General features: G+C 73.2%; 81 protein-coding genes, 1 tRNA gene and 2 pseudogenes. 51 read left to right on the top strand and 33 right to left on the bottom strand.

What is annotated here, in order from left to right:
* The 3 genes from ACZ5WK_RS07665 to ACZ5WK_RS07655 form a co-directional block, all read left to right on the top strand.
* On the top strand, positions 1–981 hold a 981-nt coding region (locus ACZ5WK_RS07665), incomplete at its 5' end, for an urease subunit alpha (RefSeq protein WP_465545924.1).
* 39 nt (positions 982–1020) lie between these two features.
* Positions 1021–2064 carry an agmatine deiminase family protein gene (locus tag ACZ5WK_RS07660; RefSeq protein WP_465545922.1) on the top strand — a complete coding sequence of 348 codons (1044 nt, stop codon included), beginning with the start codon at positions 1021–1023 and terminating at the stop codon, positions 2062–2064.
* Between the two features lie 285 nt (positions 2065–2349).
* Positions 2350–2955 carry a TetR family transcriptional regulator C-terminal domain-containing protein gene (locus ACZ5WK_RS07655; RefSeq protein ID WP_465545920.1) on the top strand — a complete coding sequence of 202 codons (606 nt, stop codon included), beginning with the start codon at positions 2350–2352 and terminating at the stop codon, positions 2953–2955.
* 49 nt (positions 2956–3004) lie between these two features.
* Here ACZ5WK_RS07655 and ACZ5WK_RS07650 read toward each other — a convergent pair whose 3' ends face one another.
* Positions 3005–4690, bottom strand: coding sequence for a protein phosphatase 2C domain-containing protein (locus tag ACZ5WK_RS07650; RefSeq protein ID WP_465545919.1), 1686 nt, complete (start codon positions 4688–4690; stop codon positions 3005–3007).
* 343 nt (positions 4691–5033) lie between these two features.
* On the opposite strand from ACZ5WK_RS07650, the gene ACZ5WK_RS07645 reads away from it, so the two are divergent.
* The 3 genes from ACZ5WK_RS07645 (at position 5034) to ACZ5WK_RS07635 (ending at position 6997) form a co-directional block, all read left to right on the top strand.
* Positions 5034–5507: a hypothetical protein gene (locus ACZ5WK_RS07645; protein ID WP_465545917.1), complete on the top strand. Its 474-nt coding sequence runs from the start codon at positions 5034–5036 to the stop codon at positions 5505–5507.
* 135 nt (positions 5508–5642) lie between these two features.
* Positions 5643–6308: a DUF3105 domain-containing protein gene (locus ACZ5WK_RS07640; protein WP_465545915.1), complete on the top strand. Its 666-nt coding sequence runs from the start codon at positions 5643–5645 to the stop codon at positions 6306–6308.
* Complete coding sequence (locus ACZ5WK_RS07635; RefSeq protein WP_465545913.1) at positions 6305–6997, top strand: DUF305 domain-containing protein; 693 nt, start codon at positions 6305–6307, stop codon at positions 6995–6997. Before ACZ5WK_RS07640 ends, ACZ5WK_RS07635 begins: the two co-directional genes overlap by 4 nt.
* A 224-nt stretch (positions 6998–7221) precedes the next feature.
* On the opposite strand, the gene ACZ5WK_RS07630 is transcribed toward ACZ5WK_RS07635, so the two are convergent.
* A complete protein-coding gene (locus ACZ5WK_RS07630; protein WP_465545911.1) occupies positions 7222–8709 on the bottom strand; it encodes an MFS transporter in 1488 nt (495 codons plus the stop codon).
* A gap of 99 nt (positions 8710–8808) precedes the next feature.
* Between ACZ5WK_RS07630 and ACZ5WK_RS07625 the strand changes: the two genes are divergently transcribed.
* Entirely contained in the window at positions 8809–9339 is a 531-nt protein-coding gene (locus tag ACZ5WK_RS07625) for a MarR family winged helix-turn-helix transcriptional regulator (RefSeq protein ID WP_465545909.1), read from the top strand.
* Positions 9340–9378: 39 nt separating this feature from the next.
* Positions 9379–9723, top strand: a complete 345-nt coding sequence (locus ACZ5WK_RS07620) for a hypothetical protein (protein WP_465545907.1) — start codon at positions 9379–9381, stop codon at positions 9721–9723.
* A 134-nt stretch (positions 9724–9857) separates the two neighbouring features.
* Here ACZ5WK_RS07620 and ACZ5WK_RS07615 read toward each other — a convergent pair whose 3' ends face one another.
* The 4 genes from ACZ5WK_RS07615 to ACZ5WK_RS07600 all read right to left on the bottom strand — a co-directional run bounded on the left by ACZ5WK_RS07615 (position 9858) and on the right by ACZ5WK_RS07600 (position 14573).
* Complete coding sequence (locus ACZ5WK_RS07615) at positions 9858–10367, bottom strand: methylated-DNA--[protein]-cysteine S-methyltransferase (protein WP_396319240.1); 510 nt, start codon at positions 10365–10367, stop codon at positions 9858–9860.
* On the bottom strand, positions 10364–11893 hold the full coding sequence (locus ACZ5WK_RS07610) for a DNA-3-methyladenine glycosylase 2 family protein (protein WP_465545905.1): 1530 nt from the start codon (positions 11891–11893) through the stop codon (positions 10364–10366). Before ACZ5WK_RS07610 ends, ACZ5WK_RS07615 begins: the two co-directional genes overlap by 4 nt.
* A 134-nt stretch (positions 11894–12027) precedes the next feature.
* On the bottom strand, positions 12028–13158 hold the full coding sequence (rsgA, locus tag ACZ5WK_RS07605) for a ribosome small subunit-dependent GTPase A (RefSeq protein WP_465545903.1): 1131 nt from the start codon (positions 13156–13158) through the stop codon (positions 12028–12030).
* Positions 13159–13568: 410 nt separating this feature from the next.
* Positions 13569–14573, bottom strand: coding sequence for a cytochrome c oxidase assembly protein (locus tag ACZ5WK_RS07600; protein WP_465545901.1), 1005 nt, complete (start codon positions 14571–14573; stop codon positions 13569–13571).
* 322 nt (positions 14574–14895) lie between these two features.
* Between ACZ5WK_RS07600 and ACZ5WK_RS07595 the strand changes: the two genes are divergently transcribed.
* A complete protein-coding gene (locus ACZ5WK_RS07595) occupies positions 14896–16278 on the top strand; it encodes an FtsW/RodA/SpoVE family cell cycle protein (protein ID WP_465545899.1) in 1383 nt (460 codons plus the stop codon).
* 54 nt (positions 16279–16332) lie between these two features.
* Here ACZ5WK_RS07595 and ACZ5WK_RS07590 read toward each other — a convergent pair whose 3' ends face one another.
* The gene (locus tag ACZ5WK_RS07590; protein WP_465545897.1) at positions 16333–17628 is read right to left on the bottom strand and encodes a YihY/virulence factor BrkB family protein; all 1296 of its coding nucleotides are present in this window, start codon (positions 17626–17628) and stop codon (positions 16333–16335) included.
* A 175-nt stretch (positions 17629–17803) separates the two neighbouring features.
* Here ACZ5WK_RS07590 and ACZ5WK_RS07585 point away from each other — a divergent pair, with 175 nt between their 5' ends.
* The 11 genes from ACZ5WK_RS07585 (at position 17804) to ACZ5WK_RS07535 (ending at position 27755) form a co-directional block, all read left to right on the top strand.
* Positions 17804–17887, top strand: coding sequence for a putative leader peptide (locus tag ACZ5WK_RS07585; protein WP_353963037.1), 84 nt, complete (start codon positions 17804–17806; stop codon positions 17885–17887).
* Between the two features lie 199 nt (positions 17888–18086).
* Complete coding sequence (locus ACZ5WK_RS07580) at positions 18087–19811, top strand: nitrite/sulfite reductase (RefSeq protein ID WP_465545895.1); 1725 nt, start codon at positions 18087–18089, stop codon at positions 19809–19811.
* Positions 19808–19987 carry a hypothetical protein gene (locus ACZ5WK_RS07575; RefSeq protein ID WP_465545893.1) on the top strand — a complete coding sequence of 60 codons (180 nt, stop codon included), beginning with the start codon at positions 19808–19810 and terminating at the stop codon, positions 19985–19987. The genes ACZ5WK_RS07580 and ACZ5WK_RS07575 overlap by 4 nt, the downstream gene beginning before the upstream one ends.
* On the top strand, positions 19984–20685 hold the full coding sequence (locus ACZ5WK_RS07570) for a phosphoadenylyl-sulfate reductase (protein ID WP_465545891.1): 702 nt from the start codon (positions 19984–19986) through the stop codon (positions 20683–20685). Before ACZ5WK_RS07575 ends, ACZ5WK_RS07570 begins: the two co-directional genes overlap by 4 nt.
* A 76-nt stretch (positions 20686–20761) precedes the next feature.
* Positions 20762–21322 (top strand): adenylyl-sulfate kinase, encoded by a 561-nt coding sequence (cysC, locus tag ACZ5WK_RS07565; RefSeq protein WP_465545963.1) that lies wholly within the window; start codon positions 20762–20764, stop codon positions 21320–21322.
* Positions 21319–22275, top strand: coding sequence for a sulfate adenylyltransferase subunit CysD (gene cysD / locus ACZ5WK_RS07560; RefSeq protein WP_465545889.1), 957 nt, complete (start codon positions 21319–21321; stop codon positions 22273–22275). Before cysC ends, cysD begins: the two co-directional genes overlap by 4 nt.
* Positions 22276–23610, top strand: a complete 1335-nt coding sequence (locus ACZ5WK_RS07555; protein ID WP_465545887.1) for a sulfate adenylyltransferase subunit 1 — start codon at positions 22276–22278, stop codon at positions 23608–23610.
* Positions 23611–23881: 271 nt separating this feature from the next.
* Entirely contained in the window at positions 23882–25039 is a 1158-nt protein-coding gene (locus ACZ5WK_RS07550) for an aliphatic sulfonate ABC transporter substrate-binding protein (RefSeq protein ID WP_465545885.1), read from the top strand.
* Between the two features lie 221 nt (positions 25040–25260).
* The gene (locus tag ACZ5WK_RS07545) at positions 25261–26064 is read left to right on the top strand and encodes an ABC transporter ATP-binding protein (RefSeq protein WP_396319251.1); all 804 of its coding nucleotides are present in this window, start codon (positions 25261–25263) and stop codon (positions 26062–26064) included.
* Positions 26051–26953, top strand: a complete 903-nt coding sequence (locus ACZ5WK_RS07540; protein WP_465545882.1) for an ABC transporter permease — start codon at positions 26051–26053, stop codon at positions 26951–26953. The genes ACZ5WK_RS07545 and ACZ5WK_RS07540 overlap by 14 nt, the downstream gene beginning before the upstream one ends.
* 10 nt (positions 26954–26963) lie before the next feature.
* Positions 26964–27755: a sirohydrochlorin chelatase gene (locus ACZ5WK_RS07535; RefSeq protein WP_465545880.1), complete on the top strand. Its 792-nt coding sequence runs from the start codon at positions 26964–26966 to the stop codon at positions 27753–27755.
* Positions 27756–27889: 134 nt separating this feature from the next.
* On the opposite strand, the gene ACZ5WK_RS07530 is transcribed toward ACZ5WK_RS07535, so the two are convergent.
* Together ACZ5WK_RS07530 and ACZ5WK_RS07525 are read right to left on the bottom strand one after the other, a co-directional pair.
* Complete coding sequence (locus ACZ5WK_RS07530; protein WP_465545878.1) at positions 27890–28213, bottom strand: DMT family transporter; 324 nt, start codon at positions 28211–28213, stop codon at positions 27890–27892.
* A 4-nt stretch (positions 28214–28217) separates the two neighbouring features.
* On the bottom strand, positions 28218–28889 hold the full coding sequence (locus ACZ5WK_RS07525; RefSeq protein ID WP_465545876.1) for an FMN-dependent NADH-azoreductase: 672 nt from the start codon (positions 28887–28889) through the stop codon (positions 28218–28220).
* A 133-nt stretch (positions 28890–29022) separates the two neighbouring features.
* Here ACZ5WK_RS07525 and ACZ5WK_RS07520 point away from each other — a divergent pair, with 133 nt between their 5' ends.
* Entirely contained in the window at positions 29023–29640 is a 618-nt protein-coding gene (locus tag ACZ5WK_RS07520) for a TetR/AcrR family transcriptional regulator (RefSeq protein WP_465545874.1), read from the top strand.
* Positions 29641–29652: 12 nt separating this feature from the next.
* On the opposite strand, the gene ACZ5WK_RS07515 is transcribed toward ACZ5WK_RS07520, so the two are convergent.
* From ACZ5WK_RS07515 to ACZ5WK_RS07495, 5 genes are all read right to left on the bottom strand, one after another.
* Positions 29653–30414, bottom strand: coding sequence for an RICIN domain-containing protein (locus ACZ5WK_RS07515; protein WP_465545872.1), 762 nt, complete (start codon positions 30412–30414; stop codon positions 29653–29655).
* A 58-nt stretch (positions 30415–30472) separates the two neighbouring features.
* Positions 30473–31195 carry a ricin-type beta-trefoil lectin domain protein gene (locus ACZ5WK_RS07510; protein WP_465545870.1) on the bottom strand — a complete coding sequence of 241 codons (723 nt, stop codon included), beginning with the start codon at positions 31193–31195 and terminating at the stop codon, positions 30473–30475.
* Positions 31196–31485: 290 nt separating this feature from the next.
* Entirely contained in the window at positions 31486–33225 is a 1740-nt protein-coding gene (locus tag ACZ5WK_RS07505) for a DEAD/DEAH box helicase (protein WP_465545868.1), read from the bottom strand.
* Positions 33226–33383: 158 nt separating this feature from the next.
* The gene (locus tag ACZ5WK_RS07500; RefSeq protein WP_148645627.1) at positions 33384–33587 is read right to left on the bottom strand and encodes a cold-shock protein; all 204 of its coding nucleotides are present in this window, start codon (positions 33585–33587) and stop codon (positions 33384–33386) included.
* Between the two features lie 297 nt (positions 33588–33884).
* Entirely contained in the window at positions 33885–36059 is a 2175-nt protein-coding gene (locus ACZ5WK_RS07495; RefSeq protein WP_465545866.1) for an MMPL family transporter, read from the bottom strand.
* A 538-nt stretch (positions 36060–36597) separates the two neighbouring features.
* Between ACZ5WK_RS07495 and ACZ5WK_RS07490 the strand changes: the two genes are divergently transcribed.
* The 3 genes from ACZ5WK_RS07490 to ACZ5WK_RS07480 all read left to right on the top strand — a co-directional run bounded on the left by ACZ5WK_RS07490 (position 36598) and on the right by ACZ5WK_RS07480 (position 41114).
* Positions 36598–38817: an MMPL family transporter gene (locus ACZ5WK_RS07490; RefSeq protein ID WP_465545961.1), complete on the top strand. Its 2220-nt coding sequence runs from the start codon at positions 36598–36600 to the stop codon at positions 38815–38817.
* A gap of 145 nt (positions 38818–38962) precedes the next feature.
* On the top strand, positions 38963–39856 hold the full coding sequence (locus tag ACZ5WK_RS07485) for a phosphotransferase enzyme family protein (RefSeq protein WP_465545864.1): 894 nt from the start codon (positions 38963–38965) through the stop codon (positions 39854–39856).
* Between the two features lie 184 nt (positions 39857–40040).
* Positions 40041–41114: a polysaccharide deacetylase family protein gene (locus ACZ5WK_RS07480; RefSeq protein ID WP_465545862.1), complete on the top strand. Its 1074-nt coding sequence runs from the start codon at positions 40041–40043 to the stop codon at positions 41112–41114.
* A gap of 397 nt (positions 41115–41511) precedes the next feature.
* Here ACZ5WK_RS07480 and ACZ5WK_RS07475 read toward each other — a convergent pair whose 3' ends face one another.
* From ACZ5WK_RS07475 to ACZ5WK_RS07460, 4 genes are all read right to left on the bottom strand, one after another.
* Entirely contained in the window at positions 41512–42213 is a 702-nt protein-coding gene (locus ACZ5WK_RS07475) for an exonuclease domain-containing protein (protein ID WP_465545860.1), read from the bottom strand.
* A gap of 104 nt (positions 42214–42317) precedes the next feature.
* Positions 42318–43565 carry a Dyp-type peroxidase gene (locus ACZ5WK_RS07470; RefSeq protein ID WP_465545858.1) on the bottom strand — a complete coding sequence of 416 codons (1248 nt, stop codon included), beginning with the start codon at positions 43563–43565 and terminating at the stop codon, positions 42318–42320.
* 245 nt (positions 43566–43810) lie between these two features.
* Entirely contained in the window at positions 43811–44023 is a 213-nt protein-coding gene (locus ACZ5WK_RS07465; protein ID WP_465545856.1) for a hypothetical protein, read from the bottom strand.
* A 62-nt stretch (positions 44024–44085) separates the two neighbouring features.
* The gene (locus tag ACZ5WK_RS07460; RefSeq protein WP_396319264.1) at positions 44086–45363 is read right to left on the bottom strand and encodes an SAV2148 family HEPN domain-containing protein; all 1278 of its coding nucleotides are present in this window, start codon (positions 45361–45363) and stop codon (positions 44086–44088) included.
* Positions 45364–45879: 516 nt separating this feature from the next.
* Between ACZ5WK_RS07460 and glgX the strand changes: the two genes are divergently transcribed.
* From glgX to treZ, 3 genes are all read left to right on the top strand, one after another.
* A complete protein-coding gene (glgX, locus tag ACZ5WK_RS07455; protein WP_396319265.1) occupies positions 45880–48027 on the top strand; it encodes a glycogen debranching protein GlgX in 2148 nt (715 codons plus the stop codon).
* Between the two features lie 69 nt (positions 48028–48096).
* Positions 48097–50604, top strand: a complete 2508-nt coding sequence (gene treY / locus ACZ5WK_RS07450) for a malto-oligosyltrehalose synthase (RefSeq protein WP_465545853.1) — start codon at positions 48097–48099, stop codon at positions 50602–50604.
* Positions 50601–52346, top strand: a complete 1746-nt coding sequence (gene treZ / locus ACZ5WK_RS07445; protein WP_465545851.1) for a malto-oligosyltrehalose trehalohydrolase — start codon at positions 50601–50603, stop codon at positions 52344–52346. The genes treY and treZ overlap by 4 nt, the downstream gene beginning before the upstream one ends.
* 10 nt (positions 52347–52356) lie before the next feature.
* Here treZ and ACZ5WK_RS07440 read toward each other — a convergent pair whose 3' ends face one another.
* A complete protein-coding gene (locus tag ACZ5WK_RS07440) occupies positions 52357–53250 on the bottom strand; it encodes a transketolase family protein (protein WP_396319268.1) in 894 nt (297 codons plus the stop codon).
* A gap of 50 nt (positions 53251–53300) precedes the next feature.
* Complete coding sequence (locus ACZ5WK_RS07435) at positions 53301–54002, bottom strand: thiamine pyrophosphate-dependent enzyme (RefSeq protein WP_465545849.1); 702 nt, start codon at positions 54000–54002, stop codon at positions 53301–53303.
* A 55-nt stretch (positions 54003–54057) separates the two neighbouring features.
* Here ACZ5WK_RS07435 and soxR point away from each other — a divergent pair, with 55 nt between their 5' ends.
* Entirely contained in the window at positions 54058–54582 is a 525-nt protein-coding gene (gene soxR, locus ACZ5WK_RS07430) for a redox-sensitive transcriptional activator SoxR (RefSeq protein ID WP_465545847.1), read from the top strand.
* An 11-nt stretch (positions 54583–54593) separates the two neighbouring features.
* Here the strand turns inward: soxR and ACZ5WK_RS07425 are convergent, their stop codons facing one another.
* The gene (locus tag ACZ5WK_RS07425) at positions 54594–55136 is read right to left on the bottom strand and encodes a GNAT family N-acetyltransferase (protein WP_465545845.1); all 543 of its coding nucleotides are present in this window, start codon (positions 55134–55136) and stop codon (positions 54594–54596) included.
* A gap of 219 nt (positions 55137–55355) precedes the next feature.
* Positions 55356–55796, bottom strand: coding sequence for a DoxX family protein (locus ACZ5WK_RS07420; RefSeq protein ID WP_465545843.1), 441 nt, complete (start codon positions 55794–55796; stop codon positions 55356–55358).
* 67 nt (positions 55797–55863) lie between these two features.
* Between ACZ5WK_RS07420 and ACZ5WK_RS07415 the strand changes: the two genes are divergently transcribed.
* The 4 genes from ACZ5WK_RS07415 to ACZ5WK_RS07400 all read left to right on the top strand — a co-directional run bounded on the left by ACZ5WK_RS07415 (position 55864) and on the right by ACZ5WK_RS07400 (position 58712).
* Positions 55864–56463, top strand: a complete 600-nt coding sequence (locus ACZ5WK_RS07415) for a TetR/AcrR family transcriptional regulator (protein WP_465545841.1) — start codon at positions 55864–55866, stop codon at positions 56461–56463.
* 327 nt (positions 56464–56790) lie between these two features.
* Positions 56791–57522, top strand: coding sequence for a class I SAM-dependent methyltransferase (locus ACZ5WK_RS07410; RefSeq protein ID WP_465545839.1), 732 nt, complete (start codon positions 56791–56793; stop codon positions 57520–57522).
* A 150-nt stretch (positions 57523–57672) separates the two neighbouring features.
* Positions 57673–58143, top strand: coding sequence for a hypothetical protein (locus tag ACZ5WK_RS07405; protein WP_465545837.1), 471 nt, complete (start codon positions 57673–57675; stop codon positions 58141–58143).
* Between the two features lie 152 nt (positions 58144–58295).
* A complete protein-coding gene (locus ACZ5WK_RS07400; protein WP_465545835.1) occupies positions 58296–58712 on the top strand; it encodes a hypothetical protein in 417 nt (138 codons plus the stop codon).
* 12 nt (positions 58713–58724) lie between these two features.
* Here the strand turns inward: ACZ5WK_RS07400 and ACZ5WK_RS07395 are convergent, their stop codons facing one another.
* Positions 58725–59606, bottom strand: a complete 882-nt coding sequence (locus ACZ5WK_RS07395; protein ID WP_465545833.1) for a LysR family transcriptional regulator — start codon at positions 59604–59606, stop codon at positions 58725–58727.
* A 76-nt stretch (positions 59607–59682) separates the two neighbouring features.
* Between ACZ5WK_RS07395 and ACZ5WK_RS07390 the strand changes: the two are divergent.
* Positions 59683–60435 (top strand): annotated as a pseudogene (locus ACZ5WK_RS07390) (CTP synthase C-terminal region-related (seleno)protein).
* Positions 60436–60471: 36 nt separating this feature from the next.
* Here the strand turns inward: ACZ5WK_RS07390 and ACZ5WK_RS07385 are convergent.
* The 3 genes from ACZ5WK_RS07385 to ACZ5WK_RS07375 form a co-directional block, all read right to left on the bottom strand.
* Positions 60472–61011, bottom strand: a complete 540-nt coding sequence (locus tag ACZ5WK_RS07385; RefSeq protein WP_465545831.1) for a GNAT family N-acetyltransferase — start codon at positions 61009–61011, stop codon at positions 60472–60474.
* 47 nt (positions 61012–61058) lie between these two features.
* The gene (gene coaE / locus ACZ5WK_RS07380; protein ID WP_405359536.1) at positions 61059–61655 is read right to left on the bottom strand and encodes a dephospho-CoA kinase; all 597 of its coding nucleotides are present in this window, start codon (positions 61653–61655) and stop codon (positions 61059–61061) included.
* A 70-nt stretch (positions 61656–61725) separates the two neighbouring features.
* A complete protein-coding gene (locus ACZ5WK_RS07375; protein ID WP_465545829.1) occupies positions 61726–62367 on the bottom strand; it encodes an MBL fold metallo-hydrolase in 642 nt (213 codons plus the stop codon).
* Between the two features lie 62 nt (positions 62368–62429).
* On the opposite strand from ACZ5WK_RS07375, the gene ACZ5WK_RS07370 reads away from it, so the two are divergent.
* Together ACZ5WK_RS07370 and zapE are read left to right on the top strand one after the other, a co-directional pair.
* Positions 62430–62978, top strand: coding sequence for a MarR family winged helix-turn-helix transcriptional regulator (locus ACZ5WK_RS07370; RefSeq protein WP_465545827.1), 549 nt, complete (start codon positions 62430–62432; stop codon positions 62976–62978).
* A gap of 81 nt (positions 62979–63059) precedes the next feature.
* Positions 63060–64181: a cell division protein ZapE gene (gene zapE / locus ACZ5WK_RS07365; protein WP_465545825.1), complete on the top strand. Its 1122-nt coding sequence runs from the start codon at positions 63060–63062 to the stop codon at positions 64179–64181.
* 4 nt (positions 64182–64185) lie between these two features.
* Here the strand turns inward: zapE and ACZ5WK_RS07360 are convergent, their stop codons facing one another.
* Both ACZ5WK_RS07360 and rpsA read right to left on the bottom strand, forming a co-directional pair.
* Positions 64186–66408, bottom strand: a complete 2223-nt coding sequence (locus ACZ5WK_RS07360) for an MMPL family transporter (protein ID WP_465545823.1) — start codon at positions 66406–66408, stop codon at positions 64186–64188.
* Positions 66409–66646: 238 nt separating this feature from the next.
* Complete coding sequence (gene rpsA, locus ACZ5WK_RS07355; protein WP_396319300.1) at positions 66647–68137, bottom strand: 30S ribosomal protein S1; 1491 nt, start codon at positions 68135–68137, stop codon at positions 66647–66649.
* 415 nt (positions 68138–68552) lie between these two features.
* Between rpsA and ACZ5WK_RS07350 the strand changes: the two genes are divergently transcribed.
* On the top strand, positions 68553–69407 hold the full coding sequence (locus tag ACZ5WK_RS07350; RefSeq protein ID WP_396319301.1) for a class I SAM-dependent methyltransferase: 855 nt from the start codon (positions 68553–68555) through the stop codon (positions 69405–69407).
* A 91-nt stretch (positions 69408–69498) separates the two neighbouring features.
* Positions 69499–71988: an ATP-dependent helicase HrpB gene (hrpB, locus tag ACZ5WK_RS07345; protein WP_465545820.1), complete on the top strand. Its 2490-nt coding sequence runs from the start codon at positions 69499–69501 to the stop codon at positions 71986–71988.
* Positions 71989–72075: 87 nt separating this feature from the next.
* On the opposite strand, the gene ACZ5WK_RS07340 is transcribed toward hrpB, so the two are convergent.
* Positions 72076–72747: a hypothetical protein gene (locus ACZ5WK_RS07340; protein WP_465545819.1), complete on the bottom strand. Its 672-nt coding sequence runs from the start codon at positions 72745–72747 to the stop codon at positions 72076–72078.
* A gap of 67 nt (positions 72748–72814) precedes the next feature.
* A complete protein-coding gene (gene polA, locus ACZ5WK_RS07335; protein WP_465545959.1) occupies positions 72815–75514 on the bottom strand; it encodes a DNA polymerase I in 2700 nt (899 codons plus the stop codon).
* A 282-nt stretch (positions 75515–75796) separates the two neighbouring features.
* Here polA and ACZ5WK_RS07330 point away from each other — a divergent pair, with 282 nt between their 5' ends.
* The 6 genes from ACZ5WK_RS07330 (at position 75797) to ACZ5WK_RS07305 (ending at position 82614) form a co-directional block, all read left to right on the top strand.
* The gene (locus ACZ5WK_RS07330) at positions 75797–76261 is read left to right on the top strand and encodes a PaaI family thioesterase (RefSeq protein WP_148645592.1); all 465 of its coding nucleotides are present in this window, start codon (positions 75797–75799) and stop codon (positions 76259–76261) included.
* A gap of 575 nt (positions 76262–76836) precedes the next feature.
* Entirely contained in the window at positions 76837–78069 is a 1233-nt protein-coding gene (locus ACZ5WK_RS07325) for a branched-chain amino acid ABC transporter substrate-binding protein (RefSeq protein ID WP_465545817.1), read from the top strand.
* A gap of 126 nt (positions 78070–78195) precedes the next feature.
* Complete coding sequence (locus ACZ5WK_RS07320) at positions 78196–79125, top strand: branched-chain amino acid ABC transporter permease (protein ID WP_396319305.1); 930 nt, start codon at positions 78196–78198, stop codon at positions 79123–79125.
* A gap of 5 nt (positions 79126–79130) precedes the next feature.
* Positions 79131–81065, top strand: a complete 1935-nt coding sequence (locus ACZ5WK_RS07315; RefSeq protein ID WP_465545957.1) for a branched-chain amino acid ABC transporter permease — start codon at positions 79131–79133, stop codon at positions 81063–81065.
* Between the two features lie 8 nt (positions 81066–81073).
* Positions 81074–81901, top strand: coding sequence for an ABC transporter ATP-binding protein (locus ACZ5WK_RS07310; protein ID WP_465545815.1), 828 nt, complete (start codon positions 81074–81076; stop codon positions 81899–81901).
* Positions 81898–82614: an ABC transporter ATP-binding protein gene (locus ACZ5WK_RS07305; RefSeq protein ID WP_465545813.1), complete on the top strand. Its 717-nt coding sequence runs from the start codon at positions 81898–81900 to the stop codon at positions 82612–82614. Before ACZ5WK_RS07310 ends, ACZ5WK_RS07305 begins: the two co-directional genes overlap by 4 nt.
* Before the next feature lie 59 nt (positions 82615–82673).
* Here the strand turns inward: ACZ5WK_RS07305 and ACZ5WK_RS07300 are convergent, their stop codons facing one another.
* Positions 82674–83363, bottom strand: coding sequence for an ANTAR domain-containing response regulator (locus ACZ5WK_RS07300; protein WP_465545811.1), 690 nt, complete (start codon positions 83361–83363; stop codon positions 82674–82676).
* Positions 83364–83433: 70 nt separating this feature from the next.
* On the opposite strand from ACZ5WK_RS07300, the gene ACZ5WK_RS07295 reads away from it, so the two are divergent.
* Positions 83434–83506 (top strand) — tRNA-Leu (locus ACZ5WK_RS07295).
* Between the two features lie 118 nt (positions 83507–83624).
* Positions 83625–84413, top strand: coding sequence for a helix-turn-helix domain-containing protein (locus ACZ5WK_RS07290; protein WP_465545809.1), 789 nt, complete (start codon positions 83625–83627; stop codon positions 84411–84413).
* 42 nt (positions 84414–84455) lie between these two features.
* Here the strand turns inward: ACZ5WK_RS07290 and pyk are convergent, their stop codons facing one another.
* Entirely contained in the window at positions 84456–85886 is a 1431-nt protein-coding gene (gene pyk, locus ACZ5WK_RS07285; RefSeq protein WP_465545808.1) for a pyruvate kinase, read from the bottom strand.
* A 268-nt stretch (positions 85887–86154) separates the two neighbouring features.
* Between pyk and ACZ5WK_RS07280 the strand changes: the two genes are divergently transcribed.
* The 3 genes from ACZ5WK_RS07280 to ACZ5WK_RS07270 all read left to right on the top strand — a co-directional run bounded on the left by ACZ5WK_RS07280 (position 86155) and on the right by ACZ5WK_RS07270 (position 89592).
* Positions 86155–87261: a hypothetical protein gene (locus ACZ5WK_RS07280; protein ID WP_465545806.1), complete on the top strand. Its 1107-nt coding sequence runs from the start codon at positions 86155–86157 to the stop codon at positions 87259–87261.
* A gap of 17 nt (positions 87262–87278) precedes the next feature.
* The gene (locus ACZ5WK_RS07275; protein WP_465545804.1) at positions 87279–88925 is read left to right on the top strand and encodes a VWA domain-containing protein; all 1647 of its coding nucleotides are present in this window, start codon (positions 87279–87281) and stop codon (positions 88923–88925) included.
* A 211-nt stretch (positions 88926–89136) separates the two neighbouring features.
* Positions 89137–89592, top strand: a complete 456-nt coding sequence (locus ACZ5WK_RS07270) for a hypothetical protein (protein ID WP_465545802.1) — start codon at positions 89137–89139, stop codon at positions 89590–89592.
* A 34-nt stretch (positions 89593–89626) separates the two neighbouring features.
* On the opposite strand, the gene ACZ5WK_RS07265 is transcribed toward ACZ5WK_RS07270, so the two are convergent.
* Complete coding sequence (locus ACZ5WK_RS07265) at positions 89627–92815, bottom strand: helix-turn-helix transcriptional regulator (RefSeq protein ID WP_465545800.1); 3189 nt, start codon at positions 92813–92815, stop codon at positions 89627–89629.
* 251 nt (positions 92816–93066) lie between these two features.
* Here ACZ5WK_RS07265 and ACZ5WK_RS07260 point away from each other — a divergent pair.
* The 3 genes and pseudogenes from ACZ5WK_RS07260 to ACZ5WK_RS07250 form a co-directional block, all read left to right on the top strand.
* Positions 93067–93234 (top strand): annotated as a pseudogene (locus tag ACZ5WK_RS07260) (RNA-guided endonuclease InsQ/TnpB family protein); the annotation flags it as partial.
* A 607-nt stretch (positions 93235–93841) separates the two neighbouring features.
* On the top strand, positions 93842–94540 hold the full coding sequence (locus ACZ5WK_RS07255; protein WP_465545955.1) for a helix-turn-helix transcriptional regulator: 699 nt from the start codon (positions 93842–93844) through the stop codon (positions 94538–94540).
* Between the two features lie 518 nt (positions 94541–95058).
* Complete coding sequence (locus ACZ5WK_RS07250; RefSeq protein WP_396319314.1) at positions 95059–96888, top strand: bifunctional metallophosphatase/5'-nucleotidase; 1830 nt, start codon at positions 95059–95061, stop codon at positions 96886–96888.
* Positions 96889–96979 lie beyond the last annotated feature (91 nt).

The raw sequence follows: 96979 nt of genomic DNA, 5'->3' as shown, positions 1-96979 counted from the left end.
GACGGGCTGAACGAGTGCCTCTCCGTCGAGGACACCCTCAAGGTCCTGGAAGGCCGCACCATCCACGCCTTCCACATCGAGGGCTGCGGCGGCGGGCACGTCCCCAACGTGCTGAAGATGGCCGGCGTCCCCAACGTCATCGGCTCCTCCACCAACCCCACCCTGCCCTTCGGCCGGGACGCGCTGGGCGAGCACTTCGGCATGATCGTCTCCGCCCACGACCTCAAGGTCGACCTGCCCGGCGACGCCGCCATGGCCCGCGACCGCATCCGCGCCGGCACCATGGGCGCCGAGGACGTCCTGCACGACCTCGGCGTCATCGGCATCACCTCCTCCGACGCCCAGGGCATGGGCCGCGCCGGCGAGACCGTGCGCCGCACCTTCGCCATGGCCGGCAAGATGAAGGCCGAACTCGGCCCCCTCGACGGCGGCTACGGGACGACCGAGAGCGGCGACGACAACGAGCGCGTCCTTCGCTACATCGCCAAACTCACCATCAACCCCGCCATCGCCCACGGCCTGGCCCACGAGGTCGGCTCCATCGAGATCGGCAAACTCGCCGACATCGTGCTCTGGCGCCCCGACCACTTCGGCGCCAAACCCCAGCTCGTCCTCAAGTCCGGCTTCCCCGCCTACGGCGTCGTCGGCGACCCCAACGCCTCCACCGACCGCTGCGAACCCCTCGTCCTCGGCCCCCAGTTCGGCGCCCACGGCGCCACCGCCGCCGACATCTCCGTCGCCTTCGTCGCCCAGGCCGCCGCCGACGGCGCCTACCTCGACCGGGCCGCCGACGGCATGCCCACCCGCCGCCGGCGTGTCGGCGTCCGCGGCACCCGCGGCATCGGCCCGCGCGACATGGTGCGCAACGCCCGGATCGGCAACGTCCAGGTCACCGAGACCGGCCTCGTCTCGCTCGACGGCGACCCGCTGCGCTCCGAGCCCGCCGACAGCGTCTCGCTCAGCCGCCTGTACTTCCTCTGAGACCTCCCCCACCCTCACCTCCCTTCCTAGGACGCGAAGATGACCACCCCCACCCCCGCCTCGCTCGGCTACCGGATGCCCGCCGAATGGCACCCGCACGACCGCACCTGGATGGCCTTCCCCACCACCAACCCGACCTTCGACAGCCCGGAGCACCTGCACGCCGGCCGCGAGGCCTGGGCCGCGGTGGCCAACACGATCGTCCGGTACGAGCCGGTGACCCTGATGGTCAACACCGGTGAGACCGAGGAGGCGCGCAAGTACGTCTCCGAGCGGGTGGAGATCGTCGAGCGCCCGCTGGACGACGCCTGGATGCGCGACATCGGCCCGTCCTTCCTGATCGACGGCAACGGCTCGCTCGCCGCCGCCGACTGGATCTTCAACGGCTGGGGCGCGCAGTCCTGGGCCCGCTGGGACAACGACCAGCACATCGCCGAGCACATCGGCGAACTGACGGGCGTCCAGCGGTTCGCCTCGCGGCTGATCAACGAGGGCGGCGGCATCCACGTCGACGGCGAGGGCACGGTCCTGGTCACCGAGACCGTCCAGCTCGGCGAGGGCCGCAACTCCGACTGGACCAAGGAGGAGGTCGAGGCCGAGCTGCACGCCTTCCTCGGCACCACCAAGGCGATCTGGCTGCCGCGCGGACTCACGCGCGACTACGACGAGTTCGGCACCCGCGGCCACATCGACATCGTCGCCTCCTTCGTCCGCCCCGGTGTCGTGGTCGCCCATGTCCAGCCGGACCCGGCCCACCCCGACCACGAGGTGTGCAAGGAACTGGTCGCCATCCTGCGCGCGTCCACCGACGCCCAGGGCCGGGCGCTCGAGGTCATCGAGCTGTCCGCCCCCACCGTCCTGCTGGACGAGGAGGGCGAGCCGGTCGACTACTCCTACATCAACCACTACGTGGCCAACGGCGCCGTGATCCTCTGCGCCTTCAACGACCCGCGCGACGAGGAGGCCAAGGCCGTCCTGGAGCGGGCCTACCCCGGCCGCACGGTCGAACTGGTCGACGCCACGGAGATCTTCGCCAACGGCGGCGGCATCCACTGTATTACCCAGCAGCAGCCGAAGGCCTGATGTTCCCGCAGGTCAGGGCCCTGGCCTGTAAGGAGACAAAAGGCCTGGCGGTAGGCCCGGCAGGAGCCTACGCGGGTCGGCGTGCCCGCTGTCAGAGACTGCTGGCAGCGTCGCCGTCATCGGACCGGGGTTGTGATCTCCCGCACCCGGGACGTGGCGGCTGCGGAGGCCGGAGCCGCACCCGGGCTGATCGGAGTGGGAAGCCGGACCGGCCGACTTCCCACTCCGCGCCGTTCCCGGCCTGGTCAGTATCGTGAAGCCCCCGGACACAGAGGAGAGCAGCAGATGGCGGACGCCCGCCCGCGCCGCCCGGCGCGCGCCCGCGAGGAGGTCTTCGCCACCGCGCGGGCCTCGATCGCCGAACACGGGCTCGCCAAGCTCACCATGGCCGGCCTCGGCAAGCAGCTCCAGATGAGCGCCGGGCACCTGCTCTACTACTTCGGCAGCAAGGACCAGCTGCTGCTGGAGACGCTGCGCTGGAGCGAGGAGCAGCTCGGCGCCCGCCGCCACGACGCCCTGACCGACGGCACCCGGGACGTCTGGGACCGGCTCTCCGCCTACGCCCGGCTCTACCTCCCCGAAGGCCCCGGCGACCCGCGCTGGATCCTCTGGGTCGAGGTGTGGGGCCGCTCCCCCGCCAGCGAGGAGCTCCGGCAGGGGCAGCTGGAGATCGAGGCACCGTGGGACGCGGACCTCGTCGCCCTCCTCGAAGAGGGCGCCACCACCGGCCACTTCACGCCCGGCACCGCCCCCGACCGCGCCGCCCAGATCCGCGCCCTCCTCGACGGCCTCGCCGTCCCGCTCGCCCTCGGACTCCCCGGTGCACTGCGCCCCCGCGCGCTGCAGCTCGCCGAGTCGGCCTGCGCCACCCTGCTGGGCGCCGGGAGCTGACCCGGCCGGCCGGGCCGCGGCTGCCTCCGGCCGGGCCGCTCCCCGTGCCTCACTCCGTCCAGACGGCGGCGGCCGTGCGGTCGTCGGCGTAGCCCTTGGCACGGACCTGGACCTGGCGGAGGAAGTCGACGGTGCCCGGGGGGTGGGGGTGCGCCCAGTGGGAGGAGAGGAAGTGGGCGACGGCCGGCTCGTCGGCGATCGGGCGGGCCAGGCCGGGGGTGCAGAGCAGCAGGATGTCGCCCGGGGTGGCCGGGACCATCCGGAAGCGGAACGGGCGCCGGTCCGGCGCCGGCGCGTCCGGCACCGGTGGCTGGCCGTCCGGGTGGTGCAGCAGCCGCGCGGCGTACGCGTCGATCCAGTGGCCGGAACGCAGCAGGTAGAGCCCGCCCGGGCCGACCCCGAAGGCCGCCCGGTAGGAGGCCTCCGGGTCGAGCGGGAGCAGCATGCAGTGCAGCGCGGCCGGGGACGCCGTGCCGTCGTCGCCCTCCGGGTCGTGGGTGAGCGCACGCAACGGGGCGGCCGCGCTGGTGGCGAGGCGCTGGAGGCCGTACCGGAGGCGGTCGCGGGCGCCGTCGCGCAGGTCGGCGGCGAGCCCGGTCCGGCTGCGGCCGATCGCGGTGGCGAGCTGGCGGACGGCCTCGGCGGTGGCGGTGGCGACGGCCTCGGCGGCCACCTCGCCGTCCGCGCCGGTGCGGTCGAAGCCGCCGAGCGCGGCGAGCAGCAGCCCGTCGGGGGCCTCGCCGAACCTGGTCACCAGCAGCGTGTCCCCGCGGGGCTCGCCGCGGTAGCGGGCGGAGTCGCCGCGGACGGAGACGGCCCGCAGGGTGGCGGCGCCGTACTGGGCGCCCTCCAGGACGGTGTCCGGCACGACGGCGCCGAGCGCGCCGGGGTCCGCCTCGGGCACGACGGTCGGCTCGGGCCCGTACGTGGGCGGGCGCTCGCCGACGTGCGGCACGGTGGGCCCGGCACCGGCGAGCACCGACCGGGGGGCAGGGCGTGGCGCGGGAGCGGGGGCCGGGGCGGGGGCGGAGGCGTGGGCGGGGGCCGGCCGCGGCTCGGGTTCCGGTACGGCTTCAGGTTCGGGCTCGGGTTCGGGCGCGACGGGCCCCGGCTCCCGTGCGACGACCGGCGCGGGTTCCGGAACGGGGTCCGGCGCGGGTTCCGGAACGGGGTCCGGCGTGGGCTCCCGTACGGCTTCGGGCTCGGGTTCGGGCTCGGGCTCGGGTTCGGGTTCGGGTTCGGGCGCGGGTTCGGCTGTCTCCTCCGGAACGGGAGCCGGCCCGGGGTCGACCTCGGCCTCCGGTTCCGTCCCCTTTCCCACCTCCGCAGCCGCTGCCACCTCCGCCTCGGCTGCCGCCCAGGGCGGGGCCGGGAACCGGTGTGTCTCGTCCGGGTCGCGCTGCTGCCCGATCACCCCGACCGCGGTGTCGAACCAGTCGTCGATGCTGTCCCGCTCCAGCACCGCCTCCTGCGCGACGTCCTCGTCGGCACGCGCCCGCTCGGCAGGTGCTTCCGTACCCGCGTCCGCGGCCTCGGCCACCGTCTCGGCGACTGCCTCGTCCGTCCGCTGCCGCCCGATCAGCCCGGCCGCCGTCTCGAACCAGTCGTCGACGCTGCCCTCCCCCGGTTGCGCGTCGGGGGTGTCGGGGAGGGTGCCCGCCGGCCCTTCGTAGACCGTGTCCCACCAGCCGTCGTCCGACCGGTGCTGCTGTGCGGGTGCACCCTTTTTGCTCATCTGGCGGCTCCTGGTCGGTCCGTGTGCGCGCCGCCCCCGGCGGGGCCGGACTCGACGTCATTGTCTCCAAGAGCAACGACGCTGTCCGGGTTTCGGCGACATACCGTGCACTGATCGGATGATCCCGATCGCCGGGTTCGCCCGGTGTTCCGCTTCCGTTCCGTCCGTGCTTGCCGGAACTGCCCCGAGCAGGGCGTTTACAGGGTGTTCGACCCTTTCGGGCACCGAAAATGAGGGCCGAGGAGGGGCATCGCTTCACTCGTTCGGCTGATTAAATGTGCGCATGACCGCGTCGGCCCCCAGATCGTCCCGACCGGGGAGGGCCGCATTCGCGGGTCGCCCGGTGGGTGTGCTGTGGGTCCTGCTGCTGGTCGGACTGCTGACGGCGCTGCCGTGCGCGGGCCAGGCCCAGGCGGCCTCGGCCGACCGGTCCGACCCGTCGGCGGCCGCGACGTCCACCACCCTCGCCGGCCTGTCCGCAGGCCTGTCCGCAGGCCTGTCCGCAGGCCTGTCCGCCGAGGCGCCGGCGGTGCCGGGGGCAGCGGACGCGGTACACCCGTCCCGCCATGTGGACGGACCCCGGCACTGGACGTGGTGCTCGGCCGACGGCGAGCCGCCGCACCGCGACAAAGGCTGCTCCGGCCACCCGTACTGCGGCCAGGACGCCCAGCTCCCCAACGCGCCGCCGCAGCCCCAGCCCGCCGTGGCGCCCCGCCCGGACCCGCCCGAGGCCCTGCCGAGGGTGGTGCCGCGGGGGCTGCTGGACGGTTCGCACCCGGCACCCGACCTGCACGCGCTCCAAGTCCACCGGTCCTGAGCGGAACCCACCGCCGGCCGCCCCCCCTGCCCGTCCGAGCGGACCGGCAGGACGGACGGCACCGACGGATCCGCCCCTCCGCCCCCCACTTCAGACCGCCGCGCCCGCAGCGTGCGGCGGGGACAAGGACACCACATGGGTTCCGCCTCCAAGCAGTCCAACAAGCCCGGCGGCAAGCAGGGCACGGCGGACCGCCGCGCCCGGATCGTCGAGCTCCGCGCCGCCGAGCAGCGCCGCGACCGCCGCAACAAGATCCTCGCCTCGGTGCTCGTAGGCGTGCTGGTGATCGCCGCGATAGCCACCGGCACCTGGATCGTGGTCGACGCCAACAACGACAAGAAGGCCAAGGAGGCCGCCGCCAACGCGCCGATCGACGGCGTGAAGACCTTCGGCGACCTGAGCCGCAACCACGTCAAGGAGAAGGTCACCTACCCGATGACCCCGCCGGTCGGCGGCGACCACAACGCGATCTGGCTGGACTGCATGGGCCACGTCTACGACCAGCCGGTCGAGAACGAGCGCGCCGTCCACTCGCTGGAGCACGGCGCGGTCTGGGTGACGTACAACGGCAAGGCCACGCCGGACGACATCAAGACGCTCTCCGACAAGGTGAAGGCCACCCCGTACTCGCTGATGAGCCCGTACCCGGACGAGCAGGGCACCATCACGCTGAACGCGTGGAGCACCCAGCTGATCGTGGACAACGCCAACGACCCCCGGGTGAACGAGTTCTTCACCAAGTACGTGCAGGGCCAGCAGACCCAGGAGCCGGGCGCGTCCTGCACCATGGGGGCGATGTGACCACGGACGCGGCGACACCCGTGGACGCGGACGAGGCCCCCGGCGCCTCCCGCCGGCGGCTCTGGTGGCCGGCCGCGCTGGCCGCCGCGGTCGCCCTCGCCCTCGGGGTGCCCGCGCTGGTGGCGAGCGGGACGTCCGCCTCCGGCTCGTCCTCGCTGACGGCCCCGGCGGGCGACTCCCCCGAGGCCGGGTTCGCCCGCGACATGGCGACCCACCACCAGCAGGCCGTCGACCTGTCGTTCATCGTCCGCGACCGGACGGGCGACGAGCCGGTCCGCACCCTCGCCTTCGACATCATCAACACCCAGGCCAACCAGCGCGGGATGATGATGGGCTGGCTCGACCAGTGGAGGCTCCCGCAGCACTCGCCGGCCAAGCCGATGGCGTGGATGAAGATGAACCACACCTACGACGCGCACGACGGCTCGCTGATGCCCGGCATGGCCACCAACGCCCAGCTCGCCAAGCTGCGCTCGCTCAGCGGGCGTGAGGCCGAGGTGTACTACCTGCAGCTGATGCTGGAGCACCACAAGGGCGGGGTGGAGATGGCCCAGGGCTATGTCGACCTGGCCAAGAACGAGACCGAGAAGCGGCTCGCCCAGTCGATGGTGGTCGGGCAGACGTCCGAGATCCAGCTGATCACCGACATGCTCACGGAGCGCGGCGCCGCCCCCGGCGTTCCCGCCTGACGCTCCGCGCCCCGGAAGGGCCGGGGGGGGGGGGGGGGGGGGGGGGGGGGACGGGACCCCCCCCCCCCCCCCCCCCCCCCCCCCCCCCCCCCCCAGCCCCTTCCCCTCCCCCCCCCCCCCCCCCCCCCCCCCCCCCCCCCCGGCCCTTTCGCGGTTCGCCCCTGCGCGGTCCGGCCCTGCACGGTCCGGCTCTGCACGGTCCGGTTGGCCCCCGCCGGACCCCGTCAGACGCCTGCCGGGGTCCGGGCGGGGGCCGGCCCGCGGACGCGGGTCGGCCGGACCAGCGCCACCGCCAGGGCGGCGACGGCGGCGAGACCGAGCAGCACCGCCCGGCCGCCGGACGCCGCGCCCGCCAGATGGACGCCGAGGACGGGCAGAGCCGTCCCGAGGGCCGTACCGAGGCTGCGGGCCATGTTCACCATCCCGCCGCCGACCGCCGAACACTCCGCCGGGACCGCCCGCATCACCAGCGCGTTGTTGGCGGGCAGCAGCAGGCCGAGCCCGCAGCCGGCGACCACCAGCGGGGCGGCGAGCAGCAGCGGGCCGGCCGAGGGTTCGCCGCCCGCCGGCACCACCGCGAACAGCAGCAGCCCGGCGCCCGCGACGGCCGCGCCGGCCCGGCAGCGGGCGACGTCCGACCAGCCCCGGGGCAGCAGCCCGCCGCCGACCGTCGCCGCGAGTGCGAACGCGGCCGGGAGCAGCGTGATCACCAGGCCTGCCCGGGCCGGCGGGACGCCCGCCCCGGTGAGCAGCACCGGGCCCAGCACCAGCGGGCAGAACAGCAGCAGGTAGCCGATCAGCGCGACCACCAGCCCGGGCCGCACCCCGGGGGTGTTGACGAGCCCCGGTGCCAGGAGCGGCCGGCTCGCCCGACGCTCCTGCCGGACGAGACCGAGCGTGAGCACCGCCGAGGCGAGCAGCAGCACGCCGACCGCCCAGCCGGGCAGCGGCAGGCCGGAGGCGGTGGAGAGGGCGAGCAGCAGTGCGGTGGTGGCGCCGGTGAGCAGCAGCAGGCCGGGCAGGTCGAAACGGCCCTCGTCCTCCGTCCTCGCCCGCTCGCCCTCCTTCTTCGCAGGTGTGCCCTCGGTGCGGGTCCGGGGCAGCAGGAACCAGCCGGCCAGGATGCCCAGCGCTCCGATCGGCACGTTGATCCAGAACACCCAGCGCCAGGAGGCGTGCTCCACCAGCAGCCCGCCGAGGCTCGGACCGAGTGCCAGGCCGAGCCCCTGCGCGGCCGCCTGGATGCCCAGCGCCCGCCGCATCGCGTGCTCGGGGACGCCGCGGGCCACCAGGGCTACGCTGTTGGCCTGCATCATCGCGCCGCCGACCGCCTGCACCGCCCGGCAGGCCACCAGCACTCCGAGGCTGCCGGCCAGGCCGGCGCCGAGCGAGGCCAGCCCGAAGACGGCGAAGCCGCCGAGGTACATGGTCTTGCGGCCGACCAGGTCGGAGAGCCAGCCGATCGGCGCGAGCAGGGCCACCAGCACCAGCAGGTAGGCCAGCGCGACCCACTCGACGGCGGCGAAGCCGGCCCGGAAGTGGCTGCCGAGCGCGGGGAAGACGAGGGCTGTGACGCTGGCGGTCAGCTGGCCGAGGAACGCCCCGAGGCAGACGGTGCCGACGGCCAGCCAGTGGGCGTGCCGCCACCGGGCGATGCCGCGCGGCCGGGGGTGCTCGGTGAGCAGTCGGGCGGCGAGGTCGGTGGCGTTCATGCGGGGAATATATCTGATGCAGACATGTTCTCCCAACGAGCTGATCGGCATGCGAACGGAACGTCGGAACGGTCACCACCAGGCGATACGCTGTCCGCCATGTCGCCGTCACCGCCCGTTCCCGACCCCGCCGCCGAACCCCAGCGGCACGAGGCCGCCGAACGTCCGGACCTCGCACCCCCGGCGATCGAACGCGCCCGGCGGCTCACCGACGTGGTCACCCGGCTGCGCCGCGCCCTGCGCAGCAGCATCCGCACCGACTACCCGTGGGAGTCCCTGCCGATGGCGCAGGTCGAACTCCTCCAGACGCTCGCCGCCGCCCCGCTCCGGGTCGGTGAACTCGCCGCCCGCCAGCGGCTCGCCCCCAACACCGTCAGCGGTCTGGTCGGCAAGCTCCTGGAAGCCGGCTTCGTCGACCGCCAGGCCGACCCCGGCGACCGCCGCACCGCCCGCATCGCCCTCACCCCGGCCGGCCGGGGCCAGCTCGACGACTGGCAGCAGGCCCACGAGCGCCGCATCGCGACCGCCCTCGACGCCCTCTCCCCCGCCGACCGCGAGGCCGTCACGCAGGCGCTCCCCGCCCTCGACAACCTCGCCCGCGCCCTCGCCCGGCCGGCCGCCCCCGAATAATCCGTGCCGCCGGGCGGCCGCCGAGGCTACCGTCCCGGGATGGACCCCGCGCACCTCCGCCTCGAACCCTGGACCGACGCCGACCTCGCCCTGCTCCGCCGGGTCAACGTCCCCGAGATGAAGCAGCACGTCGGCGGCCCGCAGACGGATGAACAACTCCTCGTCCGCCACCGCCGCTACCTGGACTTCGTGCCCTCGGGCATCGGCTGCATGTACCGCATCGTCCTGCTCCCCGAGGGCGACGCTGCCGGCAACCCCGCCTCCAACGCCGTCTGCCGCAAGGCCGGCTTCACACTCCTGGGTGAGACGGACTTCGAGTTCCCGCCCGGCCGCCCCATGCGCAGCAACAACTGGCGCGTCACCCTGCGGGCGGAGGCCGAATAGCGGCCGCCGTCGACGGACTACGCGCGCGATCCGGCCGCTGACCGATCACGCGGCCTTCCGGCTCCTGCCGGACGACCTCGGCGTCTGATCCGCTTCACTGATCCACGTCTGACTCACGTCTGATTCACATCGCCTCAGAACAACGTCCCGCTCTCCAGGTCCAGCAGCCACCGCTTCCGGTCGGTGCCGGCGGCGAAACCGGTGAGGGCCCCGTTGGCGCCGAGGACGCGGTGGCAGGGGCGGACGATGAGCAGGGGGTTGGCGCCGACGGCGCCGCCGACGGCGCGGACGGCCTTGGGGGAGGCGCCCGCGAGGTCGGTCAGCTGACCGTAGGTGACCGTCTCGCCGTAGGGGATCTCGTCGAGGGCGGCCCAGACCTGCCGGCGGAACTCGGTGCCGACGGGGGCGAGCGGGAGGTCGAAGGTGGTGCGTTCACCGGCGAAGTACGCGGTGAGCTGGGCGACCGGCTCGGCGAGGGCGTCCGGATCGTGGACCCAGGCGTCCGCGGGTTCGGCGAGCGCGTACTTCTGGCCGGGGGCGGTGACGGTGGCCAGGGCGGCCGGTCCGCCGTCCTCCGGCAGGACGCCACTGAGCAGCAGCCGGCCGAACGGGCTCTCCATGTGGGTGAAGACGGTGGTGGTCATGCGTCCTGCATCTCCGTTCCGGTGCTTTCGGTGCTGTGGTCGCTCGCGGCGCCCGCCCAGAGCCGGTGGACGGCGTACGAGCGCCAGGGTGCCCAGGCCCCGGCCGCGTGGGCGGCGGACTTCGGGTCGCCGGGGGCGCCGAGCCGGGTGAGGCCGTGGCGGATGCCGACGTCGGTGGGCAGGAAGACGTCCGGGTCCGCCAGGGCCCGCATCCGCAGGTAGCCGACGGTCCAGGGGCCGATGCCGGGCAGGGCGAGCAGTTGGGCGGCAGCGTCCTCGCGGTCGACGCCGCCGTCGAGCCGCACGACGCCTTCGGCCAGGGCGGCGCAGAGGCCGGTGAGCGCCCGGCGGCGGGCGGCCGGCATGGCGAAGTCCTCGGGATCGGCCACGGCGAGGGCGGCCGCGCTCGGGAAGATCAGCCGCAGGCCGCCGCTGGGCTCGGGCAGCGCGGTGCCGTACTTCTCGGCGAGCCGGGCGGCCAGCGTGCGGGCGGCGCCGACGGTGATCTGCTGGCCGAGCACGGCGCGGACGGCCAGCTCGTGCGGGTCGACGTGGCCGGGTGAGCGCAGGCCGGGGCGGGAGCGGACCAGCGCGCCGAGGACCGGGTCGGCGCCGAGCTGCTCGTCGACGGCGTCCGGGTCGGCGTCGAGGTCGAAGAGGATCCGCACCCGCTGGACGGCGGTGGGCAGGTCCCGCAGGTCGGTGAGGAAGAGCCGGCAGTCCAGCCACCCGCGCGTGCGCGGCTCCTCGGGCGCGAGGCCGTCGACCTCGGCGATGCCGTGCCCGTACGGGAGGGCGAGGGTGCGGCGGTAGGTGCGGACGCCGGGTCGCGCGCCGGGGACGACCTCCTCCACCCCGGGAACGGCGCGCAGGGCGAGGAAGTCGATCAGGTGGTCGCTGTCGAGCGCGCCGCGGTAGGCGAGGCGCAGGGTGAGGCCGCCCGCGGGGGTGGCGGTCCGGCGGCCGGCGGTGACCTCGGCGCGCAGCCCGCTGGGGGTGCGGTCGTAGACCTCGCGGACGGTGTCGTTGAACTGCCGGACGGAGGCGAAGCCGGACGCGAAGGCGATCTCGGTGACCGGCAGTTCGGTGGTCTGGAGCAGCAGCCGGGCGGTCTGGGCACGGCGGGCGCGGGCCAGGGCGATCGGCCCGGCACCGAGTTCGGCGGTGAGCTGGCGCTGGAGCTGGCGGGCACTGTAGCCGAGGCGGTCGGCGAGGCCGGCGACCCCCTCGCGGTCGACCACGCCGTCGCCGATCAGCCGCATGGCGCGGCCGACCAGGTCGGCGCGGTGGTTCCACTCCGGCGAGCCGGGCACCGAGTCGGGGCGGCAGCGGCGGCAGGCGCGGAACCCGGCGCCCTGGGCGGCGGCCGCGCTGGGGTAGAAGGTGCAGTTGGCGCGTTTGGGGGTCACGGCGGGGCAGCTCGGTCGGCAGTAGATGCCGGTCGAGGTGACGGCCGTGAAGAAGACGCCGTCGAAGCGGGCGTCGCGGCTGTCCACGGCTCGGTACCGGATGTCGTCGTCGATCACGCAGTCCAGTCTGCGGCACCGGAGGCCGGTCGACTGGCGGATATCGGACACGGGCGTCGGGCGGCCGTGCCGGGGCCGGAGAACACGGGGCACACCCGGCGGCCGGGCCGGAGGGGGCCCGGCCGCCGTGACGGTCACTTCTTCACGGGGCCACCCGACGCGCGCAGCGACTTGGTCATGGTCTTCCACTTCTTCAGCCGGGCCGAGGCCAGCCGGGCGTCCGAGCGGGAGGCGATCCACTCGCTCTCGCGCTGGAGCTTGAGGTAGCTGTCCATCCGGCGCTGCAAAAGCGTGCCGTCCGCCAGCGCGGCCCGGACGGCGCAACCGGGCTCGGTGTGGTGGCCGCAGTCGTGGAAGCGACAGTCCTCGGCCAGCTCCTCGATGTCGGAGAAGGCCATCGCGACGCCCTCGCCGCCGTAGAGGCCGACCTCACGCAGACCGGGGGTGTCGATCAGCACCCCGCCGCCGGGCAGCGGGATCAGCTCCCGGGTGGTCGTGGTGTGGCGGCCCTTCTGGTCGACCGCGCGGGCCTGCTGGACGGCCATCACGTCGGCGCCGGCCAACACGTTGGTCAGGGTGGACTTGCCGACGCCGGACTGACCGATCACGGCGGTGGTGCCGGGCGTGCAGGCGCGCAGCACGTCCACCCCCTCGCCGGTCTCGGCGCTGACCACCAGCACGGTGACGCCGGGGGCGATGGACTCGACGTCGGCGCGGATGAAGTCGGCGTCGTCCACCAGGTCGGCCTTGGTGAGGGCGACGACCGGCTCGGCACCGGACTCCCAGGCCAGGGCGAGGAAGCGCTCGATCCGGCCGAGGTCGGGCTCGGCGGCGAGCGAGGCGGCGATCACGACGGTGTCGACGTTGGCGGCCAGCACCTGGCCGTCGGACCGCTTGCCGGCCACCTTGCGGATGATCGCGGTGGAGCGCGGCAGCAGCGCCGCGACGGCCGGCATCGGCTGGGCCGCGAGGTCCACGGCCGCCCAGTCGCCGGTGCACGGGCAGTTGATCATGTCGGCGTCGCCGACCGGCCGGGTGTCGGCCCGGACGGTACGCAGCGCGCCCGTCTCCGGGTCCGCCAGGACGACGTCGCACTGGCCCCGGTCGACGCGGACGATCCGGGCAGGCGTCAGCCCGGCCTCGGCGAGCGGGGCGAAGCGCTCCGCGGACTCGGACGTCCAGCCGTAGCCGGCCAGCGCGGAGTCCGAGGTCTCGGAGGAGGTGAGGAGAGAAGGAGAAGAGGAAACGGAGGCAGCGTTGAACAACGCAGTGGGCCCTTCGGGAGGAAAGTGATCCCGCCGGGCTACGGCTGCGCGCGCGAGTGCGGCGGTGTCAGCCGGCGGCCGGGAGGGAGAGGTGGTGTGTGCGAGAGCTGCTCAGGGCAGCCGTGACGACAGCGACAGCCACGAGGCTCACCTCCTGCTTCTTCTCGGGCCGGCAAGAACGCGGCCCCCCGATCGGACTGATCACACCGTAACGAGCGCCGCCGCCCCTGCCAACCGGTTTTTGACCTGCGGTGGAGCGGGCGGGGCGGTGAAGCGGCCGGGGCGGTGAAGCGCGCGGGGCGGTGAAGCGCGCGGGGCGGTGAAGCGCGCGGGGCGGTGAAGCGCGCGGGGCGGTGAAGCGCGCGGGGCGGTGAAGCTGGCGGCCCGCCCACGGCCTTCCGCCACGGGCTTCAGGACGACGACCCGCCGTACCGGTTCCGCAGGCCGGGGTCGTCCAGCCACCAGGGCCGCATGCCCTGTTCGTCCTCGGCCGGCGCGCCCGTCGCCCGCGCCTCGGCGGCCGCCGCCTCGAAGCGGGCGTCCAGTTCGGCGTCCACGGCGGCGCTCTCCTCCCGCCCCTGCACGATCATGCGGCGGACCAGCGCGGCCAGGAACGGCAGCCCGACCAGGTCCCCGAGCACCCAGAGCGCGTTGCCGCCCCAGGTCTGGTCCTGCGCCGGGCTCGGGCCCCAGGGCCGGCCGAGCGCCTCGTAGTAGTGCCCGGCGACGCGATGGCCCCCGTAAATCAGCAGGATGCCGAGCGCCGCGTCGAAGATCACCTCCGCGAAGGTGATGAACAGGCCGACCAGGTGCGGGTACTCGTGCCCGACCGGGTCGATCTGCAGCCGCGGCCAGAAGTACGCCAGCCCGAGCGCGACCAGTGCCAGGTGCAGCACGGCGTTCCCCACCGGGCTGGTCAGCGACTCCTCGTACCAGGGGGTGCAGTACAGCAGCCACGGCGGGGCCAGCAGCAGGGCGGTCGACACGGCCGGGAACATCAGCACCTTGGAGGGGCGGCTGCGCAGCACCCGCAGGATCCGCTCGCGGCGGTCCGGCGGTGAGGAGCGGGCCAGCAGCGAGACCGGCGCGCCGAGCGCGAGCAGCAGCGGGACCAGCATCAGCAGCAGCACGACCTGCACCGCCCGGTCGGTGAACAGCACCCGCTCGTACACGCCGAGGCCGGAGCAGGTGGCCCAGACCCAGAGCAGCAGCCCGCCGAGGAAGGCGGCGGTCCTGGTCGGCTGCCAGCGCTCCGGCCCGGCCCGGCCGGCCGTCCGCGCGGCGTACAGGTACCAGCCGCCGAGCAGCACGGCGAGCGTGAGCACCAGCGGCTCGGCCGTCCACGAGGTGGCCAGGTCGGCCCACTGCCAGGGCGGCGGTCCGTGGTAGCCGGTCGCCTGCGCCGAGCCGTCCATCCGTCCGCTCACCCCGTCCGTGCCGTGCCGTCGCCGCCTCGCCGTCGTCCGGGCGGAGTGGACGGCGCCCGGCCATGATGGCCGGGCCGGAGTGGATCACCGGCCTCGGGGGGCGTTTCCATACCTCGGGCTGGCCAAGGCTTTGCCTGGGCCCCTCAAGGTTTTGCCGAGGTCAAGTCCTGTCCTCGTCCGCGTCGGACCTCGACCGCGCCCCATCGCCGACGCACCCGCACCCGCACCGCAACCGCCGTACCGCCGGGGCTCGTCTGGACCGGTATGCCGTCGGCACCGCGCCCACGGGGTCGAGCGGGGAGACGCAGGGGTGCCGAGCACTGCACGCGGCGAGGGCCGCCGCCGGGCCACGCGCCTTCGCAACGTCGAGCTCCTCCTGCTCGTCCTCGCGGTCCTGGTCTGCCTGGCCGGGCACGCCGACGCCGCCCTGGGGCTGACCGGCCGCGTGCCGCCCGGCCTGGCGGCGCACGGCACCGGCCTGGGCCTGCTGGCACTGGCCGCGCATCTGGCGGTACGCCGCTTCGCCCCGTACGCGGACCCGCTGATCCTGCCGCTCGCGGTGCTGCTGACCGGATTCGGCCTGGTCCTGCTCGACCGCCTGGACTTCTCCTACCGGCTCGCCCACGCCGCCAAGGGCGACTGGCAGAAGGTCCCGACCGCGCCGTCCCAGCTGACCTGGGTGGTGATCGCCGTGGTGGCGGCCGTGGTGCTGATCGTGGCGGTGCGCCACCACCGCGCCTTCCAGCGGTACGTCTACCTGCTGATGACGGGCGCGCTGATCCTGCTGGCCGCGCCCGCCTTCTTCCCCGGCGACACCTTCGGGGCGAAGCGCTGGATCCGGCTCGGCGGGCTCTCCTTCCAGCCGGACGAGTTCGTCAAGGTCGCCATCACGATCTTCTTCGCCGGCTACCTGATGACCTACCGGGACGTGCTGGCGCTGGCCGGCCGCCGGGTCTGGGGGCTGACCCTGCCGCGCGGCCGGCACGCCGGGCCGGTGCTGACGATCTGGGTGGTCAGCCTGCTGGTGCTGGTCTTCGAACGCGACCTCGGCACCTCGCTGATCTTCTTCGGTGTCTTCGTGGTGATGCTCTACACGGCCACCGAGCGGACGAGCTGGACGGTGATCGGCCTGCTGATGGCGGTCGGCGGCGCGGCCGCGGTCGGCACCCTGGAGCCGCACGTGCACGGCCGGGTGGAGGCCTGGCTGCACCCGCTGGACTACTACCTCCCCAAGCACGACCCGGCGCTGATCTCGGCCCAGCCGGCCGAGGCGCTGTTCAGCCTGGGCACCGGCGGCCTGACCGGGACGGGGCTCGGCCTCGGCCACTCCTGGGAGATCGGCTTCGCCGGGCGCAGCGACTTCATCTTCACCACCATCGGCGAGGAGCTGGGCCTGACCGGGGTGACGGCGGTGCTGCTGCTCTACGGCCTGCTGGTGCAGCGCGGGCTGCGGACGGCGATCGGCCTGACCGACCCCTTCGGGAAGCTGCTGGCCACCGGGCTGTCGGCCGCCCTTGCGCTCCAGGTGTTCGTGGTGGTGGGCGGGGTCAGCGGGCTGATCCCGCTGACCGGCAAGGCGCTGCCCTTCCTGGCGGCCGGCGGCTCGTCATTGCTGGCGAACTGGCTGATGACCGCCCTGCTGCTGAAACTCAGCGACTCGGCCGGGCGGACGGCGCTGGAGCCCGCCCGGTAGCACCGGCGGGAGGGGTCAGCGCTGGAGCCCGCCCGGTAGCACCGGCGGGAGGGGTCAGCGCCGGTCCCACGGCGGCCGGGGCGGGTGGCCGGGCAGCGGGTGTTCGGGCGGCGGCGCGGTCGGCCGGTCGCTGTCCGGGGGCGGCGGCGTCGGCCGGTGGTGCGGACCGCCGCCGCGGGTGGTGAGCCGGGCCCGGACGTTGTCGGCCGCGAGCACGTCGGCCCAGCGCTCCGGGTACTCGGAGGGCACGTCGACGTCCTCGCCCTCCTCCTCCCAGTACTCCTCCTCGGCCCCCTCGCCGAGGCCCAGCTCGCGTGCCCGCCGGGCGCGTTCGACGGCGCGCCGGGCGGCGACCTCGCGGACCACGGCCGCGGCCGCCTCCTCGTGGGCGCGCTCGTTCTCGGCGCGGGCGTCGGCGGTCTCCAGGGTGGGCCAGCGGCGGTCTATGGCGGCGTTCATCGCGGCGCCGATCAGCACCGCGAGCGCGACCACGAAGATCCAGAGCAGGACGGCCACCGGCGCGGCCAGCGAGCCGTACGCCGACCGGCCCTCGACCGAGCTGACCAGGTACAGCCGGAGGCCCACGCTGCAGAAGACCAGGACGACCAGGGCCACCAGGGCACCGGGGATGTCCTCGCGCCACGGGGTGGAGACCGGCACGGCCAGGTGGTAGAGCGTGGTGAGCGAGACGATCAGCAGCAGGATCGCGAACGGCCAGTAGAGCGCGTTGACCACGGTCGCGAGGTCCTGCACGGCGTTCTGCACCAGGCCCGGCCCGGCCAGCAGCAGCGGCAGCACCAGAGAGCCGATCACCAGTGCACCGAGGTAGAGGCCGAGTGACATCAGCCGGGTCTTGACGATGCCGCGCTTGCCGTCGAGCCCGTACATCACGGTGATGGTGTCGATGAAGATGTAGAGCGCCCGGGAGCCGGACCAGAGCGAGAGCAGGAAGCCGATCGAGACCAGGTCGGGCCGGGTGTGGTTGAAGACCTCGTTCAGCAGCGGGACGACGACCTCCTTGATGGACGAGTCCGACAGGACCGTCCCGGAGGCCGTGAGGATGTCCTGCTTGAGCTTGTCGATCGTGCCCGCGCCGAGGAAGTCGTCCAGGTAACCGAGGGTGCCGGCCAGGCAGAGCAGCAGCGGCGGGATGGACAGCAGGGTGAAGAACGCCGCCTCGGCGGCGAGGCCGGTGACCCGGTACTCGACACAGGTGTTGGTGGTGTCCTTGACCAGGGCCCAGGCCGTACTGCGCCAGGTGACCTGCTTGGCCGCGCGCCGGGAGCCCCTGCCCCGACGACGGGAGGGCCGCTCGGGGTTCGGTCTCGTCGTTTCGCCTGCTGGTTGCACAGGGCTAACGGTATCGGGCCCGAACGGGTCCGTTGATCTCCGTGTCGGACGGCGGTCACCGGGCGCCGGACCGGCGAGCGGCGGGAACGCCCAAGCATCTCGAAATGCGAAACCTTTGCGTCCAGAATACGGACGTTAGTGGACCGCACGTCGTGCGCCGTGCGAATCTCTTGCCATGCCTAGCGCCGGAACCACCCTAGTAGGTCGACTCCACGTCGATCTCCTTCGCGTGTCCAGCGCCATGTGTCCGGTGATCTGAGCCCCACCCCGCCGCCACCCACCGCACCCGGCGCCACCACCCTCGCCATCCCCGCTGAAGCGGATGCGCAGGCGCCCGCCCGGCCCCGGCCACTGCTCTCCCGGCCCTGACAAACCAGCAGGTCACAGCAGCACCGTACCGCCGTGCACGTCCAGCGACCCACCCGGCGTCAGAGCCACCTGCCCCGAAGGACTTCACCATGGCCACCACTCCCGAGACCGCCGAGCCCACGGCCGACAGCGCCGCCGCGCGCCGTCCCGCCGCGCCGCGCAAGGTGACCCGCCACCGCGGTGAGGGCCAGTGGGGCATGGGGCACTTCACTCCTCTGAACGCCAACGAGCAGTTCAAGAAGGATGACGACGGTCTCAATGTGCGGACACGTATTGAGACGATCTACGCGCACCGCGGCTTCGACTCGATCGACCCCGCCGACCTGCGCGGCCGGATGCGCTGGTGGGGTCTGTACACCCAGCGCAAGGAGGGCATCGACGGCGGCAAGACCGCGATCCTGGACCCGCACGAGCTGGACGCCGAGTACTTCATGCTCCGGGTCCGCATCGACGGCGGCCGGCTGACCGTCGCCCAGCTCAAGGCGATCGCCGAGGTCTCCGAGCTGTACGGCCGCAACACCGCGGACCTGACCGACCGGCAGAACGTCCAGTACCACTGGATCCGGATCGAGGACGTCCCGGCGATCTGGCAGAAGCTGGAGGCCGTCGGGCTCTCCACCACCGAGGCCTGCGGCGACACCCCCCGCGTCATCCTCGGCTCCCCGGTGGCCGGCATCGCCGAGGACGAGATCATCGACGGCACCCCCGCCATCGAGGAGATCCAGCGCCGGTTCATCGGCAACAAGGACTTCTCCAACCTGCCGCGCAAGTTCAAGTCCGCGGTCTCCGGCTCCCCGCTGCTGGACGTCGCGCACGAGATCAACGACATCGCCTTCGTCGGCGTCGTCCACCCCGAGCACGGCCCCGGCTTCGACCTCTGGGTCGGCGGCGGCCTCTCCACCAACCCCAAGCTCGGCGTCCGCCTGGGCGCGTGGGTCCCGCTGGACGAGGTCGCGGACGTCTACGGCGGCGTGATCGGCATCTTCCGCGACTACGGCTACCGCCGGCTGCGTAACCGCGCCCGGCTGAAGTTCCTGGTCGCCGACTGGGGCGTGGAGAAGTTCCGCCAGGTCCTGGAGGACGAGTACCTCAAGTACCGGCTGGTCGACGGCCCCGCGCCGAAGGAGCCCGGCGGCCGCTGGCGCGACCACGTCGGCGTGCACCGGCAGAAGGACGGAAAGTTCTACGTCGGCTTCGCGCCGCGGGTCGGCCGGGTCGACGGCAGGCTGCTCGGGCAGATCGCCGACCTCGCCGCCGCCCACGGCAGCGACCGGCTGCGCACCACCGCCGAGCAGAAGATGCTCGTCCTCGACATCGCCGAGGACCAGGTGGAGTCCCTGGTGGCCGGCCTGGAGGCGCTGGACCTGCGGGTCACCCCGTCGCCGTTCCGCCGCGGCACCATGGCCTGCACCGGCATCGAGTACTGCAAGCTCGCCATCGTCGAGACCAAGGAGCGCGGCCGCACGCTCATCGACGAGCTGGAGAAGCGGCTGCCCGACTTCGAGGAGCCGCTGACCATCAACATCAACGGCTGCCCGAACGCCTGCGCCCGCATCCAGGTCGCGGACATCGGTCTCAAGGGCCAGCTGGTGACCGGCGAGAACGGCGAGCAGGTCGAGGGCTACCAGGTCCACCTGGGCGGCGCGCTCGGGCTGGAGGCCGGCTTCGGCCGCAAGGTCCGCGGCCTCAAGGTCACCAAGGACGGCCTGCCCGACTACGTCGAGCGCGTCCTGACCCGCTACCAGGCCGACCGCGCCGAGGGCGAGCGCTTCGCCCAGTGGGCGGCCCGGGCCAGTGAGGAGCAGCTGTCGTGAGTGAGCGAGCCGCCCCGTTCTTCTGCCCGTACTGCGGGGACGAGGACCTGCGCCCGTCCGAGGCCGGGCACGGCGCCTGGGAGTGCCACGGCTGCCGCCGGGCCTTCCAGTTGAAGTTCCTCGGCCTGCTCTCGCCGGCCAACGGCGGTCGGACCGGCGGGGGGTCCGCGGAATGACCGGCACGACGAACGACTACGAGGCGATCGCCACCGCCGCCGGCCGCGAGCTGGAGGAGGCGACCCCGCAGGAGATCCTGACGTGGGCCGCCGACACCTTCGGCAAGCGGTTCTGCGTCACCTCCTCCATGGAGGACGCGGTCGTCGCCCACCTCGCCTCCTCGGTCTTCCCCGGCGTGGACGTGGTGTTCCTGGACACCGGCTACCACTTCGCGGAGACCATCGGCACCCGGGACGCGGTGGCCGCGGTGATGCCGGTCAACGTCATCACCCTCAAGCCGCTGCAGACCGTGGCCGAGCAGGACGCCCAGTACGGGCCCCACCTGCACGACCGCGACCCGGACCTCTGCTGCTCGCTGCGGAAGGTCGAGCCGCTGAACCGCGGCCTCGGCGGCTACGACGCCTGGGCCACCGGGCTGCGCCGCGACGAGTCGCCGACCCGGGCCGACACCCCCGTCGTCGCCTGGGACGCCAAGCGCCGCAAGGTCAAGATCGCCCCGATCGCCCGCTGGACGCAGGAGGACGTGGACGCCTACGTCAACGCCAACGGCGTCCTGCTCAACCCGCTGCTGTGGGAGGGGTACACGTCGGTCGGCTGCTCGCCGCTCTCCTGCACCCGCAAGCCCGCCGAGGGCGAGGACGCCCGGGCCGGCCGCTGGTCCGGCTCCGGCAAGACCGAGTGCGGCATCCACCTCTGACCCACCGTCGACACCCGTCTGGAGACACCCCGTGACCACCACCACCGTGAGCCGCCGCGGCTCCGTCGCAGATGCTGTGGCGGCCCCCGCGGCCGCCCCCTGCGAGCGCGGCGCCACCGTGTGGCTGACCGGGCTGCCGAGCGCCGGCAAGACCACGCTCGCCTTCGCCCTGGCCGAGCGGCTGCGCGCCGAGGGCCACAAGGTCGAGGTCCTGGACGGCGACGAGATCCGCGAGTTCCTCTCCAAGGGGCTCGGCTTCACCCGCGAGGACCGGCACACCAACGTCACCCGGATCGGCTTCGTCGCCGAGAAGCTCGCCGCCAACGGCGTCAAGGTGCTCGCCCCGGTGATCGCCCCCTACGCGGACTCCCGCGCGGCGGTCCGCGACCGGCACGCCGCCCACGGCACCGAGTTCCTGGAGATCCACGTCGCCACCCCGGTCGAGCTCTGCGCCGAGCGCGACGTCAAGGGGCTCTACGCCAAGCAGGCGGCCGGCGAACTCTCCGGCCTGACCGGCGTCGACGACCCGTACGAGGCCCCCGCGGACCCGGAGCTGCGACTGCAGACCCAGGGCCGCGAGGTGGCCGAGAGCGCCGCCGAGCTGCACGCCTTCCTGACCGAGAGGGGTCTCGCATGACCACCGCGACCGACAGCCTGATCCCGGCCCAGGACCCCGACAAGGATTCAGAGGGGCCTTTCGCACTGTCCCACCTGGACGCGCTCGAGGCCGAGTCGGTGCACATCTTCCGTGAGGTCGCGGGGGAGTTCGAGCGTCCGGTGATCCTCTTCTCCGGCGGCAAGGACTCCATCGTCATGCTGCACCTGGCCCTGAAGGCCTTCTGGCCGGCCGCCGTCCCCTTCTCGCTGCTGCACGTCGACACCGGCCACAACTTCCCCGAGGTCATCGAGTACCGCGACCGGGTCGCGGCGAGGCACAACCTGCGCCTGCACGTCGCCCACGTCCAGGACTTCATCGACGACGGCCGGCTGCGCGAGCGCCCCGACGGCACCCGCAACCCGCTGCAGACCGTGCCCCTGCTCGACGCCATCGAGTCCCACAAGTTCGACGCGGTGTTCGGCGGCGGCCGCCGCGACGAGGAGAAGGCCCGCGCCAAGGAGCGCGTCTTCTCCCTGCGCGACGAGTTCGGCGCCTGGGACCCCCGCCGCCAGCGCCCCGAGCTCTGGTCGCTCTACAACGGCCGCCACGCCGCCGGCGAGCACGTACGCGTCTTCCCGCTCTCCAACTGGACCGAGCTGGACGTCTGGCAGTACATCGAGCGCGAGGGCATCGAGCTCCCGGAGATCTACTACGCGCACGAGCGCGACGTCTTCTCCCGCGACGGCATGTGGCTGACCGCCGGCGAGTGGGGCGGCCCCAAGGAGAGCGAGCCGGTCCAGCGGCGCCTGATCCGCTACCGCACGGTCGGCGACATGTCCTGCACCGGAGCGGTCGACTCCGACGCCACCGACATCCAGGCCGTCATCGCCGAGATCGCCGCCAGCCGCCTCACCGAACGCGGCGCCACCCGGGCCGACGACAAGCTCTCCGAGGCCGCGATGGAAGACCGCAAGCGCGAGGGATACTTCTAAATGAGCACCACCACCGAGACCAGCGCCACCTCCCTGCTGCGCTTCGCCACCGCCGGCTCCGTCGACGACGGCAAGTCCACCCTGGTCGGCCGCCTGCTGCACGACTCCAAGTCCGTGCTGGCCGACCAGCTGGAGGCCGTCGAACGCGCCTCCCTCAGCCGCGGCCAGGAGGCACCCGACCTCGCACTGCTCACCGACGGCCTGCGCGCCGAACGCGAGCAGGGCATCACCATCGACGTCGCCTACCGCTACTTCGCCACCCCCCGGCGGCGGTTCATCCTCGCCGACACCCCCGGGCACGTGCAGTACACCCGCAACATGGTGACCGGCGCCTCCACCGCCGAGCTGGCCGTCGTCCTGGTCGACGCCCGCAACGGCGTGGTCGAGCAGACCCGCCGCCACGCCGCCGTCGCGGCGCTGCTGCGCGTTCCGCACGTGGTGCTGGCCGTCAACAAGATGGACCTGGTCGAGTACGCGGAGCCCGTCTTCGCCGCCATCGCCGAGGAGTTCACCTCCTACGCCGCCTCGCTCGGCGTCAGGGACGTGGTGGCCGTCCCGATCTCGGCCCTCGCCGGCGACAACGTGGTCGAACCCTCCGCCCACATGGACTGGTACGGCGGCCCGACCCTGCTGGAGCACCTGGAGACGGTGCCGGTCGGCACCGACCCGAGCGCCGAGCCGGCCCGCTTCCCCGTCCAGTACGTGATCCGCCCGCAGACCGACGAGCACCCCGACTACCGCGGCTACGCGGGCCAGTTGGCCTCCGGCGTGCTGCGCGTCGGCGACCCGGTGACGGTGCTGCCCTCCGGCCACACCACCACCGTCGCCGGCATCGACGCACTCGGCCGGGAAACGGACATCGCCTGGGCCCCCCAGTCGGTCACCGTCCGCCTCGCCGACGACATCGACATCTCCCGCGGCGACCTGATCGCGGCCGGCCCCGCCCCGCTGCCCACCAAGGACATCGAGGCCACCGTCAGCCACCTCAGCGAGCGCCCGCTGCGCACCGGTGACAAGGTCCTGCTCAAGCACACCACCCGCACCGTGCGCGCACTGGTCAAGGAGATCAGCTACCGGATCGACATCACCGCGCCGGTCAGCGACAGGGGCCTCGAACAGCGCTCCGCCCCCGAGGGGTTGAACGTCAACGACATCGGCCACGTGGTGCTGCGCACCGCCGAGCCGCTGGCACTCGACGGCTACTCCGACAACCGCCGCACCGGCTCGTTCCTGCTGATCGACCCGGCCGACGGCACCACCCTCACCGCCGGCATGGCGGGCGAGGCCTTCGAGACCGTACGCACCACCGACCCCGACGAGGAGGACTGGGTCTGATGCCCAGCGAGGCGTTCTCGGGCATGGACAAGGAAGGCGGCCGCATCGGCAGCGGCGTCCTCGGCAGCGGCCAGGGCGGCCTGACGCGATGTGTGGGCCGACGGGGCTGACACACAGCCCCGTCACCGGGCCGGCCGCTGTCCCTCCCCACAGCAGGCACAGCGACGCCGCCCGGCTTGCCCGGCATCCCCCGATGCCGCAAGCACCGCCTTGACCGATCTCCCTCCCGAGACCGCCTTCTGACGGTCCGTCCGTGAACAGGACTCCGCCCATGGCACCGAACCAGGCACTCCTCCATAGCCCCGCAAGCCCCGCCGCCGGCCGGATCAGACGCTCCGCCGCGGCCGCCGTGGCCGGCCTCACCGCCGTGGCGCTGCTCTCGGCCTGCGGCTACGGCTCGAAGAGCGACGACAAGAAGGCCGCGACGGCGGCCGCGGCCGGTGATTCCGCCTCCGGCGCGAAGCTCTCCGCCGACACGGTCAGGATCGGCTACTTCGCCAACCTGACCCACGGCACCCCGCTGGTCGGCCTCCAGGAGGGCCTGTTCCAGAAGGAACTGGGCGCCACCCAGGTCAAGACCCAGGTCTTCAACGCGGGCCCGGCCGAGATCGAGGCGCTGAACGCCGGCTCCATCGACATCGGCTGGATCGGCCCCTCCCCGGCGATCAACGGCTTCACCAAGTCCGAGGGCAAGTCGCTGAAGATCATCAGCGGTTCGGCCTCCGGCGGCGTCAAGCTGGTGGTCAACCCGGACAAGATCGCCACCCTGGACGACCTCAAGGGCAAGAAGATCGCCACCCCGCAGCTGGGCAACACCCAGGACGTGGCGCTCCTCAACTACCTGGCCGGCAAGGGTTACAAGGTCGACCCCTCGTCCGGCGCCGGCGACGTGAGCGTGGTGCGCACCGACAACAAGGTCACCCCGGACGCCTACAAGCAGGGCTCGATCGACGGTGCCTGGGTGCCCGAGCCCACCGCGTCCAAGCTGGTCACCCTCGGCGCGAAGGTCCTGCTCAACGAGAAGGACGTCTGGCCGGACAAGAAGTTCGTGATCACCAACATCATCGTCTCGCAGAAGTTCCTCAGTGAGCACCCGGACGTGGTGGAGGCCGTGCTGCGCGGCTCGGTGAACACCAACGCCTTCATCAAGGCCAACCCGGACAAGGCCAAGGCCGACGCCAACGAGGCCATCAAGAAGGAGGCCGGCAACGCGCTGGAGCCGGCCGTCCTCGACCCGGCCTGGCAGGACATCGACTTCCTGGACGACCCGCTGGCCTCCACCCTGCAGGCCGAGGCCGACCACGCCGTCACCGCGGGTCTGCTCAAGAAGCCGAACCTGAACGGCATCTACGACCTCACGCTGCTCAACAAGGTGCTCGCGGCGAAGGGCCAGAGCCCCGTGGCGGACGCCGGCCTCGGCGCCAAGTAGCAGCGGTCGTCCCGCACGGCCCGCACCCGAGCTCCGCGGTCCGGACCCCCGCCCGCCCGGTCGATGCCCGATCGATGCCCCAAGCACACGGGACGGGCGGGGCCCGGACCCCGGCCCCGAACCCCGCCACCCTCCCTCCTGGCCCGCCGACCGGCCGGAGGAGCCCACGACCGCCCCCAGCCTCCGGCTGGGAGGTGCCCCCAGATGCAGGAGGTGTCCGGATGACCCCGGCACTGACCACCTCGGACGACGCCGCCGGCGTCGGCACCCGCGGCGGCTCGCCCGCCGTCCGGATCTCGCACGTGCACAAGTCCTTCGGCCGTCCCGGCGCGCAGACGCACGTCCTGGACGACATCACCCTCGACGTCGCGCCCGGCGAGTTCGTCACGCTGCTCGGCGCCTCGGGCTGCGGCAAGTCCACCCTGCTCAACCTGGTCGCCGACCTCGACAAGCCCACCCGCGGCACGATCGAGGTGACCGGGGGCCGCCCCGCGCTGATGTTCCAGGAGCACGCGCTGTTCCCCTGGCTCACGGCCGGCAAGAACATCGAACTCGCCCTCAAGCTCGCCGGCGTCCCCCGCCCCGAGCGCCGGGCCGAGGCCGAGCGGCTGCTCGAACTGGTCCGCCTCCAGGGCTCCTACGGCAAGCGCGTGCACGAGCTCTCCGGCGGCATGCGCCAGCGCGTCGCGATGGCCCGCGCGCTCGCCCAGGGCGGTTCGGTGCTGCTCATGGACGAGCCGTTCGCCGCGCTCGACGCCATCACCCGGGACGTCCTGCACGACGAGATCACCCGGATCTGGGCCGAACGCAAGCTCTCCGTCCTGTTCGTCACGCACAACGTGCGGGAGGCCGTCCGGCTCGCCCAGCGCGTGGTGCTGCTCTCCTCCCGCCCCGGCCGGGTCGCCCGTGAGTGGCGGATCGACCTGCCGCAGCCGCGCCGGATCGAGTCCTCCGGCGTCGCCGACCTGTCCATCGAGATCACCGAAGAACTGCGTGGGGAGATCCGTCGCCATGGCCAGCACTGACACCACCCCCGTCCTCGACAAGAGCCCCGCGTCCGACACCGCCGACGTCGGCGCCGGCCTGGACGCGCTGGACACCGTCTCCGCGCAGCGCAGCTCCACCGCCGAGGTGTTCCGGCAGAAGGCGCTGCCGCCGCTGCTCGGCGTGGTCCTGGTGCTCGCCCTCTGGCAGGGCGCCTACAGCCTGCACCTCACCAGCGCCTACAAGCTGCCCAGCCCGACCGACGTCTGGAACGCCGCCGGGGACCTCTGGACCGCCGGCACGCTGTTCTCGATCATCTGGACCAGCGTCTGGCGCGGCCTGTCCGGCTTCCTGATAGCGCTCGTCATCGGCACCCCGATCGGCCTGCTGGTCGCCAGGGTCAAGCCGGTGCGGGCCGCGCTCGGCCCCGTCCTCTCCGGACTCCAGTCGCTGCCCTCGGTCGCCTGGGTGCCGGCCGCGGTCATCTGGCTCGGCATCAACGACTCGATGATGTACGCGGTCATCCTGCTCGGCGCCGTCCCGTCCATCGCCAACGGCCTGGTGGCCGGCATCGACCAGGTGCCGCCGCTGTTCCTGCGCGCCGGGCGGACCATCGGCGCCACCGGCCTCGCGGGCGCCCGGCACATCCTGCTGCCGGCCGCGCTGCCCGGCTACCTGGCCGGCCTCAAGCAGGGCTGGGCGTTCTCCTGGCGCTCGCTGATGGCCGCCGAACTGGTCGCCTCCTCCCCCGACCTGGGCCTCGGCCTCGGCCGGTACCTGGAGAACCAGCGCGAGTTCTCCGACATGGCGGGCGTGCTGCTCGGCATCATCCTCATCCTGTTCGTCGGCATCGCCATCGAACTGCTCGTCTTCACCCCGGTAGAGCGCCGGGTCCTGCGCAACCGCGGCCTGCTGGCCGCCGTCAAGTAAGGCTCCCACCGTGCACGAAGGCCGGCTGTCCGTCGCCCCCGCCACCCCGGTGGCGGCGGGCGGTCCCGCCCTGCTGGTGATCGCCCACGGCAGCCGCGACCCCCGCCACGCCGCGACGGTGGCCGAGCTGGTCGCCGGGGTCCGGGCGCTGCGCCCCGGGCTGGAGGTCGCGACCGCCTACCTCGACCACTGCGCGCCGCGGATCCCGCAGGTGGTCTCCCGGCTCGCCGAGGCCGACGCCGTCGCCGTGCCGCTGCTGCTCAACCGGGCCTTCCACGCCAAGCACGACATCCCCGCCGCGCTGCGCGCTGCGGGCGCCAGCGCCGGCCTTCCGGTCGCCGATGTCCTCGGCCCGTCCCCGCTGCTGCTCGCCGCACTGGACCGCCGCCTCGCCGAGGCCGGGCTCGGCCTCGCCTCCCCCGCCGTCCGTGCCCGCACCGGCGTCGTCCTGGCCGCCGCCGGCTCCTCCGACCCGGCCGCCGACGCCGCGACCCGCGCCGTCGCCGCCGAATGGCGCCGCACCCGCGGCTGGGCCGCTGTGGAGGTCGCCTACGCCTCCGCCGACGGCCCCCGCGTCCCCGACGCCGTCGCCGCGCTCCGCCGCGCCGGCGCCGCCGAGGTGGCCGTCTCCCCTTACCTGCTCGCCCCGGGCCGCCTCCCCGACCGGATCGCCGACGCCGCGGCCGGCGCCGGCCTCCTGGCCGGGGTCCTCGGCGCGGCCCCCGAGGTCGCCCGCCTGTTGGTGGAGCGCTATGACGCGGCGCGGCTCACCGCCCGGGCCGTCCCCGCACTCACCGCCTGAGGCCGGAGCACGGCGGGCCCGTTCACGCGTTGGCTGGGCACCTGACGACAGATCAACCCCACTGCGGTGTCGTCGGCCCACCCGGCGCGGACGCTGCACCCGGCCCTGGCGGGCTCCGGTGGGCGGCGTCCGCATCAGTCGGCGGTCGTGCCGAGGTGGACGGTGATCAGGCCGGCGGTGATGAGGGCGAGGCCGGCCAGGGCGACCGGGGACGGGGTCTCGTGCCGCACGACGAGGCTGGTCAGGACGGTGCCGATGGTGCCGATGCCGGTGAAGACGGCGTAGCCGGTGCCGGTCGGGAGGTCCTGGAGGGCGCGGGCGAGCAGGTAGACGGCGCCGAGCATCAGGACGAAGCAGAGCACGGTCTGCGGGAGCCGGGTGAACCCCTCGGTCGGCTTGACGGACTGCGCCCAGGCGACCTCGACGACACCCGCCAGCAGCAGCCAGATCCACGGCACGGTCTCAGCCCTCCCTCGGGATGCGGTGGCCGGCCAGCTTCGCGCCGAGTTCCCCGGCCCGGTGCTGCGCGTCGGCCGCGGAGTCCAGGTGCTGCGCGCGGCGGCCGGCCAGCCCCGGGTCGACCAGCGAGTTGACCAGTTCGGCGGCGATGACCTCGCCGTCCTCCACCGCGTAGTGGCCGAGGAAGAAGTCGAGCAGGTACCGGCCGTGGTGGTCGAAGGGCTCGCGCGGGGTACCGGGACCGTACGCGCCGCCGCGGCCGGCGACGACCACGAACTTCCGGGGCGCGAGGACCATCTTCGGGAAGGTGACCTGGTCGATCCAGGCCTTGAGCGCCGCGGGGATGCCGAAGTTGTACATCGGCGCGCCGATCAGCACGACGTCCGCCGCGACCAGTTCGTCGAGCAGCGGCCGGACGACCGCCCAGGCCTCCCGCTCCTGCCCGGTGCGGACGGCCTCGCCGTAGCGGGCGATGTCGGTGATGCCCTCGCGCAGCAGGGTGTCGCAGATCCGGGTCCAGCCCTCGCCGATCGGTTGCACCGGATCGGCGGCGAGGTCGCGGTGGACGACCTCGCCCCCGCCGGCGTCGCGCCAGGCGGTGGTGAAGGCGGCGCCGAGGCGGCGGGAGAAGGAGTCGGTGCGGGCGCTGCTGTTCAGGTGCAGGAGTCGGGACATGGTGAAACCCCCCGGTGTGGAGTCGGGCATGGCAAGGCCGGAGCAACAAGTGGACACACTGTCCGCTTGTCGTCACGCAGCACGATAGGAGGCAAGTGGACGCTGTGTCCACTTGCCTCCTATCGTGGAGCACGTGACCGAACTCCCGCCGCCCGAACTCCCGCTGGCCGACGGCCGCCCGCCGCGCGAACGGGCCGACGCCGCCCGCAACCGCGCCAGGATCCTGGCTGCCGCCGAGCGGCTGTTCGCCGCGGGCGACCCCGCCGGCGTGACCATGGACGACATCGCAAGGGCCGCCGGCATCGGCCGGGGCACGCTCTACCGCCGCTACCCGGACCGCGCGTCCATCGCCCGCGCCCTGCTCGACGAGCACGAGCGGGCCCTCCAGGAACGACTGCTGCACGGCGCGGCGCCGCTCGGCCCGGGCGTGGCCGACGGGCCGGAGCCCGCCCCGGCCGAGCGGCTGGCCGCCTTCTACGCGGCGATGGTCGAGCTGCTGGAGACCCACGTCCACCTGGTGCTCGGCGCGGAGACCGGCGCGGCGCGCTACCGGACCGGCGCCTACGCGTTCTGGCGGCTGCACGTCGCCCACCTGGCCCGCCGGGCCGGGCTCGCGGACCCGGACACCGTCGCCGACCAGCTCCTCGCCCCGCTCGCGCCCGAGCTCTTCCGCCACCAGCGCGACGCCGGCCTCACCCCCGAGCGCATCGCGGCGGGCCTGGCCGTCCTGGCCCGCCGCGTGCTCGGGTGAGCCGGGCCGGGGTCACGCAGGCGCGTGCCAGAGCTGGTTGGCCGTGTTGTTGAAGTCCCAGATCTGCGCGAGCGCGCCGTTGGCGGTGTCCCAGCCCCGGACGTCCAGGGCGCGGCCGGACTTCACGTTGACGATCGCGCCGTCGGCCCGGACCCTCCACTGCTGGCTGATCGCGCCGTTGCACTCCCAGATCTGCACCGGCGTGCCGTTGTCGGTCCGCCCGCCCTGGAGGTCCAGGCACAGGCCGACCGCGCGGATGGTCCCGTCGGAGGCGATCTTCCACGACTGGTTGACGTTGCCGAGGCAGTCCCACATCTGGACGGGCGTGCCGTTACGGCTGGTACCCATGCGCACGTCCAGGCACTTGTTCACGAAACCGGTGATCTGACCGGTCACCCCGCCCGCCGGGGGTGTGGGGCCGAACGAGATGTTCATCCCCCACGAAGACGACATGCCGGGGCACCCCGCGGTGGTGGAGGTGTTGCCGGCGACCCAGCCCTCGTTCCACGCCGGCGTGACGATCGGGACCCCGGGGTTGTTCATGTCGTAGCTCACACAGGGACCCCCGAGCATCCAGGTCTGCATCGGGTCGATGCCCGAGCAGGTGCCGCGGTAGCCCCAGCCGTCGGGGACGACGGTGCACTTGTCCGCCGGACCGGCGGCCTGCGCGGCCTGGGCGGACGGTGTGCTCTCGGCGGCGTTGGCGGCCGGCGCGGTGAGCGCGGCGGCTCCCGCGAGCAGGGCGCTGGCGAACAGCGCGGCGGTACGACGCATGGGGAAGCTCCTGGGAGGTGCGAGTGGGTGGTCCGGTCGGCCGGGCGGCCGGAGCCGGTCAGGCGGGGACGTGCCAGACCTGGTTGGCGGCGCCGTTGCAGTCCCAGATGCCCAGCTGGTTGCCGTTGGCGGTGGAGAAGCCCAGGTCGTCCAGGCAGCGGCCGGACCGCGGGTTGAGGATCGAGCCGTCGGCGCGGACCTGCCACTGCTGGGCGCCGGTGCCGTTGCAGGTGTAGAGCTGGACCTTGGCGCCGTTGCCGGTGCCGGCGCCGGTGACGTCCATGCACTTGCCGAAGGCGCGGACGGTGCCGTCGGTGGCGATCTTCCACTGCTGGGCGTTGGCGCCGTTGCAGTCGTAGATCTGGACGGGCGTGCGGTCGGCACTGCTCGCGCCCTTCACGTCCACGCACTTGTCCGCGTAGCCGCTGATCTGCCCGACCGGGCCGCCGGGCTGGGTGGGCAGCCGGCCGCCGTAGACGACGCGCGGGAGGATCACGGTGTCGTTGACCCCGCAGGAGGCGACGGACGTGCCGTCACCGGCCACCGGGTAGCCGTTGACGGACCGGGAGAACTGCACCGTGTGCTCGGCGTTCCAGTACTGGCAGGTGGCGGTGACGTACCAGGTCTGCAGCGGGTCGATGCCGCCGCAGACGCCGTAGGCGTTCCAGCCGCCGGTGTAGGCGGTGCAGCCCCCGGCCTGGGCGCCGACGGCGGGCGTGGCGAAGGTCGCGGCGGCGCCGAGCAGGGCGGCACCGGAGAGCAGGGCGGCGGTGCGACGCATCGGGAGGGTCCTTCCGGGGACGGTGAACCGGTCGGCCTGCCCGCAGGGCAATTGTGATGATGGTGCGTCACTTGTGCAGGCCGTGTGAAATCTTCGGGCACTGCACGTTCATGGTCAACAGGGCAGGGAAAGATCACGCCACTGGTGCGCACACGGATGGAATGTGTACGACAAGGGGCGAGAACGGCCCGGGCAGGCCGGACGGGCCACTGATCCGACCGAAAGAAACGCACACGGCCCGGCTCCCCCGTGCAAAGGGGGAGCCGGGCCGTGGTCGGACGGGAGGGAGCTCAGTCGGCCTTGCGGCGCTGGCGGCCGGTGCCGTAGTTGGAGCCGGACTTGGCGCCGGAGCCGGGCTTGGCACGCCCCGAGGAGTGGCCGATGAAGCCGGCCGCCTGGCGGCGCCCGCCGGTCTCGCCGCCGCCCTGGCCGCCGCCGGCGCCGATGCGCTGCTTCGGGCGGGGGCGGCGCGGGTTGCCGTTCATGTCCACGTCGGCGGGCAGGCCGGAGCGCTTGCCGGGCCGGCGGCGGGGCGCGCCGTTGCCGGCCGCCTTGCCCTCGGCGGCGGGCGCCGCGGCCGGCGCCGGGACGGCCACGCTGACGGGCACGCCGCTGGGCGTGCGGGCGCCGGTGATCCGGCTCAGCTCGGCGTCGCCCGGGCGGATCTTGGTGGTGGTCGGGCGGATGCCGGCCACCGTCATCAGCCGGCTGACCTCGCGCCGCTGGTCGGGCAGGACCAGGGTGACGACGGTGCCGGACTCGCCCGCCCGGGCGGTGCGGCCGCCGCGGTGCAGGTAGTCCTTGTGGTCGATCGGCGGGTCGACGTTGACGACCATGTCGAGGCCGTCGATGTGGATGCCGCGGGCGGCGACGTTGGTGGCGATCAGCGCGGTGACGTGGCCGTCGCGGAACTGGTCGAGCACCCGGTTGCGCTGCGGCTGGGACTTGCCGCCGTGCAGCGCGGCCGCCTTCACGCCGTTGGCCAGCAGCTGCTTGGCGAGGCGGTCGGCGCCGTGCTTGGTGTGCACGAACATGATCAGCCGGCCGTCGCGGGAGGCGATGTGCGCGGTGGCGGAGGCCTTGTCGGCCGGGTCCAGCTGCAGCACGTGGTGGTCCATGGTGGTGACCGCGCCCGCCGACGGGTCGACCGAGTGGGTCACCGGGTCGGTCAGGAAGCGCTTGACCAGGCGGTCCACGTTGCGGTCCAGGGTGGCGGAGAACAGCATCCGCTGACCGCCCTCGGCGACCTGCTCCAGCAGCTTGGTGACCTGCGGCAGGAAGCCCATGTCGGCCATCTGGTCGGCCTCGTCGAGGACGGTGATGGCCACGTCCGCGAGCACGACGTCGCCCCGGTTGATCAGGTCGTCCAGCCGGCCCGGGGTGGCCACCAGCACCTCCGCGCCGCGGCGCACGGCGTTGGCCTGCCGGGTGATCGACATGCCACCGACGACGGTGGCGATCCGCAGGTTGACGGCGGTCGCGTACGGGGTGAGCGCCTCGGTGACCTGCTGGGCCAGCTCGCGGGTGGGCGTCAGGACGAGCGCCAGCGGGTGGCGGGCGTCGGCACGCCTGCCGGCGGTGCGGGCGAGCAGCGGCAGCCCGAAGGCGAGCGTCTTGCCGGATCCGGTGCGGCCGCGGCCGAGCACGTCGCGGCCGGCGATGGAGTCCGGCAGGGTGGCGGCCTGGATCGGGAACGGCTCGGTGACGCCCTCGCGGGTGAGCGCGTTCAGGATGCCCTTGGGCAGCTCCAGCTCGCCGAAGCTCGCCGCCGGGGGCCGGGCCGGGGTGCCCTCGACGACGGTGAAGTCGGCGGGCGCCTGGGCGGCGCGCGGGGCGTTGTTGCGGGGTGCGCCGTTGCGGGCGGCGCGCGGGGCACCGCCGGTGCGCGGGGCGCCGCCGCCGGTGCGGCTGCGCGGCTTGCGCGGGCGGTCGCCGCCGGTGCGGTCACCGGCCTGGCGGTCGCCGGCGGTGCGGTCGGTGCGGCGGTTGGTGCGGTCGCCGTCACGGGGCGAGCGGGCAGGGGTGGTCACGGAGTCTCCGTCCGATGGAAGGCACAGCCCCTGTCGGGGCTGGTCGGCCGTCGGGATGGAGTTCGCCGCCCCGGCCGTTCGGCGGCATGCGCGAGGGCCCGCACCGTGCGGTACGGGCCCTCGCTACGCGAGATCGCGAGTCAGCTCGGAAGCTGGACTCAGATGACGCGGATGTTCTCGGCCTGCGGGCCCTTCTGGCCCTGCGTGACGTCGAACTCGACCTTCTGGCCCTCGACGAGCTCACGGAAGCCCTGGGCGTTGATGTTCGAGTAGTGGGCGAACACGTCAGCGCCGCCACCGTCCTGCTCGATGAAGCCGAAGCCCTTTTCGCTGTTGAACCACTTCACGGTGCCGGTAGCCATAACCGTCTCCTCATAAAACTGGGGCATCAGGGTCCACACCTCGTGAACCCCAAGTAGCCGCGATCCCCATCCGGAGACTGAAACACCGGACAAAACAAATGCGCCTGTTGGGTTGAACCAGCAGGCGCACACAAACGTTCATGGGAACCAAAACTGCAACTGCTCCGACTGTAGCACGAGGGCACCCCGATTGACCGGGGACTTTTTGCCGACCACGTCACGTTTGCCGCCGCACGGAAAGGGGCACGCGGCGCCCGCCGGAGCGGACGCCGCGTGCCTGCCGTGCACCGGGGACGGTCAGTGCCGTCCGGCCGGCTCCGGCACACCGTGCGGACCGGCCACCGGGGTGGGGCCGGACTGGTGCTGGTCGTCGGCGCCGTGGCCGGGCCACCAGGCGGCGCGGCCGATCAGCGCGGTGAGCGCCGGGGTGAAGAAGAGCGCCATCACGAAGGCCGCCAGGAAGATGCCGAAGGCCATCGCGAAGCCGAACTCCAGCATGAAGACGTTGCCCGCGAGCATGAAGGTCGCGAACGACGCCGCCAGGATGAACCCGGCCGCCGCGACGGTCGGGCCGCCGTGGCGCAGCGCCTCACGGGCCGCCTCACGCGGGTTGCGGCCCGCGCGGGCCTCCTCCCGCAGACGGGCGATGATCAGGATGTTGTAGTCCGTCCCGATCGCCACCACGAAGAGGTAGATGAGGATCGGCAGCATGAACATCAGGCCGGACTCGCTGCCCAGCTTCTGGAAGAGCAGCGTGGCGGCACCGAGGGTGGCCGAGAAGCCGAGGCCGACCGAGGCCATCAGGTACCAGGGGGCGACCACGCTGCGCAGCTGGAGGCCCAGGATCAGCAGGATCAGCAGACCCGCGATCGGGAAGACCAGCTTGTAGTCGTGGGTCATCGCGAGGTTGATGTCCTTGTAGACGGCGGTCAGACCGCCGACCTTCGCCTCCGTGCCGGCCGGCGCCTCGCTGTGTGCGACGTCCCGCAGGTCGGTGACCGAGTCGATCGCGGCGTTGCTGGCCGGCTCGTTCTTGAGCAGGACGGTGAAGTCGGCCGTCCGGCCGTCCTCGCTGAGCTGGGGCTTCGCCGCCACCGGCGACACCCCGGCCACCCCGCTGAGCTTGGCGGCGTAGGCCTCGAACTTGGCCGGGTCGAGCTTGGCGCTGCTGTTGCTCGTCAGGTAGACGTGGCTCGGGTCGGCCGCGCCGGCCGAGAAGCCGTTCATCAGCTTGTCCTGGACGACCATCGACTCCTTGTCCTTGGGCATGGAGCTGCCCGCGAGGTCGAAGGTGCCGCTGTAGCCGAGGGCGCCGGCCGACAGTGCCAGCAGCACGCCGCCGGAGGCCAGGGCGACCATGCCCGGGCGCTTCTCGACCATGCGGCCGAGCGCGGCGAAGCGTGCGTTGCGGGGCTCGTTCATCCACTTCTTGCCCGGCCAGAACACGGCGCGCGCCGGGATGACCGTGAGCACGGCCGGGGCCAGGGTGAGCGCGGCGAAGGCGGTGACGACCACGGCGATGGCCAGGGCCGGGCCGAGCGCCTTGAACATGCCGAGGCTGGAGAGGATCAGCACCGCGAAGGCGACGGTGACGGCTCCGGCCGCCGAGGCGATGGCCTCGCCGACCCGGCCGACCGCGTTGGCCACGGCCTCCTTGCGCTCGTCACCGGCTCGCAGCCGCTCGCGGTAGCGGAACGCCAGGAAGAGGAAGTAGTCGGTGCCGACGCCGAGCACGACGACGATCAGGATCGCCGAGAGCACCGGGGTGCTCTCCAGGCCGAAGGCCTTGGTCGCGTAGGCGATCACGCCGTTGGACGTCGGCATGGCGACGGCCAGCGAGATCAGGATCGGCAGGAATCCGGCCAGGATGCTGCGGAAGATGATCCCGACGATGAGCGCGACCAGGACGACCGTCGACATCGCGATGAGGGCGTCGGCGGAGCCGGAGGACTCCTTCTGGTCCAGGGCCTGGGCGGCGGCGCCACCGAGCTGGAACTTCAGGTCGGTCCCCGAGGCGAGCGACTTGCCCTCCTCACGGAGGTTCTTGGCGGTCTCGCCGAACTCGTCGGACTGCTGCGTCTTCTTGTCGATCGCGATCGGCGCGAGCGCGTACTTGCCGTCCTTGGACGTCGTCTGCTCGCCGACCGGGATGATCGTCTCGACGTTCTTGATCTTCTTGTCCGTGAGGCCCTGGACGATCTTGGCCATCGCGGCCTTGTCGGCGTCGTTCATCGCGCCGCCGTCGTTGCGCTCGAAGAGCGCCAGGGCGGAGGGCGTGAAGCTGGCCGGGAACGCCTTCTCCTGGAGCGCCGAGGCCTGGATGGACTCGTAGTGCTTCGGGAGGAAGGAAGCCTCGTCGGTCTGCGCGGTGATCTTCGGCGCCGTGGCCACGATCGCGATCATCGCGACGACCCACGCCGCGATCACCCACCAGGCGCGGCGGACGACAAATTGTCCTAGTCGGTGGAACATGCTCGTGATGCCTCCTGGGCATGGTTCACCGCCAGCCCTTGGGGGACGGGACGTCGGGCGACGGAGGACCGGCAGGGCATGGCGACGAGGCCCGCCCCTAGCCGGTCGGCAGGTAAGTGAGTCTGAGGACATCATCCTACGAGTACTTGCTTGCCGCCCGGCAAGCGGCCCCCGTAAAGCCGACCCCCTCGGGGAACGCCCATCGGCGCCCCACACCATCTTGACCCGCCGCCTGGCCTCTTGACCTCGTGCTCCGGGTGGAGACAGCTCCCCCTCAGGGTGGACTTCGCACCCGGTCCCAAGGAGGAGAAGTCAGGGTTCCCCGGTAGGGATAACCCCACCCCGCCCCCCGGGCAGACCCCAGGGAGAACTCCCCCGCCAGCCGGATACCCCGTCAACCTCCCCTTTTCTACTGTCGGTTGAGACGCCGGACCCACAGCCGGCGCCCGATACCGGCGGCCCGCCCGACCTCTCGGCCGGCCACCGCCGCTCTCCCAGGGGGATTCCCGTGAAGACCAGGCTCGGCACAGCTGCCGCCATGGGCGCCTGGAGCGCCCGGCACAGAAAGACGGCCGTCTTCGGCTGGCTGCTCTCCGTCGTCCTCGCCGCCTACCTCGGCGGCGTGCACGGCAGTACCGAGGTCAAGGAGTCCGAGGCGATGCCCGGCCAGGTCTCCCGCGCGGCCAGGATCCTCGACGACGCCGGGCTGAAGTCCCCGGCGAGCGAGACCGTCCTGGTCCAGAGTGCCTCGCTCGCCGCCGACGACCCGGCCTTCCGGGCCGCCGTCGAGCAGGTGATCACCGGCGTCGGCGCCACCGGCAAGGCCGCCGACGTCCGCTCCCCCTACGACACCCGGGCGGTCTCGCCGGACGGCCACTCGGCGCTGGTCCAGCTGACGCTCAAGGGGGAGCACGAGGACGCCGTCAAGAACGTCCCGGCCGTCCTGGACGCCGTCGCCGCCGTGCAGAAGCAGCACCCCGGCCTCACCGTGGTCGAGCTCGGCGACGCCAGCTCCGGCAAGTGGATCGACGAGCAGTTCTCCGACGACTTCGCCCGCGCCGAGTGGACGGCCGTGCCGCTCGCCCTCGGCATCCTGCTGGTCGCCTTCGGCGCACTGGTCGCCGCCGTCCTGCCCGTCGTGCTCGCCATCACCGCCTTCGTCGCGGCCGGCGGACTGGTCGCGCTGAGCAGCGGGTTCCTGCACACCAGCAACAACGCCAGCTCGGTGATGCTGCTGGTCGGCCTCGCCGTCGGCGTCGACTACTGCCTCTTCTACCTGCGCCGCGAGCGCGAGGAGCGGGCCGCCGGGCGGGACCTGGAGACCGCGCTGAAGATCGCCGCCGCCACCAGCGGCCGGGCCGTCCTGGTCTCCGGCGTCACCGTGGTGGTCGCCATGGCCGGCATGTTCCTCACCGGCATCGCCGAGTTCCAGGCCATGTCGTACGCCACCATCGTGGTCGTCATCACCGCGGTGCTCGGTTCGCTCACCGTGCTGCCCGCGCTGCTCTCGATGCTCGGCGACCGGGTCGAGAAGGGCCGCGTCCCCTTCCTCGCCGAGCTGCGCCGCCCCGACACCGCCCCCGCCGGCGGCCGGCTCTGGAACGCGATCCTCACCCCGGTGCTGCGCCGCCCGCTCGCCGCCACCGTCCTGGCCGGCGCGCTGCTGGTCGGCCTGGCCGCACCGCTGGTCACCATGCACACCGCCAACCTCACGTTCCAGCAGCAACTGCCCGAGGGCAACGCGCTGGTCGCCGCCTCGCAGAAGATCGAGGCGGCCTTCCCCGGCAGCCCGGCACCCGCCACCGTGGTGATCAAGGCCGCCGACATCGACTCCCCGGCGATGACCGCCGCCATCGCGGGCCTCAAGGAGAAGGCGCTGGCCAGCGGGCGGATGCACGGCCCGGTGGAGGTCACCGTCCACCCCGACAAGAACATCGCCACCGTCGACATCCCGCTCAACGGCAGCGGCAACGACGCGACCAGCAACGCCGCCCTGAAGACCCTGCGCACCGAGATCGTCCCCGCCACCGTGCTCCGGGTGGCCGGCACCGAGGCCCCGGTCACCGGGCGCACCGCCGGCTCGTACGACTTCAACGAGAAGATGACCGGCTCGATGCCGCTGGTCTTCGGCTTCGTGGTGGCCTTCGCCTTCCTGCTGATGCTCACCTCGTTCCGCTCCCTGGCCGTCGCCGCCACCGCCGTGGTGCTCAACCTGCTCTCGGTCGGCGCCGCCTACGGGGTGCTGACGCTGGTCTTCCAGCACGGGGTGGGCGCCTCGCTGCTGGGCACCGCCGGGGTCGGCGCGGTCGAGTCCTGGGTGCCGCTCTTCCTCTTCGTGATCCTCTTCGGCCTCTCGATGGACTACCACGTCTTCGTCGTCTCCCGGATCAAGGAGGGCCGCGACCGGGGCCTGCCGACCAGGACCGCCATCGCGCACGGCATCCGCTCCACGGCCGGGGTGGTCACCAGCGCCGCGGTGATCATGGTGGCGGTGTTCGCGGTCTTCGGCACCCTCTCGATGCAGGCGATGAAGCAGATGGGCGTCGGCCTGGCGGTCGCCGTACTGATCGACGCGACGCTCATCCGCGCGGTGCTGCTGCCCTCGGTGATGACCCTGCTCGGCGAGCGCAACTGGTACCTGCCGTCCTGGCTGCGGTGGCTGCCCGACCTCTCGCACGGCGAGTCCTTCCCCCCCGTCGGCGCCCACGCCCCGGCGCCCGCCGCCGACGGCGCCCGCCACCGACGGATCGCCGTCTGATCCCGCGGCAGCACGACGACGCATCAGGGCCGGGCCCCGCATCACGCGGGGCCCGGCCCGCGTTTGCCAGAATGATCACCGTCCCGCAGGGCCCGGCACGTGCCACCGGACCCGCCCTCCCCGCCACCACGGAACGGAGTCCGCCATGCTCCCCTTCGAGGAGGGCCGCGCCCGGCTGCTGCTCGCCCACGCCTGTGAGTCCGCCGGCCTGCCCGGCCCCGGCGACGCCCGGCTGCTCGCCCTCGGCGAGAACGCCGTCTTCGACCTCGGCGACCCGGCCGTGGTCGCCAAGGTCGGCCGCGGCCCCGAGCTGTACGAGCGCGCGCACCACGAACTCGCCGTCGCCCACTGGCTGGCCGGCCGGGGTGTCCCCGTGGTCCGCCCCTACGACGGCGTGCCGCCCGAGCCGCAGATCGCCCACGGACACCCCGTCACCTTCTGGCACCGGCTCGCACCCGCCGTCCGGCCCGCCCGGCCCGCCGACCTCGCGCCGCTGCTGCGCGCCCTGCACCGGCTCCCCCCACCGCCCTTCCCGCTCGACCGCCGCGACCTCCTCGCCCCGGTCGAGCGCTGGCTCGCCTCCGCCGAAGGGCACGTCGACCCGGCCGACGTCGCCTTCCTGCGCCACCGCCGGGACGCCTTCGCGGCCGCCCTGCCCGACCTCCCCCCGCACCTGCCGGCCGGTGTGATCCACGGCGACGCGCTGCCGCGCAACGTGCACGTCGGCCCGGACGGGCCCGTCCTGCTCGACCTGGAGAACGTCTCGCACGACCTGCGCGAGCACGACCTGGTCGTGCTGGCGCTCAGCCACGACCGGTACGGCGTCCCGGCCGAGGAGTACGGGGCGTTCACCGCGCGGTACGGCTGGGACGTCCGGGAGTGGTCCGGTTTCGCGGTGCTGCGCGGCGCCCGGGAGACGGCCAGCGCCTCCTGGGTGGCGCAGCAGGCGCCGGGCAACCCGGCCGCGCTCGCCGAGTTCCGCCGCCGGGTGGAGTCGCTGCGCGCGGGGGCGACGGACGTGCGCTGGTACCCGTTCTGACGGTCGTGCGGCTCCTTGCCCGCGTCCTTGCGGGTGTCCTTGCGGGTGTCCTTGCGGGCGTCCCCGCGGACGTCCTTGTGGAGCGCAACCGGACGTGGTCGGATCGGCGTCCTATCTGACAGTCAGCCTGAAACGGCCTGACCCAGGGGATCGGGATCACCTCCGCACCCGAGGAGCCGCAGACATGCCCGAACACGCCACCTCGCAGCGCGCCTCGTCGTCCGCCCGTCACCGCCGCCGACCGCTGGTCGCGGGCTGCATCGCGGTGGCCGCCGCCCTGGGCCTGACCGCCTGCGGCACCGCCAACGGCGCGCTCCAGCCACAGCCGAGCGTCACCGCGTCGGGTCCGGTCACCCCGGCGCCCTCGGCTTCCTCTCCCGCCGCCCCGGCCTCCTCCCCCGGCGGCCCCACCTCGCCCGGGCCGTCCTCCTCCACGCCGGCCGCGCCGAGCGCACCCGGCACGCCAGGCACACCCGACACACCGGGCACACCGAAGCCGACCGCGCCCAAGCCCCCGCCGCCGAGCACCTCCAAGCCGCCGACGCACGCTCCGGCGCAGAGCCCCGCGCAGGGCCCGACGCACGCTCCGGCCAGCCCGCCGGCCACCCGTCCGCCCACCACGACGCCGGCCCCGCCCCCGCCGCCCGCGAGCGGGGTGTCCACCTCGGTGGTCAGCTCCACGGCCTCCGGCGGCCGGACGGTCGCCCTCACCTTCGACGACGGCCCCGGCCCCGCCACCGGCCCGGTCCTCGACCTGCTCGCCCAGTACGGCGTGCGGGCGACGTTCTGCCTGGTCGGCCAACAGGCCTCCGCCAACCCGGCGTTGGTCAAGCGGATCGTCGCCGGCGGCCACCGGCTCTGCGACCACACCGTCGACCACCCGCAGCCGTTCGCCGCGCTCTCGCACGACCGGGCCGTGTACGAGATCTCCAAGGGCAAGGACATGATCGTCCAGGCCGGGGGCCCGGGCACCAAGGTCACCTGGTTCCGCGCCCCCGGCGGCGGGTTCACCGCGGACAACCAGCGGATCGCCGCCGACCTCGGCCTGCGCCCCCTCGGCTGGTCCGTCGACCCGCGCGACTGGTCCCGCCCCGGCGTCGCGTCGATCGTCTCCACCGTGAAGAGCCAACTCAGGCCCGGCGGCGTGGTCCTGATGCACGACGGCGGCGGCGACCGCAGCCAGACCGTCGCCGCGCTGAAGCAGCTGCTGCCCTGGCTGGTCGTCCAGGGCTACCACGTCGACTTCCCGGCGAGCTGACCGGTTCGTCCGACGCATCCCGTGCGGCCGGCCGGAGTTGACCGCCGCAGGGGCCCCGCCCGGCATCCGCGCGGCGCCGTCGCGCACCGGATGCCGGCCTCCCCCGTCCTCGCGCCGGACCTGCTCGACGCCCCGCCCCTCGGCCCTGCGGTAGAGCTCCGGCCACTCGACCTCCACCAGGTGGTGGGCGGCCGGGCCCAGCGCGGCCGCCCGGTCCTGCAGCGCCTGCAGCCGGTCCGGCTGCAACGACATCGAAATCACCGAGATCGGCGCGACCTACTGCTTCGCGGAGAGCAGCGGGCACTACTGCATCTACGTACTCTGCTGACCGGCCGTCCGCCGGTCCACCACCACCCGGGGCACACCACCCGGGGCACGCCCCCGAACCGGACAGGGCTCAGCGCAGCGGCCAGCGCGGATCGATGACGGCCTGCGGGTCCTTGCCGCGCCGCAGCCAGGCCTGGAGCCCCTCCGCCCAGTCGCGGTACCAGCCGATCTGGCGGGCGTGGAGGTCGGCGAGGGGGACGGCGCCGACCTCGGTGGGGTAGCGCTCGGCGAGGGCGACGGCGACCCGGACGGCGGCGAGGGCGTCGCTGCCGGCCTCGTGGGCGTCGGTCAGCTCGACGCCGTAGACCTCGCAGACCCGCTGGAGGGTGCGCGAGCCCTTGCGGTACTTGTCGACGGCCCGGTCGATGACCAGGGCGTCGAGCACCGGCGTGACCGGCCCGCCGAGGCGCTCGGCGAGCGGGGCCAGGCCGTGCCGGTGCAGCTCGGCGTCGAGCAGCGAGAGGTCGAAGGGGGCGTTGAAGGCGACGACGGGGCGGCCGGCGGCGAGCCGCTCGCAGAGGGCCGCGGCTATCTCGTCCACCGCCTCCTTGGCCGGGCGGCCCTTGCTGCGGGCGACGTCGTCGCCGATGCCGTGGATCGCCGCGGCCTCCGCGGGGATCGGGACGCCCGGGTCGAGCAGCCAGTCGGTGGCGCTCAGCCGGCGGGCTCCGAGGGTGTCCACGAGGGCGGCCGTGACGATGCGGTCCACGGCCGGGTCGGTGCCCGTGGTCTCCAGGTCGAAGCCGACCAGTGGCTGCTGCCACCAGCTCATAGGGGTGTGTCCTTCCGTCCTGCTCGTCGAAACAGCCCCTATCATCGCCCGCCCCACCGACAACGCGGTCGCTGGGGCGGGCGGACGCAGCCGGCCGGCCCGGTTCAGGCCCCGGTGAGCAGGCTCCGGCCGAGCCAGTCGGCGTCGTCCCGGACGCCGGGCAGGACGTAGAAGTAGCCCCCGCCGGTGGGCCGCAGGAAGCGGGCCAGCGGCTCGCCCGCGAGCCGGGTCTGGACGGCCTCGAACTGGCGGGCCACGTCCTGCTGGTAGCAGCAGAAGGCGAGGCCCAGCTCGGGCTCGCCGTGCTCGTCGAGGCCGCGGTCGTAGGTGAAGGCGCGGCGCAGGATGCGGCTGTCGCGGGTGGCGTCGGTGCGCGGGTTGGCGAGCCGGATGTGGGAGTCGAGGGCGATGACGGCACCGTCGGGGTCGTGGCCGTAGTCGGGGGCGTCGGTCTCGTTGCCGCGGCCGAGCGGGGCGCCGTCGGCCTTGCGGCGGCCGATGATCCGTTCCTGGTCCTTCAGGGCCGCCTCGTCCCAGGGCGCGACCAGGGTGCGGATCGCCCGCACCACCTGGTAGCTGCCGCCGACCGCCCAGCGCGGTTCACCGCCGCCCTCGCCGACCCAGACCAGCTCGTCCATCTGCGCGGCCGACTCGGTGTCGGGGTTCGCGATGCCGTCCTTGAAGCCGAGCGGGTTGCGGGCGGCGCCGGTGGGGCGGGCGCGGTTCTGGAATCCGTCCAGCTGCCAGCGCGGGCGGACCGCCCCCTTGGTGGCGCGCAGCAGGTCGCGCAGGGCGTGCTGGACGGTGTCACGGCTCTCGGCGCAGATCTGGAGCGAGAGGTCGCCGTGGGTCTCGGCGGGGCGCAGGGCGTCGCCCGGGAAGTCGCGCATCGGGGTGAGGCGCCCGGGCTTGACGGCGGCGAGGCCGTAGCGGGCGTCGAAGAGCGAGGCGCCGACGGCGACGGTGACGGTGAGGTCGTCGGCGGGCAGGGCGCCGGGGCCGAGGGTGCCGCTGTCGGCGGGCGCGGCGACGGGGCCGAGGTCGGGCGGGGTGCCGCCGGCGGTGAGGAAGCGGATCCGGTCGGTGAGGGTGTGCAGCAGCGTCTCCAGCGCCGCCCGGTCGGCGGCCTGGACGTCGAGGGCGACGAAGCTGCCGTAGCCGGGCGGCGGGTTGGTGATGCCGGCCTGGTGGACGCCGTGGAACGGGATCCACCCGGCGGCCGGACGCGACGCGGCGGGAGCGGCGGCGGCGGGGCGGGCGGTGCCGAGGGCGAGCGCCCCGGCGGTGCCTGCGCCGAGGGCGGTGCGCACGAAGCTGCGGCGCGAGGCGCCGGGGCGGTCCGGGCTGTTCATCGGTCGGCCTTCCGGGTCGGGGGCAGGCGCGGGCATGCCGGAGCGGGGCTCGTCGGCTGCGGGAGGGCGATCACGGGCCCACAGGCCCCAGAGGTACCGGGACCTGGCCTGCTGATCATGAAATCGACGCTAGCAAGCCCCTCGCGCCCCCGCCCCGCCCGCGCGCCCCGGCTGACCGCCCATCGGCCGAATACCCGCGGGTTGCCATCCGTCCGGCCTAGGCGAGGGCCTCGTCGGCGGCCTAGCTAGGCGAGGCCCTCGTCGGCGGCCCGGGGCTGCGGCCCGGTCGGCGTCCACCGGGTGGAGAAGGAGTCCCGCAGCCGCTGACGCACCCGTCGCCCGTCGCAGCGGCCGAGCCGTTCGAGGTCGGGGAGCATGACCTCGGCGCGCAGTCCGGCGACGGGGTCGACGCCGGTGGTCTCGGCGGGCCGCAGGGTCCGGGCGGGGGCGCTGTTCATCCGGGTGGTTTTCCGGCCGCCCCGCCCCGCCGCGCCCGCCCCGCCGCGGCGGCCGGCGGGTGTCAGGAGACCGGCCGGGAGTCCCCCCAGATCCCCTCGAACTCCTCGCGGTAGACCTCCAGCAGCCCGGCGTCCGTGCCGCCCGGCTGCTGGCCGGCGCCACCGCGCAGCACCAGGGCGGGCGACTCCATGCCGCGGGCCCGGCGCAGGTAGGGCTGGACGACGCCGAGGTCGCGGGTCTGCCGGCGGGGGCCGCCGGTCGGGCCGGCCGGGCGCGGGCCCTCGACCAGGTAGGCGGTGAAGCGCGGGGTCTCGTCGAAGACCCGGATCTCGAAGCCGCCCTGGTCGCGCAGCCGGGCGCGGACCCGGCGGACGTGCATGATGTTCATCTCGATCGAGCGGGCCAGTTCGCCGCGCCCGAGGCCGAGTTCGCGCTCCCGGCGGCGGACGGCGCTGCTGGCCGGGTTGAGGAAGAGCAGCCGGACCCGGCAGCCGTCGGTGGCGAGCCGGACGAGGCGCTTGCCGGTGTAGTTCTGGCAGAGCATGCCGAGGCCGATGCCGAGCGCGTCGAGCCGACGGGCGCCGTCCAGCAGGTCCTCGACCGGGAGGTCGCGCTGGAGCCGGACCCGGTCGGCGTGCACCGCGACCACGTCCGCGTACCGGCCGGCCACCAGCGACTCGACCACGTCGGCGGGGACGCCGCCGGAGCCGCCGTCCAGCAGGGCGAGCAGCCGGGCGGCGGCGCGTTCGGTCTGGGCGAGGACGGTCTGGGTGAGGACGCGGTTGCGGGAGACGACGTGCCGGGCGACCTCCAGTTCGTCGAGGGCGAGCTCGATGTCGCGGCGGTCGGCGAGGTACGGCTCGAAGCAGGGCCAGTGCTGGACCATCAGCTCGCGCAGCTGGGGCAGGGTGAGGAAGACCAGCGGGTCGTCGTCGGCGGGGTCGAGCAGGTAGCCCTTGCGCCGGCTGACCTCGCGGACGGCGCCGGCCCGGTGGGCCCACTCCTCGCCGGCGGGGCCGGCCGCGGCGGTGACCCAGTCCTCGCCGTGGGCGGGCGCGTAGATGGGGTACAGCACCTCGTCGACGAGGGCGCGCAGCCGCTGTTCGACCAGGTTGAGCCAGACGTACGCGCGCCCGGCCAGCCGGACCCGCTGGTAGGCGTCCTCCCACTCGGCGCCGGACCAGGCGAGGGCGGGTATCTCGACCGGGCCGCTCTGGGCGGGCACCAGCGCCCGGCCGGTCAGGGTGGGGCGCATGACGACGGTCGGGGCCTCGCTGCGGGCGCCGCCCCGGTCGGGGCCGCCGGGCCCACCGCCACGGCCGCCGGCGGGGAACACCATGCGCCACCTCACCTGGTTCCTGATGGAGCTGCTACGTCGTCTGCTTCGTCTGCCGGCCCCGAAGGCCCCGCCGGTCCCGAAGGCCCCCGCCGGTCCTTCTGATGAATCGCCACGAGCGCGGGGGCGGCCGGACGATCAAGGGTACTGCCCGCCGCGAGCCGACCGCAGCCGGTCGGCGGACGGGAAAGCCGGAGGCCCCGGCCGCACCACCCGCCCCACCCGCCCCGGACGCCGCTCCGCGCACCGCCGCCCCCGGGGCCCGCCGCGCCGCTCCGACCGCCCACCGACCGTCCACCGGACACCCGCCGGACACCCGCCGGACACCCCTTCGGGCGAACACACGCCGAATGGCCCCGCTGTCGGGGAAAGCGTCGGGGAGTATGCGGACTGTGCCGTACGTCACGGTGCGCGACCGCCGCACATGCCGGCCACCCCGCCGGGAAGAGAGCGCCGGGGTCCGGCCTGATTGTCGGACTATCTGTCAGCTTCTCTTCAGCGCAAGGAAGTTGAGGACTCATGCAGGTCTGGCCAGGGAAGCCCTACCCCCTCGGCGCCACCTACGACGGCGCCGGCACCAACTTCGCGGTGTTCTCGGAGAGCGCCGACCGGATCGAGCTCTGCCTGCTCGACGAGGACGGTTCGGAGACGGCCGTCGAGCTGCGCGAGACGGACGCCTTCGTCCGGCACGCCTACCTGCCCGGCATCCAGCCCGGCCAGCGGTACGGATTCCGTGTCCACGGCCCCTACAACCCGGGCCTCGGCCAACGGCACAACAGCGCCAAGCTGCTCCTGGACCCGTACGCCAAGGCGATGAGCGGCACCATCGACTGGGACGAGTCGGTCTACGGCTACCACTTCGGCGCCCCCGAGCGCCGCAACGACCTGGACTCCGCCCCGCACACCATGCACTCGGTGGTGATCAACCCGTACTTCGACTGGGGCACCGACCGGCCGCCGCGCACCGACTACCACCGCACCGTCGTCTACGAGGCCCACGTGAAAGGCCTCACCAGACTCCACCCCGGCATCCCCGAGGAGATCCGGGGCACCTATGCCGGCCTCGCCCACCCCGCGGTGATCGAGCACCTGGCCAAGCTCGGCGTCACCGCGATCGAGCTGATGCCGGTGCACCAGTTCGTCCGCGACCACCGGCTGCGCGATCTCGGCCTCGCCAACTACTGGGGTTACAACACCATCGGCTTCTTCGCCCCGCACTCCTCCTACTCCTCCACCGGGGACCGGGGCCAGCAGGTGCAGGAGTTCAAGTCGATGGTCAAGGCACTGCACGCGGCCGGCATCGAGGTCATCCTGGACGTCGTCTACAACCACACCGCCGAGGGGAACCACCTCGGCCCCACCCTCTCGCTGCGCGGCCTGGACAACGTCTCCTACTACCGGCTCGCCCAGGACCAGCGGTTCTACGAGGACACCACCGGCACCGGCAACAGCCTGCTGATGCGCAGCCCGCACGTGCTCCAGCTGATCATGGACTCGCTGCGCTACTGGGTCACCGAGATGCACGTGGACGGCTTCCGCTTCGACCTCGCCGCCACCCTGGCCCGGCAGTTCCACGAGGTCGACCGGCTCTCCTCGTTCTTCGACCTCGTCCAGCAGGACCCGGTGGTCTCCCAGGCCAAGCTGATCGCCGAACCCTGGGACCTCGGCGAGGGCGGCTACCAGGTGGGCAACTTCCCGCCGCTGTGGACGGAGTGGAACGGCATGTACCGGGACACCGTCCGCGACCTGTGGCGCGGCGAGAACGCCACGCTCGCCGAGTTCGGCTCCCGGCTCACCGGCTCCTCCGACCTCTACCAGGACGACGGCCGCCGGCCCATCGCCTCCATCAACTTCGTCACCTGCCACGACGGCTTCACCCTGCGCGACCTCGTCTCGTACAACGAGAAGCACAACGACGCCAACGGCGAGGACAACCGGGACGGCGAATCGTTCAACCGCTCCTGGAACTGCGGCACCGAGGGCCCCGGCACCGACCCGGCCGTCGAGGAGCTGCGCGCCCGCCAACAACGCAACCTGATCGCCACCTTGATGCTCTCCCAGGGCGTGCCGATGCTCTCGCACGGCGACGAACTCGGCCGCACCCAGCACGGCAACAACAACGCCTACTGCCAGGACAACGAACTCACCTGGGTGCACTGGCCCGAGGAGGACGGGCCCGAGGCGCGGCTGCTGGAGTTCACCCAGGGCATGATCTGGCTCCGCCGCGACCACCCCGTCTTCCGGCGCCGCCGCTTCTTCCACGGCCGCCCGGTCTCCAGTCGCCCCGTCCCCGGCCGTCCGGCAGCCGGCAGCTACGAGGACCTCACCGACATCGCCTGGTTCACCCCCAGCGGGGAGGAGATGACCAAGCGCAACTGGGGCGCGAGCTACGCCAAGTCGCTCACCGTCTTCCTCAACGGCTACGCCATCTCCGAGCCGGACCGGCGCGGCGGGCGGATCATCGACGACTCCTTCCTGCTGATGTTCAACGCCCACTTCGAGCCGCTGGAGTTCACCGTCCCGGCCGACCACGGGCAGGAGTGGCAGGTCGTGGTCGACACCGCCCAGCCCAGGCTGCCCGCCCCCGGCACCGGCCCCCGGGTCAAGGCCGGCGACGCCCTCTGGCTCACCGACCGCTCACTGATGGTCCTCCAGCGGCCCGCCTGAGGCGTGGGTTCACCTGTTCGGATCAGCAACGGGTCTTGGCGGCGGGCTCGCGCGGGTACTCATGGACACATGACCTCCGCCGCCGAGCCCGCGCAGCCCCGCCCGGCCGCTACTCCCCCGCCCCCACCACCGTCGGCCAGCTACCGGCTCCAGCTCCAGCCCGGCTTCACCCTCCGCGACGCTGCCGCCGGCGTGCCCTACCTCGCCGCCCTCGGCGTCTCGCACCTGCACCTCTCCCCGCTGCTGGAGGCCGCCCCCGGCTCCACCCACGGGTACGACACCGTCGACCACGGCCGGATCAGCGAGCAGCTCGGCGGTGAGCCCGCGCTGCGCGCGCTGGCCGCCGAGGCCCACCGGCACGGCCTGCGGCTGATCGCCGACGTGGTGCCCAACCACATGGCCGTCCCCGTCCCCGAACAGCTCAACCAGCCGCTCTGGCACGTGCTGCGGGACGGCCCCGACTCGCCGTACGCGCGCTGGTTCGACATCGACTGGGCGGCCCAGCCGGGGCCGACGGACGCCCCGGAACGCGGACGGGTGCTGCTGCCGCTGCTCGGCGACCGGCTCGGCGCGGTGCTCTCCTCCGGTGAGCTGACCGTGGACGGCACGGGGGCGCCCGCCGGCGGCCCCGGGGCGGTGCTCCGCTACCACGACCACACCCTCCCGCTACGGGCCGGCACCGAGGGCCTGCCGCTCGCGGAGCTGCTCGCCCGGCAGTGGTACCGGCTCGCCTGGTGGCGGCTGGCCCGCACCGAGCTGAACTACCGGCGCTTCTTCACCGTCAACGAGCTGATCGCCGTCCGGGTCGAGATCCCCGAGGTGTTCGAGGCCACCCACGACGTGCTGCTGCGGCTGCACCGCGACGGGGTCCTCGACGGGTTCCGGATCGACCACCCCGACGGCCTCGCCGACCCGCGCGGCTACCTTCGGCGGCTCGCCGAGGCCACCGGCGGCGCGTACACGGTGGTGGAGAAGATCCTCACCGGCGACGAACGCCTGCCCGCCGACTGGCCGTGCGCGGGCACCACCGGGTACGACGCGCTGCGCCGGATCGACGGCGTGCTCACCGACCACGCCGGCGCCGCCCGGCTGGCCGGGCGCTACGAGCACTTCCTCGGCGGCGCCGCACCCGCGGGCGAGCCCTGCGCCGACCCGCACCCGGCCGTCGCGGCCGCCCGGCGCGGGCGGGCCGACATGACCGGGCCCCGGGGCGAGCTCGCCGCCGAGGTCGAGCGGCTGGTCCGGCTCGCCGTCCGGATCGGCGCCGCCGAGCCCGCGCACGCGGACCACGCACCCTGGCAGCTGCGCGACGCCCTGCAGCGGGTGCTCACCGGCTACCCGGCGTACCGGCCGTACGCCAGGCCCGGCGAGCCCGTGCCGGCGGTCTCGGCGGAGCAGCTGCGGGCCGCGCTCGACGGCTCCGCCGACCCGTCCGACCGGCTGGTCGCGGAGCTGGCCCTCGGGCGGCTCGGCACCGGCCCCGAGAAGGACGAGTTCTGCGTGCGCTTCGCCCAGACCGCCGCCGCCGTGGCCGCCAAGGGCGTCGAGGACACCGCCTTCTACCGCTGGAACGCCCTGCTGAGCCTGAACGAGGTCGGCGGCGAGCCGGCCAGGCCGGGCCTGCTCCCGGAGGACTTCCACGCCTGGTGCCACTACGTCGAACGCCACTGGCCGGCCACCATGACGGTGCTCTCCACCCACGACACCAAGCGCAGCGCCGACGCCCGCGCCCGCCTCGCCGTCCTCGCCGAGCAGCCGGACGCCTGGGCCGCCGAGGCCGCCGCCTGGTCCACCGCCGCCGGCCCCGACGGCGACCGGGACGGTGACTGGCTGCTCTGGCAGACCCTGGTCGCGGCCTGGCCGATCACCCCCGAGCGGCTGGTCACCGCGCTGCTCAAGGCGGCCCGCGAGGCCAAGCTGCGCACCTCGTGGACGTCCCCGGACAGCGGCTACGAACAGGCCCTGACCGAACGCGCCCACGCGGTGTACGGCAACCCCGGTCTGCTCCCCCGGATCGAGGGGTACGTCCGGACGCTCGCGCCGTACGCCCGGTCCAACACCCTCGCCGCCGCCCTGCTGCACCTCACCGTGCCCGGCGTGCCCGACCTCTACCAGGGCAGCGAGGAGCCGCTCCACACCCTCGTCGACCCGGACAACCGGGGTGTGGTGGACCTCGGCGCGCTCGCCGTCCGGCTGACCGACTCGGCCACGCCCCGCCCGGGCGACCTGGCCCGGGAGAAGCTGCACCTCACCGCGGCCGCCCTCCACCTGCGCCGGGCCCGCCCGCTGGGCGCCTACCGCCCGCTGACCGCCGGCGGCCACTCCCGCGACCACCTGCTCGCCTTCGCCCGCGGGGACGACGTGGTCACGGCGGTCACCCGGCTGCCGTACGGCCTGGAGCGGGCCGGCGGCTGGCACGACACCGCCGTGGAGCTGCCGGCCGGCGGCGGGTGGACGGACGAACTTACCGGGCGCCGGTTCGCGGCGGGCACGGTACCGGTGGCCGACCTGCTGGCCGCCTCCCCGGTGGCGCTGCTGACCAGGAAGACCGGGAAGACCAGGAAGGGCGACGCGTGACTCTGCCGGAGCTGCGGACGTACGAGGTGTGGGCGCCGGCGGCGGCCCAGCTGGTCGAGGTGGAGGTCGGCGGCGCCCGCCACCCGCTGGCCCGGGACGGGGCGAGGGCCGGGTGGTGGCGCGGCGAGGCGCCCGCCGGGGACTACGCGTTCCGGCTGGACGGCGGCCCGGCATTGCCCGACCCGCGCTCGCCCCGGCAGCCGCACGGCCCGGACGGGCCCAGCCGGGCCGTCGACCACGCCGCGTTCCGCTGGTCGCGGACCGGCTGGCGCGGCCGTCCGCTGCCCGGCGCCGTCCTGTACGAGCTGCACATCGGCACCTTCACCGCCGGCGGCACCTTCGACGCCGCCGCCCACCACCTCGACCACCTGGTCGAGTTGGGCGTGGACTTCGTCGAGCTGCTGCCGGTCTGCCCGTTCCCCGGCCGGCACGGCTGGGGGTACGACGGCGTCTCGCTCTGGGCCGTCCACGAGCCCTACGGCGGGCCGGAGGGGCTCAAGCGCTTCGTCGACGCCGCGCACCGCAAGGGCCTCGGCGTCATCCTGGACGTGGTGCACAACCACCTCGGGCCGTCCGGCAACTACCTGCCCGCGTACGGCCCGTACTTCACCGACCGGCACCACACCCCGTGGGGCTCGGCGATCAACCTGGACGCGCCCGGCTCGGACGAGGTGCGCGCCTACCTGGCCGGCAGCGCACTGGCCTGGCTGCGCGACTACCGGATCGACGGACTGCGGCTGGACGCGGTACACGCCCTCGCCGACGACCGCGCCGTCCACTTCCTGGAGGAACTCGCCACCGAGGTCGAGAAGTTGGCGACCGCCACCAACCGGCCGCTGTTCCTGGTCGCCGAGTCCGACGTCAACTCGCCCCGCACCACCGCCCCGCGCGAGGCGGGCGGCCAGGGCCTCGCCGCCCAGTGGAGCGACGACTTCCACCATGCGCTGCACACCGCGCTCACCGGCGAATCCCAGGGCTACTACGGCGACTTCGCGGTCGCACCGCTGTCGGCGGTCGCCAAGGCGCTCACCCGCGGCTTCTTCCACGACGGCGGCTGGTCCTCGTTCCGCGGCCGCAGCCACGGCCGCCCGTTCCCGCCCGCCCACGGCCACCGGCTGCTCGGCTACCTCCAGACCCACGACCAGATCGGCAACCGGGCGCTCGGCGACCGGCTCTCGGCGAGCCTGGACCCCGGCCGACTCGCCTGCGGGGCGGCGCTCGTGCTCACCTCGCCGTTCACCCCGATGCTGTTCATGGGCGAGGAGTGGGGCGCGACCACACCCTGGCAGTACTTCACCGACCACACCGACCCGGGCCTCGCCGAGGCCGTCCGGCAGGGCCGGCGGCGGGAGTTCACCGAGCACGGCTGGCAGGCGGAGGAGGTGCCGGACCCCCAGGAGCCGGCCACCGTACTGCGCTCTGTCCTCGACTGGACCGAGCCGAGGCGCGCCCCGCACGCCGAACTACTCGCCTGGTACCGGACGTTGATCCGGCTGCGACGCGAACGGCCGGAGCTGACCGACCCGGACCTCTCGGCCGTCAGGGTCGTCCACGACGAGGCGGCCCGGTGGCTGGTGGTGTACCGGGGGCCGTACCGGGTGGCGGTCAACCTGTCCGGCTCCGCCGCCGGGCTGCCGCTGGGGGCGAAGGGGCGGGAGGTGGTGGCGTCCTTCGGGCCGTGCGTCCTGGACGGTGCGGCGGCGGAGCTGGAGGCCCACTCGGTCGCGATCGTCCGGGTCTGACGCGCGCGGCTCACCAGAGGAAGGTGGCGATCCGCTCCCGCAGCGAGGCCGCGTCCAGACCGTAGGCGGCCAGGTGCTCGGGGATCGAGCCGTAGTGCCGGTGCTCCTCGCGCGGCACGCCGAGGCCCAGCACCCGGTGCGGCCGGTCGCTCAGCGCGGCGTGCGCCTCGTTGGCGGAGGTCCCGGCCAGGTACGGCTCGACGAGCACCACGTCCGCCCGCCCGCCGGCGGCCTCGCGCAGCCCGGCCGCGTCGAACGGCCGCACGGTGGCCGCGTACAGGACCGTGACGTCCAGGTTCTCGGTGGCCGCCAGCACGGCGTCGAGCATCGGGCCGACCGCCAGCACCACGCCCTTGGCCCCCGTGCGCACGGTGGTGAACCGGCCCGGTTCGACCGGCACCGCGGCGGCGTTCTGGTGCACGGAGAGCCGCACGTACACGTTGCGGTCGCCGTCCGCCACGGCGTGGCGCAGCAGCCGCTCGGCCTCGTCCGGGTGGCCGGGCACGTGGACCGTCCAGTCCGGCAGGGTGTCCAGCAGTGCGACGTCACCCGGCGACATGTGGGTGCGGCCCCCGGACGGCCAGTCGTACGAGCCGGCGGCGCTCACCAGGACGGCGCCGACGCCCTGGTGGACGAGGTCCAACTTGATCTGCTCGAAGGGGCGTTCGATCAGGAAGCTGGCGAAGGTGTGGGCGATCGGCCGCATCCCGGTGAGCGCCAGGCCGCCGGCGGCGCCGATCAGCAGCTGCTCGCGGATCCCGACGTTGATCACCCGGTCGGGGTGGCGCTCGGCGGCGGGCGCGAAGCCGGACGCGCTGATGTCGGCCAGCACGACGGCCAGCCGGGGGTCGTCGTCCAGCATGCGGGTGGTCACGTCGAGGAAGCGCTCGCGCATGGTGTCCATCGGTCTGGTCCCTTGTCCTTCGGAGGTTGTCAGGCGTTCTCGGGCGGCCGTCAGGAGTTCTTGGGCTCGACGCGAGCGACCACGGCGCGCGGCCGGCCCGGGTGTGCGGCGGCGAACGCCGCGTACAGCGCCTCGTGGTCACGCCCGTCCACCGTCTCGGCCGACCAGCCCTCGGCGGCGAAGCGCGCCGCGATGCCGCCCTGCCAGCCGTGCGTGGCCGAGGAGTTGTCGATGACGACGACGTGCAGCCGGTCCAGTCCGGACGCGCCGGCGAAGGCGACCGCCTCGTGGTTGGAGCCCTCGTCGAACTCGGCGTCCCCGACCAGCACCCAGACCGCCGGGTCGGCGAGCCCCTGGGCGCGCAGCCCGAGCGCGGTGCCGACCGCCAGCGGCAGGCCGTGCCCCAGCGAGCCCGAGCCGATCTCCACGCCGGGCACCAGCGTGCGGTCCGGGTGGTGGCCGAGCGGCGAGTCGTAGGCGCCGAAGCTGGAGAGCACCGCCGGGTCGAGGAAGCCCTTGGCCGCGAGTACGGCGTAATAGGCCATCGGGCCGTGGCCCTTGGAGAGCAGGAAGCGGTCACGGTCCTGCTCCTCGGCGGTGGCCGGGGTGACCCGCAGCACCCGGTCGTAGAGCACCCAGAGGGCGTCCAGCGTGGAGGTGGCGGCAGGGCCGTGCTTCTCGTCGCCGGTCATCAGGCTCATCAGGCCCGGGAGGTCCGCGAAGGTGACTTCGGTACGGGTGTTCGTCGTCATGGCCACGATGCTGCACGTTGAAGTCGACTTGAAGTCAAGCCGGTACATTGACCCCATGACCGCACCCGAGACCTCCGCCGGACCGAGCCGGCACGACCTGCTCACCATCGGCCAACTCTCCGACCGCAGCGGCCTCGCCACCTCCGCCCTGCGCTACTACGAGAAGCTCGGTCTCATCCACGCCGCCCGCACCACCGGCGGCCAGCGCCGCTACACCCGCGGCATCCTGCGCCGGGTCGCCTTCGTACGGGCCGCCCAGCGGGTCGGGCTCTCCCTCGACGAGGCCAAGGTCGCCCTGGACCGCCTGCCCGAGCGCCCCGCCCCCAGCGGCGCCGAGTGGGCCGGTGTCGCCGAGTCCTGGCAGGGCCGCATCGACGAGCAGATCGCCGAACTCGAGCGCCTGAAGGCCAAACTGAGCGGCTGCATCGGCTGCGGCTGCCTCTCCCTCACCCGCTGCGCCCTCTACAACGCCGGCGACCGCGCCGCCGCGGCCGGCTCCGGCGCCCGCTACCTGCTCACCCGCGACCCCGCCACCGGGCCCGAGCCCGGCCCGGTCCCCGAGGCCCCCCGCGCCTGCTGACGGCCGGCGCCCTACGGCGTGCCGGACGCAGCCGGCGGGCGGGCGTCCCCGCGCAGCAGGCTGTAGCGGACGATGTCGCGCCACTGGCCGTCGCGGAAGACCAGGCTGCGCTGGACGCCCTCACGGGTGAAGCCGCACTTCTCCAGGGCGCGCTGCTCGGCACGGTTCGCGGTCTCGGTGTCGGCCTCCAGGCGGACCACCGGCGAGTGCGCGAACAGGTAGTCCACCAGCAGGCGTTGGGCCTCGGTGCCGATGCCGCGGCCGCGCGCCTGCGGGACGAGCTGGATGCCGATGTTCCAGTAGGGCGCCGCCGGCACGACCGCCCGCGCCCTCCAGGCGACGAACCCGCACAGGCCGCCCCCGGACTCCACCGCGAGCTGTGACTGGTCCGCCCCCAGCAGCCCGTTCTCCGCCCACTTCCGCCGCAGGCGGCCCGGGTCGGACCAGCCGTACCACTGGAGCGCGCCGATCGCCCCGGGGTCGAGGAGCAGCCGCTCGAGCGGCCCGAGGTCGGCTTCGGAGATCGGACGGAGGCTCACCTGGTGGTCGCTCATCCGGCCACTGTAGTCACCGGACCGGAGCCGGTGCGGCCCAACGCCCGCTCCGCGCAACGCCGGTGGCGGGCACCCCCCGGCACCCCGGCGCACCCGCCCCCCTGGACACTCCCCCGGGGCACTCCGGCCCCCACAGGCACGACGGCTCCCACCGCTCCCTCGCCACCGGACCCGACCGGGGCGAGGGAGCGGTGAGGACCGTGCGGCCGCCCGGCCCGTTCAGAGGGCCGCGGCGACGGCGGCCGCGACGAAGAGCACCTGGAGGGCGGTCCGGGCGGGCAGCGGCGTCACGGGCTTTCCGGCGAGCGTGAGTCCGCTGCGGGCCGCGTGCACGTTGGCCGGGAACATCGCGAGCATGAGCAGGGCCAGCCCCGCCGCGGCGAACGGCGCGAGCGGCGGGACGAGCAGCCCGGCGGCGGCGGCCAGTTCCAGGACGCCGGTGAGGGTGACCAGCAGGTCGGGCCGGGGCAGCGCCGGCGGGATCATCGCGACGAAGTCGCGCCGCCAGGAGGCGATGAAGTGCGGCACGCCGGTGGCGACGAACATCAGCGCGAGGCCGCCGCGCAGGGCGGGCTGCCAGGCGTCGAGGGCGTCCACGGCGACGATGCCGAGCAGGCGAAGAACGGCGAAGCCGCCGAGGAGAGCGATGAGCGGGACCATCCCGGCCTCCAATCTTGTCACTGGCAAGATTGGGACACGCGCGCCATCTTGTCAATGTCTAGATAGAGTGGACGGACAGGAGGAACGACCGAGAGCGGAGGCGGGACCGATCAACCAGCCGACTTATCACCACGGGAACCTGAGGCGCGCCGTCCTGGACGCGGCCCTGGAGGCCATCGGCGAGTCCGGCGCGTCCGGCTGGAGCCTGCGCGAGCTGGCCCGGCGCGCGGGGGTGTCGCACGCGGCGCCGGCGCACCACTTCGGGGACAAGACGGGGGTGCTGACCGCGGTGGCCGCGGAGGGGTTCGAGCAGTTCGCGGACAGCCTGGAGCGCGCGGCCGGCGATCCGTACGGCGCGGGCGTGGCGTACGTCCGGTTCGCCGTCGACCACCGCCCCTACTTCGAGGTGATGTTCCGACCGGAGCTGTACCGGGCGGACGACCCAGACCTCGCGGCGGCGCAGAAGCGCGCGGGCGCCGTCCTGGCGGCCAGCGCCCGCAAGCTCTCCCCCGGCGAGGAGGCCGACCGCGCCACGACGATCGCCGCCTGGTCACTGGCCCACGGCTTCGCCGGCCTCTGGCTGAGCGGCGCACTCCCGGAGAGCGCGGACGGCGACGTGGAGGAGCTGGCCCGGTCGGTGCTCCGGATGCTGTTCGAGCGGAGCTGAGGGCCGGGAGCGTCCGGGCCACGCCCGGGCCGGCCTCCCGCGGCGCACCTTCGGGCACGGCCCCGCACCGTGGCGAAAGCGTTATCCGGGCCGCCGGGAAGGCGGTCGCCGCCGAGCCCCCAGAAGGCCCCTGGACGGCCCTCCCCGGGGGTCGGCGACCACGCACGGGGCACCCCCGGAGGGTTGGGGCCGGCGGCGCCGGGAAGGGGCCGGGCGGGGGCCTGCGGGCGGGCCGGACACCACTTCTGACCAGGGATTTCCTGCCCCGTGATCACTAGAATTCACAGCGGCGGACGGAACGGCGTCCGCCCGTGAAGGGGGCTGTGCGTGCACCGCGACATCCGTACCACCGAAGACGTTCTGCGCCTGCTGGACCGGCTCTTCCTCCCGGAGGCCGACCGGTGGACGGACCGGGCCGCCGGCTGGTGGGACCAGTTCTACGCGGACCGTTCCGCCGGGCGGCCGTTCTTCGTCCCCAAACCCGACGAGAACCTCGTCTCCTACCTGGACCGCGGCCTGCTCACCGCGCCCGGCCGCGTCCTGGACCTCGGGACCGGGCCGGGGCGCAACGCCATCCACCTCGCCTCGCTCGGCTTCGAGGTGGACGCCGTCGACCTCTCTCCCACCGCGGTCGCCTGGGCACAGGAGCGGGCCGCCGAGGCCGGCGCCGACGTCCGGTTCCACTGCGGGAACATCTTCGCCGTCGAACTCCCCCACCGGCAGTACGACCTGGTGTACGACTCGGGCTGCCTGCACCACCTGCCGCCGCACCGCCGGATCAGCTACCTCGCCCTTCTCGACCGGGTCCTCGCGCCCGGCGGCCACCTCGTCGTCAACGCGTTCGCCGCCGGGGCGATGGGCTCCGAACTGCCCGACGAGGAGCTCTACCGCAACGGCCGGCTGGAGGGCGGTCTCGCCTACACGCCGGACGAACTGCGCCACCTCTTCTCGGAGTTCACCGAGGTCGAGATCCGCCCGATGGAGCCGCAGCCGGCCGGCTCGCCGCTCTTCGGCATCCCCGTGCTGCTCAGCGCGCTGTTCCGGCGCCCCGGCGCGTAGGCGCGGCCGGCAGCCCGGCCGCACCCGGCGGCGCCGTGACGTCCGTCATACGACAGACGTGAGGTCAGATCCTTCCGGCGGTCGCCGCCGACCCGCCATAGTGTGATCACCGGCGCAGGCCGGGCAGCGGCCACGACCCGGGGAAACACCATGAACACCACCACCGCCACCAGCGACACCGTCACCACCGCCCCCGAGCCGGTCCCCACCGTCGCGGAACTCCGGCTCCCCACCTGGTACTTCGGCTTCGAAGGGGTCATCGCCGGCGCCTTCGACCTGCTGCACGCCTTCCCCGCCGCCTGGCCCGCCCTGATCGCGCTGATCGCCGTCAACATCACGGTCTCCCTCACCGTGCTGCGCTCGCGGCTGAAGCTCGCCGCGCTGCTCTGGCGGGGCAAGAGCACCCGCAACATCGCCATCGCCCTGCTCGGCCTGCGCCTCGGCAGCCACCTGGCCCTCGGTGCGATCGGCTTCGGCGTCACCTCGACCCTCGGCCACGCCGCTTTCGCGGTCGTGATGGCCACCCTGACCGTCTCCCTGATGGCCTACGCCCAGCGCACCTCGCTCCGGGCCCTGGTCGCCGCCGGGAAGGCCACGGCCGGCCCGGGCGCCGCTGTCTGAGCGGAGGTCTCCGCGGACATACCGCGGTGCCCCGGGCGGCACCCCCCGACCGGGGGGGGACGCGGAGGTGCAGGGCCGAGGGCCGGCCCGGCACCCCGCATTGACGCCCGAGACGGGCGATGACCTACCGTGAGCCCCGAAAGGGGGCCGCCATGACGACCGGCCGGATACCGAACTCCACGGCACCAGGAGGGAATTCCCTCCTCCTCGACCGCACCCTCCCGTTCCCCGAACGGGTCGCGGCCGCGGCCCGGGCCTGGGACGCAAGCGGCCGCAGCCCCGACGGGCTGGTGGACGGCAGGGCCTTCTTCGCCCTCCACTGCTGGCAGTTGGACGCCGTACGCCGGGGCGAGCAGCTCGGCGAGCCGACATCGGCCTTCCTGGGGCAGGCCTACGACGCCCTCGGCGGCCGCTCCGGCTGGGACATGACGCTGCGCCAACGCGCCGTCTGCGCCTGCCACGGCGACACCTGGCGGATGGAGAACATCGAGATCTGCCTCGGGTGCCTGCGCTACCTCTGCTACCAGCTCGACGGGCCGTGCTGCGAGGGCGCCGAGATCGTCGGATAGGGCACCGGGCCGTCAGCCGTGCAGCAGCCGCACCAGCAGCGCCGCCGGCCCCTCGGGCAGGCTGCCGTGCACCAGCTCCGTCCGGTGGACCAGCCGCGGCTCCCGCACGGGCACCCCGGCGACGCCCACCGTACCGTCGAGCGCCGAGGCCGGCAGCACGACCGGCCCGTGCCCGGCCGCGACCAGGGCGAGCAGCCCGCGCACGTCCGTGCCCAGGTACCGGGCGGCCGGCCGGAAGCCGTCGACGGCGGTGGCGGCACGCAGCCGGGCGGCGCCGGGAGCGATGTCGGGGGCGTCCAGCCAGCGGGCGGCGGAGAGGTCGGCCAGGGCCAGGCCCGGGTGGCCGGCCAACGGGTGACCGGCGGACAGGGCGACGGCGAGCGGCTGCTCGTCGACGGCGACGGTGGTGAGCGGGCCGACGTCCGGCAGCGGCAGCGGGTCGCTGGGGGCGGCGAGGCCGTCGATCAGGGCGAGGTCCACCTCACCGGTGGCGGCCAGGGCGGGCAGGGCCTCCTGGGCGACCACCCGAACGGTGAGGTCCACCCCCGGGTACGCCCGGCGCACCTCGGCGAGCGCGCGCCCCAGCGCCGCGCCGACCGCCAGCGGGGTGGCGCCGAGCAGGAGGCGGGTGTTCGGGGTGCCGGCCAGGCGCGCGACGTCGGCGCGCGCCGCGTCAAGCCGCAGCAGCAGCGGGACGGCGTGCTCCAACAGCCGCACGCCGGCCTTCGTCGGGCCGACCGGGCGGCGCACCAGCAGACCGGCGCCGAGGTCCGCCTCCAGGGCCGCGATCTGCTGGGAGACGGCGGACTGGGTGTAGCCGAGCTCGCGGGCCGCCTCGGAGAAGGAGCCCAGCCGGGCCACGGTGACGAAGGTGCGCAGCTGGTGCGGATCCACGGTTATCAGAGCCTCTGATCGACGGGTCAGAAATCATCGTTGGCGCTGATGCCCAACGCGCGGTCAGGATAGCCGCATGACCTACCCCGCCCCCCGCATCGCCCTCGTCGGCGACCGCTCCCCCGCCGTCCGCTCGCACGCCCGCATCCCCGGGCTGCTCGACGCGCTCGCCACCCGCGACCAGCTCGTGCTGGACGCCTAATGGATCCCGACCGAGGACGCCGGGACGGCCACCGCCCTCGACGACTTCGACGCGATCTGGCTGCTCCCCGGCAGCCCATACCGCAGCGAGGCGGGCGCGGTGGCCGCCGTCCGGACGGCCCGCGAACGCGGCATCCCGTTCCTCGGCACCTGCGCCGGCTTCCAGCACGCCGTCCTGGAGTACGCGCGCACCGTCTGCGGGATCGGCGGCGCGGCGCACGGCGAGAGCCACCCCGAGGAGGACGACCTGGTGATCGCGCCGCTCAGCTGCTCACTGGTCGGGCACGAGGGTGCCGTGGAGATCGCCCCCGGCTCGCTCGCCGAACGCGTCCTCGGGACGACCCGCACGCTGGAGCGCTACCACTGCGCGTACGGCCTCAACTCCGCGTACCTGGACCGCCTGCGCGTGCACGGGCTGCGGTTCAGCGGCGTGGACGACGACGGCGACCTGCGGGTCCTCGAACTCCCCGGCCACCCGTTCTTCCTCGCCACGCTGTTCCAGCCGGAGCTCGCCGGCGACGGCACCCAGGCCCACCCGGTCGTCCGCGCACTGGCGGCAGCCGCCGTCGAGCACGCGACCAGCCGTCGCACCACCACCGAGGAGGCACCCGCGACGCCGTCGCGGTGATCGGGCCTCCGCCCGGGCGAAGTGACCGCCGCCGGCTCACATCGGCAGCGAGCGCAGCCGCACCGGCCCTTCCGGCCAGCCGGCACCGTCGTGCAGCGGCGTCCACATGGTCCGCAGCGGCATGACCACGACCCGCCCACCGGGCTGCTCCACGTGGACGTCCCCCGCCAATTCCCGGAATCCGAGTTTCCGGTAGAGCCCGGACACCTGCGGCCGGCAGAACAGCAGCGCGTACCGCGGGCCGAGCGTCCGCGCGTGGTCCAGGGCCGCGCCGACCACCGCGCGCGCCAGGCCGCGACCCCGGACGTCGGCGGCGACGGACACCCCGCCGACGCCCATCGCATCCAGGTCGACGCCGCCCACCGTGAGCGGCACCCGCAGGAGGCCGGCGTGGGCGACCAGGCGGCCGTCCGCCTCACGGATGCCGAAGTGGATGTCCTTGGGCAACCAGCTCAGACCGGTGTACGCGACGCCGAAGTGGTCGTCGCCGACGCCGAAGATCTCTTCGATGTCGGCCTTGGTGTAGTCGGCAAGGCGCACCACGGTGGGCGCTGCGGAGGCAGGATGATCGGTCACCCGACCATGATCCTCTTCCGGATCGCCCCTGCACAGGCCAGAACCGGTCAGCCCTGGCGGCGCTTCAGCTCGCCCCAGACCTCGGCGACCCGGGGGGCCAGCGCCTCCAGCGGGCCGCTGTTGTCGATCACGAGGTCCGCGACGGCCAGCCGGTCGGCCCGGGTGGCCTGCGCGGCCATCCGGGCCCGGGCCTCCTCCTCGGCCATGCCGCGCAGCCGGACCAGCCGGTCGATCCGGATGTCGTCCTCCGCATCGACCACCACGACCAGGTCGAAGAGCGGGGCGAGCCCGTTCTCGGCCAGCAGCGGGACGTCGTGCACCACCACCGCGTCCGGGGCGGCCGCCGCCTCCAGCTCGGCGGAGCGGGCCCGGACGAGGGGGTGGACGATGGCGTTCAGCGCCTTCAGCCGCTCCGGGTCGGCGAAGACGATCGCGCCGAGCGCGGGGCGGTCCAGCGATCCGTCGGCCTGGAGCACCTGAGGGCCGAACTCGGCCACCACGGCCTTCAGCCCGTCCGTCCCGGGGGCGACCACCTCGCGGGCGATCACATCCGAGTCCACGAGCACCGCGCCATGGGCGGCGAACAGCCGCGACACCTCGCTCTTGCCCGCACCGATGCCGCCCGTCAGTCCGATCTTCAGCATGGCGTCAGGCTACCGGCGCCCGGGCCCGCCGGTCAGCCCGGATCCCCGACGGTCGACCCGGGCCCGCCGGTCAGCCCAGGTCGAGGCTCTCGCCCTCGCCGAGCGTCCGCAGCTCCGCCCCCGTGCCCGGGCCGCCGGGGCCGACGAGGCGGGTGTGCACGGCCAGGCCGGCCGGGCTGAGCACCGCGTCGTGGACCGGCACCGCCTGCCGCGGGCCCGCCTCCCGGACGTAGTCGATCAGCTCGGAGACCTTGGTCCACGGCGCGGCGATCGGCAGCAGCAGCGTCTCCACCGGGTGGGGCGGCAGGGTGAGCGCGTCGCCGGGGTGGAAGAGCCGGTCGTCGAAGAGGAAGCCGATGTTCTTCACCAGCGGGATGTCCGGGTGGATCACCGCGTGCCACTCGCCGTGCACGGAGACGCCGATCCCGCCGACCTCGAAGGCGTCGCCCTCGCCGACCACCGTCACCCGCTGCGCCACGCCGTCCAGTTGGCCGGCGACCGCGCTGTTGGTCCAGACCCGCAGCGCCGGGTCGGCCTCCAGGGCGGCGCGCAGCCGGGCCTCCTCGAAGTGGTCGAAATGCTCGTGGGTGATCAGCACCGCGTCCGCGCCGGCGAGGGCGGCGGGGTCGGTGAACACTCCCGGGTCGACGACGACGGTGGTGCCGTCGTGCTCCAGGCGTACGCAGGCATGTCCGAACTTCGTGATTCGCATACTCCAGAACATACAGCAAGACTGCACAGTTTTGCTGCACACCTAGCCGCTAAACTTCTCCCATGACCAGCGACGCACCGAAGACCCCGCCCTCACCCCAGACCCCGCCCTCACCCCAGAACCCGCACCCCTCGCAGAACCCGCACCCCTCGCAGACCCCGCACCCCTCGCAGACCCCGTACCCCTCGCAGACCCCGCACCCGGAAACCCTCGAACTCGCCGCCGACCTCCGCTCCGCCATCGGCGAGCTGGTCCGGGCCCTGCGCCCGGGCGACTCCCTGCCGCAGAACCAGGCCGGCGTCCTCGGCCTGCTGATCCGCGACGGCCGCTCCTGCACCGTCAGCGAGCTGGCCACCCAGCAGCGCGTCCGGCACCAGTCGATGGCCCGCACCGTCGCCCTGCTGGTCGAGGCCGGGCTGGTCACCCAGCAGCCGCACGCCACCGACGGCCGCAAGCTCCTCGTCACCCCCACCGAGGCCGGCCGCGCCGCCCTTCATGAGCAGCGCGCCCGCCGCGAGGCCCGGATCGCCACCGCCATCGAGGCCCGCCTCACCCCGCAGGAGCGGGAGACCCTGCGCGCGGCCGTCGGGCTGCTGCAGCGCCTGCACTGAGCACCCGGACAAAAGCTCCTGCCCGCACGGGCAACTCCCCGTGATCATGAACGTTCTGACGCCCTGCTAGGGTCCGGAGCCGTGACGAACAGGGCGGGGAAACAGTACGAGTCGATGCGCGCGCACTTCCTGCGCGCCGCCGAGCAGCGCGGGTTCACCCTCGACCCCGCCCAGGAACCGCCGGTCGAGCGGCTCAGCCGGCTCGCCGACGAGCTGGCCCACCCGGCCTGGCGGCTGCGGCGCCCGCCGCGCCACCTCTACCTCTGGGGCCCGGTCGGCCGCGGCAAGAGCTGGCTGGTGGACACCTTCCTCGACGGCCTGCCGACCCCGCGCAAACGGCGGCTGCACTTCCACGACTTCTTCCGCCGGCTGCACGAGGGCGTCGCCCACCACACCGCAGGCCCGCACCCCGAGGGCCGCCACACCGGCAGCCGTCACACCGACGGCCCGCACACGGACGGAGCCGCGGTGGACCGGGCCGTGGACGAGCTGCTCGGCGACTGCCGCATCCTCGTCTTCGACGAGTTCCACGCCCATGACGCGGGCGACGCGATGCTGGTCGCCCGGCTCTTCCGCACCCTGCTGGACCGGCGGATCACCCTCGTCACCACGTCCAACTACCCGCCCGCCGGCCTGATGCCCGACCCGCTGTACCACCACCTCTTCGAGCCGACGATCCGGCTGATCGAGGAGCGGATGGACGTCATCGACGTCTCCGGGCCGGTCGACTTCCGGCGCCGGCCCCGGCCGGAGGGCACCCAGGGCTTCTCGCTCGGCGCCCTCCTGCACCCCGGCGACGAGGCCGCGGCCGGGCTCACCCCGCCCCGGGCGGAGGAGGCCGCCCCGGTGGCCGTGCACCACCACGAGCTGCCGGCCCGGGCGGTCCGCGACGACCTGGTCTGGTTCGGCTTCGCCGAGCTGTGCGAGGGCCGCACCGCCGTGCCCGACTACCTCGCGCTGGCCGACCGCTTCCCCACCCTCGTCCTCGACGGCGTCCCGCCGCTCACCGAGGCCTCCCCCGACGCCCGCCAGCGCTTCGCCAACCTGGTGGACGTCTGCTGCGACCGCGACCTGCGGCTGGTCCTGATCGGCGCCGACCCGATGGCCGGCCTCCCCGCCGGCTCCACCCTGCAACGCGACCTCGACCGCACCGCCAGCCGCCTCGCCCTCCTGCGGCAGCCGGCCACCGATCCCGCCCGCTGACCCGCTACGGCGTCGTGCCCACGAGCTCCTTGGCCGCCGGGCGCTGGCCGGGGATCACCGCCGGCTCGATGGTCGGCAGCTCGACGTGCTCACTCAGCCCGAACCGGTTGTGCAGGCGGCGCAGCGGGCCCGGCGCCCACCAGTTGAACTCGCCGAAGAGGCTCATCGCCGCGGGCACGAGCAGGCAGCGGACCAGCGTCGCGTCGACGGCCACCGCGACGGCCAGCGCGATGCCCATCTGCTTGACCATCAGCATGTCGCCCAGGGCGAAACCGGCGAAGACGATCACCATCAGCAGTGCCGCCGAGGTGATGATCTTCCCGCTGCGCTGCACCCCCAGCTCCACGGACCTCGCAGAGCTGTGGCCCTTGTCCCGGAGTTCCTTGATCCGGGCGAGCAGGAAGACCTCGTAGTCCATCGACAGCCCGAACGCGAAGGCGAAGACCAGCACCGGGATGAAGGTCTCCAGCCCGCCGGTGGGGGTGAAGCCGAGCAGTCCGCTGAAGTAGCCGTCCTGGAAGACCAGGGTGAGCGCGCCGAGCGAGGCGCCCAGCGAGAGCAGGTTCATCAGCAGGGCCTTGACCGGCATCACCACCGAGCCGGTCATCAGGAAGAGCAGCACCAGCGTGCCGAGCGCCACCAGGCCGAGCGCGATCGGCCCCCGGGTGAGCAGTTCGTGCCGGAAGTCGACGATCGAGGCCGCACCGCCGGTGACGTGGGTGGTGAGCCCGCCGCGGTCGGCGCGCAGCTCCTCGACCACCTTCTTGGCCTGCCCGCCCTGCGGGTCGCCGTGCACCAGGACGTCGATGGTGGAGACCTTGTCGCTCACCGGGGTGACCGCCCGGACCCCGCTGACGCCGGGCAGCTTGGCCACCACGTCGTCGGCATAGGCCTGGGCGACCGGGGCGCCGCCCTCGACCACCACGGTGATCGGGGCCGGCGAGGCCAGCGGGAAACGCTGGTCGATCGTGTCGGCGACCTGGCGGCCGGCCGAGGAGGCGGGCAGGACGGCGGCGCCCGAGCTGCGCATGTCGGCATGGAGGAACGGCGCCCCGGCGGCCATCAGCAGGGCGACACAGGCGAGCGCTACCGGCACCGCACGCTTGCGCACCCGGCGGACGGTCCGGCTGAAGAAGCCCTCGTCGGGCACGGGTGCGGTGGGCGCCTTGATCCGGCTGCCGGCGAAGCCGAGCAGCGCCGGGACGAGGGTGAGCGCGGCCGCGACCGCGATCACCACCACGCTCACGCCGGCGGCGGCGACCGCGCCGAGCACGGGGCTGGTGAAGACGAAGAGGCCGGAGAGGGCGACGGCGACGGTCAGCCCGGAGAAGGCGACGGTCCGGCCGGCGGTGGCGGCGGTCCGCTCGACGGCGGCGGCGATGCCCGCGCCGTGGCCGCGCTCCTCCCGGAAGCGGTTGACCATCAGCAGCGCGTAGTCGATCGAGAGCCCGAGCCCCAGCACGGTGGCGATCGGCAGCACGCTGGTGTCGATGTCCATGATCTTGCTGAAGCCGAACATGGCCAGCAGCGCACCGCCCACCGAGGCGACGGCGCCGATCACCGGCAGGCTCGCGGCGGCGAGGCCGCCGAAGACCAGCACCATGACGATCAAGGTCAGCGGCAGGGTGACGATCTCGCCGAACCGGGTGTCCTTCTCGGTCTGTTTCTTGACCTCGTCCTGGAGCACGATGTCCCCGCCGACCTTGACCTGGGCACCGTCGGCCTCGATGTCCGCGAGGCGCCGGGTGACGGCGGCGGTCTGGGCGTCGGTGCTGGTGTCGGCCATCCGCACGGAGACCAGGCTCGCGTTGCCGTCGGCGGAGCGCAGTGCGGCTCCGGCCGGGCCGGAGCCGTAGGCGTCGGTGGCCGAGGAGACACCGGGCAGGGCGGCGATCTCGGCGGTGGCCCGGGTGACGGCCGCCCGCACGGCCTGGTCGTCCACCGGCTTTCCGTCCACCACGGCGGTCACGGTGCCGCGGGCCGGGTCGGCCGCGGTGACCACCGCGCTGCCCCGGTCGGCCTCGGAGCTGGCCGAGGAGGCGCCGGCCACCGAACCCGCGAAGACCCGGCCGCCGATCAGCACGCCTATGACCAGGACGACCGCCCAGAAACCGAGCACCCAGCGCCGGTGCCGGAAGCAGAACCGGCCGAGGGCGGCAAGGCGTCCGTCGACCTTGGGGTCGGCGGACGAACGGGCGGGGGAGGTCACTGCGGTGCTACGGCGCATGTGGGGGGGTGCCTAGCGTGCGGGGCCGGGGGGAGCCGCCCATGGGGCAACTCATCCCAAGGTAGGTCCTAGGTCCCGAATCGCCCATAGGCATCCGATGAGCCCCTAATCACAAAAATCGTGCACATAAGGAACAAATAAGTGAAGAGGAAAAACAATGAACCCCACCCGGAATACCGAGTGGGGTTCATCGGTGACGCTATGGCGCTATGCGCCGAGCACCAGCGGGGTCAGAGCCTCAGCTCTGGCCACCGGCCAGCTTCTCGCGCAGGGCGGCCAGGGCCTCGTCCGAAGCGAGAGCGCCGGAGCCCTCGTCGCTGCTGGAGGAGTACGAGCCACCGGCGGCGGCGGCGACGGCGTCGCCACCCTCGGCAGCGGCCTCGGCGTCGGCCTCACGGCTCTTGATGACCTGGGCCTGGTGCAGCTCGAAGCGCGACTGCGCCTCGGCGTACTGGCGCTCCCACTCCTCACGCTGCTTCTCGAAGCCGGGCAGCCAGTCGTTCGCCTCGGGGTCGAAGCCCTCCGGGTAGATGTAGTTGCCCTGGTCGTCGTACGAAGCGGCCATGCCGTACAGGGTCGGGTCGAACTCGACCTCGGCCGGGTTGGCACCGAGGGCCTCGTTGGCCTGCTTCAGCGAGAGGCTGATGCGACGACGCTCGAGGTCGATGTCGATGACCTTGACGAAGATGTCGTCGCCGACCTGGACGACCTGCTCCGGGATCTCGACGTGGCGCTCGGCCAGCTCGGAGATGTGGACCAGACCCTCGATGCCCTCGTCCACGCGGACGAACGCACCGAACGGAACCAGCTTGGTGACCTTACCCGGAACGACCTGGCCGATCTGGTGGGTACGGGCGAACTGCTGCCACGGGTCCTCCTGGGTCGCCTTCAGCGACAGGGAGACGCGCTCGCGGTCCATGTCAACGTCGAGAACCTCGACGGTGACCTCCTGGCCGACCTCGACAACCTCGGACGGGTGGTCGATGTGCTTCCAGGACAGCTCGGAGACGTGAACCAGACCGTCGACGCCGCCGAGGTCCACGAACGCACCGAAGTTGACGATCGAGGAAACGACGCCGGAGCGCACCTGACCCTTCTGCAGGGTGGTGAGGAAGGTCTGGCGGACCTCGCTCTGGGTCTGCTCCAGCCAGGCACGGCGGGACAGGACCACGTTGTTGCGGTTCTTGTCCAGCTCGATGATCTTGGCCTCGAGCTCCTTGCCCACGTAGGGCTGGAGGTCGCGGACACGACGCATCTCGACGAGCGAGGCCGGCAGGAAGCCACGGAGGCCGATGTCGAGGATGAGACCACCCTTGACGACCTCGATGACGGTACCGGTGACGATGCCGTCCTCTTCCTTGATCTTCTCGATCGTGCCCCAGGCACGCTCGTACTGAGCGCGCTTCTTGGACAGGATGAGACGACCCTCCTTGTCCTCCTTCTGGAGAACCAGGGCCTCGATGTTGTCACCGACGGAGACGACCTCGTGCGGGTCAACGTCGTGCTTGATCGAGAGCTCACGGGACGGGATGACGCCCTCGGTCTTGTAACCGATGTCGAGGAGCACCTCGTCACGGTCGACCTTCACGATGACGCCCTCGACGATGTCGCCATCGTTGAAGTACTTGATGGTCTCGTCGATGGCGGCGAGGAAGGCCTCAGCGTCGCCGATGTCGTTGACCGCGACCTGCGGGGTGGTGCTGGTGGAGGAGTCGGTGGGGCTCGTCATTAGGAAAAGGGCTCCGGTACGGACATGAAGTCGTAGGTAATGCCACGCGGAGGGCCCGTATCGCTCCCACCGAAAGCCGGACAGCCAAGAACACGGCCCACCAGAGCTCCCGCGGGAAGCGAGAAATCGGCGTCCGTCTTGCGACCGTGGGGTCTTCGACAGATGCGAGCGCGACCTGCTCCGTCCGAGGCGCGCAGGCCCGCAGCGCAACTTGTAGCATACGGGGACGGCCAGGCACGGTCAACGCCAAGAGCGCCAAGACGGTGGAGGCCGGTATGGATCAGGCCATATCCTCCGATTGCGCACCTCACAGTGGCGGCCGCAGGAAGCCTTTCCCCGGATGCCACCGCCAGGACCCGGACCCTTGCGGGGCCGGTTCGCGGCAGCGGCGCTTCCGCAGACCACACCCTACGCGATGGGCATTATCACCGTGGCCACCACCCCCCAGTCCGACGTCCATGATCTTGACGACGACGGCGACGACGCGGTAAGGCGCGACGCCCAGGCCGGTGAGAGCAGCCGGGCCAGCCGGCACTGGTGGGACCGCAACGCCGACGAATACCAGGACGAGCACGGCGAGTTCCTCGGTGACGACCGGTTCACCTGGTGCCCCGAGGGCCTGGACGAGGCCGACGCCCGGCTGCTCGGCGAGGTCGAGGGCCGGACCGTGCTGGAGATCGGCGCCGGCGCCGCCCAGTGCTCGCGCTGGCTCGCCCGCCAGGGCGCCCGGCCCGTCGCGCTGGACATCTCCTTCCGCCAGCTCCAGCACTCCCTCCGGATCGACCTCGCCCGCGACACCCCGCCGGTGGCGGTCGTCCAGGCCGACGCCGCCGTGCTCCCCTTCGCCGACGGCTCCTTCGACCTCGCCTGCTCCGCCTACGGCGCGGTGCCGTTCAGCGCCGACACCGACGCGCTGATGCGCGAGGTGCACCGGGTGCTGCGGCCGGGCGGGCGCTGGGTCTTCTCGGTGACCCACCCCATCCGCTGGGCCTTCCCCGACGAGCCCGGCGTCGAGGGGCTGACCGCCGTCGCCTCCTACTTCGACCGCACCCCGTACGTCGAGCAGGACGAGCACGGGCACGCCACCTACGTCGAGCACCACCGCACCGTCGGGGACCGCGTGCGCGAGCTGGTCGGCGCCGGGTTCCGGCTGGTGGACCTGGTGGAGCCGGAGTGGCCGGAGGGACACGAACAGGAGTGGGGCGGCTGGTCGCCGCTGCGCGGGCGGCTGATCCCCGGAACGGCGATCTTCGTCGCCGAGCGGGACTGAGGCCTGGTGGGCGCCCCGGCCGCCCCGCAGCACCGGGACGGCCGGGACCGCGGGGCCGTCGGGATGCCCGGCCGTCGGGGAGACTGTGCGGGTGAACCCTGCCTGGCGCGAGCTGCCCGTCCGTACCGCCCTGCCCGCCCTGCACCGCGCGCTCGACGTTCACGGCGTGGCCGTGCTGGCCGCGCCGCCCGGCACCGGCAAGACCACGCTGGTGCCGCTCGCCCTGGCCGGCCTCCTCGGGGACGGCCGCCCCGCCCGCCGGGTGCTCGTCGCCGAACCGCGCCGGCTCGCCGTCCGGGCCGCGGCCCGGCGGATGGCCTGGCTGCTCGGCTCCGCCGTCGGCGACCAGGTCGGCTACACCGTGCGCGGCGAGCGCAGGACCGGGCCGCGGACCGTGGTCGAGGTGGTCACCACCGGCGTGCTGCTCCAGCGCCTCCAGCGCGACCAGGAGCTGCCCGGCGTCGACCTCGTCGTGCTGGACGAGTGCCACGAGCGGCACCTCGACGCGGACACCGCGCTCGCCTTCCTGCTCGACGTCCGGGCCGCGCTCCGGCCCGAGCTGGGCATCGTCTGCGCCTCCGCCACCTCCGACACCGCCGCCTGGGCCGACCTGCTCGGCGGCGCCGAGGTGGTCCAGGCGCACGGGGTCGCTCACCCCGTCGAGACGGTCTGGGCGCCGCCGCCGCGCGGCGTCCGCCCCGCGCACGGCACCCGGGTCGACCCGGCGCTGCTCGAGCACGTCGCCGCCACCGTCCGGCGGGCCCTCGGCGAACGCGACGGGGACGTCCTCTGCTTCCTGCCCGGCGTCGGCGAGATCGCCCGCGTCGCCGCACTGCTCGCCGGGGCACCGGCCGACGTGCTCCAGCTGCACGGCCGCGCACCGCAGGCGGTGCAGGACGCGGCGCTGGCCGCGGGCGAGGGGCGGCGGGTGGTGCTGGCCACCGCCGTCGCCGAGTCCTCGCTCACCGTGCCGGGCGTGCGGGTCGTGGTCGACGCCGGCCTGGCCCGCGAGCCGCGCACCGACCACGCCCGCGGCCTGGCCGGCCTGGTCACCGTCCGCGCCTCGCTCGCCGCCGCCCGCCAGCGCGCCGGCCGTGCCGGCCGCGAGGCCCCCGGCACCGTCTACCGCTGCTGGGCGGAGGCCGAGGACGCCCTCGCCGCCCGCTACCCCACCCCCGAGATCGCGCTCGCCGACCTCACCCCGTTCGCCCTCCAGGCCGCCTGCTGGGGCGACCCGGACGCCGCCGGCCTCGCCCTGCCCGACCGGCCCCCGGCCGGCGCGATGGCCGCCGCCCGGCAGACCCTGCGGGCACTCGGCGCGGTGGAGGAGGACGGCCGGGCCACCCCGCGCGGCATCCGCCTCGCCCGCACCGGACTGCACCCGCGCCTCGCCCGCGCCCTGGTCGACGGCGCGGCGGCGGTCGGCGCGCGCCGGGCCGCCGAGGTGGTCGCACTGCTGTCCGAGGAGCCCCCGCGCGCCCTCGGGGACGACCTGGGCGCGGTCCGGCGCACCGTCCGGGACTCCCGCGACCCCTACGCGGGCCGCTGGCGCGACGAGGTCCGCCGGCTGCTGCGCGGCGTCGGCGACACCCCCGCCACCGCCCTGCCGGACGCCGCGGCCGTCGGCCTCGTCGTGGCACTGGCCTTCCCCGAGCGGATCGCCCGGGCCCGGCGGGAACGGCCCGAGCCCGGCGAGCGCAGCCCGTACCTGATGGCCTCCGGGACGGCCGCCGAGCTGGCCCCCGGCACCGCGCTGGGCGCCCTCCCGTGGCTGGCCGTCGCCGTTGCCGACCGCCCCGCGGGCTCGCCCTCCGCACGGGTGCTGCACGCGGCCGCGCTGGACGAGTCCACCGCCCGCCTGGCCGGTGCGCCGCTGCTGGCCTCCCGGGAGGAGGTCCACTGGTCCACCCGGCACGGCGAGGTGACCGCCCGGCGGGTGGAGTCGCTGGGCGCCGTCGAGCTGGCCTCGGCGAAGCTGGACCGGCCCGAGCCGGCGCTGGTGCGCGCCGCACTGCTGGAGGGCCTCGCCCGCGAGGGCGTGAGCACCCTGCTCGCCTGGCCCTCCCCCGGCCTGCGCGAACGCCTGGCCTTCCTGCGTGCCGCGATCGGCGACCCCTGGCCCGACGTCAGCGACGCCGCGCTCCTCGAACGCGCCGAGGAATGGCTGGAGCCCGAACTCTCCCGCGCCCGCCGCCGCTCCGACCTCGCCCGGATCGACACCACCGCCGCCCTCCAACGCCTGCTCCCCTGGGCCACCGGCGAGGCCGGGCGGCTGGACGAGCTGGCGCCGGAACGGATCACGGTGCCGTCCGGCTCCCGGATCCGGGTCGACTACAGCGGCGAACGCCCGGTGCTGGCGGTGAAGTTGCAGGAGCTGTTCGGCTGGGCCGCGGCCCCGGCGCTGGCCGGCGGGCGGGTGCCGCTCACCGTCCACCTGCTCTCCCCCGCCGGGCGCCCGGCCGCCGTCACCGGCGACCTCGCCTCGTTCTGGCGCGACGGCTACCGGGCCGTCCGCGCCGACCTGCGCGGCCGCTACCCGCGGCACCCGTGGCCGGAGGACCCTCCCCCGGCCTCCGGTTAGGGGGGACCCCATCCCGCTCCGCTCGCCGCCGAGCCGGCCAGGCGCACCAATGCCCGCCGGCAGGGCCCCGCGAGGGGCCGGGCCGGCTCAGCCGCCGCCCGAGAAGCCACCGGAGTTGGCGGAGGCCGAGCCGCCGGTGGTCCGGCCGGTTCCGCGCGTCGGGCGGGACCGGACGGTGCGGCCGGTGACCAGCTCGACCCGCACGCCGCCGGGGCCGAGCAGGGCGGTCAGGGCCCGGTGCAGCCGCTCCGGGTCGGTGCCGGCGGGCGGGGTCCACCGGAGTTCGTCGCCGGCGAGGTCCAGGCGGACGACGAGCTGCTCCTCGGCCGGCTGCGGATCGCCCGGGTGGGGCTCGGTGACCTTGTGCTCCAGCCGGATGCCGCAGAGCCCGGCGAGCGGCTGCCAGGCGTCCGGGCGTCCGGCCCGGACCAGCCGGAACCTCTCCGGGGCCGCCGCCGGGGCGAACTCCAGCCGGTGGACGGTGGTGTACGCCAGCCGGGCCAGGAGCGGGACGGCCAGCAGGTACTCGACGCCGGCGATCCCCCCGGCCACCCGGCCGATGGTGGCGGCGGTCGCTCCGGCGAGCAGCATGAAGAACGCGACCAGCAGGGTCGGCACGGCCAGGACCAGCGGCGCGCCCATCGCCGTCCCGAACGCGGTCAGGCAGCGCGCGAGCGCCCGGCGCCGCGTCCCGCCGCCCTCCCGGAGCACCAGGGCCGCCGACTCCGGCCCGCTCCGCAGCACCCCCGCAATCCCCATGGGACCAGGGTAGGAGCCGCGGGCGGATCCGGGAACCTGCCTGCACCCGCGACTCCTTGACACCGCGTCAGTGCGCGGCGGACTCCCAGTTGGCGCCGACGCCGACGGACACGTCGAGCGGGGCGCGCAGCGGGTAGGCGCCGGCCATCTGCTCGCGGACGATCGCCTCGACCTGCTCACGCTCGCCGGGTGCCAGCTCCAGCACGATTTCGTCGTGCACCTGGAGCAGCATCCGGGAGGTGAGGCCGGCGGCGGTCAGCGCCTCGTCGACCCGCAGCATGGCGATCTTGACGATGTCGGCGGCCGAGCCCTGGATCGGGGCGTTGAGGGCCATCCGCTCGGCCATCTCGCGGCGCTGGCGGTTGTCGCTGTTGAGGTCCGGCAGGTAGCGGCGGCGGCCGAGCAGGGTCTCGGTGTAGCCGGTGGCGCGGGCCTCGTCGACGACCCGGCGCAGGTAGTCGCGGACGCCGCCGAACCGCTCGAAGTAGGTGTCCATCAGGCCCTGGGCCTCGGCGGGCTTGATGCCGAGCTGCTGGGAGAGCCCGTACGCGGAGAGCCCGTAGGCCAGGCCGTAGGACATCGCCTTGATCTTGCGGCGCATCTCGGCGTCGACCGCGTCGCCGGGGACCTCGAAGACCTGGGAGGCGACGGTGGTGTGGAGGTCCTCGCCGGTGGCGAAGGCCTCGATCAGGGCCTCGTCCTCGGAGAGGTGGGCCATGATGCGCAGCTCGATCTGCGAGTAGTCGGCGGTCAGCAGCGCCTCGTAGCCCTCGCCGACGACGAAGGCGCGGCGGATCATCCGGCCCTCCTCGGTGCGGACCGGGATGTTCTGCAGGTTCGGGTCCTGCGAGGAGAGCCGGCCGGTGGCGGCGACCATCTGGTTGAAGGTGGTGTGGATCCGCCCGGCCGGGGAGACCGTCTTGAGCAGGCCCTCGACGGTGGTGCGCAGCTTGGCCTGGTCGCGGTGGCGCAGCAGGATGACCGGCAGTTCGTTGTCGGTCTGGGTGGCGAGCCAGGTGAGCGCGTCGGCGTCGGTGGTGTAGCCGGTCTTGATCTTCTTGGTCTTGGGCAGGGCCAGCTCGCCGAAGAGGATCTCCTGGAGCTGCTTGGGCGAGCCGAGGTTGAACTCGTGGCCGGCGGCGGCGTGCGCCTCCTCCACCACGCGCTGGATCTCGGCGGCGAACTGGCTCTCCAGGCCGGTGAGCCAGGGGCGGTCGGCGGCGATGCCGGTGCGCTCCATCCGGGCCAGCAGGGCGGCGATCGGCAGCTCCATGTCGCGCAGCAGCTCGGTGGCGCCGACCTCGGCGAGGCGGGTGTCGAAGAGCGCGGCGAGGTCGAGCACGGCGCGGGACTGGAGCATCAGCGCCTGGGCGCGGGCCGCCACCGCGTCGGTGTCGTCGCCCTCGTCGGGGGCGTCGAAGGCGAGCTGGCCGGACTCGGCGACGGGGGCCGGGGCGAGCGAGCGGGCCAGGTACTCCTCGGCGAGCACCTCCAGGGTGAAGGTGCGGCGGCCGGGCTTCTCCAGGTAGGCGGCGAGGGCGGTGTCGGCGACGACGCCCTCGATGGTCCAGCCGCGTTCGGCGAAGGCGCGCATGACCTGCTTGGCGATGTGCAGGGCCTTGGGGGCGGCCGGGTCGGCCAGCCAGGCGGCGAAGGCGCGTTCGTCCTCCTCGGCGAGCAGCGCCGGGTCGAACCAGGCGGCGGCCTCTCCGGCGGCGAGCGCCACCTCGGTGACCTCGCCGGTGCCGAGCGCCCACCGGTAGACGGCGGCGAGCGCGACGGGCGCCTTGCCGGCGGCGTGCTGCCGGAGCCAGGAGGCGAGCGTGCCCGGGTCGGTGAGCAGCTCGCCGTCCACCTCGACGCCGGGGGCGAGCTCGGCGGCGGCCTCGGGCTCGGCGGCGGCCGGGTCGATGCCGTGGACGCGGTCGCGGAAGTTGGCGTTGCGGAACTCCAGCGACTCCATCAGGGTGGCGACGGCCTCGCGGTCGAACGCGGTGCGGCCCAGGTCGTCGATGCCGAGGGGGAGTTCGACGTCGCGGACGAGTTCGGTGAGGATGCGGTTGCGCTTGACCGAGTCGAGGTGCTCGCGCAGCTTCTCGCCGATCTTGCCCTTCACCTCGTCGGCGCGGGCGACGAGTTCGTCGAACGAGCCGAACTGGTTGACCCACTTGGCGGCCGTCTTCTCGCCGACGCCGGGGATGCCGGGCAGGTTGTCGGACGGGTCGCCGCGCAGCGCCGCGAGGTCGGGGTACTGGCGGGGGGTGACGCCGTACTTCTCGGCGACCTTCTCCGGGGTGTAGCGGGTGAGTTCGGAGACGCCCTTGGTCGGGTAGAGGACGGTGACGTGCTCGGTGACCAGCTGGAGGGAGTCCCGGTCGCCGGTGACGATGTCGACGTCGAAGCCGGCCGCCTCGGCGGCGGTGGCCAGGGTGGCGATGATGTCGTCGGCCTCGAAGCCCTCGACGGTCATCCGCGGGATGCGCATGGCGTCGAGGAGTTCACCGATCAGGGGGACCTGGCTGCGGAACTCGTCCGGCGTCTTGGCCCGGTTGGCCTTGTAGTCGGGGAACTCGGCGGAGCGGAACGTCTGCCGGGAGAGGTCGAAGGCCACCGCGAGGTGGGTGGGCTGCTCGTCCCGGACGGTGTTGGCGAGCATCGAGGCGAAGCCGTACACCGCGTTGGTGGGCTGGCCGGTGGAGGTGTTGAAGTTCTCCACGGGCAGCGCGTAGAACGCCCGGTAGGCCATCGAGTGCCCGTCGAGCAGCATCAGCCGGGGCCGGGCCCCGCCGCCACCCGCCGCGCTCTTGTCCGTACTCTGCGTAGCCACGTCAACGTCCGTTCCTGCCGATTCCACTGCCGGTCACCGATCCTATGGCCCGGCACCGACAAAAGGGGCGCGCCGGAGCCGCTGCCCGCCGCCCCCGGCGGCCGCCCGCCAGGCCGGGCCGCCGACGCGCCAGCCTCCCGAGGCGACCGCTACCGCCGAGTAGGACGGTCGTACGATCACTGGCAGCACGATGACGTGACCCCAAGCGGCAGGAGCTCCCCCATGACCGAAGCTGCCCCCGACGCGGCCCCCGTCCTGAAGGTCCCGCAGGAGGTGCTGGACCACTTCGCCAAGCTCGGCGTCGACCCGGCCACCTTCTCCGGCGGCCACCTCGGCGAGAAGCTCGGCATCCGGATCGTCGAGGCCTCGGGCGACCGCGTGGTCGGCACCATGCCGGTCGAGGGCAACCAGCAGCCGTACGGGCTGCTGCACGGCGGCGCCTCGGCGGCGCTGGCCGAGACCCTCGGCTCGGTCGGCGCGATGCTGCACGCCGGCCCGGGCCGGTACGCGGTGGGCGTGGACCTCAACGCCACCCACCACCGCTCGGCCACCTCCGGGCTGGTCACCGGGGTGGCGACCGCCGTGTTCAAGGGGCGCACCGCCGCCACCTACGAGATCGCGATCACCGACGACACCGGCCGGCGGGTCACCAGCTGCCGGCTGACCTGCATGCTCCGCGACCTCTGACGCACCGTCGGCCGGCCGGTCCTCCCCGGACGGCCCGGCCGACCGTCAATTCCCTTGCCCGCCCCCTTGTTTGACCTTCGACTGCCCTGGGCAGGCGTTGGTCTATACAAGGGGGCATTGTCATGTTGGCAGACATTCAGAATGTAACACTGCGTAACAGGTAGGAAATCCGAGCATTCAGCACCTCCCGGACCCCGTCTCGGCCCGGGATTCCGGCATCGACCTCTCCATCGTCCGCTATTCGGACGCACACGCCCGAAACCAGCACCGCGAACGGTCGCGTCCGATTATCGGAGAGGCCAGGAGTGACCCGCATTTCTGGGCCTTACATCCACCTACCGGCCAGTAGACGCCCGGAAGTACAGGATCGATCGAACCGAAACGACCACATGCTGAGACGGGCGCTCCGTGTGCTCATAACAAGAGAATCACAGCCTCGCCACACCACTGCCCGAGCCGCCGAACGGCATCTAGAGTCACGGCCAGTCACCGCGCCACCGGATCGGGCCAGGCCCACCGCGCATCCGGTTCCCGCCATTCCGGCGCGGCGCCCTCCCGAACCGAAGGGGACCCTCGTGCGTCACCGTTCAGCAGTTGTCGTGAGCATTGCCGTGATCGGCGCCCTGAGCCTCAGCGCCTGCGGCTCCCGCGACGAGAAGAAGTCCGGGGACGGCAACAACGCCGGGTCCAGCACCACCGTCACCATCGGCGTCGACGCCCCCCTCACCGGCGACCTCTCCGCCCTCGGCCTCGGCATCCGCAACTCCGTCGAACTCGCGGTCAAGCAGGCCAACGAGAAGAACGAGGTGCCCGGCGTCAAGTTCGAGATCAAGGCCCTGGACGACACCGCCAAGCCCGCCCCGGGCCAGCAGAACGCCACCCAGCTGGTCGCCGAAAAGAACGTCATCGGCGTCGTCGGCCCGCTGAACTCCAGCGTCGCCCAGTCCATGCAGCAGATCTTCAACGACGCCAACCTCGTCCAGATCTCCCCCGCCAACACCGGCGTCGCCCTCAGCCAGGGCGAGAAGTGGGCCAGCGGCACCAAGGCCCGCCCCTTCAAGTCCTACTTCCGCACCGCCACCACCGACGCCGTGCAGGGCCCCTTCGCGGCCCAGTTCCTGGCCAAGGACGCGAAGAAGACCAAGGTCTTCCTCATCGACGACCAGAAGACCTACGGCGCCGGCCTCGCCGCCACCTTCAAGGGCGAGTTCACCAAGCAGGGCGGCACGATCGTCGGCGAGGAGCACGTCAACCCCGACGACCGCGACTTCGCCGCCGTCGTCACCAAGGTCAGGGCCTCCGGCGCCGAAGCCGTCTACTACGGCGGCGAGTACCCCGCCGCCGGCCCGCTCTCCCTCCAGCTCAAGGACGCCGGCGTCAACATCCCCCTGATGGGCGGCGACGGCATCCAGAGCGGCGACTTCATCAAGCTCAACCCCAAGAGCCAGGGTGACTACGCCACCGCCGTCGGCCTGCCCGTCGAGCAGCTCCCCACCGCCGCCAAGTTCATCGCCGACTACAAGACCGCCGGCTACAAGGACGCCTACGAGACCTACGGCGGCTACTCCTACGACAGCGCCTGGGCCATCATCCAGGGCGTCAAGGCCGTCGTGACCGCCAACAACGGCAAGCTCCCCGACAGCCCGCGCGCCAAGGTCGTCGAGGCCGTCCAGAAGGTCTCCTTCGACGGCGTCACCGGCAAGGTCTCGTTCGACGAGTTCGGCGACACCACCAACAAGCAGCTCACCGTCTACGCCGTCAAGGACGGCAAGTGGGCCGTGGAGAAGTCCGGCACCTTCAACGGCTGATCCTGACCCTGCGTCAGTAGCACGACAGCACGTCGGAGTTACCCGCGCGGGGGCGCCACGAGTGCCCCCGCGCGCCTCACATCCACCACCCACGCGGACCCACCCACGCACAACGGAGGCCCAGCGGTGCACGACCTACCGCAGCAGCTGGCCAACGGCCTGATCCTCGGCGCCCTCTACGGGCTCGTCGCGATCGGCTACACGATGGTCTACGGCATCGTCCAGCTCATCAACTTCGCCCACGGCGAGATCGTCATGGTCGGCGGCTTCGGCGCCCTGACCGCCTACCTCGCCCTCCCCGGCGGCACCACACTCTGGCTGGCCCTACCGCTGATGCTGATCGCCGGCATCCTGGTCTCCACCCTCACCGCCGTCGCCGCCGAGCGCTTCGCCTACCGGCCACTGCGCAGCGCCCCCCGGCTCGCCCCGCTGATCACCGCGATCGGCCTGTCGATCGTCCTCCAGCAGCTGGTCTTCTCCTTCTACCCCGACGCCAAGAAGGCCCGCGTCTTCCCGAAGATCCCCGGCGACCCCTTCGCACTCGGCTCCGTCACCATCCAGCGCAGCGACATCTTCCTGATCATCGCCGCCCCGCTCTGCATGCTCGCCCTCGGCTGGTTCGTCACCCGCACCCGCTCCGGCCGCGCCATGCAGGCCACCAGCCAGGACCCCGACACCGCCAAGCTCATGGGCATCGACACCGACCGGATCATCGTCATGGCCTTCGCCATCGGCGCCGCCTTCGCCGCCGTCGCCGCCGTCGCCTACGGCCTGCGCAGCGGCCAGGTCGACTTCCGGATGGGCTTCATCCTCGGACTCAAGGCCTTCACCGCCGCCGTCCTCGGCGGCATCGGCAACATCTACGGCGCCATGCTCGGCGGCGTCGCCCTCGGCCTCGCCGAAGCCCTCGCCACCGGGTACATCCAGCACCTCCCCGGCATGCACCTCTTCGGAGGCGGCGCCTGGAAGGACGTCTGGGCCTTCGTACTCCTCATCGTCGTGCTGCTCGTCCGGCCACAGGGCCTGCTCGGCGAGCGCGTCGCGGACAGGGCGTGACCACCATGACCACCACCCCCAACACCGAGACCACCCCGGTCATCCCCCTGCCCACCCGCGCCGCCACCCTCCTCACCGGCCTCGGCGCAGCCGCCACCGCCGGCTCCGCCCTGATGTCCTGGACCTGGACCTCCGAATTCCCCGGCGACCTCACCTACACCGGCTCCCCCGCCGGCCTCCAGTGGCTCGCCCTCACCGCCGGCCTGCTCACCCTCGCCCTGCTGCTCGCCACCCAAGGCGTCCCCGGCCTCCGCTGGGCCGCCCCCACCCGCAGCAACAACGCCGTCCTCGCCGCCGCCGCCGGCGCCTTCGCCGTCGGCTGGTTCTCCATCATCGCCATCGCCGTCGACCTCGGCGGCCTCGCCAACCTCGAACCCGGCGGCTGGGTCCTCGGCGCCGGCTCACTGCTCACCCTCGCCGGCGCCCTCGGCCTCCCCCTCGACCGCCGCACCGGCGTCAAGCTGCGCATCCTCGACCGGCGGCTCTTCCTCCTCGTCCCCGTCGCCCTGATCGCCTACCTCGGCGCCAACGCGATCCCCGAGAGCAAGCCCGTCGCCCCGGTCATGACCGCCCTCGCCAACGGCGTGGTCATCGCCGCAGCAGCCGTCCTCCTCATCCAGCTCGGCCACCTCGCCCACCACTGGCTGCGCCTCGGCACCATCACCCGGCCGCTCCCCGCCGCCCGCGAACTCCCCTCCTGGGCCGAGGTCCTGCTCATCGTCGCGGCCTTCGCCATCGGCCTGTTCGCCATCACCTTCGGCATCGACACCGAGTACGGCGAGCTCTTCATCGGCTACCTGCTGCTCGCCGGCGCCGTCGTGCCCGCGATCACCAAGTCCGGCCTGCTGCCCCGGCTGCGCGCCCTGACCGTCAAGTACCGCTCGGTCACCACCGGCGCCGCGTTCGCCGCCGCCGCCAGCTTCCCGTTCACCCAGACCAGCGACCAGTACACCTCGGTCGCCGCCAACATCCTGATCTTCGCCACCGTCGCCCTCGGCCTCAACATCGTCGTCGGCCTCGCCGGCCTGCTCGACCTCGGGTACGTCGCCTTCCTCGGCGTCGGCGCCTACGCCGCCGCCCTGGTCTCCGGCTCCCCCGCCTCGCCGATCCACGTCCAGTTCCCCTTCTGGGCCGCGATGCTGACCGGCGCCGTCGTCTCCATGGTCTTCGGCGTCCTCATCGGCGCCCCGACCCTGCGACTGCGCGGCGACTACCTCGCCATCGTCACCCTCGGCTTCGGCGAGATCTTCCGCATCACCATGCTCAACCTCAACGGCACCACCGGCCCCAAGATCACCAACGGCTCCAACGGCATCCCCCGGATCCCCGACCTCAACATCCTCGGCTGGGACCTCGGCAAGCCCACCACGATCTTCGGCGTCGAACTCGGCCGCTTCTCCAACTACTACCTGCTGATGCTGCTGGTCACCGCCCTCGTGGTGCTGGTCTTCGCCCGCGTCGGCAACTCCCGCATCGGCCGCGCCTGGGTCGCCATCCGCGAGGACGAGACCGCCGCCGAAGCCATGGGCATCAACGGCTTCCGCCTCAAGCTCCTCGCCTTCGCCCTCGGCGCCTGCCTCGCCGGCCTCGCCGGCACCGTCCAGGCCCACGTCAGCTACACCGTCACCCCCGACCAGTACACCTTCGCCGAGGCCCTGCCGCCCAACTCCGCCTTCCTGCTCGCCGCCGTCATCCTCGGCGGCATGGGCACCATCAGCGGACCACTGGCCGGCGCCACCCTCCTCTTCCTCGTCCCGAAGAAGCTCGAATTCCTCTCCAACTACCAGCTGCTCGCCTTCGGCATCGCACTCATCGTGCTGATGCGCGTGCGCCCGGAAGGACTCATCCCCAACCGGCGCCGCCAACTGGAGTTCCACGAGGCCTCGATCCCGGCACAGCCCACCGGCGACGCCGCCGCACTCACCAAGGCAGGGGCGTGAAAAGCCAGATGACCACCACCGACGCCCCCAGCACCCCCGCCGTCGCCAAGCCCCTCCTCGAGGTCTCCGGCGTCACCATGCGGTTCGGCGGCCTCACCGCCGTCAACAACGTCTCCCTCACCGTCGGCGAAGGCGAGATCATCGGTCTCATCGGCCCCAACGGCGCCGGCAAGACCACCTTCTTCAACTGCCTCACCGGGCTCTACGTCCCCACCGAAGGACGTGTCGCCTACCAGGGCACCGTACTGCCCCCGAAGCCCCACCTCGTCACCCAGGCCGGCATCGCCCGCACCTTCCAGAACATCCGGCTCTTCGCCAACATGACCGTCCTGGAAAACGTCCTCGTCGGCCGCCACAGCCGCACCAAGGAAGGCCTCTTCTCCGCCATCCTCCGCGGCCCCGGCTACCACCGCGCCGAAGCCGAGAGCCGCGCCCGCGCCATGGAACTCCTCGAGTTCACCGGCCTCGCCGACAAGGCCGAGCACCTCGCCCGCAACCTCCCCTACGGCGAGCAGCGCAAGCTCGAAATCGCCCGCGCCCTCGCCTCCGACCCCGGCCTCCTCCTCCTCGACGAGCCCACCGCCGGCATGAACCCGCAGGAGACCAGGGCCGCCGAGGAACTCGTCTTCGCCATCCGCGACCGCGGCGTCTCCATCCTCGTCATCGAGCACGACATGCGGTTCATCTTCAACCTCTGCGACCGCACCGCCGTCCTCGTCCAGGGCCAGAAGATCGTCGAAGGCGACCGCGAAACCGTCCAGAACGACGAACGCGTCATCACCGCCTACCTCGGCGCCCCGCTCGAAGGCACCACCGCTTCGGAGGACAACCAGTGACCGCGCTCCTTGAGGTCGAGGACCTCCGCGTCTCCTACGGCAAGATCGAAGCCGTCAAGGGCATCAGCTTCACCGTCAACCAGGGCGAGGTCACCACCCTCATCGGCACCAACGGCGCCGGCAAGACCACCACCCTGCGCACCCTCTCCGGGCTCCTCAAGCCCACCAGCGGGAAGATCACCTTCGAGGGGCAGGACCTCGGCGTCGTCCCCGCCCACAAGATCGTCGCCCTCGGCCTCGCCCACTCCCCCGAAGGCCGGCACATCTTCCCCCGCATGACCATCGAGGAGAACCTCCTCCTCGGCGCCTTCCTGCGCAGCGACACCGCCGGCATCGCCGCCGACGTGGAACGGGCCTACGGCCTCTTCCCCATCCTCGGCGAGCGCCGGAAGCAGGCCGCGGGCACGCTCTCCGGCGGCGAGCAGCAGATGCTCGCGATGGGACGGGCACTGATGTCCCAGCCCAAGCTGCTCATGCTGGACGAGCCCTCCATGGGCCTCTCGCCGCTGATGATGCAGAAGATCATGGCGACCATCGTCGAGCTGAAGTCCTCCGGCACGACGATCCTGCTGGTCGAGCAGAACGCCCAGGCGGCGTTGTCGCTCTCCGACCAGGGATACGTGATGGAGACCGGCCGGATCGTCCTCCAGGGCACCGGCGCCGACCTGCTCCACGACGAGTCCGTGCGCAAGGCGTACCTCGGCGAGGACTGACCGACCCCGCACACGGCGAGGGGCCCCGTCCGGTCGGACGGGGCCCCTCTCGTGCTTTCTCAGCCCTCGGCCTTGCCCTCGTCGGCCTTCTTCTTGTCCTGGGCCTCGCCTTCCTCGATCACGGCCTCCGCAACCGCGGCCATCGTCATGCGACGGTCCATCGAGGTCTTTTGGATCCACCGGAACGCGGCCGGCTCGTTCAGCCCGAACTTGGTCTGCAGGACACTCTTCGCCCGGTCCACCAGCTTCCGGGTCTCCAGCCGCTGGGTGAGATCGGCGATCTCCTCCTCCAGCGTCCGCATCTCCGTGTACCGGGAGACGGCCATCTCGATCGCCGGCACCAGGTCGCTCTTGGAGAACGGCTTCACGATGTACGCCATCGCGCCCGCGTCCCGCGCCCGGTCCACCAGCTCGCGCTGCGAGAACGCGGTCAGCATCAGGACGGGCGCCAGGTGCGCCTCGTGGATCTGCTCGGCGGCGGAGAGCCCGTCCAGGACGGGCATCTTCACGTCCAGGATCGCCAGATCCGGCCGGAGCTCCTCGACCAGCTTGAGCGCCGTCGCCCCGTCCCCGGCCTCGCCGACGACGGTGTACCCCTCCTCTTCGAGCATCTCCTTCAGATCGAGACGGATCAACGCCTCGTCCTCGGCGATCACAATCCGGGTGATCTGGGGCATATCGGTCTCAAGCGGCTCGGCCTGCTCGTCGGCGGTGCTCACGGGGCTCCTCGTTCCGGCGGGGTACTGCATGCACGAGGGTACCTAGACACGGTATGTTTGAACTCAAGCAGGGTCGGGGGCAACCTTCGAAACTGTGGATGCCCCGGTAGTCCAGCGGGAGAGACACGGCACTCAAAACGCCGCCAGCGTGGGTTCGAATCCCACTCGGGGCACTTTCCTTCGATTCGCAAGTCGTTTAGGTCAACCTAACGGTTGGCGATCTTCATCAGTTCGAGTGGCAACCATTGCGTTTGCCGGCATCACTGCCATGCGGGCCGCAGGATCACCCGCATGGCAGTTCGATCCACGCGAGAAGAAGCCGTCTTCCTGCTGCGCCAGGGCACCCGTAACACCGAGGTCGCTCGGCGCCTCTCCGTCCCTCCCGGCACCGTGTCTTGGTGGAAGCAGCAGGACCTCATCAAACGCGGCCAGGAACTCCCCGGCCGCAAACGGTCCACCTGCATCCACTGCTACGGCGACGAGCTGAACCGTCCCGCCTATGCCTACCTGCTCGGCCTCTACCTGGGCGACGGTCACATCACCTGGCCCAAACAGCACCGTACGGCGAGCCTGTTCATCACCTGTGACAACAAGTGGCCAGGGGTCATGGACTCCGTCGAACAGGCCATGCGCGAGGTAATGCCACGCAACAAGCCCTGCCGCGTCCGGCGAACCGGTTGTCACGACGTCAAGCTGTACTCCAAGCACCTGACGTGCTACTTCCCCCAGCACGGCCCTGGCAAGAAGCACGAGCGCACCATAGCCCTGGAGCCCTGGCAGCAGGAGATCGTCGACGCCCACCCCTGGGACTTCCTGCGCGGCCTTATCCACTCCGACGGCTGCCGGATCACCAACTGGGCGACCCGCACCGTCAACGGCGTCGTCCGTCGCCACGAGTACCCGCGCTACTTCTTCACCAACACCTCCACCGACATCACACGCCTCTTCACCAGCACCCTCGACGCCGTCGGCGTCCAGTGGAAGGCGTCGATCCCCCGTCCGACCGGCCAGGTGAACGTCTCCGTCGCCCGCAAGGAGTCCGTCGCCCTCATGGACACTCACATCGGCCCCAAGTACTGATGGCGGCACGCTCCATGAGCGTGCCGCCATCGGTGAGCGGTGTCAGTCGTCCAGCGTCCCCACGTGGTGGACGCGGACGAGGTTGGTGGAGCCGGCGAGGCCGGGCGGGGAGCCGGCGGTGATGACGACGATGTCGCCCTTGCGGCAGCGGCCGAGGGAGAGCAGCGCGGCGTCGACCTGCTCGACCATCTCGTCGGTGGTGGCCGCGAAGGGGCCGAGGAAGGTCTCCACACCCCAGGTGAGGGCGAGTTGGCTGCGGACGGCGGGTTCGTAGGTGAAGGCGAGGACGGGGATGGGCGAGCGGTAGCGGGTGAGGCGGCGGGCGGTGTCGCCGGACTGGGTGAAGGCGACGAGGTACTTGGCGCCGAGGAAGTCGCCGATCTCGGCGGCGGCGCGGGCTACGGCGCCGCCCTGGGTGCGGGGCTTGTTGGAGGCCGTGAGCGGCGGCAGGCCGGCGGCGAGGATGTCCGCTTCGGCCGCCTCGATGATGCGGCCCATGGTCCTGACCGTCTCGACGGGGTACTTGCCGACGGAGGTCTCGCCGGAGAGCATCACGGCGTCCGTCCCGTCGAGGACGGCGTTGGCGACGTCGGAGGCCTCGGCGCGGGTGGGGCGGGAGGCGTTGATCATCGAGTCGAGCATCTGGGTGGCGACGATGACCGGTTTGGCGTTGCGCCTGGCCAGCTTGATCGCGCGCTTCTGGACCATCGGGACCTGTTCGAGGGGCATCTCCACGCCCAGGTCCCCGCGGGCCACCATGATGCCGTCGAAGGCGTCGACGATGGAGTCGAGGTTCTCGACCGCCTGCGGCTTCTCGATCTTGGCGATGACGGGGACGAAGCGTCCCTCCTCCGCCATGACGCGGTGGACGTCCTCGATGTCGCGGCCGCTGCGGACGAAGGAGAGGGCGACGAGGTCGGCGCCGGTCCGCAGGGCCCACCGCAGGTCGGCGACGTCCTTGTCGCTGAGCGCGGGCACGGAGACGGCGACGCCGGGGAGGTTGAGGCCCTTGTGGTCGGAGACGAGGCCGCCTTCGATCACGGTGCAGCGGACGAGGGGTCCGTCGACCTTCACGACCTCCAGGGTGACGCGGCCGTCGTCGACGAGGATCCGCTCGCCCCGGGTGACGTCGGCGGCCAGGCCGGCGTAGGTGGTGCCGCAGATGTTCTGGTCCCCGACGACGTCCTTGTCGGTGGAGATGGTGAACTCGTCGCCGCGTTCGAGAAGTACGGGCCCGTCGGCGAAGGTGTCGAGTCGGATCTTCGGACCTTGAAGGTCGGCGAGCACGCCGACGCTGCGGCCGGTCTCGTCCGCGGCCTTGCGGACCCGGCGGTAGCGCTCCTCGTGCTCGATGTGGGAGCCGTGGCTCAGGTTGAATCGGGCGATGTCCATCCCGGCGTCGACCAGGGTCTTGATCTGGTCGTACGAGTCGGCGGCGGGCCCGAGGGTACAGACGATTTTTGCTCGGCGCATACTCCTGAGAGTAGGCATTACCGGCGCGTAACATCGACGTGCGTCCGGACAGGGGGATGACCTTTGCCGGAAGGCGAGTTGAACAATCTGACACATGGTCGGACTGGTGTGCGCGCGGTGGTCGGCGGCCGCGTTCGCCGATGCGATTCCGTGAAGGGGTGTTCACCCCTTGTTCACCGTGACTTCTGCCGCCGCTCGCGGCCCGGCGGGACGCTCGTCACCCGGGTGGGAGCCCGGGCAGGGAACCGACGAGGGGGAATCGTCCGGCATGAGGCGTGTGTTCGGGGTACTGGCGGCGCTGGCGCTGCTTGCCGGGGTGGGAGTCGCGCTGTTCCGGGACGACGATCCCCCCGGTTCGGGAAAGGTCGTCACCATCTCCGGTCTGATCGGCTCGGAGAAACGGGAGTTCTTCGCCGACCCGGACGTCATCGCGGAGCTGCAGAAGCAGGGCCTCAAGGTCATCACCGACACCACCGGCTCCTGGCTGATGGGAGAGAGCGACCTCACGCGGTACGACTTCGCGTTCCCGGCCAGCCTCTCGCCGGCGGAGGAGATCCGCAAGCAGCGGCAGATCAAGAGCGAGCCGGTGCGGCCGTTCTACTCGCCGCTGGTGGCGCTGGCCCACCAGTCGATGGCGGAGGTCCTCAGGGAGAACGGCCTGGCCGCCCGGAGCGAGTCGGATCCGAAGGTCTGGACGCTCAGGATGGACGCCTATCTGAAGGCCGTCCAGGAGGGCCGGAAGTGGCAGGACCTCAAGGGGGCGAGCAGCCACAACGAGTTGAGGGGCCTGCTCTTCCTGACCACGACCGACCCGTCCACCTCCTCCTCCGGGGCGCTCTACCTGGCGACGATCTCGTACCTGGCCAACGGCCACCAGGTGGTGTCGGACGATGCCGGGGTGGGTCTGGTCAAGGACGTGGTCCGACAGGTGACGTCGGTGCAGGGCGACCAGAAGACCAGCAGTGACGGCCCGTTCAAGGACTTCCTGTCCGGGGTGGGCAACGGGCCGGTGCTGGCGTACGAGTCGCAGGTGGCGGCGCTGACCGCCAAGGGCGTGTCCACGCCGGGCGGTTCGGCGGGCGATCTGGTGGTGCTCTACCCGGACACCACGGTGTTCAGCGACCACACCCTGGTGGCGCTCAAGCCGGGGGCCGAGAAGCTCGCCGAACTGCTGCGGGACGACCAGGTGTTGCGCGATCTGGAGGCCAAGTACGGCTTCCGTCCGCAGGCCGACCCGCAGGCGCTCAGCAAGGCGGTCCGCGACAAGCAGGGCCCGGTCTACGCGCCCGACCTGGCGGCCGCGGGCGTGCAGCAGGCGCAGGTGCCGACGGTGGCGGTCCTGAACAAACTGATCAACGCTGCCAAGGGGAAGTGACGGGGATGGCGACGGCGATGCGTGTGAAGACCGCGGCTGGGCACGGCGGCCGGGTGCTGGCGGCGGGGCTGGCCCTGCTGGTGGCGACGGCGTGCACCTCCTCCTCCGGTTCGTCCCCGGCTCCGCGGCCGACGGACGCGCCTGCGCCGACCGCGCAGGCGGGTGTGCTGCGGATTCTGGCCGGCAGTGAACTGCAGGACATGGCGCCGGTGTTGGAGGAGGCGCAGAAGGCGACGGGGGTGACGGTGCAGTTCGCGTGGACGGGTTCGCTGGATGGTGCGGACGCGGTGTCGTCGGGGCGGGCGGACGGTAGGTACGACGCGGTGTGGTTCCCGTCCAACCACTATCTGCGGTTGGACGACTCGGGCCGGTCCAAGTTGTTGTCGGAGACGCCGGTGATGGTGTCGCCGGTGGCGGTGGGTGTGCGTTCGGCGGCGTTGAACGAGCTTGGCTGGGGCGATGGTTCGCAGGTGAGCTGGGCGCAGGTGGCGGACGCGGCCTCGGCCGGCAAGTTGGCGTACGGGATGGCGGACCCGTCGCGGTCGAACTCGGGTTTCTCGGCGTTGGTCGCGGTGGCGTCGGCGTTCTCGGGGGCGGAGTCGGCGCTCACGGATGCGGATGTGCAGAAGGCGACGCCGTCGCTGAAGAAGTTCTTCACCGGGCAGAAGCTGACGTCGGGTTCGTCGGGTTGGCTGGCGCAGGCGTACGGCCGGGCGGAGCAGGGCCGGGTGGGGGCGCTGGTGAACTACGAGTCGGTGTTGTTGTCGATGAACAGGACGCTGGCGGAGGGGCAGCGGTTGACGGTGGTGCGGCCGACGGACGGGGTGGTGTCGGCGGACTATCCGTTGACGTTGCTGGGTTCGTCGGCGCAGCGTGAGCGGGATTCGTTCCAGCGGTTGACGGCGTATCTGCTGAAGGACGATGTGCAGCGGCGGATTTCGGAGCTGACGTTGCGCCGTCCGGTGGCGGCGGGTGCGGCGCCGGCGTCGTCGTTGCCGACCGACCGGCGGCGTGAGTTGCCTTTCCCGGGTTCGAAGTCGGTGGCGGACGGGCTGCTCGCGTCGTACCAGAACGAGCTGCGGCGGCCGTCGCGGACGGTGTACGTGCTGGATACGTCGGGTTCGATGGCGGGTGACCGGTTGGCGTCGTTGAAGAAGGCGCTGGGGCGGTTGACGGGGGCGGATGACACGCGGGGGGTGCGGCGGTTCCGCAATCGTGAGGAGGTGACGTTGATGTCGTTCGCGTCGAAGGTGAAGTCGGCGAGGACGCATGCGGTGCCGGCGGCCGATTCGCAGCAGGAGCTGGCGTCGATCAACGCGGATGTGCAGGCCTTGTCGGCGGACGGCGGTACGGCGGTGTACAGCTCGCTGGAGGAGGCGTACAAGCTGATCGAGCGGCAGCAGGCCGAGGCTCGGGACGACCGGTTCACGTCGATCGTGGTGATGACGGACGGCGAGAGCAACGAGGGTGCGTCGGACAGGGATTTCAAGGATTTCTACAACGGGCTCTCGTCGTCGCAGAAGGCGGTGCCGGTGTTCCCGATCCTGTTCGGTGATGCGGCGAAGGGGCAGTTGCAGGGGATCGCGGACCTGACCGGGGGCAAGTTGTTCGACGGGACGGGTTCGTTGGACGGGGCGTTCGAGGAGATCCGTGGGTACCAGTAGCGGTACCGACCCTGGCTCCGGCCCCGGCTCCGGCTCCGGTGGGGCCGGGGGGCCGGGTGGCTCCAACGGTCCTGGGGGTGGCGGGGGTTCGGGCGGGCGCCGGGTGCTGGGGTATCTGGAGTCGACCCGGAACCTGGTCGGTTGCGCGGCCGGTGCGGGTGGGTTGGGGTTGCACTTCGCGGGGCTGGGCGGTGTCTGGTGGCCGGGGATCGTGGCCGCGTTGTACGGCGCGGGGGTGCTGCTCTGGCCGGGTGGGCAGGGTGGCACGGGCACGCCGGGTGGGCAGGGCGGACGGGACGGGACGGGCACGCCGGACGGGACCGGCGGGCAGGGCGGGACGGGTGGCCCGGTCGGGCCGCAGCCCTCGCAGCCCTCGCAGTCCGCACGGCCCTGGCCGGAGCTGGACGAGCTGCGGGTCTACCTGCGGGGCGTGGCGCGACCGCAGGACCGGGCGAAGCTGGACGCGCTGCTGGAGGGGCTGCTGGACCGGCTGGCGGAGCTCGGGCCGCGGCCGTCCACCGAGTTGGTCGTCGGCGGGCGGCTGCCGGTGGCGGTGGACGGTTATCTGCGGGCGCGGACGTGGGAGCGGTGGCGGGCGGGGGCGGGTGATCCGGGGGCCGAGCTCGCCCACGAGGTCGAGCTGATGGCGGCGGGCCTGACCGGCTGACCGGGCCGGGTGACCGGGCTGAGACCGGCCCGTCTCAGCCCTCCAGCACCCGCGCCAGCTCGGCCCGCCGCCGCACGCCCAGCTTGCGAAAGCTGTTGGTCAGGTGCGTCTCCACCGTCCGCACCGCCAGGTGCAGCATCGCGGCGATCTCCGCGTTGGAGTTCCCGGCGGCCGCCAGACGGCAGATCCGCAGCTCGCTGTCGGTGAGGGCCTCGGCCCCGGCGTGCTCGCCCCGGCCGAGCCGGGCGCCGGAGACGCGTAGCGACTCCATGGCGACCGCCCTCAGCCGGACGGCGCCGAGTTGTTCGGCGCGGACGACGGCTTCGCGCAGGGCCCGGCGGCCGGCGCCGCGCCGGCCGCCGTCGGCGAGCAGCCGGCCGTAGGTGATCAGTGCGGGGATCAGTTCGGTCTCGATCCCGGCGCCGCGCAGGAGTTCGACGGACTCGGCGGCGAGGTCGAGCCCGTGCCGGCCGCCGGTGGCGGCGGCGAGGGCGCGCAGGGCGCGGCCGATGGTGCGCGGGGTGCCCCAGATGCGGGCGAGCCGCAGCTCCTCCTCGGCGAGGGCGACGGCGGGTCCGGGTTCGCCGAGCAGGGTGTGGCAGTCGGCGGCGGCGGAGCGCCAGGGTGTGACGATGGGGCTCAGGACCTGCCGTTCGTCCTGCCGGCGTCCGCATTCCATCAGGTCGGCGAGGGCCGCGGCGGGCTCGCCGGTGGCGAGGTGGAGCATGCCGCGGGCGTACAGGTACTCGTTCCACTCCCAGGAGCCCTGGGCGCGGTCGGCGGCGATGGCGCGGGCCAGGCCGTGGGCCTGCCAGTAGCGGCCGGTCTCGGTGAGGGCGAGGACGGCCTGGGCGACCAGGTGGGCGTTCTGCTGGCCGAGCAGTCCGGCGTAGCGTGCGCGGGCGGCCTCGGCGCCGGCGGCTCCGTCGCGTCCGTCCCGTCCGTGCCGGTCCGGTCCGTGGCCGGCGGGGCCGGTGGCGGGCCCGTTCTCCGGTGGTGTGCCGCACCACCAGGACCAGACCGACCGCTCCTGCCGCTCGGGCTGTTCGGGCCGCTCGGGCCGCTCGGGCTGTTCCTGCCTGATCTGCGGCGTCCGGTCGCCGGCACCGCCGTGCTCGCGCACCCCCGGGCGCGGGTCCGCGGCCGGCGCCGGCCCGGTGAGGGCGAGGTCGTCCAGGAGTGCCTGGTACTCCCCCCGCATGACCCGTGCCTCGGCCCGGACGCTCAGCAGGCACTGGTAGCCCGGGTCCAGCGAGGGCCCCCGGTACGCGGTGAGGCCGTGTTCCACCAGTCGGTCGGCCTCGGGGAGCAGGTCGGCCCACTGGGCCAGGGTGGCCGCGGAGACCAGCACGTAGGAGCGGCAGAGCGGGTCGACCGGGGCATCGAGCAGTTCCTGGATCCGTCCGGCGACCTCGGTGGCGGTCAGCACTCCGCTGGTCGAGTCGAACTCGGTGAGCAGCGCGTACGCGGGCGGCGCGGGCCGCTGGGTGCTGCGGGCGGCGAACCGCCGGACGCCCTCGACGACCTGGAGCCAGCTCTTCCCGTCGTGTGCGGCGATCAGGGCGGCGGCGGCCTGTACGGCGTGGACGAGGTCGTCGCGGTCGGCGAAGCGCTCGGCCAGCTCCTCCATCACCTCCAGTGCGGCGGGGGTGTCGCCGCGGGCGGCGAGGACGGCGCCGAGCGTGTTGGCGGTGCGGAAGACGCCCTCGTCGGACTGCTGGAGGTGGACGGCCTCGGCGAGGTGGCGGACGCCGGCGGTGCGCTCGTCCGGGCCGAGGGTCACCTCCAGGCTGCCGAGTTCGGTGAGGACCAGGCCGCGCCGGCGGTCGCCGAGTGGTTCGGCGAGGACGCGGCGCAGCAGGGTGACGGCGTCGGTGGGGCGGTCGGCGTCGGCGGCGTTGCGGGCGGCGCAGCGGAGGGTGTCGGCGGCCCAGCGGGGGCCGGGGGCGGGGGTGAGGAGCAGGTGTCCGGCGACGCGTTCGTCGGGGGCGCCGGCGCGGTGCAGGAAGGCGGCGGCGGCGCGGTGGACGTGGGCGCGGTGGCCGGGTTCGTGTCCGGTGAGGACGGCGTCGGCCAGGAGTGGGTGGGTGAAGCGGGGCCAGTGGCCGGGGCCGGGGTTGTCGAGCAGGCCCTGGGTGGTGAGGTCGGCGAGCCAGCCGGCGAGCTGGTCGGGGTCGGCGTCGGCGAGTTCGGCGAGCATGGGTGTGGGGTCGCTGTGGCCGGTGCCGGGCAGTGGTGCGGTGCGGGCGGCGGGGTGTTCCTGCATCCGGGCGATGACGCGGGCGGCGGTGAGGGCGCGCTCGCCGCCGCCGCGCAGCCAGGCCTCGACGGCTTCGGGGAAGGCGTCGCCGGGGAGCCGGGCGCAGGTGCCGGGGAGGGCCGGCGGGGTGGGTCGTTCGGGGTGGCGGTGCAGGTCGGTGAGGAGGGCGGTGAGCAGCAGGGGGTTGCCGCCGGTGGCGCGGAGGCAGTCGGTGGTGAGGGTGGCGGGGGTGGCGGGGCCGAGGTGGTGTTCGGTGAGCCGGGTGGCGGCGGGGGTGTCGAGCGGGCCGAGTGGGGTGGTCTCGGTCAGGCCGGGGGGCAGGTCGCGGCCGAAGCGGGTGGGCGGGGTGCCGAGGACGGACTGGCGGCGTTCGGTGGCGAGCAGGAGGACGGGGAGGCGGTCGATCCGGCGGGCGACCTGGAGCAGCCAGTCGTGGGAGGGGCGGTCGGCGTGGTGGATGTCGTCGACGGCGAGCAGGACGGGGCTGTGGGCGGCGTACAGGCGCAGCAGGGCCCAGAGGTCGGCGGCGGCGGGCTCTTCGGGCCGGTCGGTCCCGTGGGTGCGTCCGGCCTCTGCTGCCCGTGTTGTCCGTGGCGACGGGTCGGAGCGGTCGGCGCGGGCAAGGCGTTCGGCCCGTTCAAGGCGTTCGGTCCGTTCGGCGCGGACAGGGCCGGCCTCGGGGCCGGTCTCGAACAGCTGGCGGGCGGCGGCGTAGGGGGTGCCGGCCTCGTCGGCCGCGCAGCGGGCCCACAGTACGGTGGTGCCGTCGGCGGCCGCGCGCCGGGCGGCCTCGGCGAGCAGGGTGCTGCGGCCGGTGCCGGCCGCGCCGGTGAGCAGCAGGACGCCTCCGGTGCCGGCCCGGGCGCGGTCGGCGAGGGCGGCGATCCGGTCCAGCTGGGGGTCGCGGGCCGTGAGGGGCACGCGGGGGGCCTGTTGCGGTCGGCGGATCCGGACGGTGCTCATCGGGGTCCCTTCGTGGATACCGCAGGCTTCGGCAGAGGGCGGAGGTGAAACTCCTGCGGGGTAGGTCACGGATCGTCGTTTCGCCGTCACGGCGGACCGCTGTACGTCATCGAATGCCATCGGATGCCCCGGAAGCGCCGAGGATTGCCGAGGTGGTCTGTGAGCCGTGGCCACTCCTGTGAAGCGGGCATTCACGTACCGCTTCCGTCCGGGCCGGCGTCGCGTCGCCGGTGGCGCTTTCGGCCGCCGGCCGGGGCGTGCGCGCGGCCCGCAACGTCCTGGCCGCCGGACCGGCGGGGGTCGCAGCCTGTGGAGACGGTGTAAGACCTCAACGGAGCACTCCGGGCGGGCAGTTGTCGGTGAAGCAGGAAGTAGTCCCACCGCAGCGCCACGCGCCGCGGCTCGGCCGCGAGACCTAGGGGACTCCCCCGCGTTTCACGCGGGGGAGGAAGTCAACTGCTTCCCCTCCCCGTGGTGCCCCCTCCGGCATGGCCGGTCGGGCACTCTTGGCCGTCATCCAGGGAAACGGATTGACTGCTTGTCAGCGCCTGGGCTAGTGATGTGATTCTCGTCGCACCCCGCCCGGGCGAGTACCGCGCCCCCAGCCGCGGGCCCCGCGCGTCCTCTACTTGTCCGTACAACCCGCCGTCCCGGTGCCGCTCCGCAGCCTACCTCCGGGCCGCCGCCGGGGCGGCCCCTGCTGCGCCTGTGGGCTGCCCTGCCCGGCTGTGCCGAGGCCTCCGGGCGGGCCCGATCTCGTGGTGGACCACGATGGCCGCGGCCGCCCGTGGCGGGAAAGCATGAGAGCAACCGGGGGCAGTCGCTCCGGGTAGCCGGGGGCACCGCTGCCCCGGGACGCGTCACCGCACGGCCCCCCGTCCGGTCGAGTTCTTGCAACGCCCCCGGGGCGACGCATGCCGGCCGTCCGGGTGGCGGGCCGGGATTCTCCAGGAGGGGGCCAGATTGACTGTCCTGCACACCGAGCCCGACCACCGCGGCACGGCCCGGCGGGTGCCTGCCACGACGATGCCGCGCACCGTCCCGGCCCAGCGGCCCGCGCCCGTACGCCACGCCCCCGCGGCCGCCGCCTCCCCGGGCGGCGGCGTCCGGACCGGCGTGGTGGTACGGGCCGCGGACCCGATCTCGCGGGCCGGTGCGGAGGCGCAGCTGCGCCGACACCCGGGCCTGGAGCTGGCGGCGGACGACGCGACGGCGCCCGGCGCCGTCACCGTGCTGCTCGCCGAGTCGGCGGACGCCGCCGTGGTGGCGACGCTGCGCCGGCTGGTGCGCGGCGCCGACCAGAAGGTGGTGCTGGTCGTCGAGCGGATGCGCGAGGCCGAGCTGCTGGAGGCGGTGGAGTGCGGGGTGGCCGCGATCCTCTGGCGGCGGGAGGCGACCGCCGAGCGGCTGGGGCGGGCGGTGCTCGCCGCGGCGCGCGGCGACGGGGACCTTCCGGCCGATCTGCTGGGCCGGCTGATCAGCCAGGTGGGCCGGTTGCAGCGGAGCGTCCAGGGGATGCCGGGGCATGCGCCGGCGGGGCTGTCCGAGCGGGAGTCGGATGTGCTGCGGCTGGTCGCCGAGGGGTGGGACACCGGGGAGATCGCGGCCCGGTTGTCGTACTCCGAGCGCACCGTCAAGAACGTGCTGCACGGCCTGACCACCCGCCTGCAGCTGCGCAACCGGGCGCACGCGGTCGCCCACGCGGTGCGCGAGGGCTACATCTAGGGCGCTTGTCTGATCGTTCCGGGCAGCCATTCCACCCGCCCGCCGTGCCCGCACGGCGCGGCGGGTGGCGTGTTTTCCGGGCAGGGCTCTTCCGGGCAGGGCTCTTCCGGGCGCACACTTCCCGCCCCACTTCCGGGCGCCGCTCTCGGACGGATCTCCCGGCCGCGCTTCCCGGGTCGGCAGGGCGCGCTCCGCGGTAGGGCGAGGCTCACTCCGGGGTGCGGCCGGGCGTGCCTCCCGGGTGCCGCCGGGCGCCCGTTCCCGGTACCGCCCCCCGCGTCCTCCCGGTACGGCCGGCAGCGCGGTCCGGGTACGGCCGGCAGCGTCCTCCGGGTACGGCCGTACCACGCAGCACCCGCCCGGCCGCGTCACGAACGAGTCGCCAAGATCTCACCTGCTGGAAACGTCCCGGGGCTATCAATCCGCAAGGCCGCGCGGCAAACTTCTACGCGCGTACCTCTACGCGCGTCACCAGACTATTGACGGTCCGTCCGCAGTCCCACCCGGGAGAGTCGTCCATGCCCCTGAACCGCCGTGACTTCGTCACCCGGTCCGCCGCCACCGCCGCCGGTGCCGCCCTCGCCGGTGGCGCCACGCTCGCCGCCGCCTCCCCCGCCGCGGCGGCCGGCCCGGACGACGCCCTCGCCAAGGGCAAGCCGGCCAAGAAGCAGGCCTTCACCGTCATGGGCACCACCGACCTGCACGGCCGGGTGCTGAACTGGGACTACTTCACCGACGCGGTGTACGCCGACAAGGCGCACAACGAGGTCGGCCTCGCCAAGATCTCCACGCTGGCCAAGCAGGTCCGCGAGGAGAAGGGCTGGGACCGCTGTCTGCTGATCGACGCCGGTGACACCATCCAGGGCACCCAGCTGACCTACTACTTCGCGCGCGTCGAGCCGATCGCCACCGACGCCGACACCGCGCCCGAGCACCCGATGGCGCTCGCCATGAACACCATGGAGTACACCGCCGCGGCGCTCGGCAACCACGAGTTCAACTACGGCATCGACACCCTGCGCGCCTACGAGGAGCAGCTGGACTTCCCGCTGCTCGGCGCCAACGCGCTGAACGCCAAGAACGACCGGCCGGCCTTCCCGCCGTACGTCATCCGCAAGCTGAAGCTGGGCAACGGCCCGGCCCTGAAGGTCGGCATCCTCGGCCTGACCAACCCGGGCATCGCGATCTGGGACAAGGCCAACGTCGCCGGCAAGATGACCTTCCCGGGCATCGTCGAGACCGCGAAGATCTGGGTGCCGAAGGTGAAGGCCGCCGGCGCCGACGTCGTCGTGGTGGCCTGCCACTCCGGCATGGACGAGGCCACCTCCTACGGCGACCAGCTGCCCTGGCCGGAGAACGCCTCGGTCGCGCTGGCCGAGCAGGTGCCCGGTATCGACGCGGTGCTGGTGGGCCACGCCCACAAGGAGATCCCGCAGCGCCTGGTCGTCAACAAGGAGACCGGCAGGACGGTCGTGCTCTCCGAGCCGCTCTGCTGGGGCCAGCGCCTGACCTGCTTCGACTTCGAGGTGGAGTTCGACAAGGGCGCCTGGAAGGTCTCCTCGCTCTCCGCCCGGGTGCTGAACTCCAACACCGTCCCGGAGGACCCGGAGATCGTCAACCTGATGACCGACCAGCACAAGAAGGTGGTCGCGTACGTCAACCAGGTGATCGGCACCGCGAAGATCGAGCTGTCGATCGCCGACGCGCCGTTCAAGGACGTCCCGATCATCGACCTGATCGGCCGTGTCCAGGCCGACGTGGTCAAGGCGGCGCTGGCCGGCGGCCAGTACGCCAAGCTGCCGGTGCTCGCCCAGGCCGCGCCGTTCAACCGCACCGCGCGGATCCCGGCGGGCCAGGTCAAGCTGCGCGACGCGGCCGGCCTGTACATCTACGAGAACACCCTGGAGGCCCGCATCCTGACGGGCGCCCAGCTCAAGGACTACCTGGAGTTCTCGGCGAGGTACTACAACCAGCTCGCCCCGGGTGCCCCGGTCGACAAGGCGACCCTGACCAACGCCCAGAACACCCCGGACTACAACTACGACTCGGTGTACGGCCTGGGCTACGACATCGACATCGCCCAGCCGGCCGGCTCCCGCATCGTCAACCTCACCTTCGAGGGCAAGCCGATCGACCTCGCCGCCCAGTTCGTGCTGGCCGTCAACAACTACCGTGCCAACGGCGGCGGAAACTTCCCGCACGTCGCGGCCGCCCAGAAGGTGTGGGCCAACTCGGACGAGATCCGCAACGCGATGATCGCCTGGGTGAAGGCCAAGGGCGTCATCGACCCGGCCGACTTCGCCACCGAGTCCTGGCGCCTGGTGCGCGCCGGCCAGCCGGTGTTCTGAACCCCCTGAGCCGTAGTGGGGGGGGGGGGGGGGGGGGGGGGGGGGGGGGGGGGGGGGGGATGGGAGGGGGGGGGAGGGGGTTGGGGGGGAG

The sequence above is a fragment of the Kitasatospora sp. NPDC032757 genome, from assembly GCF_055579305.1.
Note: the sequence above shows the minus strand (reverse complement) of the source record. Positions and strands in the feature narration are given on the sequence as shown.

Excerpts from the sequence above, each read along its gene's own strand:
- ACZ5WK_RS07480 (WP_465545862.1), top strand. The coding sequence starts at position 40,041 with ATGCCCGAACACGCCACCTCGCAGCGCGCCTCGTCGTCCGCCCGTCAC.
- cysD (WP_465545889.1), top strand. The coding sequence starts at position 21,319 with ATGACCACCGCGACCGACAGCCTGATCCCGGCCCAGGACCCCGACAAG.
- ACZ5WK_RS07555 (WP_465545887.1), top strand. The coding sequence starts at position 22,276 with ATGAGCACCACCACCGAGACCAGCGCCACCTCCCTGCTGCGCTTCGCC.
- soxR (WP_465545847.1), top strand. The coding sequence starts at position 54,058 with ATGACCGCACCCGAGACCTCCGCCGGACCGAGCCGGCACGACCTGCTC.
- ACZ5WK_RS07265 (WP_465545800.1), bottom strand. The coding sequence starts at position 92,815 with ATGAGCACCGTCCGGATCCGCCGACCGCAACAGGCCCCCCGCGTGCCC.
- ACZ5WK_RS07340 (WP_465545819.1), bottom strand. The coding sequence starts at position 72,747 with ATGGGGATTGCGGGGGTGCTGCGGAGCGGGCCGGAGTCGGCGGCCCTG.
- ACZ5WK_RS07625 (WP_465545909.1), top strand. The coding sequence starts at position 8,809 with ATGTCGCCGTCACCGCCCGTTCCCGACCCCGCCGCCGAACCCCAGCGG.
- ACZ5WK_RS07425 (WP_465545845.1), bottom strand. The coding sequence starts at position 55,136 with ATGAGCGACCACCAGGTGAGCCTCCGTCCGATCTCCGAAGCCGACCTC.
- ACZ5WK_RS07495 (WP_465545866.1), bottom strand. The coding sequence starts at position 36,059 with ATGTTCCACCGACTAGGACAATTTGTCGTCCGCCGCGCCTGGTGGGTG.
- polA (WP_465545959.1), bottom strand. The coding sequence starts at position 75,514 with ATGCTGCTCGACGGGCACTCGATGGCCTACCGGGCGTTCTACGCGCTG.
- ACZ5WK_RS07500 (WP_148645627.1), bottom strand. The coding sequence starts at position 33,587 with ATGGCTACCGGCACCGTGAAGTGGTTCAACAGCGAAAAGGGCTTCGGC.
- ACZ5WK_RS07330 (WP_148645592.1), top strand. The coding sequence starts at position 75,797 with ATGACCGAAGCTGCCCCCGACGCGGCCCCCGTCCTGAAGGTCCCGCAG.
- ACZ5WK_RS07655 (WP_465545920.1), top strand. The coding sequence starts at position 2,350 with ATGGCGGACGCCCGCCCGCGCCGCCCGGCGCGCGCCCGCGAGGAGGTC.
- ACZ5WK_RS07615 (WP_396319240.1), bottom strand. The coding sequence starts at position 10,367 with ATGACCACCACCGTCTTCACCCACATGGAGAGCCCGTTCGGCCGGCTG.
- ACZ5WK_RS07620 (WP_465545907.1), top strand. The coding sequence starts at position 9,379 with ATGGACCCCGCGCACCTCCGCCTCGAACCCTGGACCGACGCCGACCTC.
- ACZ5WK_RS07475 (WP_465545860.1), bottom strand. The coding sequence starts at position 42,213 with ATGAGCTGGTGGCAGCAGCCACTGGTCGGCTTCGACCTGGAGACCACG.
- ACZ5WK_RS07540 (WP_465545882.1), top strand. The coding sequence starts at position 26,051 with ATGGCCAGCACTGACACCACCCCCGTCCTCGACAAGAGCCCCGCGTCC.
- ACZ5WK_RS07550 (WP_465545885.1), top strand. The coding sequence starts at position 23,882 with ATGGCACCGAACCAGGCACTCCTCCATAGCCCCGCAAGCCCCGCCGCC.
- ACZ5WK_RS07630 (WP_465545911.1), bottom strand. The coding sequence starts at position 8,709 with ATGAACGCCACCGACCTCGCCGCCCGACTGCTCACCGAGCACCCCCGG.
- ACZ5WK_RS07275 (WP_465545804.1), top strand. The coding sequence starts at position 87,279 with ATGCGTGTGAAGACCGCGGCTGGGCACGGCGGCCGGGTGCTGGCGGCG.
- ACZ5WK_RS07375 (WP_465545829.1), bottom strand. The coding sequence starts at position 62,367 with ATGCGAATCACGAAGTTCGGACATGCCTGCGTACGCCTGGAGCACGAC.
- ACZ5WK_RS07525 (WP_465545876.1), bottom strand. The coding sequence starts at position 28,889 with ATGTCCCGACTCCTGCACCTGAACAGCAGCGCCCGCACCGACTCCTTC.
- ACZ5WK_RS07585 (WP_353963037.1), top strand. The coding sequence starts at position 17,804 with ATGCCTAGCGCCGGAACCACCCTAGTAGGTCGACTCCACGTCGATCTC.
- ACZ5WK_RS07315 (WP_465545957.1), top strand. The coding sequence starts at position 79,131 with ATGACCACCACCCCCAACACCGAGACCACCCCGGTCATCCCCCTGCCC.
- ACZ5WK_RS07465 (WP_465545856.1), bottom strand. The coding sequence starts at position 44,023 with ATGAACAGCGCCCCCGCCCGGACCCTGCGGCCCGCCGAGACCACCGGC.
- glgX (WP_396319265.1), top strand. The coding sequence starts at position 45,880 with ATGCAGGTCTGGCCAGGGAAGCCCTACCCCCTCGGCGCCACCTACGAC.
- treY (WP_465545853.1), top strand. The coding sequence starts at position 48,097 with ATGACCTCCGCCGCCGAGCCCGCGCAGCCCCGCCCGGCCGCTACTCCC.
- coaE (WP_405359536.1), bottom strand. The coding sequence starts at position 61,655 with ATGCTGAAGATCGGACTGACGGGCGGCATCGGTGCGGGCAAGAGCGAG.
- ACZ5WK_RS07545 (WP_396319251.1), top strand. The coding sequence starts at position 25,261 with ATGACCCCGGCACTGACCACCTCGGACGACGCCGCCGGCGTCGGCACC.
- ACZ5WK_RS07485 (WP_465545864.1), top strand. The coding sequence starts at position 38,963 with ATGCTCCCCTTCGAGGAGGGCCGCGCCCGGCTGCTGCTCGCCCACGCC.
- ACZ5WK_RS07580 (WP_465545895.1), top strand. The coding sequence starts at position 18,087 with ATGGCCACCACTCCCGAGACCGCCGAGCCCACGGCCGACAGCGCCGCC.
- ACZ5WK_RS07660 (WP_465545922.1), top strand. The coding sequence starts at position 1,021 with ATGACCACCCCCACCCCCGCCTCGCTCGGCTACCGGATGCCCGCCGAA.
- rpsA (WP_396319300.1), bottom strand. The coding sequence starts at position 68,137 with ATGACGAGCCCCACCGACTCCTCCACCAGCACCACCCCGCAGGTCGCG.
- ACZ5WK_RS07370 (WP_465545827.1), top strand. The coding sequence starts at position 62,430 with ATGACCAGCGACGCACCGAAGACCCCGCCCTCACCCCAGACCCCGCCC.
- ACZ5WK_RS07435 (WP_465545849.1), bottom strand. The coding sequence starts at position 54,002 with ATGACGACGAACACCCGTACCGAAGTCACCTTCGCGGACCTCCCGGGC.
- ACZ5WK_RS07510 (WP_465545870.1), bottom strand. The coding sequence starts at position 31,195 with ATGCGTCGCACCGCCGCCCTGCTCTCCGGTGCCGCCCTGCTCGGCGCC.
- ACZ5WK_RS07255 (WP_465545955.1), top strand. The coding sequence starts at position 93,842 with ATGCCGCGCACCGTCCCGGCCCAGCGGCCCGCGCCCGTACGCCACGCC.
- ACZ5WK_RS07440 (WP_396319268.1), bottom strand. The coding sequence starts at position 53,250 with ATGGACACCATGCGCGAGCGCTTCCTCGACGTGACCACCCGCATGCTG.
- ACZ5WK_RS07350 (WP_396319301.1), top strand. The coding sequence starts at position 68,553 with ATGGGCATTATCACCGTGGCCACCACCCCCCAGTCCGACGTCCATGAT.
- ACZ5WK_RS07640 (WP_465545915.1), top strand. The coding sequence starts at position 5,643 with ATGGGTTCCGCCTCCAAGCAGTCCAACAAGCCCGGCGGCAAGCAGGGC.
- ACZ5WK_RS07290 (WP_465545809.1), top strand. The coding sequence starts at position 83,625 with ATGGCAGTTCGATCCACGCGAGAAGAAGCCGTCTTCCTGCTGCGCCAG.
- ACZ5WK_RS07490 (WP_465545961.1), top strand. The coding sequence starts at position 36,598 with ATGGGCGCCTGGAGCGCCCGGCACAGAAAGACGGCCGTCTTCGGCTGG.
- ACZ5WK_RS07515 (WP_465545872.1), bottom strand. The coding sequence starts at position 30,414 with ATGCGTCGTACCGCCGCGCTGTTCGCCAGCGCCCTGCTCGCGGGAGCC.
- ACZ5WK_RS07300 (WP_465545811.1), bottom strand. The coding sequence starts at position 83,363 with ATGCAGTACCCCGCCGGAACGAGGAGCCCCGTGAGCACCGCCGACGAG.
- ACZ5WK_RS07460 (WP_396319264.1), bottom strand. The coding sequence starts at position 45,363 with ATGGTGTTCCCCGCCGGCGGCCGTGGCGGTGGGCCCGGCGGCCCCGAC.
- ACZ5WK_RS07250 (WP_396319314.1), top strand. The coding sequence starts at position 95,059 with ATGCCCCTGAACCGCCGTGACTTCGTCACCCGGTCCGCCGCCACCGCC.
- pyk (WP_465545808.1), bottom strand. The coding sequence starts at position 85,886 with ATGCGCCGAGCAAAAATCGTCTGTACCCTCGGGCCCGCCGCCGACTCG.
- ACZ5WK_RS07360 (WP_465545823.1), bottom strand. The coding sequence starts at position 66,408 with ATGCGCCGTAGCACCGCAGTGACCTCCCCCGCCCGTTCGTCCGCCGAC.
- ACZ5WK_RS07420 (WP_465545843.1), bottom strand. The coding sequence starts at position 55,796 with ATGGTCCCGCTCATCGCTCTCCTCGGCGGCTTCGCCGTTCTTCGCCTG.
- ACZ5WK_RS07310 (WP_465545815.1), top strand. The coding sequence starts at position 81,074 with ATGACCACCACCGACGCCCCCAGCACCCCCGCCGTCGCCAAGCCCCTC.
- ACZ5WK_RS07280 (WP_465545806.1), top strand. The coding sequence starts at position 86,155 with ATGAGGCGTGTGTTCGGGGTACTGGCGGCGCTGGCGCTGCTTGCCGGG.
- ACZ5WK_RS07470 (WP_465545858.1), bottom strand. The coding sequence starts at position 43,565 with ATGAACAGCCCGGACCGCCCCGGCGCCTCGCGCCGCAGCTTCGTGCGC.
- ACZ5WK_RS07570 (WP_465545891.1), top strand. The coding sequence starts at position 19,984 with ATGACCGGCACGACGAACGACTACGAGGCGATCGCCACCGCCGCCGGC.
- ACZ5WK_RS07405 (WP_465545837.1), top strand. The coding sequence starts at position 57,673 with ATGAACACCACCACCGCCACCAGCGACACCGTCACCACCGCCCCCGAG.
- ACZ5WK_RS07650 (WP_465545919.1), bottom strand. The coding sequence starts at position 4,690 with ATGAGCAAAAAGGGTGCACCCGCACAGCAGCACCGGTCGGACGACGGC.
- ACZ5WK_RS07600 (WP_465545901.1), bottom strand. The coding sequence starts at position 14,573 with ATGGACGGCTCGGCGCAGGCGACCGGCTACCACGGACCGCCGCCCTGG.
- ACZ5WK_RS07400 (WP_465545835.1), top strand. The coding sequence starts at position 58,296 with ATGACGACCGGCCGGATACCGAACTCCACGGCACCAGGAGGGAATTCC.